Origin of the sequence: Streptomyces sp. APSN-46.1, from assembly GCF_022815725.1 — a bacterium.
In the GTDB taxonomy this organism is placed as follows: domain Bacteria; phylum Actinomycetota; class Actinomycetes; order Streptomycetales; family Streptomycetaceae; genus Streptomyces.
Window position 1 is genome coordinate 1 of record NZ_JALGRF010000016.1, and the last position, 114549, is coordinate 114549.

The window sequence follows — 114549 nt, forward strand, 5'->3', positions numbered from 1 at the left end:
GGGGGGGGGGGGGGGGGGGGCCCGGGGGCGGGGGGTGGGGTGGGGTGTCGTCCGGGACTGCATGATTTTTGGCGCCTGGCCGGGATCCTTCGCCGTGCGGCGGCACTACGCGCCACAAATCACGTTTTACGTCCCGGCCAACACCCCACCCCACCCCCGTCCCCGACCCCCACTTGGAGCTACGGCCGCCCCGACTCGGGCTGTGGCCGCTACCTTTTCGAGCCCCGCTGACACGCTTCAGCCCCGTCGGCCATCCGCATCCCCGCCGGGCAACCTCAGCCCCGGCGGCCACCCCCAGCCTCGCCGGCCAACCTCAGCCGCGCCGGCGATTGAGGCGCGGGGACCTCAGGGGTGGAACTCGCGGGTGACCTCGATGCGGCCCACGATGTGGGCGTTGAACTCGTCCAGTTCCTCCGCCGGGACCCACAGCTCCAGGATCGTCTCCCCGCCCGCCTGTTGGACCGGGTATCGCTCCAGGAACGCCGAATCCACCTCGAACCGCGTCACGAAGCCCGCCCCGTCGTGCTTGACGTTCCAGTCGCGGGCGATGCGGATCGCGTAGTCCTCATTCAGGACCGGGTAGAAGATCGGCTGCTCGGGCAGGCGCGGCGGCCAGGCCCGCCAGTCGAGCGCTCGGACCAGGTCCAGCTCGACGGGGCCGACCGGGCGCCACAGAGTGGTGAGGGACATGGGGCACGACCCTAGGCGGCTCCCGGGCCGGCGGCCAGGGAATTCCCTCAGGCGCCGCGCCGCGAGAACCGCACCAGGGTCACTGTCTGGACCGCCAGCAGCGCCCCCGCCCCGACCCCCGGCAGGGAGGCCGGCGCCTCCCAGGCCGTACCGCCCAGCCACGCGACGCCCACCGCCGCGAACGCGATCAGGAAGCGCGGCACGAACTCGGCCTCGGTGCCGTGCAGTACGCCCGATCCCACGACGAAGACGGCCAGCAGGACCGGAATCCAGGGCGCGGGGTCCGGGCCGCGCAGCAGGAACGCGGCGCCGGATTCCACTGCCAGGAGAAGGAGGTTGCGGAGCAACATCGACATGAGCACATCATGCCGGGACAGGCCTATGATCAGCCCGGCGGGGTCGTAGCACAGAGGTCGTTGCGCCCCTCGACAAGGAGGAACACGCCGGTTCGAATCCGGCCGCCCCGCCTCCTCATCCGGCCGTCATTCCGCCGTCCACCGCGAACTCCGCGTCCGTCACGTACGCGGACGCGTCCGAGCACTGGAACCGCACCAGCTCCCCACCTCCTGCGGCCGGCCCAGCGGCACGTGCGACCAGTCCCGGCCCGCGACCGCCTCGGCGGCCATCGGCGTGCCGATCCCGGTCGCCCCCGCCCGTCAAGCACGGGCCGGTGCTGCGGCTGTGGCTGGGTCACCTGCTGGGGCCTGAGGCGATGCACGAACTCCTCGCCCGGCAGGAGGAGTTCGTGGAGGACATGCGCCGTGGGCCGAGCGGTACTACGCCTCGGAGCGCGACCTCGCGGCGCTGGAGAACCGGTGTGGCGCAAGCGGAGGCTGGCGTACCCTCGGCCCCATGACGGGCAGCGCGATAGACCTCCGCAAGGTGGAAGAGACCGCTCCGGCGCTCGTGAGCCTCTACAAGAGTGCCGGGGTCTCGCTCCGCAAGTACGGCCTGGAGGGCGGGCGCGCCGCGGTGTACCTGGTGCTGGACTACTCCGGGTCGATGCGCCCGTACTACGAGGACGGCAGCGTGCAGGCCCTGGCGGACCAGGTGCTGGGCCTGTCCGCGCACCTGGACGACGACGGCCGGGTGCCGGTGGTGTTCTTCTCCACCGAGGTGGACGCGGTGGCGGAGGTATCCCTCGCCGGCCACGTGGGCCGGGTGACCGAGATCGCCTCCCGGCTGGGCCACATGGGGAAGACGGCCTACCACCTGGCGATGGACGCGGTGATCGACCACTACCTCGATTCGGGGGCCGTGGACCCGGCCCTGGTCGTCTTCCAGACGGACGGCGGCCCCATCAACAAGCTCGCGGCGGAGAAGTACCTCTGCAAGGCGGCCCGGCTGCCGCTGTTCTGGCAGTTCGTCGGCTTCGGCAACACGCGCAGCTCCCAGTTCGACTTCCTGCGCCGCCTGGACGAACTGCCCGTACCGGCCAAGCGGGTGGTCGACAACGCGGGCTACTTCCACGCGGGCCCGGAGCCCCGGACCGTGCCGGACGGGGAGCTGTACGACCGGCTGGTCGCCGAGTTCCCGGCCTGGCTGGCGGCCGCGCGCGCGGCGGGCATCGTGCGCGCCTGACCGGCGGCTGTCAGCGCCAGGCGCTTTGATGGACGTATGACACACATCAGTTGGGCAGCTTTCGAGAAGGCGGAACCGGAGTTCGCGGCGGCGGTCCAGGCCCGCTTCGCTCAGTACCCGCACCATGTCCTCGCCACCCTCCGCAAGGACGGCTCGCCGCGGGTCGCCGGCCTGAACGTCCAGATCCGCGGCGGGGAGCTGTGGCTCGGCATGATGCCGGGGTCGATGAAGGCGAGAGACCTTCAGCGCGACCCGCGCTTCGCGCTGCACACCAACCCGGGCGCGGGAGAGACGATGCCCGACGGGGACGTGCGCGTCTCCGGGCGCGCGGTGGAGGTCGTGGACCCGCCCGAGCTGCACCGGTACGCGGAGGAGACGGATACCCCGCACCCCTTCCACCTCTTCTACGCGGACCTGACCGAGGTCGTCCGCATCGGGATCGACGGCGACGACCTGGTGGTGCGGTCGTGGACCCCGGCGCGCGGCCTGCGCACCATCCGCCGGGGCAATGACGACGAGCCGCCGCGCGAGGACCCGGCTAGCTAGTTGTGACCGCATAGGTTCACCGGGTTGGGGTCCGCGCGTGCTTGGATGTGCCGTGACGTCCGGTCCGCTCCGCAGGACGGTTCGGTGAGGGGGCCCTTGAGGCGGCGGGAGGCGTAGGTGTCCGCGTCGATACGGCGAACACCCTGGCCGCGCTGACCTGGTAGGCCAGGGCCAGTTGGACGGCGGGCGTGAGCCGCCGCGAGGGTCCATGCAGGCGGCGTCACCTCACGGCCCCGGCCCCCCCACTCAGGCGGCGCGGGCGGCGTACACGCGCACGTCCGCATCCGCCGTCGCCCACCGGGCCCCACGAGGTGGAAACCGCCGTGTTGCGCACCAAGCACGATCGAATCACCCGTTAGGGTGATCGGCAACACGCAAGGAAGCATGCGTGTGCAGAGTGCAATGGGGGCACAAATGCCGGACGGCGGACTTGAGGTTTCTCAGGACGGCCTCACCGGTCTCGCGGACGATCTCGACGAGATGCAGAGTCATCTGGACGGGCAGATCCGCCGCATGGACGCGGTGGTTGACAGCATCGCGGCAGGTTGGCAGGGGCCCACGGCCACGGCGTACCGCTCCCTTCACCGGGGAGCCGCCGAGGACGCCGTTCGGATCCGGCAGGTCCTCTCCCTCCTCGAAAAGGCCACCAGGGCCTCCCGTGACGGGTTCACGGCCCAGGAGCTGGAGGTCCTGGCCGCGTTCAAGCGCGTGCAGAGCAGGGAGGACGTGTCCGAGGCCGCCGAGGCGTTGACCGTGCCGGACCAGGCGGCCGCGGCCCCGCACAGCCGACTCCAGGACATCTGAGAGCAGCGAGGATCAGCACCACCATGTCGGACGACGACCGGATAACTGTCGATTTCGCCACCCTGCAGCGCTTGTCGGGAGACCTGGAGGAGATCCTCAAGGCCCTCAACGAGAAGCTGGACCTGCTGTACGGGCGCGCCAAGAAGGCCGTTCTGAGCTGGGACGGCGAGGCCCGGCAGGCCTTCATCGACGAGCTGGACAAGTGGGACCGCTCTGCCCAGGACCTCAAGGCCGCGCAGGCGTGGCTGCACGAGGTCGTGGTCAAGGGACACCTCAACTACGCCGCGGCGAACAAGTCCGTGCTGCAGGGCTGGGGAGGCGGCGCCTGATGGCCGGCCCCACCCCGGGCCCCACCCCGGCGCAGCCGCCCGCCGGAAGCGGCAACATCGACGTCAAGCCGTCGCTCGTCTGGACCGTCTCCGGCCGGGTCGCCGGGCAGCAGGACGGCATGATGCGCGGCGCGAACACGCTCCTGCAGGAGCTGCAGAAGTACCCGGACGCCGGCGGGGCGGGCACTGAGGCCGAGAAGTTCGCGCAGGCCTACAAGAAGATAGGCAATCGCTGGCTGGAGGTGTGGGGCAAGAGCGTGGTCAGCGTCGGCGGCGTCGCCGTCGGCTTCACGGAGACCGCCAACGCCTACACCAAGGCCGATGCGGCGGCCCACCCCAAGCCCGGACAGGCCGCGGAGCAGCGCCCCCTGCCCACGGTCATCGACAAGGAGCCCAAGTTCGGCAGCGTCCCCGACATCAAATGGGGTGACGACGACGGCGGTGACGACCTGATACGCGGCGCGATGGAGGGCATACCGGAGATCGTCCGGGACCTCCTGCAACCCGTCGCGAAGCACGTCTTCCGTGTCGGCAAGGTGGCGGACGTACACCCCTTCCCGGAGCAGCACTACCTCAACTCGCACTGCCACAGCTGGATGAACGCCTCGACCGTCGTGACCACCGCGGCGGACAACCTGACCATGGCCATCGGCCAGATCACCAACCACCAACGGGCGGACTGGGAAGCCGCCATGCGGACGTTCTGCAGCGCCCTGTGGGGCGGGACGGCCTGGGGCCAGTCCCGGCACGGCTACCAGTGGGCCCACACCACCGGCCCGCACGGGTCCCAGGTGGCCACGGGCAGCGAGCCGGTGATGACCGTGCTCAAGGACGTGGCGATCAAGATCAGCGACTGCCTGCGCGAGTACGCGGAGGCCGCCGTCGAGCTGAACCACGATGTCTTCGAAGAGCTCAAGCGGGCCATGAGGCAGGCCGCCACGAGCATTCTCGACGACCTGGAGAAGGCCAAGGACAAGCCCAGCCTCAAGAACATCGTCGGCGCCGTCACCAGCGTGGCCAGCGGGGCCGGCGGGGTCGGCGGGCTCCTGCTGAAGTTCGACGTCAACACGGTCCTGAATCTGGACAAGGCCAAGCTCAACCGGATCGTGGACAAGTACACCGACATTGTCGACGGCCTCACCACGCGCATGGACGCCCTCAAAGCGCCCCTGGACGAAGCACACATGAGCGCCCCGAAGTTCGAGGCCGGCGTCGCCCGCGCCCACGGCTTCGGCGCCCGGTCGCTCAACGACTTCAAGCACGAGCAGCAGTGGACCGTCCAGGGCTCGAACGGCAACATGGCCTTCGACCTCGCGGCCAACGAGTACCTCGGCGGCGGCCACACCCTGGACAAGCACGTGGGCAAGACCGACGAGCAGCTCGCCCAGCGCCTGCGCGACCAGTCCGACCCGTCCAATACGTGGCCCGAGGGCGCCAAGCCCAGCATCGGCGGTTCGTCGAGCTTCAAGACGATCGCGGACGCGCAGCGACTCACCGAGCAAAACCTCCGGCTGAAGCAGGCCGAGATCGACGCCTGGATCGCCTCCAACCCGCCGGAGGGCAAGAACATGGCCTTCGAGAGCCCGACGCCCAACGGCGAGGTCAGCGGCAGCTACGTCTCCAAGCAGCCCACGCCCAACCAGGACGGGTCCCCGGGCACGATCCCCGGGACGGGTTACAAGGACCACGGCCTCGACGCGAAGGCGGTCGACGTCAAATACGTCAAGACCGTCCTCAAGTACGATTCCAGCCTCGATCCGCCCTACATCATCTACACGTCGATGCCCTCGCCCCGACCGAAAGACCTCCAGGGACCGTGATGAACCCCCTCGACAGCAACACCTGGGAAGCCGCGCTGCTACGGCTCCTAGAGGACGTCTACACCCTCGCCAGGAGCGGTCCCCGGCTGCACGAGGACTGGGCCGAGGACGTCCTCGCCGTCATGGAGCGGTCGGTCGCCGACCCACGGGGCTGGTCCGCCCGCGAATCGCAGACGTTCGAGGTGGGTTGGGAGGCCGGCTACCCCTTCTACCCGTTCCGTGCGCTGCGCGCCGAGGACCTCCGCGCCGGGGTCCGCCCGATCACGGCGGGTGCTGCCGTCGAGCTGCTCGCCTCACTCGCGCAGGAGTGGTTCTTCGAGGGCTCCCCGGTCCGGCTGCGGGAGGACCGCGACAGGGTGCTCGCGGACGCCCGGACCGTGCTGGACCGCTTCGGCCCCGATGCGGCGTTCTGGACCTCCTCCGACCTCGCGCGCACCTGCGACGCGCCCGACTTCCTGGCGCGGGACCTCGAAGGCGGCCACCCCTTCACCGACTACATGATGGATCTCGGCCTGATCGCGGTGTCCGCGGACGAGGTCGGCGTCTTCTGGTCGTTCAACGCGCAGTGAGGATGATCCGATGCTGACCCGATCCGCCACCTACCCCGACCGGGAGACCGCCCAGTGGGCCACCCAGCAGGTGGTGACAGCCAACGAGCAGGTCATCCACCGCTGGCTCGCCCAGGGAACGCGGGCCCGCCTGACCATCGAGGCCGCCTGGCCGTCCCGTGAGGAGCCCGTCGGCCGGGTGCAGCTGGAGGCGATGCTGCTCGCCGGGCGGGAACCCGTCGATGTCCGCGCCGCCCGGGTCGTACTGCGCCGTGAGCCCGCCAGCCCGTACGGATTCGTCGTCCAGACCACCGTCCCGTTCTACCTGTAGAGGCAGCCCGACCGTGTCCATGAAGCCCTTCGAGCACGATCGGCGCTACGGCGAGCTCGATCAGGTGCTGCGCGCCTACCTCGGCCAGCCCGCCGATGACACAGCGGACAAGCGCAGCCACGCGCTGAACGCCTACCTGCGCCACACCTGGCACACCCGCCCCTGGGCCATCGCGGAGGCGGAGCGCCAGCTGCGCGAGTACGGCCGCAACCCCCCGGGACGCCTGCGGATCGACCTCGGCGAGTTCTACGCCGTCCCCGACGTCGGGATCCCCCAGTCCGCGATCGGTGACTGGCTCTTCCTGCTCGCAGACCACCTCAAGCGGAGCGTCGAGGACGGCGAGGTGCCGCCGCCGGCGACCCCGCAGACCCACTGGGAGTGGCACGCACGGTTCCCGGAGACCGCGCAGCTGCTGGGCGGCTGGTTCTCGCAGGACATCGTCGACCAGTTCCCCGACCACGAGGCCGCGGTCGCGGACTACGCCGCCACCACCGACCCCCAGCTCGTCGCCCGCCTCGTCGGAGAGCTCCACGAACTGATCGCCCTCCCGATGGACGAAGGCGACTACGCCCTGGCCGCCGCGGAACTCGGCATGGAGGTCAACCCGCCCGAGCCGTTCTCGTACGGAGCGTGGTTCCAGTCGGTGGCGACGGTACTGGCGGGTGCCTGACCCGTCCGGTGCCAGCCGGGTCAGGCACCGCTCGTCGGGCGTCAAGTGCTGTGACCGGGGCGGCCGCGGGTGTCCAGGTCCACCCGGCTGCGGTCGATCTTGATCGTGACATCGCCGTACGTGGCGTCGTGGTCGCCGCGGAACTGGTGCGCCCGGCGCCGGCCGGCCCACTGCTCCGTTCCCTCGGGCAGGCCCATGTCCTCGTCGGCGACCGAGTCCCGGCCGTTCCAGGCGGCCACCCACAGCACGTCCGGCATGGCCTCCGGGGCCCGGTGGTGGTGCGCGCTCAGCGCCTTGGCCCCCGAGCGCGCCGCGACGTAGGCGGCCGAGCGGTAGCCGCGCTCGTGCAGCCGTACGGTCCAGGCGCTCAGGTAGGCGACGACCGGGGCGTCCCAGGTGGCCCGGTCGGTGTAGTGCTCCAGGTCGTTGTAGAGCAGCGTGTCCTCGGGCAGGCCCAGGGAGCGGGCCGCGTCGGCGGCGCCGTCGGCGGCCTCCGAACCCTGTTCACCGGCCCGGGAAGGGTCGGTGGACAGGCCGGTGGTGGAGCTGCGCCACGGCTGCGGGCCCACCCAGATCGGCATCAGGTGCCAGCCCGCCTCGGCCTGGCGCCTGACCCAGCCGGCCGTGAGCCGCGGCTGGGCGCACGCCCGGGCGCGGCCGCCGATGTAGATGCCGACCGCCCCGAAGGGGGACGTCTCCCGCCAGGTGTCCATGGTGCGCTGGGTGGGGGCGGCGCAGGCGTCGAAGCCCTGGCCGGTGTAGGGCTCCTGGACGGTACGGGGGCCGGCGAGGGCCGCGACCACGGCGGTGGCCGGGGGCGGCCCGGGGGCCGGGGCCGCCGCGGTGCGGGCGCGCGCGAGGAGCCCTCGTACGGCCTCGGGCCCGGTCCCGTAGGAGAGCGTGGCCATCACCCCGGAGCGGCGCAGGGCGTACCGCACCTCGTTGCTGTCGCCCCGGGTGGCGGGCGGCGCGCCCCGGTCGTCGTCCACCGCGACGGTCGGGATGTCGGCGCGCGGCGGGGCGCCGTCGAGCGGCTCCAGGTGCAGGGTGTCGGCCCGGGTGCGGACGGCGCGACCGGTGCATGCGGCCTGGGTGCCGGCGTGCCCGAGGTAGAGGGTGGGCAGGTCGAGGCGCAGGCAGGCGTCGGGATTCCGGTCGAGGTCGACGACGCGCCAGCCGTCGGGGACGGTGAGCCGCAGCCCGTGGTACTCGACGGTCCGACCGTCGATGGTCCGGGCATCGTCGGCGTGGGCGCCGGGCAGGACGGGAAGCAGCAGGGCGGCACCGAGGAGACCGCTGAGCAGCGTTCGGGTGGGGGCCATGGTGCAGATGGTTACCAGACGGCGAGGCCCGTCAACTGCACGGAGCCCCCAGATGGTCCGTACAGCGGTATCGCGCAGGCCCTGCCTTGGAGGGTTCCCTCTGGCCCTGGAAGGCGGGCAGGTCGGAGATCCGACCAACGGGAGGCACGCGCCCCACAGTCCGGTCGCCGCGACGGCCCGTACCTCCCCGGCCAGCATCTGTGGCTCACGCAGGGACTCCAGCCGGGCACGGCCGAGCCGGTCCTCCTCGCCGAGAGCCCGGCTTCGTGAGTCACCCGCACGAGTGAGGATCCTGCGGAGCCTGCCGGCCAACGCCGTGAAGTTCACCGACCGCGGCGAGGTACGACTCGACATCCAGCCAGCCGGCCCGGACGTGCCGCCCTCCGTACACGGACGGCTCGCCGACGAGAAGGCGGCGGACCGAAACGCGGTGAACCGGCCCAGGGCGAGTCGGAACGCACCGACGTGAACGGCAACCGTCGCATGCCGTGAGGACGGCAGAGCGGGTCTGTTCCTTCCTTGGCGGATGGTGCGTGAACGTGGGGGCCCTCACATGCGGTGCTCGGGGCACTCGGAAGGCGGCCAAGCGGCAGACGCCGCCGGGGCCGTTGGTGGGCTACTAGTCGCGCTTGGGCCAGATCGGGCCCTGGTCGGTCCAGATGACGCCCTTGTTGCGGCACAGGCAGAAGGGGTGGCCGATCGGGTCGGTGTAGACCTGCCAGCCGTAGCCGTTGGGACCGATGAAGTCCTGCCTTAGCGTCGCGCCGAGGTCGAGGACGCGGCGCTGCTCGGACTCGATCTCGTCCACTTCGAAGTCGAGGTGGAACTGCTTGGGGTGCTCGCTGTCGGGCCACTGCGGAGCGCGGTAGTCGTCCACCCGGATGAATGCCAGCTCGATCTCGCCGAACTGGATGCCAGCCCACTCCTCGGAGCTGCCTTCCTTGATCGGACGGCCCGTCACCTCGGAGTAGAAAGCCGCCAGCTTCATCGTGTCCGGGCAGTCGATAATGAAATCGGTGAGTCGCAGCATCCCGCGATCTTGTCACAAGCTCACACCCGACTTCGAGACAGGCCCTAAGCAGCTCCGCTGAGGTGCGGGAACAAAAAGTTCCTGGGGGGCTTCGCCCCCAGACCCCGTTCACCAGGGGCGGCTAGGTTGGACCGGTCCACCAGCAAGGCGACGTTGGAGCGGTACAGCAGCCCGCCGGAGTGAGACACCGCCCGGCGCCCCAAGGCGGACGTGATGGCAGACCGGGAGGGCGGTAGCAGTTGCGGTACGAGATCAGGCTCGGCTCTTCACAGCCTGGATGAACGGAGCCCACGCGGCGGCCGGGAACACCAGGACCGGGCCGATGCCCGCCAGCTTGGTGTCCCGGACGGGGATGATGCCGGGGAGATCGTCGGACACCTCTACGCAGTTGCCGCCCTCACCGTTGCTGTACGAGGACTTCCGCCAGGACAGGCCGTTCACGTCTGCGCGCATTTCGCGTGCTCCTCCGCCACCGACTCGATCAAGGTCAGGGACACCTCCGGCGACAGTGCGGCAGCCCTTGCAAGATCGTATGACCTCCAGTGGCGTTGAACCAGTGCCGGATCGTCGAGCAACTGCCCTGCGTGAGGCCCCTCGGTGTACGCCACATCGGGTGCGTCGGCGAACTGCATGATCCTCACAGACGCATCCAGGACGCCATGGGCACCGGCGGAGAACGGCACCACCTGAACCGTGATCCGATGGGCCCGGACGCACGACGAGATATGCCGCAGCTGAGCGGACATCACAGCAGGCCCCCCGACCGCCGTCCGCAGCACCGCCTCATGCAGGACAACCCACATCTCGGGGGTCTCCGGATCACCGAGGAGCCGTGCGCGTTCAACGCGTGCCGCGACCAGCGTATCGACATGCTCCGCCAGGGCGGTGGGACTGGTGGCCCGAATTACAGCGCGAGCGTAGTCCGCTGTCTGGAGCAGCCCGGGAACCAACGTGGGGCCGTAGTCGAATATGGCCGTCGCCAGACGTTCCAACTCGGCCGCTTCGGCGAAGTACTCGACGTGCTTGGACTTGAACGCCCTGGCCAGGCGGGTGAAGTAGTCCCCGGTGCCGAGCACCCTGTCGATCGCCTCCGCGATCTCCGGCCGCAGCCGCCGCGTGCCGCACTCCATCTGCCCGACGTACGCCCCGCTCGTGAAGATCAGCTCACCCAGTCCCGACTGGGACAGCCCGGCCGCCTCGCGGTGCCGTCGCAGCTCCTCGCGGGCGAACTCCTCCGGCGTTTGCGCTCCGCTCAGATCCTTCGGCCTGACCATGGGACAACTCCCCGCTGCCGCAGTGCTCTTTGTGACGCGAAAAGCGTAGTCCCCGCGATGCCGATGAAACAGCGGAACGCATTGATACGACTACGGAACGCCACAGCGCCCGCCATCCCTGGTCGGGGACTATGGCGGGCGCTGCGTCAGGTTTCCGTACGCCGTTGTACGGACCGTATGAGGGGTCCCGCCCCGGAGGGCGGGGGTGACGGGCGGCTAGACCGTCAGGGAGCGGTCCGTCGGCTTGACCGGGTACGGGAGGATGCTGGCTCCGGTCAGGAAGCGGTCCACGCCGCGGGCGGCCGAGCGGCCTTCCGCGATGGCCCAGACGATGAGCGACTGGCCGCGGCCCGCGTCGCCGGCGACGAAGACGCCGTCCACGTTGGTCGCGTAGGAGGCGTCGCGCTCGATGTTGCCGCGCGCGTCCAGCGTCAGACCGAACTGCTCCACCAGGCCGTTGGCCTGGTCGGTTCCGGTGAAGCCCATCGCCAGGGTGACCAACTGCGCCGGGAGGACGCGCTCGGTGCCGGGCTTCTGGACGAGCTTGCCGTCGATGAACTCGACCTCGACCAGGTGCAGGGCCTTGACGTTGCCGTCCTCGTCGCCCTCGAAGTGGGTGGTGGAGACGGAGTAGACCCGCTCACCGCCCTCCTCGTGCGCCGAGGTGACCTTGTACAGCATCGGGAAGGTCGGCCAGGGCTGGTTGGCGTTACGGTCCTCGCCGGGCTTCGGCATGATCTCCAGCTGCGTGACCGAGGCCGCGCCCTGGCGGTGGGCGGTGCCCACGCAGTCCGCGCCGGTGTCGCCGCCGCCGATGACGACGACGTGCTTGCCCTCCGCCGTGATGGGCGGGGCCATGAAGTCGCCCTCCTGGACCTTGTTGGACAGGGGGAGGTACTCCATCGCGAAGTGGACGCCGCGCAGGTCACGGCCCGGGACCGGCAGGTCGCGGGAGACCGTCGCGCCGGCCGCGATGACCACCGCGTCGAACCGCTTGCGCAGGTCGGTCGCGCTCAGGTCGCGGCCGATCTCGATGCCGGTGCGGAACTTGGTGCCCTCCGCGCGCATCTGCTCGATGCGGCGGTTGATGTGCACCTTCTCCATCTTGAACTCGGGGATGCCGTAGCGCAGCAGACCGCCGATGCGGTCCGCGCGCTCGTACACCACCACGGTGTGACCCGCCCGGGTCAGCTGCTGGGCTGCTGCCAGACCGGCCGGGCCGGAGCCAATGACGGCGGCGGTCTTGCCCGACAGACGCTCCGGCGGCTGCGGGGTGACGTTCCCGTTGTCCCACGCCTTGTCGATGATCGAGACTTCGACGTTCTTGATCGTGACGGCCGGCTGGTTGATGCCGAGGACGCACGCCGACTCGCACGGGGCGGGGCACAGGCGGCCCGTGAACTCCGGGAAGTTGTTCGTGGCGTGGAGGCGCTCGGACGCGGCGCTCCAGTCCTCGCGGTACGCGAAGTCGTTCCACTCCGGGATCAGGTTCCCGAGCGGGCACCCGTTGTGGCAGAACGGGATGCCGCAGTCCATGCAGCGGCCGGCCTGCTTGCTGATGATCGGGAGCAGGGAGCCGGGGACGTAGACCTCGTTCCAGTCCTTGAGGCGGTCAGCCACAGGACGGGAACAGGCGGTCTCGCGCGGGGTGGTGAGGAAGCCCTTCGGGTCAGCCATGGGTCGCCGCCTCCATCATCTTCTCCGTCGTCTCGGACTCCGAGAGTCCGGCCAGCTCAGCGGCGTCCTTGGCGGCGAGCACTGCCTTGTACGTGGTCGGGATGATCTTGCTGAAGCGGTCCACCGAGACGGACCAGTCAGCCAGGAGCTTCGCGGCCACGGTCGAGCCGGTCTCCTCCTCGTGGCGGCGCACCACATCGTGCAGCCACTGCTTGTCGGCGTCGGAGAGGGCCTCGATCGCCTCCACGTTGCCGACGTTGACGTTCTCCGTCGCGAGGTCGATGACGTACGCGACACCGCCCGACATGCCGGCCGCGAAGTTGCGGCCCGTCTCGCCGAGGACGACGGCCCGGCCGCCGGTCATGTACTCGCAGCCGTGGTCGCCCACGCCCTCCGAGACGACCAGGGCACCCGAGTTGCGGACGCAGAAGCGCTCGCCGGTGCGGCCGCGCAGGAACATCTCGCCGCCGGTGGCGCCGTAGCCGATGGTGTTGCCGGCGATGGTGGAGTACTCGGCGAGGTGGTCGGCGCCCCGGTCGGGACGGACGATCACGCGGCCGCCGGAGAGGCCCTTGCCGACGTAGTCGTTGGCGTCGCCCTCCAGGCGCAGCGTGACGCCGCGCGGCAGGAAGGCGCCGAAGGACTGGCCGGCCGAGCCCGTGAAGGTCAGGTCGATGGTGTTGTCGGGCAGGCCCGCGCCACCGAACTTCTTCGTGACCTGGTGGCCGAGCATGGTACCGACGGTCCGGTTGATGTTCCGGATGGCGAGCTGGGCGCGGACCGGCTGGGCCGCCTCGGCGGAGTCGGCGTTCAGCGCGTCGGCCGCGAGCTCGATCAGCTCGTTGTCGAGGGCCTTCTCCAGACCGTGGTCCTGCTCGATCAGGGCGTGGCGGACCGCGCCCCCGGGCAGCTCCGGCACGTAGAAGAGCGGCTCCAGGTCGAGACCCTGCGCCTTCCAGTGCGTGACGGCCTGCGTCGTGTCGAGCAGCTCGGCGTGGCCGACGGCCTCCTCGATCGAGCGGAAGCCCAGCTCGGCGAGGAGCTCGCGCACCTCCTCCGCGATGAACTCGAAGAAGTTGACGATGAATTCGGGCTTGCCGGAGAAGCGGTCGCGCAGGACCGGGTTCTGGGTGGCGATGCCGACCGGGCAGGTGTCCAGGTGGCAGACGCGCATCATGACGCAGCCGGAGACGACGAGCGGCGCGGTCGCGAAACCGAACTCCTCGGCGCCGAGCAGCGCGGCGATGACGACGTCGCGGCCGGTCTTGAGCTGGCCGTCCGTCTGGACCACGATGCGGTCGCGCAGCCCGTTGAGCAGCAGGGTCTGCTGGGTCTCGGCGAGGCCGAGCTCCCAGGGGCCGCCCGCGTGCTTGAGCGAGGTGAGCGGGGACGCGCCCGTACCGCCGTCGTGGCCGGAGATGAGGACGACGTCCGCGTGGGCCTTGGAGACACCCGCGGCGACGGTGCCGACACCGACCTCCGACACCAGCTTCACGTGGATGCGCGCGGCCGGGTTGGCGTTCTTGAGGTCGTGGATCAGCTGAGCCAGGTCCTCGATGGAGTAGATGTCGTGGTGCGGCGGCGGGGAGATCAGGCCGACGCCCGGGGTGGAGTGCCGGGTCTTGGCGACCCACGGGTAGACCTTGTGGCCGGGCAGCTGGCCGCCCTCGCCGGGCTTGGCGCCCTGCGCCATCTTGATCTGGATGTCGTCCGCGTTGACCAGGTACTCGCTCGTGACACCGAAGCGGCCGGAGGCGACCTGCTTGATCGACGAACGCCGCGCCGGGTCGTACAGGCGGTCCGGGTCCTCGCCGCCCTCACCGGTGTTGGACTTGCCGCCCAGCTGGTTCATGGCGATGGCGAGGGTCTCGTGCGCCTCCTTGGAGATGGAGCCGTACGACATGGCGCCGGTGGAGAAGCGCTTGACGATGTCGGTGACCGACTCGACCTCGTCGATGGAGATCGAGGGACGGCCTCCGTCCTCGGCGGCCTTGAAGCCGAACAGGCCGCGGAGCGTCATCAGGCGCTCGGACTGCTCGTTCACCCGGTCGGTGTACTGCTTGAAGATGTCGTACCGGCGGTTGCGCGTGGCGTGCTGGAGGCGGAAGACCGTCTCCGGGTCGAACAGGTGGGGCTCACCCTCCCGTCGCCACTGGTACTCGCCGCCGATCTCCAGCGCGCGGTGCGTGGCCGCGATGCCGGAGGCCGGGTACGCCTTGGCGTGGCGCGCGGCCACCTCCTTGGCGATGACGTCGAGGCCGGCGCCGCCGATCTTGGTGGCGGTGCCGTTGAAGTAGGTCTCGACGAACTCCTGGTTCAGGCCGACGGCCTCGAAGACCTGGGCGCCGCGGTAGGAGGCGACGGTGGAGATGCCCATCTTGGACATGACCTTCAGGACGCCCTTGCCGAGGGCGTAGATCAGGTTCCGGATGGCCTGCTCGGGCTCGATGCCCTCGATGAACGTACCGGCGCGCAGCAGGTCCTCGACGGACTCCATGGCGAGGTACGGGTTCACGGCCGCGGCGCCGTAGCCGATGAGCAGGGCGACGTGGTGGACCTCGCGGACGTCGCCGGCCTCGACCAGCAGGCCCACCTGGGTGCGCTGCTTGGTGGCGATGAGGTGGTGGTGCACGGCGGCGGTGAGCAGCAGCGAGGGGATCGGGGCGTGCTCGGCGTCGGAGTGACGGTCCGACAGGACGATCAGTCGGGCGCCGGCCTCGATGGCCGCGTCGGCCTCGGCGCGGATCTCCTCGATGCGGGCGGCGAGCGCGTCGCCGCCGCCGGAGACCCGGTAGAGGCCCGAGAGGGTGGCGGCCGTCATGCCCGGCATGTCGCCGTCGGCGTTGACGTGGACGAGCTTGGCCAGCTCGTCGTTGTCGATCACCGGGAAGGGCAGGGTGACGCTGCGGCAGGACGCGGCGGTCGGCTCCAGCAGGTTGCCCTCCGGGCCCAGCGAGGACAGCAGCGAGGTGACGAGCTCCTCGCGGATGGCGTCCAGCGGCGGGTTGGTGACCTGCGCGAAGAGCTGCGTGAAGTAGTCGAAGAGCAGCCGGGGGCGCTCGGACAGGGCCGCGATCGGGGAGTCCGTGCCCATGGAGCCGAGCGGCTCGCCGCCGGTACGGGCCATCGGCGCGAGGATGACGCGCAGCTCTTCCTCGGTGTAGCCGAAGGTCTGCTGGCGTCGGGTGACCGAGGCGTGGGTGTGCACGATGTGCTCACGCTCGGGCAGGTCCGTCAGCTCGATCTCGCCGGTCTCCAGCCATTCGGCGTAGGGGGCGGCGGTGGCCAGCTCGGCCTTGATCTCGTCGTCTTCGATGATCCGCTTCTGGGCGGTGTCGACGAGGAACATCTTGCCGGGCTGCAGGCGGCCCTTGCGGACGACCTTGGCCGGGTCGATGTCGAGCACGCCGACCTCGGAGCCGAGGACGACGAGGCCGTCGTCGGTGACCCAGTAGCGGCCGGGGCGCAGACCGTTGCGGTCGAGGACCGCGCCGACCTGGGTGCCGTCGGTGAAGGTGACGCAGGCCGGGCCGTCCCAGGGCTCCATCAGCGTGGAGTGGTACTGGTAGAACGCGCGGCGGGCCGGGTCCATGGAGGTGTGGTTCTCCCACGCCTCCGGGATCATCATCAGCACGCTGTGCGGGAGCGAGCGGCCACCGAGGTGGAGCAGCTCCAGGACCTCGTCGAAGGAGGCGGAGTCGGAGGCGTCCGGGGTGCAGATCGGGAAGATCCGGTCCAGCGCGCCGTCTCCGAAGACGTCGGACGCCAGCTGGGACTCGCGGGCCTTCATCCAGTTGCGGTTGCCCTTGACCGTGTTGATCTCGCCGTTGTGCGCGACGAAGCGGTACGGGTGGGCGAGCGGCCAGGACGGGAAGGTGTTCGTCGAGAACCGGGAGTGGACCAGGGCGAGCGTCGAGGCGAAGCGGCGGTCGGAGAGGTCCGGGAAGAAGGGCTCCAGCTGGCCGGTGGTCAGCATGCCCTTGTAGACGATGGTGCGGGCGGAGAGCGACGGGAAGTAGACACCGGCCTCGCGCTCGGCGCGCTTGCGCAGGACGAAGGCCTTGCGGTCCAGCTCGATGCCCGTGCTCCCGTTGCTCACGAACAGCTGCGAGAAGGCCGGCATGGTGGCGCGGGCGCCGTTGCCGAGCAGGTCCGGGGTGACGGGGACCTCGCGCCAGCCGAGAACCGTCAGGTTCTCCTCGGCGGCGATGGCCTCGATCTGCTCCACGGCGACGGCCTGTGCGGTGCCGTCGGCGGGGAGGAAGGCGATGCCGACGGCGTACGCGCCGGCCTCGGGGAGCTCGAAACCGGCCACCTCGCGCAGGAAGGCGTCCGGCACCTGGGACAGGATTCCGGCGCCGTCGCCCGAGTCCGGCTCGGATCCGGTGGCGCCGCGGTGCTCAAGGTTCCGCAATACGGTCAGCGCCTGCTCGACCAGCGTGTGGCTGGCCTCGCCGCTGAGGTTGGCCACAAAGCCGACGCCGCAGGCGTCGTGCTCGTTGCGCGGGTCGTACATGCCCTGGTGGGCGGGGCGACCGTCCATGGGCGACCAGGCGGTGGTGCTGAGGCCGGTCGCGGAGTGCGTGGATGCGGAACGCATCGGCTCTCCCGTCGTCGTAGCGGCATATGTGCATAGCCGAGGGACGACGTTGGCCCTCTGCGAAATTTCGTGCAGGTTACATGATGGCGGCAATCCCGAGAAGCGGATACGTCATTCCAGCATGCGGACACTGCGCGAGGCAGAAAATGGGTCCTCCACGGCCGTTTTACGGTCTTCCGCGATCGGAACGATCGGAAACGGGACGAAGGACTCGAAAGGAAGGCTGGACGGGCCTCATTGCCCGCAGGGGATACCTCCCCGGCGAACCGTCGGGGGGCCCTGGTGTGATGCCCGGCGGTCACACGATCGAAACCGCCGAGTAATGGATTACTTATGTTGCCTAGCGCATAGTGTCTCACTCCTGCGCCGGTTAGCCTACGGCGCCACCGATCCAGGTTCCCAGGATGTACGTCACACCAGCGGCCGCGCCACCCAGGACGAGCTGGCGCAGTCCGCTGAACCACCAGGAGCGCGCGGTGACCCGGGCGACGACCGCGCCACAGGCGAAGAGGCCGGCCAGCGCCAGCAGCACCGCGGGCCACAGGGCGGTCGCGCCGAGCAGGTACGGCAGTACGGGCAGCAGCGCGCCCAGCGCGAACGAGCCGAAGGACGAAACGGCGGCGACGAGCGGCGAGGGCAGGTCGTCGGGGTCGATCCCCAGCTCCTCGCGGGCGTGGATCTCCAGCGCCCGCTCGGGGTCGCGCGACAGCTGCATCGCGACCTCACGGGCGAGGGCCGGCTCGACGCCCCGCGATACGTACAGCTCGGCCAGCTCCTCCATCTCGTCGACGGGGTGCTTGCGCAACTGCTGGCGCTCCACGTCGAGTTCGGCGAGCACCAGCTCACGCTGCGACGCGACGGAGGTGTACTCGCCGGCCGCCATCGAGAAGGCACCGGCGGCGAGGCCGGCCAGCCCCGTGAGGACGATGGTCTGCGGGGCCACCGCTCCGCCGGCCACACCGGTCATCAGGGCGAGGTTGGAGACGAGGCCGTCCATGGCACCGAAAACAGCCGGCCGCAGCCATCCGCCGTTGACGTCACGGTGGGTGTGGTTGTCGCGGTGCGCGGTGTGCAGCGGTGCTGCCGTGTCGATGATGGACATGCGAGGTCCCTCCCCCTGTACGCCTTTTGCGCGAACGGGCGGCGTGAGGCGCGCCGCTCCCCCTGAACACCTCGAAACTACGCACGATTTCCGCTGCCCGCCAGCAAGGTAGGCCGTACTTACCTGGGGTTTTGGGGGTCGGCGACCGGGTGACGGCGGCATGGGCGGGGTGTTTCGCGACGGGCGACAAACCTCATGTCATGGCACAAATCCCCCAAGGGCTCAATATGAGTCCCATCAAGTCGAGAGGCGCGCCATGGAGCTGATTGCATGCAATCCGCAGGTCCTCCTCGAACGGGCCAGGGGCGCTCTCATGGGACTGGCGGTGGGTGACGCGCTGGGCGCCCCCGCGGAGAACATGAAGCCGTCGGAGATCCGTTCCCGGTGGGGCCGGATCGAGGGCTTCGTCTCGGACGATCCGGCGGGAACGGACGACACGGAGTACGCGATCTTCTCGGGCCTGCTGCTGGCCCGCCACGGCTCGGCGCTGACCGTCTCGCATGTCGAGCGGGCGTGGCACCACTGGATCGCGGACCTGGACGAGGGGCCGTTCCGCGGCGCGGGCTTCTCGGAACGGGGCACGCTGGAGAACCTCCGGCGGGGGCTCGCGGCGCCGATCTCGGCGCAGCACCGCCACGCGTGGTCGGACGGCCTGGCGATGCGGGCGGCCCCCTTCGGGGTCTTCGCGGCCGGTCGCCCGGCGGAGGCGGCGCGGCTCGTCGCCATCGACGGCTCGGTCAGCCACGACGGGGAGGGCATCTACGGGGGCCAGGCGGTCGCGGCGGGCGTCGCGGCGGCGATGGCCGGGGGTTCCCCGGCGTCGGTGGTCTCGGCCGCGCTGTCCGTCATCCCCTCGGACTCGTGGACGGCCCGCTCCCTGCGCCGCGCGGTCACCGCCGCCCCGCGCGGCGAACGGGCGGTGCGCTCCGCGGTGGTGATCGGCGGCTACCCGTGGACGGACCTGGCTCCGGAGGCGGTGGGACTGGCGTTCGGCGCCTTCGCCGCCTGCCGCGGCGACTTCTCGGGGTCGGTACTGACGGCCGTCAACATGGGCCGGGACGCGGACACCACGGCCGCGGTCGCGGGCGCCCTGGCCGGCGCCCTCTCCGGCGCCACCGCGATCCCCGCGGCCTGGTCCTCGGCCATCGGCCCGGTCCGCGGCAGCTGCCTCCCCTCCATGCGGGGCTACCACGTCCTGGACATCGCGGACCTCCTCACCCCGGAATCCGAGGGCCCCCGATGACCCACCCCGACGACCCGTCCCCCCGGGCGGCCCGTGCCGCCGCCCAGGCGGCGCCCGGGGCGCGGCGGATCGAGGGGGTGCTGCTCGGGCTCGCCGCAGGCGACGCGGCCGGGTGGCCCGCCGCCCGGCACCGGGCCATCCGGATGCCGGAGTGGACCCGCCGCCTCACCCGCGAGCTCGACACCTTCGCCGAGCAGAACGCCACCACCACCCTCCCCGTCCCCATCGCCCTCAACCAGCCCCCGGAGCCGCTGCGCCTCGGCCCCTCCGACGACGCCGAGTGGGCGGCGTTCGCCGCCGAGTCCGTGCTGACCGCCGCCGGGGTCCTGCTCAGCGACCTCGGCCGGTCCCGCCGTATGCGCGCCGCCATCGACCTCGCCTGGAACGCCCTGGCCTCCGAAGTCGCCGCGGCAGCGGAACGCGCGCCCGAGGTGGAGTCGGCCGTCCTCCCCCTCCGCGCCCGGATCTCCGTCCGCGCCGGCCTCGGCAACCTCGCCGCCGGCCTCCGCCCGCCCGCCACCGGCCACGACAACCCCCACTACTTCGACGACGCCGCCTGCGTCCGCGCCTGCGTCCTCGCCGTCGTCCACCCCGGCGATCCGCGAGCGGCCGCGGACCTCGCCGAGTTCGACGCCCGCTACACCCAGGACGGCGACGGAGTCCACGGCGCCCGCGCCATGGCCGCCGCCATCGCCACCGCCCTCGCCGACGCGGACACCGACGCCGCCGTCGACGCCGCCCTCGCGCAGCTCCCCGCCGCCACCGAGATCGGCCGCAACGCCCGCCACGCCGTCAAACTCGCCCGCGCCGAACCCGAATCCGGCGCCTTCGCCATCGTCCCCCTCCTCGAACACCAGATCGTCGACCACGTCTACAGCTACGGAATCGCCGCCGCCGAAACCGTGCCCGTCGCCCTCGCCCTCGCCACCGCCGCCCGCGGCCGGATCGCCGAGGCCGTCCCGGCCGCCGCCTGCCTCTCCCGCGTCGCGGACTCCGCCCCCGCCCTGTGCGGCGCCCTCACCGGCGCCCTCGGCGGCGGCGACTCGATCCCCGCCGCCTGGCGCGAGGCCTGCCGCACCCTCTCCGGCTGCGCGCTCCCCCGCCTCGCCGGCACCGACCTCGTCGAACTCGCCGCGCTGCTCGCCCGTACGGAACTCACCTCAGCCAAGACCCAAGGGATGATTCGGACATGACGCTCACACCCCTCACCCTCGACGACCGGGCGGCCGGCTGCCTGATCGGGGCCGCCGTCGGCGACGCGCTCGGCGGCCCGGTGGAGGGCTGGTCCCCCGACCAGATCGTGGAACGGCACGGCGGCCGCGTGCACGGCATCGTCGGCCCGTGGCACGAGGACTGGCGCACGGCGCGCCCCATCGCCCCGTACCACAAGGGCGACGGGCACGTCACCGACGACACCCTCATGACCCACGCGCTGGTACGGGTCTATGAGGCGGTACGGGACCACCTGGACGCGTACGCGATCGCCGACCACCTGGTCCCTGACCTGATGACGAACCCGCGCTGGATCCCGGAGCTGGAGGCGGAGGCCCTGCCCCTCCAGCGGATCTTCCTGGCCGAGAAGTGGATCGTGACCAGGCTGCACTACGCGCACGCGGACCCGCGCGAGGCCGGCGTCGGCAACATCGTCAACTGCGGTGCGGCGATGTACATGGCGCCGGTCGGCATCGTCAACGCGGGCAACCCGGCGGGGGCGTACGCGGAGGCGCTGGACATCGCGGGTGCGCACCAGTCCTCGTACGGGCGGGAGGCGGCGGGCGTCTTCGCGGCGGCGGTGGCGGCGGCGTGCGCGCCGGGGGCGACGGCGGCGTCGGTCGTCGAGACGGCCCTGTCCCTGGCGAAGGACGGCACCCGCTCGGCCATCGCGGCGGTACGCGACGTCGCGCTCGGCCACCGGGACTTCGAGCCGGCGCTGGCCCCGCTGCGGGCGGCGGTGGCCCCGTACGACTCGGTCGGCCCGGACTACCGCGCGCCCTCCCTCGGCGCCCGGCGCCCCTCGCGCCTGCACTCCATCGAGGAACTCCCGATCGCCCTCGGCATGCTGCTGATCGGGAACGGCTCCTACGAGACCTCGGTGCTCGGCGCGGTCAACTACGGCCGGGACTGCGACTCCATCGCCACCATGGCGGGGGCGATCGCGGGCGCCCTGGGCGGCGAGGCGGTCGTCCCCGCCGCCTGGGCGAAGCGGGTCGCCGAGGCCAGCCGCCTCGACCTGCACGCCCCGGCCGGGGCGCTGGCCGCTGTGTCCCGGGAGGTCTTCGCCCGCGACCGCGACCGCCGCCGCGCCCACGAGGCGGCCTTCACCACCCTCGCAACCCCCCGATGACCCCCGCGCCCGGGGCCGACGCGGCTCCCCCAGCAGACCAGCCCCCCGCATCCCGGCCGGCACCGGGCGACCCGACCGGCCGCCGGCCGCTCCGGCCCCACCACGACGGGCCCTGCCCCACACCCACCGACCGGTGGGGACACCAGGCCGCCCCCGGCCCGGGCCCGCACGCGACCCGCCCCACGCCCGGAGCCGACACGGCCCCCACCGCGGGCCGGCCCCCCGGATCGGCCGCCACCGGAAACCCGACCGCCCCCTGGCCCCTCGGGCCCCACCACGACGGGCCCCGCCCGGCGTCCGCCGTCCCCGGCGGGGAGCTCGTCCGGCTCACCTGGGCGCAGCCCGAGGATCTCGTCGGGCACGAGCTGCGGCAGGCCGCCGAGGACGGGCGCGACGCGGAGCCGCTGCTCCGCGTGTGGCTGGCGGCGGGCGGGCACCCGGCCCCCGAACGGGCCGGGGCCTCCCCCGTCCCGGTCTCCCCTGAGCTGCGCGCCCTGGCCGTCCGCCTACTGGACGAGCTGTCCCGCATGACGGCCCCCGGCCGCGCGGACGAACCGCAGTCCTGGCAGGCCATCCGCGCCACCTGGCCGACCCCCGCCCCCGCGGGCAGCAACGCGAGGAGCGGCCCCTCCGCACCGCCCCGAGGCGGCAACACGAATCACCCGGCAGAACCGCCCGACCGGCCCCCCACCAACCGGGCAACCACCACCAACGACCCGGGACCCACACCACACGGCAGCACCACGCACCCGCCACAGCCGGAACGAACCGACCGGCCCCCCACCAACTGGGCGACCCCCGCCAACGACCGGGGACCGGCACCAGACGGCAGCACCGCGCAGCCGGGGCGAGACGGCCCGCGCGGCGGAGCCCCCGGGCAGGGCGGGCCCACACCTGCGGCCGTCGGAGCCCCGGGACCGCCCGAGCCCCTACCCGCGGGCAGCGGGGACCCCGGGCAGCGGGGGCCCGCAACCGTGGACGACGGAGCCCTCGGGCGGGGCGTGCCCGCATCTGCGGCCGATGGAGCCCCGGGACCGCCCGGGGCCGCACCCGTGGACGGCGGAGCCCCCGGGCAGGGCCGGCCCGCACCTGCGGCCGACGGAGCCCCGGGACCGCCCGAGCCCCTACCCGCGGGCGGCGGAGCCCCCGGGCAGGGCCGGCCCGCACCTGCGGCCGTCGGAGCCCCGGGACCGCCCGAGACCGTACCCGCGGGCGGCGGGGACCCCGGGCAGCGGGGGCCCGCACCCGTGGACGACGGAGCCCCCGGGCGGGGCGGGCCCGCATCTGCGGCCGATGGGGCCTCGGGACCGCCCGGGACCGCATCTGCGGCCGACAGGGCCCCGGGACCGCCCGGGGCCGTACCCGCGGGGGGCGGGGCGTCTGGGCGGGACGGTCCGGGGGGTGGGGGCCCTGGGCGGTGGGGGACCGTGAACGTCGCCGGGCGAAGCGGCGGCGGCGGCGGGGACGCCGGGTTGCGGGGGCGGCTGGAGGCCGCGTGGGTGGGGCGGGCCGTCGGGTGCGTGCTCGGCAAGCCCGTCGAGAAGCTGCCGCTCCACGGGATCCGCGCCCTCGCCCGGGCGGCGGGCAACTGGCCGCTGGACGACTGGTTCACCGCCCGCCGCGTACCGGCGGAGCTCCTGGCCGCGTACCCCTGGAACCGTCGCTCCGCGCCCACCTCCCTCGCCGAGAACATCGACGGCACACCCGAGGACGACGACCTCAACTACCCGCTCCTGAACCTCCTCCTGCTCCAGCGGCACGGCAAGCGGTTCACCACCGCCGACGTCGGACGGCTCTGGCTCGACGAGCTCCCCGCCGGCCGGACCTTCACCGCCGAGCGCGCGGCCTACCGCAACCTCCTCCACGGCCTGGAGCCCCCCGCCACCGCCCGCCACCACAACCCCTTCCGCGAATGGATCGGCGCCCTCATCCGCGCCGACGTCCACGGCTGGACCAACCCCGGCGACCCGGCCGCCGCCGCGGCCCAGGCGTACCGGGACGCCACCCTCACCCACACCGGCAACGGCGTCTACGCCGCCCTCTTCGTCGCCGCCGCCATCGCCGAGGCGGCCACCGGCCGGGCCGACATCCACACCGCCCTCCGGGCCGGACTGGCGGTCGTACCGCCGCGCTCGCGGCTCGCCGAGGCCGTCCGCTTCGGGATCCGGGCGGCGGAGGCAGAGAACGAAGCCCGCTTCGACCGGGTCGTCGACCGGCTCCACGAGCGCTACGGCCACTACCACTGGGTCCACGCCCTCCCCAACACCGCCCTGATCGCGGCCGCCCTCACCCACGCCGACGGAGACTTCACCCACTCCATCTGCCGTGCCGTGTCCGGAGGTTGGGACACCGACTCCAACGGCGCCACCGCCGGCTCCCTCGCCGCACTGGTCGCCGGCTCCCCGCAGGACATCCCGCACCGCTGGACCGCTCCCCTCAAGAACCGCCTCGCCACCACCGTCCCCGGCTTCGACGGCATCGGCTTCGACACCCTCGCCCACCTCACCGCACAGGAGGCAGCCCGCCCATGACGGCCATCGCCGTGCTCGGCAGTACCAACATGGATCTCGTCGCCTACGTCCCCAAGGCCCCCCGCCTCGGGGAGACCGTCACCGGCCGCGCGTTCCGCACCGTCCCCGGCGGCAAGGGGGCCAACCAGGCCGTAGCCGCCGCCCGCCTCGGCGGGGAGGTGGTGATGATCGGCGCGGTCGGGGCCGACGAGTTCGGCGTACGGCTGCGCGCCGCGCTCGCCGCCGCCGGGGTCGAGACCGCGGCCCTGCGCACGGTCGAGGGTGCCAGCGGCACCGCCCACATCACCGTCGACGACGAGGGCGCCAACAGCATCATCGTCATCCCCGGCGCCAACGCCCACGTCACCGGCCTGGAGCCGGGCGACGAGTCCCGGATCGGCGCCTGCGACTCCCTCCTCCTCCAGCTCGAACTCCCCCTCCCCGCCGTCCTGGCCGGCGCCCGCGCCGCCCGCGCCCACGGCGTCCGTACGATCCTCACCCCGGCCCCCGCCCGGCCCCTTCCCGCCGGACTCCTCGCCGCCACCGACCTCCTGGTCCCCAACGAGCACGAGGCGGCCACCCTCACCGGCCTCACCGACCCGCACCGGGCGGCCGCGGCCCTGCTGCACCAGGTCCCGGAGGTCGTCATCACGCTCGGCGCGGCCGGCGCCCTGTACGCCGCCCGCGGGCGGGAGCCGCTGACCGTGCCCGCGCCGCACGTCCGGGCCGTGGACACCACCGCCGCCGGCGACACGTTCGTCGGTGCGCTCGCCGTGGCCCTCGGCGAGGCCCGGCCCATGCCCGAGGCCCTGGCCTGGGCCTCGGCGGCGGCCGCCCTGTCGGTCCAGCACCCCGGCGCGCAGGACTCGATGCCGACCCGCGCGGAGACCGACGCCCTTGCCCTGGCCGGGCGGAAACCGGAGCCCGGGCCGCCGCCCGCACCCGGCGCCCGAACCGGCCCGGGTCGGGCCGATGCCCCGGGCAACGGATCCCGGCTCCCGGCGGGAGGCGCCTCGTGAGCGCCACCGGCGCGGGCCCCGCCCGGGCAGGCGCGGGCACCGGCCCCACCGCCGGCAGGCCCGGTCCCGAGCCCCGGCCCGGTCCCACCCCGGCCGACGCGCGGCCAGGGCAAGGGCCCCTGCGAGGGATGCGCGTGCTCGACCTCGCGACGCTGTTCGCGGGGCCTCTCGCCGCCACCCTCCTGGGAGACTTCGGCGCCGAGGTGGTCAAGGTCGAGCACCCCGGCCGCCCCGACCCCTCGCGCGGGCACGGCCCCGCCAAGGACGGCATCGGCCTGTGGTGGAAACTGCTCGGCCGCAACAAGCGGACGATGACGCTGGACCTGTCCACCCCCGGCGGACGGGACACCCTGCTGCGGCTGGCCGCCACCGCCGACGTGGTCATCGAGAACTTCCGCCCCGGCACCCTGGAGAAGTGGGGACTGGGCTGGCCCGAGCTGTCCGCCGCCAACCCGCGCCTGGTCCTGGCCCGCGTCACGGCGTTCGGCCAGCAGGGCCCGTACTCCCAGCGCCCCGGATTCGGCACCCTGGCCGAGGCGATGAGCGGATTCGCCGCGATCACCGGGGAGCCGGACGGGCCTCCGACCCTGCCGCCCTTCGGGCTCGCGGACTCGATCGCCGCGCTGACCACCGCGTACGCCGTGATGACGGCGCTCGCCGGACGCGATCGCACCGGGCACGGGCAGGTCGTCGACCTGGCCATCATCGAGCCGATCCTGACCGTGCTCGGCCCGCACCCGCTCTGGTACGACCAGCTCGGCTACGTCCAGCCCCGCACCGGCAACCGGTCCACCAACAACGCCCCCCGCAACACCTACCGCAGCGCGGACGGGCGCTGGCTGGCGGTCTCCGCCTCCGCCCAGTCCATCGCGGAGCGCGTGATGCGCCTGGTCGGCCGGCCCGAACTGATCGCCGAGCCGTGGTTCGCGGACGGCTCCGGCCGGGCCGCCCACGCGCGTCTGCTCGACGAGGCGGTCGGCGGCTGGATCGCCCGCCACAAGGCCGAGGAGGTGGTCGCCGCGTTCGAGGACGCCCAGGCGGCGGTCGCCCAGGTCTACGACGTACGGGACGTGATGACCGATCCGCAGTTCGCCGCCCTGGACACGGTCACCGAGGTGGACGACCCGGAACTCGGCCCGATCCGCATGCAGAACGTCCTCTTCCGGCTGTCCGGGACCCCCGGCGCGATCCGCTGGGCCGGCCGCCCGCACGGTGCGGACACCGACGCCGTCCTGACCGAACTCGGCCTGACCCGGTCCGAGATCGCCGCGCTCCGCACCGAGGGAGCCCTGTGATCCTCACCTGGCTGTACGTACCCGGCGACCGCCCCGAGGTGGTGGCCAAGGCCCTGCGCTCGGGGGCCGACGCCGTGATCGTGGACCTGGAGGACGCGGTATCGGCCTCCCGCAAGGAGTACGCCCGCACCGCCACCGCCGAACTGCTCGCCGAGCGCCCGCCGGTCCCCGTCCACGTCCGCGTCAACGCCCTGGGCTCGCCCTGGGCCGGCGCCGACCTCACCGCCCTGGCCACGCTGCACGGCCTCGCGGGGCTGCGGCTGCCCAAGATCAGCGCCCCCGAGCAGATCTCCCACGTCGCCGAACGGACCGGCGGGGTGGCCCTGTACGTCCTGCTGGAGTCCGCGCTGGGCGTGGAGCGCGCCTACGAGATCGCCCGCGCGCACCCGGCCCTGCGCGGGCTGTCCCTCGGCGAGGCGGATCTCCGGGCCGACCTGGGCGTCACGGCCGAGGCGGGGCTGGACTGGCCGCGCTCCCGGATCGTGGTCGCGGCCCGCGCGGCCGGCCTGGCTCCGCCGGCGCAGTCCGTGTTCCCGGACATCCGGGACCTGGAGGGGCTGGCCGTGTCCTGCGCCCGGGGCCGCTCCCTCGGGTTCCTGGGCCGGGCGGCGATCCACCCGCGCCAGCTCCCGGTGATCGAGCGGACCTACCTGCCCGCGCCTGAGGAGGTGACGGCCGCCGAGGAGATCCTCAGTGCCGCCCGGGCCACCCCGGGCGCGCTGGCCCTGCCGGACGGCCGCTTCGTGGACCCCGCCGTGGTGGCCGCCGCCCACCGCACCCTCGCCCTGGCCGCGCGGACGGCCACGCGCTGACCGCCCGACCCCGTCAGCGCTTGCCGCGCGGACAGCCACCCGATGACCGCCCGACCGCGGCAGCGCTTGCCGCGCGGATAGCCACCCGATGACCGCCCGACCGCCGTCAGGTGCGGCGCCGCATCCCGGGGCTCCGCCCCGGACCCCGCGCCTCAAACGCCGGCGGGCTGGAATCACCGCTACGGCGGCCCAGCAGAGAGGCTCAAACGCCGGCGGGGCTGGGGGTGCCGAAGGGGGCGCCGTGCGGTGCGCGGCGCCCCCTTCGGATCGTACGGTCAGCGGTTCCCGGCCTCCGGGGCCTCGCCCTCGGGCTGGGCGGTCGGCGCGTCCTTCGTCAGGACGGTCGCCTTCGCCTCGGCCGCGTCAGCGGGAACGGCATCGGCGGTGTCCGAGGGCTTGCCCTCGGACTTGGCGCCGGTGGCCCCGGCCTCGCCCCCCTCCGGCTTCGCCGCGTCAGCGGGAGAGGCGGTGTCCGAGGACTTGTCCTCGGGCTCGTCGTCGCCGTCGGCTGCGGCAGCGTCCTTCCCGCCCGCACCGCCGGAGGCAACCGGCTCCACGACCGCCTCGCGGCCCGGCCGCAGCTTCGCCGACAGGACCAGGTAGACCACCGCCAGCAGGAAGACCACGATCGAGGTCCACACGTTGAGCCGCAGGCCCAGGATGAGGTGGGCCTCGTCGACCCGCATGTACTCGATCCAGACGCGCCCCAGGCAGTACGCGGCCACGTACAGCGCGAAGGCCCGCCCGTGGCCGAGCTTGAACCGCCGGTCCGCCCAGATCACCAGCGCGGCGACGCCGAGGCACCACAGCGACTCGTACAGGAAGGTCGGGTGGTAGGTCCCGGCGAGCCGGTTCGGGCCCTCGCTGATCTTCACCGCCCACGGCAGGTCGGTGGCGCGTCCGTACAGCTCCTGGTTGAACCAGTTGCCCCAGCGCCCGAAGGCCTGGGCGATGGCGATTCCGGGGGCCAGGGCGTCGGCCCAGGCGGGCAGCGGGATGCCGCGCAGTCGGCAGCCGATCCAGGCGCCCACAGCGCCCAGCGCGATCGCGCCCCAGATGCCGAGGCCGCCCTCCCAGATCTTGAAGGCGTCGACCCAGTTGCGGCCCTCGCCGAAGTAGAGCTGGTAATCGGTGATCACGTGGTAGAGGCGACCGCCGACGAGGCCGAACGGCACCGCCCAGACGGCGATGTCGGCGACCGTGCCCGGCTTTCCGCCGCGCGCGATCCACCGCTTGTTGCCGAGCCAGACGGCGACGAAGACGCCGATGATGATGCAGAACGCGTAGCCGCGCAGCGGGATCGGTCCGAGATGGATCACGCCGGTCGACGGACTGGGAATGTAAGCAAGGTCCATGGCAGACCCGACGCTACCTTGCCGGGCGGTGCGGAAGGCAGCCCGCCCGGCAACCCGCCATCAAATCGACACCTGACGTCAGTGGTCCGCGACCCCCCGGGAACCGGTCGCGGAACCCGCCCGGGAGCCCGTCGTCGAGGAGGATTTCGAGCCGGCCGAGGGCGCGGCGGAAGCAGCGGCGGAGGCGGAGTGGGAGGCGGAGGCGGACGGCGAGGCCTTCCCGGTCCCCTTCGGGGCGGCGCCGCCGTTCCCCTTGGCCGCGGCCTCGACCTGCTCCTTGAGCTTCTGCGGGGTCAGCGGATTGGCCTGGTCGGCGAAGATGTCCTTGCCGTTCAGCTGGATCGTCGGGGTTCCCCGGAAGTTCCCGGCCTGGAAGGCCTCGTGGGACTTGGCCACCCAGCTGTTGTGCGTCCCCTCCTCCACGCAGGCGCGGAACTCGGGGGTGTCCAGCCCCTCCACCTTGCCGGCCAGCTCCAGCAGCTTGGCGTTCTTGCCGTAGGCGTCGTCGACTTCCTGCGGCTGGTTCTGGAAGAGCACGTCGTGGTACGCGGGGAACTTGCCGGCGTCCTGCGCGCAGGCGGCCGCGTTCGCGCTCTTCAGGGAGCCGCTGCCGCCCATGTTCCCGTCGATCAAGGTGACCAGGTGGTAGTCGACCTTGAGCAGGCCCTTGGCCTCCAGCTCGTGGACGGTGGCCCGGTAGTTGTCCTCGAAGGCCTTGCAGGCCGGGCAGCGGAAGTCCTCCCACACGGTCAGGGTGGACTTGGCCCCGTCCTTGCCCGTCCGGATCGCCAGCGCGTCCTTGCCGGTGGCCCCGGAGGGGACGACGACGGGGCCCGCCTTGTCGGTGCCGTCCTTGCCGGTGTTGGCCGCGATCAGGCCGACGACGGCCGCCAGGCCCAGTACGCCGACCACCGCCGCCGACACGATGAGGGTCCGCCGGCGCTTGTCCCGGGCCTTCTGCCGCTCGCGCTCCTCCTGGAGTCGCTCGCGGGCCGATCGTTTCGTCGCATCGCGGTTCGCACCGTCGTTCTTCTCGCTCACGTTCGGCCAAACGAAGCGGGGAGGCACTCGCGTGCCTCCCCGCCCCCACTTCCACCCGATCGGGCTACAGAACCCGTACGGAGGTCCGTATCGGGTCAGTTTCTGCGTACGCCTTCCGCGAGCTCGCCCGCCAGCGCCTCGACGGCGGCCAGGCCGGCCGGCAGGTCCGGGGCGTCCAGCAGCAGCTTCACGAACGCCGAGCCGACGATCACACCGTCGGCGAAGCCCGCGACCTCCTTCGCCTGGACGGCGTTGGAGACGCCGAGGCCCACGCAGACCGGGAGCTCACTGGTGGCGCGGGTGCGGCGCACCAGGTCCTGGGCCTGGTTGCCGACCGATTCGCGGGTTCCGGTGACGCCCATGAGGGAGGCGGCGTAGACGAAGCCGGAGCCGGCCGCCGTGATGGTCGCGAGCCGCGCGTCCTGGCTGCTGGGGGCCACGACGAAGACGGTCGCCAGACCGTGCTTGTCGGCGTGCTCACGCCACAGCGCGGACTCCTGGACCGGCAGGTCGGGCAGGATGCAGCCCGCGCCGCCCGCCTCCGCCAGCTCGGTGGCGAACCGCTCGACGCCGTAGCGGTCGATGGGGTTCCAGTACGTCATCACCAGGATCGGGGCCCCGGTCGCCTCGTGCGCCTCGCGGACCGTGCGCAGCACGTCGGCGATCTTGACGCCGCCGCGCAGCGCGATGTCGTCGGCGGTCTGGATGACCGCGCCGTCGAGGACCGGGTCGCTGTGCGGGAGGCCGACCTCGACCACGTCCGCGCCGCCCGCGAGGACGGCCTTGACCGCCTCGATGGCCCCGTCCACGGTCGGGAAGCCGGCCGGGAGGTAGGCGACGAGGGCCGCGCGGTCCTCGGACTTGGCCTTGGCGAGCGTGTCGCTCAGCAGCTGGATGCGGCCCGTCTTTTCGCTGGCCTTACTCACTTCGACTCCCCCTCGGCAGCGCCGTCGTACAGCCCGAAGTAGCGGGCCGCCGTGTCCATGTCCTTGTCGCCGCGGCCGGACAGGTTGACGACGAGCAGGCCGTCCTTGCCCAGCTCCTTGCCCAGGTCGAGCGCACCCGCGAGGGCGTGCGCCGACTCGATGGCCGGGATGATGCCCTCGGTGCGCGAGAGCAGGCGCAGGGCCTGCATCGCCTGGTCGTCGGTGACCGCGCGGTACTCGCCGCGGCCGGTGTCCTTGAGGTACGAGTGCTCCGGGCCGATGCCCGGGTAGTCCAGGCCGGCCGAGATGGAGTACGGCTCGGTGATCTGGCCCTCCTCGTCCTGGAGGACGTACGAGCGGGAGCCGTGCAGGATGCCCGGCTCGCCGGCGGTCAGCGTGGCCGCGTGCTCGCCGGTCTCGACGCCGTGCCCGGCGGGCTCGAAGCCGACCAGGCGGACCTCGGAGTCCGGGATGAAGGCGTGGAAGAGGCCGATGGCGTTGGAGCCGCCGCCGACGCAGGCCGCGACGGCGTCGGGCAGCCGGCCGGCGCGCTCCAGGATCTGGCGTCGGGCCTCGACGCCGATGACCCGGTGGAAGTCGCGGACCATGGCCGGGAAGGGGTGCGGGCCGGCGACGGTGCCGAAGAGGTAGTGGGTCCGGTCCACGTTGGCGACCCAGTCGCGGAACGCCTCGTTGATGGCGTCCTTGAGGGTGCGGGAGCCGGACTTCACGGCGATGACCTCGGCGCCGAGCATGCGCATGCGGGCCACGTTCAGGGCCTGGCGCTGGGTGTCGATCTCGCCCATGTAGATGGTGCAGTCGAGGCCGAACAGGGCGCAGGCGGTGGCGGTGGCCACGCCGTGCTGGCCGGCGCCGGTCTCGGCGATGACGCGGGTCTTGCCCATGCGCTTGGTGAGCAGCGCCTGGCCCAGCACGTTGTTGATCTTGTGCGAGCCGGTGTGGTTGAGGTCCTCGCGCTTGAGGAAGATCCGCGCGCCGCCCGCGTGCTCGGCGAACCGGGGCACCTCGGTGAGGGCGCTGGGCCGGCCCGTGTAGTTGACCATCAGGTCGTTGAGCTCGGCCGCGAAGGCCGGGTCGACCTTGGCCTTCTCGTACTCGACGGCGACCTCGTCCACGGCGGCGACGAGCGCCTCCGGGATGAACTTGCCGCCGAAGTCGCCGAAGTAACCCTCGGCGTTGGGGGTGTGACCCTCCGGGTCCGGAATGAAGAACGAGCTGCTGGACATGCCCAGTACTCCTACGGGTGCGATGGGATGGATGCACCGTATTGCGCCGCCGGTCCGTCGTACGCGCACCCCGCTGGGAGCGGGCGTGCGTACGCAGGGGCGGCCCGCGCCCGGAGCCGGCGGCTCGGGGCGGCGGACCGTACGGGAGCGCCGCGGGGCGCGGTACGTCAGCCGACGTACCGGGCCCGGGCAGCTCTCGTCACAGCGCGTCTGAGGTACGCCATCGCATGCCGTTGACCTGACCGGGCTCGGAGCCGATCACGTACCGGACCCGCCGCCCGTGGACGCGCCGGGCGGGGGCGCGGCAGCCGCGGGGGCGGCAGCCGCGCGCCAGCGGCGCGTGCGCCGTCGGCACGCCGGCCGGGCCGCGGCCCGGTCGGGTGCGGACGGTGGGAGGGTGCGGGGCCATGGGACGGGTCAGCTCCGTCCGTGGCGCAGGGCGGGGTGGGCGCCGGCGGCGACGAGGTCGGCCACGGCCGCCTTCGGGTCGCGGCCGGTGACCAGGGACTCCCCGACGAGGACGGCGTCGGCGCCCTCGTTGGCGTAGGCGATGAGGTCGTGCGGACCGCGGATGCCGGATTCGGCGATCTTGACGATGTGGTCCGGGATCTCGGGGGCGACGCGCTCGAAGGTGGAGCGGTCGACCTTGAGGTCCTTGAGGTTGCGGGCGTTGACGCCGATGATCTTGGCACCGGCGGCGACCGCGCGCTCGACCTCCTCCTCGTCGTGGACCTCGACGAGCGGGGTGAGCCCGATGGACTCGGCCCGCTCGATGAGGGAGACGAGCGCCTCCTGCTCCAGGGCCGCGACGATCAGCAGCACGAGGTCGGCGCCGTAGGCGCGGGCCTCCCAGAGCTGGTACGCCGTGACGATGAAGTCCTTGCGCAGGATCGGGATGTCCACGCGGGCGCGGACGGCCTCCAGGTCGGCCAGCGAGCCGCCGAATCGGCGCTGCTCGGTCAGGACGGAGATGACCGCCGCCCCACCCGCCTCGTAGTCGGCGGCAAGCCCGGCCGGGTCTGCGATGGCGGCCAGCGCGCCCTTGGAGGGGCTGGAGCGCTTGACCTCGCAGATCACCTTGACGCTGTCACCACGCAGAGCGGCGACACCGTCCTTGGCCTGGGGCGCCTTGGCGGCACGCTCCTTGAGCTCGTCGAGGCTCACGCGCGCCTGCCGTTCGGCAAGGTCTTCGCGGACCCCTTCGATGATCTCGTCGAGCACACTCACGCGAGCGGCCCCCTTCCGGGTCGATGACGGTCGGCCGCCTTGCAGACACGTACCACTGCAAGGTCGACATTCAAATGGTATCCGCAGGTCGCTGCGGCCTCCGCACGGACGTGGGGGTTTCCCAATGGCTGGACATTCGGAATCCGGGCTTCATCCCGGTCCCCGTCCGGGCCTCAGGGCGCCAGGGCGGATCCGAAGGGAAGATTCCGGATGACGACGAAAACCAGGGCCACCGCTCCGATGCCCCACCAGTACTGCGGCTTCGGGGTGAGCCGGGGGACGGGCCGGCCGCGGTAGGCGCGAGCGAGCCACAGGGCCATGAACGCGGCGAAGCCGAAGTAGCCCACGACCGCCATGGCATTTGCCCCGAAAGCGGTGGCGAGATCGCCGTGGGCGAACGCGTGGGCGCTGCGCAGTCCGCCGCACCCGGGGCAGAGGATCCCGGTCAGCCGGAACAGCGGGCAGACCGGGTAGTGGCCGGGTTCATTGGGGTCCACGGTGCCCACGTACGCGAAGGCCGCCGCGACCGAGGCCAGGGTCAGCGCCGGGGCGGCCAGCCGCCGGACGGGGCCGGGGGTCCGATCGGTGCGACCGGGGGTGCGATCCGGGGTGCGAAGGGAGGCGTCCACCAGCTGATTCTCTCCGGTCATGACAAAAGGCGCAGCCCGGCGGGGCCGCGCCTTTCGGATGCGCGCATCGGCACTGCGGTGTCCGGATCGTCCGGGTCAGACCTTCGCGGCGGCCTTGTTCGAGGCGATGACCACGGCCAGGTCGTCGTGAGGGTGCTTCGGCATGCCCATGCCCGCAGCGCTCATGGCCATGCCCACGACACCACCGAGTGCGACGACGACGAGGCCGATCCAGAAGCCGATCGGGTTCGCGAGCACCATGAAGGCGCCGGAGACGCAGAAACCGATGAAGGCGATGATGACACCGGTCCAGGCGGCCGGGGTGTGTCCGTGGCTAGTGCCCGCCATGAGTTGCTCCTCGTTGCTCTGTCGCGATGCTGTGCGGAAAGCGCGCGGTCTGTGCCGAACGCTCGGTGTCATTGTCCCGCACCGGGCGGGATCGTCGACCACGGGGGTCGCGGTCGGCGTCACTCACCCGTCCGGTCAGCCGGTGGGGTCCTCGCCGCGGTCCAGAGCCTTCCACAGGTCCTCCGGCCGGTCCGGGTCCACCACGGCCGGCGTGCGCGGCCGGGGGCTGCCGTCACGCTCGTAGCGGCCGCCCATCGCGGGCCAGCCGCTGCCGAAGCGCAGGGCCAGCAGCCCGGCGGCCAGGATCAGGACGGCGCCGGACGCCGTGATGTACGGCCACGTCGTATGGGTCAGTCCCATCACCCGCGCCGCGGTGTCCGCGGTGGTACGGGCGGCCTCGGCGTCCAGTGCCGCCCGGTCGTCCACGGCGGCCAGCGCGGCCAGGGCGGCGCCCAGGCCGCTCAGCGCGAGCAGCGCGGACACCAGCAGGCGGCCCTTGCCCCGTACGGCGAACACGGCGACCAGGGCGGCGAGGCCCACGATGGCCAGGGCCGCCGGGAGCCCGGTGACGGCCCGCCCGTCCGCCGTCAGCGGGAGCGATCCGTCCGCGACGGCGGCGGTGCCCCGGGCCCAGACCCGGCCGGAGGCGAGCAGGACGACGGTGGCGCCGAGCGCGCCGAGCAGCAGGGCCGCGGCCACGCTGCGGCGGCCGGCGCGGTCGGCGCGCTCGGCCCTGGCGGCCTGGTCGGCCCGGTCGGCCTGGCTTCCGGGGGCCTCGGCCTCGGGCCCGGGCGCGTGGTCCGGGTCGGGCGCGGCATCGTTTCGGGGCGGGGGTACGGCACTCACGTACCCCACTATCCCCTACGCCCTCAGGCGCCGTGGAGGCGGTTCGCCGCTCCCACCGCGCGCAGCACGGCGGCCGCCTTGTTGCGGCACTCCGCGTCCTCCAGCTCGGGCACCGAATCGGCGACGACCCCGGCTCCGGCCTGGACGTACGCCGTCCCGTCGCGCAGCAGCGCGGTGCGGATGGCGATGGCCGTGTCGGAGTCCCCGGCGAAGTCCAGATAGCCGACGCAGCCGCCGTACAGGCCGCGGCGGGAGGGCTCCAGCTCCTCGATGATCTGCATGGCGCGCGGCTTGGGCGCGCCGGAGAGGGTGCCGGCCGGGAAGCAGGCGGTGAGGACGTCGAAGGCGGTCTTGCCCTCGGCGACCCGGCCCGTCACGGTCGAGACGATGTGCATGACGTGCGAGTACCGCTCGACGCTCATGAAGTCGACGACCTCGACGCTGCCCGGCGCGCAGACCCGGCCGAGGTCGTTGCGGCCCAGATCGACGAGCATCAGGTGCTCGGCGCGCTCCTTGGGGTCGGCCAGCAGCTCCTCGGCGAGGTCGTGGTCCTCCTGCGGGGTGGCCCCGCGGTGGCGGGTGCCGGCGATCGGGTGGACCATGGCCCGCCCGTCCTCGACCTTGACCAGGGCCTCCGGGCTGGAGCCGACGACGTCGAAGCCGTTCTCGAAGCGGAAGAGGTACATGTACGGGGACGGGTTCGTGGCCCGCAGCACCCGGTAGACGTCCAGCGCGGAGGCGCGGCAGGGGGTCTCGAACCGCTGCGAGGGCACCACCTGGAAGGCCTCGCCGGCCCGGATCCGCTCCTTCACGTCCTCGACGGCGGCCTGGTACTTCTCGCCGCCCCACAGCGCGGAGAAGGCCGGGAGTTCGGAGGCGGGCAGCGGGGTGGGCGCGTAGGGCGCGGGCCGGGCGAGGTCGGCCTCCATCGCGTCGAGGCGGGCGACCGCGTCGGCGTGGGCCTCGTCCACGCCCGTGTCGAGGTCGTTGTGGTTGATGGCGTTCGCGATGAGCTGGACCGTGCCGTCCCAGTGGTCCACGACCGCCAGGTCGGAGGTGAGCAGCATGGTCAGCTCGGGCAGCCGGAGGTCGTCCTCGGTGTGCTCGCCGATGCGCTCCAGGCGGCGCACGATGTCGTAGCCGAGGTAGCCGACCATGCCGCCGGTGAAGGGCGGGGCGCCGGCCGCGAGGTCGCGGGGCGTGTGGAGGGCCTCGACGGTGGCGCGCAGGGCGTCGAGCGGGTCGCCGTCGGTGGGCACGCCCACGGGCGGGGTGCCGATCCAGTGCGCCTGGCCGTCCCGGACGGTCAGGGTGGAGTCGCTGCGCACGCCGATGAAGGAGTAGCGGGACCAGGAGCGGCCGTTCTCGGCGGACTCCAACAGGAAGGTGCCGGGGCGTTCGCCGGCCAGCTTGCGGTAGAGCCCCACCGGGGTGTCCCCGTCGGCCAGCAGTTTGCGGCTGACGGGGATGACGCGGCGGTCGACCGCGAGCTTGCGGAACGTCTCAAGATCCATGGCGTGGGTCCCTACCTAGTCGGCGTCGCTGAGAAGGACATCGGCGTCGAAGCAGGTGCGGGCGCCGGTGTGGCAGGCGGCTCCGACCTGGTCGACCTTGACGAGCACGGTGTCGGCGTCGCAGTCGAGGGCTACGGACTTCACGTGCTGGAAGTGGCCGGATGTATCCCCCTTGACCCAGTACTCCTGGCGGCTGCGCGACCAGTACGTACAGCGACCGGTGGTCAGCGTGCGGTGCAGGGCCTCGTCGTCCATCCAGCCGAGCATGAGCACCTCACCGGTGTCGTACTGCTGGGCGATGGCCGGTACCAGACCGTCCGGGGAGCGCTTGAGGCGGGCGGCGATGGCGGGGTCGAGGGAGGACGTACTCATGGGGGACATTGTGCCGCGAGATGGGACCGGTTCTGGATCTCTGTCCGCCTGATGGGCAGGCGCGGGGCGGGTTCCGGCCGTAGGCTGGCCCGCATGTCTACCCATGCGAAGCGTGAACGCCTGCTGCTGGCGGACCTGTTGGAAGCGGCGGGCCCGGAGGCGCCGACGTTGTGCGCGGGCTGGAGCGCGCGGGAGCTGGCCGCGCACGTGGTCGTCCGGGAGCGTCGCCCGGACGCGGCGGGCGGGCTGCTGCTGAACGTGCTGAAGGCGCGGCTGGACAAGGCGATGGAGGAGTACACGGCCAAGCCGTACGAGGAGCTGATCCAGCTGATCCGGACCGGCCCGCCGAAGATGTCGGTGTACTCGCTGAAGCAGATCGACGAGATCGCGAACGCGGTGGAGTTCTACGTCCACGCCGAGGACGTCCGGCGGGCGCAGCCGGACTGGTCGCCCCGGCAGCTGGACCCGGTGTTCTCGGACTCGCTGTGGTCCCGCCTGGAGAAGCTGGCCCGCCTGACGGGCCGCCGCTCCCCGGTGGGCCTGGTGCTGCGCCGCCCGGACGGCCAGACGGCGGTGGCGCACAAGGGGACCCCGGTGGTGACGGTCACGGGCGAGCCGGGTGAGCTGACGCTGTTCTGCTTCGGCCGCCAGGACGCCGCCGCGGTGGAACTGGACGGCCCGCCGGAGGCGATCGCGAAGCTGACCGTGGCCCAGCTGGGCATCTGACCCCGCGGAGGCCGGCACCCCCCGACGCCGGGGCCCGGCCACCCGCGCCCCGGGCCGTGGTCAGCTCGTCCGCGGTTGGAGCCGGATCATCGGGATGCCCGGGCGCACCTTGCCGATCGAGGTGAAATCGTCGTCCACGTGCAGGACCGTGAGCCGGTGCCGCTGTGCGGTCAGGGCGATGAGGATGTCGATCGGGGACGGGCCCCGGTGATGCCCGATCGCGGCGAGCTCCCGCTGCACGGCGATGATCTGCGGCCACGGGTCATCCAGGGCGGGAACCCAGCCGAAGGTCTGCCCGAGCATGCCGAAGAACGGCTCGAAGTCCCGGTCGGCCCGCAAGCTCGGCATGAGCTCGGACTCCACCGGGGGGCAGATCGCCACCAGCCCCTGGGCCACGTACCCGGGCCAGGGGTCCCCGATCTGTCCCCGCAGCAGCCGCCAGACGGCGGAGGTGTCGGCGAGGTAGCTCACAGGCCGTCGCGCTCCCGCTGCTCCAACACCTCGAAGTCGAGGAAGTCCTCCGCGTTCTCCTGGAGCCAGCGCAGTGCCCGGGCACGGTCGTCGGCGCTGATTCCGGCCGCTATCGTCAGCGCTCTGTTGATCGTGTCCCGCTTGGTGGTCGTGCCGAGCTGCTGCTGGGCGAAGGCGAGCATCCGGTCATCGACGTCGATCACGGTCCTGGCCATGCGGCGCCTCCGGGCATTGATATACAGGTGGGTATCAGTATATCGCCGGAGGTGCCGCCGCACAGGACGTCAGCGGACCGGGTACCCCGCCTCGCGGAGGGTGTTCTTGACCTGGCCGATGCGGAGGTCGCCGAAGTGGAACACCGACGCCGCGAGGACCGCGTCGGCGCCCGCCGCGATCGCCGGGGGGAAGTGCTCCAGCTTGCCGGCGCCGCCCGAGGCGATCACCGGGACCGTGACGTGCTCGCGTACGGCCGCGATCATCTCGGTGTCGTAGCCGTCCTTGGTGCCGTCGGCGTCCATCGAGTTCAGCAGGATTTCCCCGGCGCCCAGTTCGGCCGCCCGGTGTGCCCACTCGACGGCGTCCATGCCGGTGCCCCGGCGGCCGCCGTGCGTGGTGACCTCGAACGAGCCCGAGGCGGTGCGCCGCGCGTCCACCGACAGGACCAGGACCTGGCGGCCGAAGCGCTCCGCGATCTCCTGGATCAGTTCGGGGCGGGCGATGGCGGCCGTGTTGACGCCGACCTTGTCCGCACCCGCCCGCAGCAGCCGGTCCACGTCGTCCGCGGTGCGGACGCCGCCGCCCACGGTCAACGGGATGAAGACCTGCTCGGCGGTGCGCCGCACCACGTCGTACGTGGTCTCGCGGTTCCCGGAGGACGCGGTGATGTCGAGGAAGGTCAGCTCGTCGGCGCCCTCGGCGTCGTACAGCTTGGCCATCTCCACCGGGTCACCCGCGTCGCGCAGGTTCTGGAAGTTGACGCCCTTGACGACCCGGCCGTTGTCCACGTCCAGGCAGGGGATCACCCGTACGGCGAGGGTCATGCCTCGTCTCCCTTGAACGCCTCGACCTCGACCTCGACGACCATGCTGGGGTCGACGAAGCCGGAGACGATGATCATGGATGCGGCGGGGCGGACCGCGTCGAACAGCTCCTTGTGGGCGCGGCCCACCTCGTCCACGTCCCGGGCGTGGGTGAGGTACATCCGGGTGCGGACCACGTGCTCGGGTCCGAGCCCGGCCTGTGCGAGGGCCTTGAAGGCGACGCCGAAGGCCATGATCGCCTGGTCGTACGGGCCTCCGCCGTCGGCCGCGGTGCAGCCGGAGACGAGCACGAGGCCGTTGGGGAGCTGCACGGCGCGGGAGTAGCCGATCACGTCCTCGTACGGGCCGCCCGAGGAGATGCGGCGTACGTCGGAGGAGCTGCTCATGCGGAGACCGCCTTCAGGGCTTCTTCCAAGGTGAACGCCTTGGCGTACAGGGCCTTGCCCACGATCGCGCCCTCGACGCCCAGCGGCACGAGCGCGGAGAGCGCCCGCAGGTCGTCGAGGGAGGAGATGCCGCCGGAGGCGACGACCGGCCGGTCGGTGGCGGCGCAGACGTTCCGCAGCAGCTCCAGGTTGGGGCCGGTCAGCGTGCCGTCCTTGCCGATGTCGGTGACGACGTACCGGGCGCAGCCCTCGGAGTCCAGGCGCGCCAGGGTCTCGTACAGGTCGCCGCCCTCGCTGGTCCAGCCGCGGCCCTTGAGGGTGGTGCCGCGTACGTCGAGACCGACGGCGATCTTGTCGCCGTGCTCGGCGATGGCCTTGGCGGCCCACTCGGGGGTTTCCAGGGCGGCGGTGCCGAGGTTGACGCGGGTGCAGCCGGCGGCGAGGGCCGCGGCGAGCGAGGCGTCGTCGCGGATGCCGCCGGAGAGCTCGACCTTGATGTCCATGGCGCCGGTGATCTCGGCGACCAGGGCGCGGTTGTCGCCGGTGCCGAAGGCGGCGTCCAGGTCGACCAGGTGCAGCCATTCGGCTCCGGCGGCCTGCCAGGCGAGGGCCGCCTCCAGCGGGGAGCCGTAGGAGGTCTCGCTGCCGGACACCCCGTGCACGAGGCGGACGGCCTGTCCGTCGCGGACGTCGACCGCCGGAAGGAGTTCGAGTGTCTTCGCCATCACAGGGTCTCGATCCAGTTGGTGAGGAGCTGGGCTCCGGCGTCGCCGGACTTCTCGGGGTGGAACTGGGTGGCCCACAGGGGCCCGTTCTCCACCGCCGCGACGAAACGCTCGCCGTGGGTGGCCCAGGTGACCTTGGGGGCGCGGATCAGCGGGTTGGTGACCTCCAGGCTCCAGTCCTTCGCCGCGTACGAGTGCACGAAGTAGAACCGGGCGTCGGCGTCCAGGCCCTTGAAGGCCTGGCTGTCGGCCGGGGCCTCGACGGTGTTCCAGCCCATGTGGGGGACGATCGGAGCCTTGAGCGGGCCGACCGTGCCGGGCCACTCGTCCAGACCCTCGGTCTCGACGCCGTGCTCGATGCCGCGCTCGAAGAGGATCTGCATGCCGACGCAGATGCCCATGACCGGACGGCCGCCGGAGAGCCTGCGGCCGATGATCCAGTCGCCGCGGACGTCCTTGAGGCCCCGCATGCAGGCGGAGAAGGCGCCGACACCGGGGACGAGGAGTCCGTCGGCGTCCATGGCCTTGTCGTAGTCGCGGGTGATCTCCACGTCCGCGCCGACGCGCGCGAGGGCGCGCTCGGCGGAGCGGACGTTGCCGAAGCCGTAGTCGAAGACGACGACCGTCTTGGTGGGGCGGGTTGCGCTCATGCCCAGATCCCTTGGATTCGCAGGACTCCGGCGGCGAGGCACATCGCGGAGCCGATGGCGAGCAGGATGACGACCGACAGGGGCATCTTCTGCTTCTGGAACGAGTAGACGCCGCCGGCCAGGAACAGGCCGAGGACGATCAGGATGGTGTTGAGGCCGTTCACGACTAGAGCGCGCCCTTCGTGGAGGGCAGGATTCCGGCGGCGCGCGGGTCGAACTCGGCGGCGTAGCGCAGGGCCCGGGCGAGGGCCTTGAACTGGCACTCCACGATGTGGTGGGCGTTGCGGCCGTACGGGACGTGGATGTGCAGGGCGATCTGGGCCTGCGCGACGAAGGACTCGAAGATGTGCCGGGTCATCGTCGTGTCGTAGGAGCCGATCATCGGCGCCATGTTCTCGGGCTCGGTGTGCACGAGGTAGGGGCGGCCGGACAGGTCCACGGTCACCTGGGCGAGGGACTCGTCGAGCGGGACGGTGCAGTTGCCGAACCGGTAGATGCCCACCTTGTCGCCGAGGGCCTGCTTGAAGGCGGCGCCGAGCGCGAGGGCGGTGTCCTCGATGGTGTGGTGGGTGTCGATGTGCAGGTCGCCGTCGGTCTTGACCGTGAGGTCGAAGAGGCCGTGGCGACCGAGCTGGTCGAGCATGTGGTCGTAGAAGCCGACGCCGGTGGAGACGTCTACCTTGCCGGTGCCGTCGAGGTTTATCTCGACGACGACCGAGGTCTCCTTCGTGGTGCGCTCGACCCGTCCGATGCGGCTCATGCCTGCTGCTCCTTCTTCAGTGCGCGAACCGCTTCCAGGAACGCGTCGTTCTCGGCGGGGGTGCCGGCGGTGACCCGCAGCCGGCCCGGTACGCCGTTGTCCCTGACCAGGACACCCTGGTCGAGGATCTTCTGCCATGCGGTGTGCGCGTCCTCGAACCTGCCGAACTGGATGAAGTTCGCGTCGGACTCGGTGACCTCGTAGCCGATGGCCCGCAGCTCGACGACGAGGCGGTCCCGCTCGGCCTTGAGCTGCTCGACGTAGCCGAGCAGGGTGTCGGTGTGCTCCAGGGCGGCCAGCGCGGTCGCCTGGGTCACGGCCGACAGGTGGTACGGCAGGCGCACCAGCTGGACGGCGTCGACCACGGCGGGGTGCGCGGCCAGGTAGCCCAGGCGCAGGCCGGCGGCGCCGAAGGCCTTGGACATGGTCCGGGAGACCACCAGGTTCGGCCGGCCCTCGATCAGCGGCAGGAGGGAGTCCCGGTGGCTGAACTCGACGTACGCCTCGTCCACGATCACCAGGGACGGCTTGGCCGCCTGCGCGGCCTCGTAGAGGGCGAGGACCGTCTCCGCCTCGACCGCGGTACCCGTGGGGTTGTTGGGCGAGGTGATGAAGACGACGTCCGGCTTGTGCTCGGCGATCGCCCGCTCCGCCGCCTCCACGTCGATGGTGAAATCCTCGTGGCGCGGGCCGGAGATCCAGCCCGTCCCGGTGCCGCGCGAGATCAGCGCGTGCATCGAGTACGAGGGCTCGAACCCGATCGCGGTGCGGCCGGGCCCGCCGAAGGTCTGCAGCAGCTGCTGGATGACCTCGTTGGAGCCGTTGGCGGCCCAGACGTTCTCGCGCCCGACCGGGTGCTTGGCCGTACGGGTGAGGTAGGCGGCGAGCTCGGTGCGCAGCTCGACCGCGTCCCGGTCGGGGTAGCGGTTGAGGGTGCGGGCCGCTTCGGCGACGCGCTCGGCGATCCGCCGCACGAGCGCGTCGGGCAGCTCGTACGGGTTCTCGTTGGTGTTCAGCTGGACGGGCACGTCGAGCTGCGGGGCGCCGTACGGGGTCTTGCCGCGCAGCTCGTCCCGGATGGGGAGGTCGTCGATGCCGGTCATGCCCGCGGAACCTTCCACCCGCTGTGCTTGTCCGGTTCGGCTCCGCCAAAACGCGCCTTGAGGGCCGCGCCGTGCGCCGGCAGGTCCTCGGCCTCGGCGAGCGTCACCACGTGGTGGGTGACCTCGGCGAGGGCGTCGCGCGTGTAGTCGACGATGTGGATGCCGCGCAGGAAGGACTGCACGGACAGGCCGGAGGAGTGGCAGGCGCAGCCGCCGGTGGGCAGCACGTGGTTCGACCCGGCGCAGTAGTCGCCGAGGGAGACCGGGGCCCACGGGCCGACGAAGATCGCGCCGGCGTTGCGCACCCGGGCGGCCCAGGCGGCGGCGTCGGCGGTCTGGATCTCCAGGTGCTCGGCCCCGTACGCGTCGACGACCTTCAGGCCGTCCTCCAGGCTGTCCACCAGCACGATCGCGGACTGCTTGCCCGCGAGCGCCGGCTTGATCCGGTCCTCGACGTGCTTGGTGGCCGCGACCTGCGGCTCCAGCTCCTTCTCGACGGCGTCCGCGAGCTCCGCGGAGTCCGTGACGAGGACGGCGGCGGCCAGCGGGTCGTGCTCGGCCTGGCTGATCAGGTCGGCGGCGACGTGCACCGGGTCGGCCGTGGAGTCCGCGAGGACGGCGATCTCGGTGGGGCCGGCCTCGGTGTCGATGCCGATGCGGCCCGTGAAGTAGCGCTTGGCCGCGGCGACCCAGATGTTGCCGGGGCCGGTCACCATGTTGGCGGGCGCGCACTCGTCAGTCCCGTACGCGAACATCGCGACAGCCTGGGCGCCACCGGCCGCGTACACCTCGTCCACGTCGAGCAGCGCGCACGCGGCGAGGATCGTCGGGTGCGGCAGGCCGCCGAACTCTTTTTGCGGCGGGGAGGCGAGCGCGATCGACTCGACGCCCGCTTCCTGCGCCGGGACGACGTTCATGACGACGGAGGACGGGTACACGGAACGGCCGCCCGGGGCGTACAGCCCCACGCGCTCGACCGGAACCCACTTCTCGGTCACGGTTCCGCCGGGGACCACCTGGGTGGTGTGCTCCGTGCGGCGCTGGTCGCGGTGCACGATCCGGGCGCGCCGGATCGACTCTTCGAGTGCTGCGCGCACGGCCGGGTCGAGCTCGTCCAGAGCGGTCTTGAGCGCCTCGGCGGGCACCCTGACCTGCTCCAGCTTCACTCCGTCGAACTTCTGCGCGTACTCGATCAGCGCCGCCGTGCCACGATGATGGACGTCCTCGCAAATGGGCCGCACCTTCTCCAGGGCGGCTTCCACGTCGAACTCGGCACGGGGCAGCAGATCGCGCAGGGCTCCACCCTCGGGGAGGGTGTCACCGCGCAGGTCGATACGAGAGATCACCTCCCAATTCTCTCAGACCGCCTCGGGCCACCGTTCGCCCGTATCACTGGCTGATACACGCCCCGGCTGTCACTGCCGCCCGTTAGCGTTCCCTTACACGTATGTGAAGCGGAGGGGGGCCGCCATGACCGAGGCACGGACCGAGGCACGTCCGGGCGAGGAACCGGCGGATCTCACCGACGCGGAGCGCCGGATGTGGGGCGCGTACCGCACCGGCAGCGTCTGCGACCTCAGCGCGCGGGAGCGGGAGCGGAACGGCGACGCGCGTCCCGACTCGAACGCGGACCTGGCGGACCGGAACGCGGCCCGCGACGCGGACCGGAACCCGGGCCGGAGTCCGGACCCGGACGATCCGCACGGGCAGCCCGTCTGGGGCCCCGAGCGCAGCGTCCGGGCCGGGGTGGTGGCGCTGCTGCTGCTCCACGGGCCGCCGCCCGTGCCGGGCCGGGTGGCCTCGCTCAAGCTGCGCGGCGTGCGGATCACCGGGCGGCTCGATCTCTCCGGCGGCACGGTCCAGCCGTACGTGGAGTTCCAGTCCTGCCGCTTCGACCGCGAGATCCAGCTGTCCGAGACCCGCTTCGGCACCCTGCGCATGGTCAACTGCGCGATACCCCGGCTGGAGGCGGCCCGGCTGCACACCGAGGGCGATCTGCACCTGCCGCGCTGCCGGGTGGCGCGCGGGATCCGGCTCACGGACGCCCAGATCGGCACCGACCTGCTGATCAGCCAGGCCTCGGTACAGCGCGACAGCAAGGGGCGGGCGATCGCCGCCGACGGGCTGTCGGTCGCCCAGGACTTCCAGGGCGAGCTGCTGGAGGCGTACGGGGAGGTCAGCCTGCGCGGCGCGCATGTCGGCGTGTCGATGAACCTGCGCGGGGCCCGGCTGCGGAACCCGTACGGGCGGCGCGCGCTGAACGCCCCGCAGCTGACCGTCGGGCGGACCCTGTACCTGACCTCCATCGCCACGGACTACGTACCCGGCGGCTCGGGCTCCTCCACTCCCCCGTACGGGATCCCCCAGACGCCCGCGCCGGGGCAGCGGGCGCAGCGCTTCGAGTGCCGGGGCGGACTGCGCCTGGACGACGGCCGCTTCGGGGACGCGGTCGACTTCTACGGGGCGCGGTTCGCGCTGGCCGACGATCAGGAGGTCTCGCTGCGCCGGATCCAGACGCCGGAGCTCCGGTTCGTGGGTGAGCGCCCCCAGCGGGGGCGGGTGGTGCTGTCCGGCGCGAAGGTGGTCAAGCTGGTGGACACCTCCACGAGCTGGCCGGGCCCGGGCGGGGTGTCCATCGAGGGATTCGTCTACGAGAACCTCGCGCCCCGGGGCCACTTCCCCCTCTCCCGCCGGCTGGAGTGGGTGGAGGCGGCCACGCCCGAGTACTCGCCGGAGCCGTACGAGCGGCTGGCCGCCGTACTGCGGGCCAGCGGAGAGGATGCGGACGCCCGCGAGGTGCTGCTCGCCAAGCAGCGCCGCCGCAGGGCGACGCTGCCGCCCGCCGCGAAGGCGTGGGGCCACGTCCAGGACTGGACGGTGGTCTACGGCTACCGCCCGGGCCGGGCCGCGCTGTGGATGGCGGTGCTGTGGGCGGCGGGGACGCTGCTGTTCTCCCGGCTCGATCCGCCGGCCATCAAGCAGAACGAGCACCCGCAGTGGAGCGCCGCCCTGTACGCGCTGGATCTGCTGCTCCCGGTGATCGACCTCGGCCAGCAGGGGCAGTGGAAGCTGACCGGCGGCTGGCAGTGGGGTGCGGCGGCCCTGGTGATGCTGGGGTGGATCCTGGCCACGACGGTGGCGGCGGGAGCCTCACGGCTGCTGAGGCGGGGGTGACGGGCGCCCGCTCCGGGCCATTACCCTGTGCCTCGTGACCACCGTTCGCCTGCCCCTCTTCCCGCTCAATCAGGTGCTGTTCCCGGGCCTCGTGCTGCCGCTGAACATCTTCGAGGAGCGTTATCGCGCCATGATGCGCGACCTGCTGAAGGCGGGCGAGGACGAGCCGCGGCGGTTCGCGGTCGTCGCCATCCGCGACGGCCGGGAGGTCGCACCGACCGCGCCCGGTCTGCCGGACCAGACGGCGCTGCCCGAGCGGGGCCCGGCGGCGGGCTTCGGCGCGGACCCGATCCAGGCCTTCCACCGGGTGGGCTGCATCGCGGACGCGGCGGCGATCCGGGAGCGGGAGGACGGCAGCTTCGAGGTCATGTCCACGGGTACGACGCGGGTCCGCCTGCTCTCCGTGGACTCCTCGGGCCCGTACCTGGTCGCGGAGCTGGAGGAACTCCCCGAGGACGCGGGCGACGGCGCGGGTGCGCTCGCCGAGGGTGTGCTGCGGGCGTTCCGCAACTACCAGAAGCGGCTGGCGGGAGCCCGCGAACGCTCCCTGGCGCCGGCCAGCGAACTCCCCGACGAGCCGTCGGTGGTGTCCTACCTGGTGGCGGCCGCGGCCGTGCTGGACATTCCGGCCAAGCAGCGCCTCCTTCAGGCCCCGGACACCGCGACCCGGCTCGCGGAGGAGCTGGCGCTGCTGCGTACGGAGACCGCGGTGATCCGCCATCTGCCGTCCCTGCCGGCGGTGGACCTGACCCGCGCGCCGACGAGCCCGAACTAAGACTTGATCCGCAATTCACCAGAGGGTGAGCTGTGGACTGCAGCCGGGGCGGTGACCGGGCTTTCCGGCGTGGTCACGCACGGGGCGTGGCTCATCCGGGGTCGCTCGGTGCCGCTGTCCGGCGGTTCGGGGAGCAGAGGTCCCACGACGTTGCCGTGGGACTGCCACGCATCCCGGCCGCCGGAGCGGTTTCGGGCTCGGTGTGGTTGACTCCCGCAGCGCTTCTTCCAGCGCTTCTGCGTAGGTGATCTGTGCGTGCCTGGATGCGGTGGTGTCCAGATACGCGGTCTTGGGATCGTCCACGTCGGCGAAGCGGACGAACGCGGCCAGCGCGGCGGATACGAGGTCCCGTTTGCCGACGAGGCCGCAGGCGATGCACCTGTGTTCCCGGTCCCGCAGCGACTTGCGCACGCGCTCACCGCACAGGCAGTGCTGCGACAGAGCCGTTGACCAGGTGGAGGCCCGCACGAGCCCGCCGCCTGCGGCTTCGCACTCCACCTTGAGTGCGGAAATGAGCATGCCGGGCGTGGTCTGGGAGAGGCGCTTGCCCCACAGCCGGTACCAGGTGCGGATGTCGCAGTCCTCGACGACGATCACGGGGCCGTGTGCGGCGATGATCTCCCGTGCGACCAGGCGGGCGCGGTGGCGGCGGTGCTCGGCGATCGAGGCGGCGCGTTCGGCCTGGCGGGCCCGCTGCTCGCGGTACCGGTTCGACAGGGTGTCGCGCCGGTACGCCTGCTTCGGCACCCCATCCGACCGGGCGTCGCGGGCACCACCGGGCACCGTCACCGCCTTGGGCTTGAGCCCGTTCTCGGCACGCCTGGAGGCGCGTGCGCTCTGCTTCTTCGACAGCCCGTACTGATGGGCGTTCGTCGCCCGCCGTGAGCGCTCCAGCGCCCGCGCCCGGCCCCGCCGCTTCTTCGCCTGCTTCTCCAACAACCGCTGCTCGGCATCGGTGAGCGTGATCTCGGTGGAGACGGGCTTGCCGCCGTCGAGGCTGGCGGGGAAGGAGACGACGGACAGGTTGGAGACGTTGCCGTCCACCCCGCCGATCCGGTCCAGGGCTGCGGCCGTGTCGCGCATCTCCCGTACGGCGGGGGAGCTGTAGCCGGGGCCGAGGACCATCAGGTGCGCCTCGTACACCCAGCCGCCCGGCGCCGATGCCTTCCGGCGGCGTATGAGATCGACCTTGTGCCAGGTCAGCGGGTTCGACAGGAAGTGCCGCACCCGCGCCCGCTGGCCGGGCTGCTGCGGAATGCGGACGGGGAGCACGAGGTCAGCACGCGTGCCGTCGGGGCCGCCGGCGAACACCACGGCGAGCGGCCCGGTGTGGTCCCACCACGTCGCCTTGCGCATACCAGGCCTGCCCGCAGCGGTCACCTTGCCCGTGGGCACCCTGCCGGCCGGCACGGTCGGCTTCGGCATCCGGAGCGGCTGCATCAACGCCTGCTGACCGCCGTCGGTGTAGGCCATGGCATGGCCGGTCAGGGTGCCGACGAAGCGGAAGGTCTCCCACTTGTTGGCGGACGTGTGGGAGCGGGCGCGGCCCGGAATCCGAGTGAAGTCGTGCCAGGTGCCTACCTTCGGCGGGCCGAACCGGTGTCCTGTGGCATCGGGGAAAAGGTGCCGGGAGACACCGTTCCACACCTCGTCAGCCATGTGCATGGCCAGGGCCTTGGATGCGTGGTGCTTCAAGTGCCCAGCGGCTTCGAGGTGCTTGTACGCGCAGCGTTCCATGCCCTCACGGGACAGGCCGAGGCGGTGCCGTACGGCCTTTCCGCCATCGCGGTCGCGCTCACACTTCGCGGCCCAGTAGGCATCGACCTTGGCGCCGGCATCGCGCTGGACGGCGCGCTTGATCGACCACATCGCCCCGTACAGCTTCTCCAGCCGGGCGAGGTCGGCGGGGTCGGTGACGGCCAGCGGCAGCACGATCACGGAAACCTGCCCGTCATTGGGCTTGGTCCACTTCGGGGCCTTGTTCTTGCCCCGAAACCTCCGCGTCTGGCCAGCCCGCACACTCATCACCCCCCGTTACGACGAACTCACTTACAGTACATCATCATTACGTGAGGTCAGCTTCCGAAAGGTCAATCCTCAGGACCCCGATCTCGTCGGACGCACGGCGCGGGCGGCCGTGGGCGCTTCTGCCGGACAACCGACGTACTCCTCGCCGCCCTCACCCACCGCCAACTCGCCGACCTGTTCGGCGTCAGCGCGGCCACCGTCCACCGCATCCCCGACCGTCTCACACCGCCCGATCGCCGGGCTCCACAACCTCAAGATCGGCACCGTCTAGATTGCGGATCAAGTCTTAGGCGAACCCGAACTGATGGCCAAGAAGAAGCCCGCGGGCACCCCGGCGATCGCCGCGCTCACGGCGTCCGCCGCGCCGTTCACGGTGCACGCGTACGAGCACGACCCGGCGCACCCCTCGTACGGCGAGGAGGCGGCGCAGGCGATGGGCGTCCCGCCGACGCGGGTCTTCAAGACCCTGATCGCGGACGTGGACGGGGTCCTCACGGTGGCGGTGGTCCCGGTGTCGGGCACCCTCGACCTGAAGGCCCTGGCCGCCGCGGTCGGCGGGAAACGGGCGTCGATGGCCGATCCGGCCCTCGCGGAACGTACGACGGGCTACGTCCTCGGGGGCATCTCCCCGCTGGGGCAGCGCAAGCGGCTGCGGACGGTCCTGGACTCTTCCGCCTCGGAGCATCCGACGATCTGCGTCTCGGCCGGCCGCCGGGGCCTGGAGGTCGAACTCGCCCCGGCCACCCTGACCACCCTCACGAGCGCGGCCGTGGCCCCGATCTCCCGCACCTGACCAAGCCCTGAGGTCAGGACTTCGGGGGCTCCACGGGGTGGACGTACGCCGGCGGGTAGGGGCCGTCCCATCCGGAGTCGGCCGCGACCGGATCCCGCGTACCCCAGACGGCCGTCAGGCCCAGGTGGACCAGGAGCGCGATCATCGGCCAGACCAGCAGCACCCCGTACGCCACCAGCTGCAACGGCGCGTCGAACGGCACGCCCTTGCCGGCCTTCGCGGCGGCCGCCGCCAGATCGGAGGACGGCCCGAGCCACAGGCCGAGCCGCCACCCCACCAGCGCGGCGAACACGGATCCCACGCCCAGCCCGACGGCCAGCAGCACACCTCCGCCACGCCGCCACAGGAAGGTGGCCACGGCGCTCAGGGCGCCCAGCCCCGCCGACAGCAGCAGGAACGTCCCGTCCGAGCCGATCCGGCCTTCGCTCTCGGTGTCCCGCAGGAAGACGGCCTCGCCGTTGGAGACGTACTGCACCCGGGGCGCGAGCCATGCCCACAGCACCCCGAGGAGCACCCCGGCCACGCCCACCAGCAGCGCGACGGCGGCCCCGCCACGGATGTCCGCGAGGGTGACGTCCGCGTCGGCGGAGTCGCCCGGCTTCTCGGGCGGGAGCGCCGACCGCGGGTCGGACGGAGAGGGAGACGGCGGGGTCACGGCTTCGGTCACTCCCACATCGTGCCAGGTCTTGGACCATGGTCGCCCGGCGCGGGGGTCAGCGGACCGCCGCCCGCCGGTAGGCCCAGGTGGCGACGGCCAGCGAGAGCACGCCCACCGCCCCGCACACGCCGAGGTCGAGCGCGACCGCCGACCAGTCCGGATGGGGCGCGAACGTCCGCGCGAACGCCTCCACCCCGTACGTCGAGGGCAGCAGGTCCCGCGCCCACACGATCACGTCCGGCATCCGCTCCGGCGGCAGCACCCCCAGCAGCAGCGCCGCCGACATGCCCAGCTGCCCCGCCAGCGTGGCCAGCTCCTGCCGCGGCGCCAGCAGCCCCAGCGCCGCGCCCAGCCCGGCCAGCGCGGCGCCGGCCAGCGGCACCACGGCGGCCAGGATCCACAGCCCGCCCATCGGCAGTCCGAACAGCACGCACCCGAAGACGGCCGTCACCAGCGTCCCCGGCAGCGTGAAGGAGGCGTACGCGGCGGCCGCGCCCAGCACCACCGACGCGGGCGGCACCGGCAGCGTGGCGTAGTGGTCCAGCCCCCCGCTCGCCCGCAGCTGCCCGAAGTACTGCGCGAGCAGGTTCAGCGCGACGAAGGCGACGACCAGGACGGACGAACCCGCGACGACGGCGCGCGCCTCCGAGCCGCCGTCCACCACGCCCCGCATCAGGATCATGATCCCGACGGACTGGAAGGTGGCCACGAACAGCAGCGGGATCCGCGACACCCGCGCCCGCGACAGCTGGGCCCGGTACACGGCGGCCAGCGCCGGGAAGAAGCGCGCCCTGGGAGCGAGCACACCGGCAGCGGCGACGCTCACGCCTTCACCAGCCCCTTCATCCGCCCGCCCAGCGCGAGGTACACGTCCTCCAGGCTGGGCGTGGCCAGCGTGAAATCGTCGAGCGCGGCGAAAGCCGGGCCACCGGTGACCGCGGCCACCGCCGCCCGCGCCTCGTCCGGCGCCAGCCGCAGCACCCACCGGCGGCCCGACTCGACGGCCAGCGGGGCCAGCGCCGCGACCTCCGGCACCTCCCGGGGCGCGCCGGTCCGCCAGACCAGCTCCAGCCTGACCTCGTCGGAGACCTCGGCCTTGAGCCCGGCGGGGGTGTCGCAGGCGATGACCTTGCCCTGGTCGACGACGGCGACCCGGTCGAGGACGGTCTCGGCCTCGATGACGTTGTGGGTGACCAGCAGGACCGTGGCGCCGTGCCGCTCGCGCCGCCGGTCCACCGCCGACCACACGGCGCGCCGGGCCACCGGGTCCATGCCGGTGGTGGGCTCGTCGAGGACCAGTACGGGCCGCTCGCCCACCAGCGCGGAGGCGACGCAGGCCAGGCGCCGCTGCCCGCCGGAGAGTTTCTTCAGGGGCCGCCCCGCGATCTCGGTCAGGCCGAGTTCCTCCAGTACGGCGTCCCGCGCGGCCCGCGCCGCCCGGGCGCCGAGCCCGCGCAGCCGGGCCGTGGTCTCGGCGGCCAGGGCCACGGTGAGTTCGTCCAGGGCGGTGGACTCCTGCCCCAGGTACGCGAGCAGCCGGGCCGCGCGCTCGGGGTGGCGTACGAGGTCGTGGCCGAGCAGGGTCACGGAGCCCGCGTCGGGCCGCAGCAGCCCGGTCAGCTGCCGGACCAGCGTGGACTTGCCGGCGCCGTTGGGGCCGAGGAGGCCGAAGATCTCGCCGCGCCGGACGTCCAGGGAGATCCCGTCGGTGGCCCGGGTCTCGGGCAGGGCGGGAGCGCCCCGCCGGCCCCGTACGGCCGGATACGTCTTGACCAGGTAACGCACCGCGCAGACCACGTCGGAGGCCGCTTCCGCCGCCGCTGCCGCGGCCGGCTTCCCGCGGGGTCCTGCTGGTGCTGTGCCCGTACTCACGAGGGAGCAGCCTACGCGTCCGCCCGCCCCTACTCGGCCGCCGGGGTCACCGGCGGCCCGGGGACGGAGACCGGTGCGCCGCCGGCCACGTGCTCGGCGGCCGCGCGGACGTCGATCTCCCGCCAGAACCCGGCGCGGATGGCGTACCGGTCGTGTTCGTCGATCTGGTCGTCCTTGTGCGCGAGCAGCCCGAACCGGGCGGCGTAGCGCAGCAGCTCCCCGTCGATCCGGTGCGGGATGCGCGGGTACATGGTGGCCAGTTTCTGGAGGTGCACGGTCTCGGGCAGCCGCTCCATCCAGCGGCGCGCGAACACCTGTCCGACCTCGAAGGGGTCGCCGCCGACGGTGGTGATGTCCTCCTCGCGGTCGGCCCAGCGCTGCTCGGCGCTGGTGAGCTGGGCGAGGGTGGGCAGCGAGGCGGTTTCGGCGGGTTCGCCCAGGGGTCCGGCCCGGTCGATCCAGCCCTTGTCGGAGGACCAGCGCAGGGCGCTGTTGCCGGCCGGTGCGTGGCTGCTCTGCGCCGGGGTGAGCGGCTGCCCGGGGGCGCGCAGGGTGGCGAGGTCCTTGGGGGTGGGGACGGACTTGGACCCTTCGCTCGCGGGCGCCGGTACGGGTGCCCCGTGCTCGGCGGTCTCCGTCGCGGCCGGGGCGGACGAGCCGTTGCGGGCGGCTTCGGCCAGCGCGGCCTCGGGCAGCGGGGCGGAGAGGATCGCGGCGATCTCGGGGCGCGGGGCGGGCGGCGGGGGGCAGAGCCCGGAGAGGTCCTTGGCGCGGACGGCCCGGGTGATCCAGGCCCGGTCCAGGACCCGGCGTTCGTCGGCCTCGGCGACGAGGTCCTCGGACTGGTTGTAGTCGCCGTCGGCGGCCTGGACGGCCCAGAGGTGGACGGCGACCCCGTGCTCCTTGGCGGACATCAGCCCGGGCAGCAGGTCCCCGTCGCCCGTGACGAGTACGACGTCGGAGCAGGCACGGTTGCGGGCCAGCTCGGTGAGCTCGGCGTGCATCGCCGCGTCCACGCCCTTCTGCGCCCAGCGGCCGTCGCTGCGGGTCAGGGCGCCGAGCCGGACGGTGACGCGGGGCATGACGCGCAGCCGCCGGTGTTCGGGCTGGGGCACCCGGTCGGGTGCGCCGTCGAACCAGTAGATGCGCAGCAGCGGCTGCTCGGTGTCCGCCTCGGCCCGCTCGCGCAGGCCCTGGATGAGGGCGGCATGGTCGACGGTGATGCGGGAGCGCGAGGGCTCCCCTGCGAGAAGGCTCGCGGCGGCGCCCAGCAGATAGCCGGCGTCCACCAGGACGACGCAGCGGTCCACGCGTTCCACCCTCTTCCCTGGGGGTCCTGTGTTTTCGCGGTGCCCCGAGTCTGCCCGACCGCAAGGGTGTTGACGGCCGGAACTCGATCATCGGCGTGGCGGATCTCACGGCGCACGGGGCGCGGGGCCGCAGCTACGTGGAGTAATGATCCAAAATGCGCGTTTTCTGCTGCTGTGTGAGGGTGAAGGCGTCCTGGCCCCTAGACCCTCACGGAGGCTCCACCATGGCCAAGAACAAGAACAAGCAGCAGCCCGCGAAGCAGCCCCGCTCCTCGCAGGAGCCGGCCAAGGGCTCGTCGGAAACCGAGTCGTCGATGCCCTCTTCGCCGTCGCCGAGTCCGATGGATATGGCCCACAAGCGCAAGGAAAAGAAGTTCGGCCACAACTGACGGGCCTCCGCGACGGGGAAGGGCGCACCCGGCCTCCGGGTGCGCCCTTCCCCATGCGCGTGGGCGGGTGCGCGGCTAGCCGGCCAGGCAGGAGGGGCCGAGCAGCACCTTGAGGTCGCCGAACAGCGCCGGGTCGGGCTGGACGCGGTGCCGGTCGAGCCGCAGCACGGTCGTGGTCCGCGGCCCCTGGAGCTTGATCCGCACCTCGGTGTTGCCCTTGTGGTGGCGCAGGATCTCGCCCAACCGGGTGACCATCGGCGGGGTCACCTTGACGGTCGGGATGGTGAGGACGACGGGGGCGTTCGTGCCGGCCGAGGAGAGGTCGGGGACCATCATCTCCATGGCGACCAGCCGGGGGATGTCCTCGCGCTTGTCGAGGCGGCCCTTGACGAACACGACGGTGTCCTCGACCAGCTGGGTGGAGACGAGCTGGTAGGTCGCCGGGAAGAACATGCACTCGATGGAGCCGGCCAGGTCCTCGACGGTTGCGATGGCCCAGGCGTTGCCCTGCTTGGTCATCTTGCGCTGGAGGCCCGAGATGATGCCGCCGATGGTGACGACCGCGCCGTCGGAGTGCTCGCCTCCCATGAGCTGGGAGATGCCCGCGTCCGTCTTGTCGGACAGCACGTGCTCCAGGCCGAACAGCGGGTGGTCGGAGACGTAGAGGCCGAGCATCTCGCGCTCCTGGGCGAGCAGGTAGGACTTCTCCCACTCCACGTCCGAGAACTCGACGTCGAGCCCGAAGCCCGGCTCGTCGCCGCCGTCCTCGTCTCCCATGCCGCCGAAGAGGTCGAACTGGCCCTCGGCCTCCTTGCGCTTGACGGCGACCACGTTGTCGATCATCGACTCGTGGTGGGCGACCAGGCCCTTGCGGGTGTGGCCCATCTCGTCGAAGGCGCCGGCCTTGATCAGCGACTCGACGGTCCGCTTGTTGCAGACCACGGCCTCGACCTTGTCGAGGAAGTCGGGGAAGGAGGAGTACTTCCCCTTGGCCTTCCTCGTCTTGATGATCGAGTCCACGACGTTGGCGCCGACGTTGCGGACCGCGGTGAGGCCGAAGAGGATCACGTCGTCGCCCTGGGCGGCGAAGTTCGGCTCCGACTCGTTCACGTTCGGCGGGAGCACCTTGATGCCCATGCGCCGGCACTCGTTCAGGTAGATCGCGGACTTGTCCTTGTCGTCCTTGACCGAGGTGAGCAGACCGGCCATGTACTCGGCCGGGAAGTTCGCCTTGAGGTAGGCGGTCCAGTAGGAGACCAGGCCGTACGCGGCCGAGTGGGCCTTGTTGAAGGCGTAGCCGGCGAAGGGGACCAGGACGTCCCAGAGGGCCTGGATGGCCTGGTCGGTGTACCCGTTCTTGCGGGCGCCCTCCTGGAAGATGGTGAAGTTCTTCGCCAGCTCCTCGGGCTTCTTCTTGCCCATCACGCGGCGCAGGATGTCGGCCTCGCCGAGCGAGTACCCGGCGATGATCTGGGCGGCCTTCTGCACCTGCTCCTGGTACACGATCAGGCCGTAGGTGACCGCGAGCACCTCTTCGAGCGGCTTCTCCAGCTCGGGGTGGATCGGGGTGATCTCCTGCTGCTTGTTCTTGCGCAGGGCGTAGTTCGTGTGCGAGTTCATGCCCATCGGGCCCGGCCGGTACAGGGCCGAGACGGCGGAGATGTCCTCGAAGTTGTCGGGCTTCATCAGCCGCAGCAGGGCCCGCATGGGGCCGCCGTCGAACTGGAAGACGCCGAGGGTGTCACCGCGGCCGAGCAGTTCGAAGGTCTTGGGGTCGTCGAGCGGGAGGCCCAGGAGATCGATGTCGATCCCCTTGTTGGCCTTCACCATCTTGACGGCGTCGTCCATGATCGTGAGGTTGCGCAGGCCCAGGAAGTCCATCTTCAGCAGGCCGAGCGACTCGCAGCTCGGGTAGTCCCACTGGGTGATGGTGACCTGGTCCGTGTGCCGGACCCAGACGGGCACGTGGTCGGTGATCGTCTCGCTGGACATGATCACGCCGGCGGCGTGCACGCCCATCTGGCGGACCAGGCCCTCGACGCCCATGGCGGTGTCGATGACCTTCTTCACGTCCGGCTCGTTCTCGTACATCCCGCGGATCTCGCCGGCCTCGCCGTAGCGCGGGTGCTTCGGGTCGAGGATGCCGGAGAGCGGGATTCCCTTGCCGAGCACGTCGGCGGGCATGGCCTTGGTGAGCCGGTCGCCCATGGCGTAGGGGTAGCCCAGGACGCGGGCGGAGTCCTTGATCGCGTTCTTGGCCTTGATCGTGCCGTAGGTGCCGATCATGGCGACCTTGTCCTGGCCGTACTTCTCCGTCACGTACCGGATCACCTCGACGCGCCTGCGCTCGTCGAAGTCGATGTCGACATCGGGCATGGAGACGCGCTCGGGGTTCAGGAAGCGCTCGAAGATCAGACCGTGGGTGAGCGGGTCGAGGTCGGTGATGCCCATGGCGTACGCGACGATCGAGCCGGCCGCGGAGCCTCGGCCGGGGCCGACCGCGATGCCCTGGTTCTTGGCCCACATGATGAAGTCGGCGACCACGAGGAAGTAGCCCGGGAAGCCCATCGAGATGATCGTGTCCATCTCGTACTCGGCCTGCTTCATCCGGTCGTCCGGGATGCCTCCGGGGTAGCGGCGGTGCATGCCGCGCATGGTCTCCTCGCGGAACCAGGTGACCTCGGTGTAGCCGTCCGGGATGTCGAACTTCGGCATCAGGTTCCGGAACCCGAACATGCCCTCGGTGTCGATCTGGTCCGCGACCAGCTTCGTGTTGGCGCAGCCCTCCTGCCATGCGTCCGAGGAGTCGATGGCGTACATCTCCTCCGTGGACTTCAGGTAGTAGCCGGTGCCGTCGAAGCGGAAGCGGTCCGGGTCGGAGAGGTTCTTGCCGGTCTGGATGCAGAGCAGGGCGTCGTGCGCGGTGGCCTCGCTCGCGTACGTGTAGTGCGAGTCGTTGGTCACCAGCGGCGGGATGCCGAGCTTCTTGCCGATCTCCAGCAGTCCGTCGCGGACCCGGCGCTCGATCTCGATGCCGTGGTCCATCAGCTCCAGGAAGTACCGGTCCTTGCCGAAGATGTCCTGGTACTCGGAGGCCGACTTCAGGGCCTCGTCGAACTGGCCGAGGCGCAGCCTGGTCTGCAGCTCGCCCGAGGGGCAGCCGGTGGAGGCGATGAGCCCCTCGGACCACTGGCTGATGGTCTCCTTGTCCATGCGCGGCCACTTCGTGAGCCAGCCCTCGGCGTACGCGTCGGAGGACAGCCGGAAGAGGTTGTGCAGGCCGGTGGCGTTCGCCGCCCAGATCGTCTTGTGGGTGTAACCACCGGAACCGGAAACGTCGTCCCGCTTCTGGTGCGGCTGGCCCCACTGGATGCGGCGCTTGTTGCGGCGGGACTCGGGGGCGACGTACGCCTCGATGCCGATGATCGGCGTGACCCCGGCCTTCTTCGCGGAATGGAAGAAATCGTACGCGCCGTGCAGGTTGCCGTGGTCGGACATGGCGATGTGCGTCATGCCCATCTCGTTGCACGCGTTGAACATGTCCTTCAGCCGCGCGGCACCGTCCAGCAGGGAGTACTGGGTGTGGACGTGCAGGTGCGTGAACGGCGTCTTGGACACGGTGGGGGTCCTCCGGGTGGAGAGAGGGGCGGCAGCTCTGAATCCTACGTCTCCGGACTGACACCCGAGGGTCACTCCACGGCTCCCGTGGCGCGGGCACTCACGGGTACGGTCGGGCGTTGCACCACCAGAGCACCTGACCGAAAGGCATCCCCATGGCCGTTCCCGAAGCGACCGACGAACAGCGCGCCGAGCAGATCCTCGACGTGTTCAACACCGCTTTCGGTGAGCTGTTCGCCGCCGACCCCGCCGCCTTCCAGGTCAAATTCCGGAAGATGGCGGCCTCCGCCTTCGCGTTCTACCGGGGCACGGCCTGCCTCTTCTACGCCGACCTGGAGCACGACCGCCACGGCGGCCCCTACCTGGACGAGCGGACCGGCCGGGTGTGGATCCACGGTGATCTCCACGCGGAGAACTTCGGCACGTACATGGACTCCAACGGCCGGCTGATCTTCAACGTCAACGACTTCGACGAGGCCTACGTCGGCCCCTTCACCTGGGACCTCAAGCGGTTCGCCGCCTCCGTCGCCCTGATCGGCTACACCAAGGCGCTCAGCGACGAGCAGATCAGCGAGCTCGTGCGGGTCTACGCGGGCGCCTACCGGGAGCGGATCCACCACCTGGCCGCCGGCGCCAAGCACGAGGAGGTGCCCTCCTTCACCCTGGACACCGCCGAGGGCCCGCTGCTGGCGGCCCTGCGCGCCGCCCGCTCCCGCACGCGCTTCGCCCTGCTCGACTCGATGACCGAGATACGGGACCACGAGCGCCGCTTCTCGTCCGGCGCGGGCTCGATCGAGCTGGACGCGGCCACCCGTTACAAGGTGCTGGCCGCCTTCGACGGGTACCTGGAGACCCTCCCCGAGGAATCGCTGGTCCGGCCCGACTCGTACCGGGTCAAGGACGTGGTGGGCCGCCGGGGCGTCGGGATCGGCTCGGCCGGCCTGCCCTCGTACAACATCCTGCTGGAGGGGCACAGCGACGCCCTGGAGAACGACGTCGTGATCTACCTCAAGCAGGCGCAGACGCCCGCGGTGTCCCGGCACATCACCGAGCGGGCGGTGCGGGAGTACTTCCGGCACGAGGGGCACCGCACGGTGATCTCCCAGCGGGCGCTCCAGGCGCACGCCGACCCGTGGCTGGGCTGGACGGAGCTGGACGGCTCCGGGCAGCTGGTGGCGGAGGTCTCCCCGTACGCGGTGGACCTGGACTGGTCGGATCTGGACGACCCGGAGGAGATAGCGGCCGTGGTCGCGGACCTGGGGCGGGCCACGGCGACCATGCACGGCGCGGCCGACGCCGCCGAGAGCGGCCAGACGCTGGTCCCCTTCTCCACCGAGCGGGCCATCGACGCGGCGATCGCGGCCGACGAGGAGGGCTTCGCGGAGCTGCTGGTCGATTTCGCCCACGCCTACGGGGCCCGGGCCCGCGCCGACCACCAGATCTTCGTCGATCTCTTCCGCAACGGCCGCATCATGAATTGAGCGGGGCATGATGATGTGAGCGGGCTGGCATGGAACGCCCGGTGGTCCGGGCCCAGGGCTCGGATTCACAGGGAGTCGTGAAACACTCGCGGCGATGGACATATCAGCTGTAGGGCTTCGAGGGCTGCGGGCCGCGCTGTTCAGCGCGCTCGTCGTGCTGCTCTCGGCCGGCTCCCACGTGCTGATGTCGCGGGTCCCGCTGCCGCCGGCGCTGGTCGGCGGGGCCTTCGCCGGGGTGTTCGCGATCGCCTTCGCGCTGGCCGGCCGGGAGCGGGGCTTCGGCCCGATCGCCGGGCTGCTGGTGCCGCTGGAGCTGGCGGCCGACACCGTCTTCACCGCCGGTCAGCACGTCTGTTACGGCCCGGCGGGCGGCCCGGTCTCCGGCCCGCTGCGCGCCCTGGGCCTGGACCAGCTGTGCGGCGGGACTCCGGTCGGCGCGCCGCTGGCCGGCCCGGCGGGCGGCCCGGCGACCGTGCTGTCCCTCTCGCCCGGGCCGTGGACCCCCTGGCTGCTGCTGGGGGCACACGTTTCGGTCGGCCTGCTGGCCGCGGTGTGGCTGCGGCACGGGGAGCGGGCCCTGGGCCGGCTGCTGCGCGCGGTGGCCGCCTTCGCGTTCCGGCCCCTGCTGCTGGTGGCGGCCTCGGTGGCGGTGGCCGCCACCCCGGCGCGGCGCGTGCCGCGGCCGGCGCGATCGGGCGCGGGGGCCCTCACCCGATTCCCCGCACACTCCGTGGGACGGCGGGGACCTCCCGTACGCGGTGCTCTCGCGAGCGCCTGACACGCGTACATCACGCGTACGTACGGCAGTCCCCCTTTCACTTCACGTCACTTCACGGAGATCACGATGAGTTCACGCAACAGCCAGGCGAACAAGGCGGCGGCGCGCGAGAAGCTGCGCGCCGAGCGCGAGCGGCAGGCCAAGAAGGACAAGGCGCGCCGCCAGGTGATCGTGGCCTTTGCGCTCCTCGCCGGCCTGGCCCTGATCGGCACCCTCAGCTACGCGATCATGAAATTCAACGAGCCCGGCCACTGGGACAAGGCCGCCAAGGCCGAACTGGTCAAGCCGCAGAACACCACCGGCGACGACGGCACCACCGTCGTCATAGGCAAGGCCGACGCGAAGAAGACCCTGGAGCTGTACGAGGACTCGCGCTGCCCGGCGTGCGCGGGCTTCGAGCAGGCGGTGGGCGAACAGGTCAAGAAGGACGTCGACGCGGGCAAGTACAAGCTCCAGTACTTCGGCGCGACCTTCATCGACAACGGCGTCAAGGGCGAGGGTTCGAAGAACGCGCTGAGCGCGCTGGGCGCGGCGCTGAACGTCAGCCCGGAGGCCTTCCTCGACTACAAGGCGGCCCTGTACTCCAAGGAGCTGCACCCCGAGGAGACGGTCGACAGCTTCGCCAAGGACGACTACCTCATCAAGGTCGCGGACACGGTCCCGGCGCTCAAGGGGAACGCCGAGTTCAAGAAGGCCGTCGAGGACGGTACGTACGACCGGTGGGCGATCGAGATGTCGAAGGCCTTCGAAAAGTCCGGGGTGACGGGCACTCCGACGCTGAAGATGGACGGCAAGAAGATCGAGACCCCGTCGACGCCGGATGCCTTCACGACGGCGATCGACGAGGCCCTCAAGGGCTGACCGGATCCAAGGGCTGACCGGATCCGGCCACTGACGGCCCCTCAGGGGCGGCTTCCGGACACGCGCGCGCAACGGGCGGGCGAACTCTCAGAGTTCGCCCGCCCGTTGCGTTCCCGGGCATGTACCGACGGTGATACCCGGCAGTAATATGACTGCCCGTGACCAGTCATCTCTCCTCTCTTTCGGCCACCGCGGCAACTCCCCGCCGCCGTACGGTCGTCCTGGCCGCCGCGGCCACGGCCGCCCTGGCCCCGCTCACCACCCTGGGCGCCTCGGCCGCCCACGCGGCGGGCACCACGCCCGCCTTCCTGCACGGCGTCGCCTCCGGTGACCCGCTGCCCGACGGCATCCTGCTCTGGACCCGCGTCACCCCGACGCCCGAGGCCGTGCCCGGCTCGGGGCTCGGCCCGGCCACCGAGGTGGCCTGGGAGATAGCCGAGGACAAGGCCTTCTCCCGGGTCGTCGCGCGCGGCTCGGTGACCGCGACCGCCGCCACCGACCACACCGTCAAGGCGGACGTGCGCGGGCTGCGTCCGCAGACCCCGTACTGGTACCGGTTCACCGCGGGCACCACCGTCTCCCCCGCCGGGCGCACCCTGACCGCCCCGGCCCACGACGTGACCACCGCGGGGATCCGGTTCGGCGTGGTCTCCTGCGCCAACTGGGAGTCCGGCTACTTCTCGGCGTACCGCCACCTGGCCGCGCGCGGCGACCTGCACGCGATCCTGCACCTGGGCGACTACGTCTACGAGTACCCGACCGGGGGCTACCCCGAGGCGAAGTACGTCGTACGCCAGCACGAGCCGAAGCACGAGATCGTCTCGCTGGCCGACTACCGCACCCGGCACGGCACGTACAAGACGGACACCGACCTCCAGGCGCTGCACGCCGCCCACGCGGTCATCGCGATATGGGACGACCACGAGTTCGCCAACGACGCCTGGTCCGGGGGCGCCGAGAACCACACCCCGGGCGCCGAGGGCGACTGGGCGGCCCGCGCGGCCGCCGCCAAGCAGGCCTACTTCGAGTGGATGCCCGTACGCACCTCCATCGCCGGCACCGTCTACCGGCGGCTGCGCTTCGGCACCCTCGCCGACCTGCACCTGCTGGACCTGCGCAGCTTCCGCTCGCAGCAGGTCAAGGTCGGCAGCGGCACCGTGGACGACCCGGAGCGCACCATCACCGGGCGCGCCCAGCTGGACTGGCTCAAGTCGGGCCTCGCGAGCTCCGACGCGGCCTGGAAGCTGGTCGGCACCTCGGTGATGATCTCGCCGGTGGCCTTCGGCTCGCTGCCCGCGTACCTGCTGAAGCCGCTCACCAAGCTGCTCGGGCTGCCGGAGGGCGGCATCGCGATCAGCGCGGACCAGTGGGACGGGTACACGGACGACCGCAAGGAGCTCCTGAGCCACCTGAAGGACCGGAACATCAAGAACACTGTGTTCCTGACCGGTGACATCCACATGGCGTGGGCCAACGAGGTCCCGATGAACATGGCGACGTACCCGGGATCCGGCACGGCGGCGACCGAATTCGTCGTCACCTCGGTGACCTCCGACAACATCGACGACCTGCTGCACGTGCCGGCGGACACCGCCTCGCTGGTCGCGGAATCGGCCATCAAGGCCGCCAACTGGCATGTGAAGTGGCTGGACATGGACGCCCACGGATACGGGGTCCTGGACGTGACGGCCGAGCGCTCGCAGATGGACTACTACGTGGTCTCCGACAAGCGCCGGGCGGACGCGACGGCCGCGTGGGCGCGCTCGTACCGCACGCTCACCGGCACCCAGAAGGTGGAGCGGGTACACCAGCCGGTTCGCTGACATACCGTCAAATCTTCGGTTCGAGGGGGCGCTTGGTTCAGACCAGGCGCCCCTTTGGGCACTTCGGCAACAAATCTTTTACATACGAGATCTTGCCATCTTGCTGACATGCACACGTAAGCTTCGCGCCAGCGTGAGGAAATACCTCACCCCCCACCACGCTTTGCGAGGAGTCAACGTGCGCGCCTCCGCCCGCATATCCCCCCTGCTCCGCCGCCGTCTCATGGGTACGGCCGTTCTGGCCGGAACCCTGGCGCTCGCCCCCGTCACGGCCCCCACGACCGTGGCCGCCGCCAAGACCCCCGCCGAGGTCTGTATCGAACAGGGCGCCGAGACCGCCGCCAACGCGCGCGTCGCCCGCCCCAAGGGCCACGAGGACCACAAGGCGGCCGAGCCCACCGAGCTGACGGACGCCCAGGCCAAGGCCATGGACGCCGACCTGAGCAAGAAGCTCGGCCAGATCGGCCCGCAGCGGCTGATGCGCGCCGGCGAGGCCACCGCCGCCACGAGCATCCCGGTGTACGTCCACGTCATCCACTCCGGCACCACCGGCAAGCTGACGGCGACCGACATCAGCAACCAGATCTCGGTCCTCAACTCCGCCTACGGCGGCCAGGGCACCGGCAACGTCGACTCCGGCTTCCAGTTCACCCTCGCCGGGACCGACTACACGGACAACGCCAGCTGGTACAACGTCTCCAGCGGTTCCCAGGCCGAGAAGGACATGAAGAACGCCCTGCGCACGGGGGGTGCCAACGCCCTGAACGTCTACACGGCCAACCTGGGCGGCGGCCTCCTCGGCTGGGCGACCTTCCCGAGTTCCTACACCTCGCAGCCCAAGATGGACGGCGTCGTCCTCCTGAACACCTCGCTGCCGGGCGGCTCGGCCGCCAACTACAACGAGGGCGACACCGCCACCCACGAGGTCGGCCACTGGCTCGGCCTCTACCACACCTTCCAGGGCGGCTGCAACGGAAGCGGTGACTCCGTCTCCGACACCGCCGCCGAGAAGAGCCCCGCGTACGAGTGCCCGACGGGCCGCGACTCCTGCGCCAGCAAGGCGGGCGTCGACCCGATCCACAACTTCATGGACTACACGTACGACAACTGCATGTACCAGTTCACGGCCGGCCAGGTTTCCCGCATGCAGAGCATGTGGTCCGCCTACCGCGTCTGATCCACGCAGGGCCTGAATTCAGGGCAAGAAGAAGGGGCACGGCCCGGCGAGTTGGTTCGCCGGGCCGTGCCCCTTCCTCGTCTCCTGGCGGCGTCTAGAGACTGTCGAGGAACCCGAGGGCGGCCTTCCAGGTCTGTTCGGCGGCCTCCGCGTCGTAGTCGTCGAGCCCCGGGTCGGTGAACAGGTGCCCGGCGCCCGGGTAGCTGTGGACCTCCACGTCCGCCCCGGCCCGCCGCATCCGCAGGTACCAGGCGGTCAGCCAGTCGTGCGGCTCGAACTGGTCCGGGTCCGCGATGTGCAGCTGCACCGGCAGCCCGTCGGCCGAGGCGTCGTCCTCGATGTCCGACGTACCGTGCAGGAGCAGCAGCCCGCGCGCCTTCTCGTCGTGCAGGGCCAGGTACTGCGCGACCGAGGCGCCGAAGGAGAAACCGGCGTAGACCAGACCCTGGTCGGAGTGGGGGGCCGAGGCCAGCACCGCACGCCTGAGCAGCTCGTCGCGGCCGATCTCGTCCCGGTGGGCCATGCCCTCTTCGACGGTCTCGAAGGTACGTCCCTCGAAGAGGTCCGGGACCTGCACCCGGTGCCCGGCCGCGCGCAGCCGGTCGGCCGCCGCGTGCACCGCGGGACGCAGCCCGTACGTCGAGTGGAAAAGCATGATGTTCATGCGCCCCATCGTGCCAGCTGCCGGTGGGAAGATGTCACAGTGGAACGTGTCACAGCGCGCCTTCCGGCTACGTTCATAGCCATGGATATGGAGACCGTCCTGCGCCCGCTGGCCGTCATCGGCGGCTCGGTCGTGATCACCCTGCTCGCGGGGTGGCTGCTGGACCTGCTGCTGCGCCGCGCCGACGCCCGGCACAGCGAGACCCCCCTGTGGGGGCTGCTGCGCCGCTGCCGCCTGCCGTTCCAGCTCACGCTGTGCACGTCCCTGGTGAGAGGCTCCTACCGCCAGGCGCGCGTCCTCCCGGACCACGCGGTCGGCGTCGGCCGGGCCCTCACCCTCATCCTGATCGCCGGGGCGGCCTGGCTGCTGGTGCGGATCGCGACGGCCGCCGTCGACTCCATGTACGCGCGCTACGCCGCCGGCTCCCCCGACGACGCCCGGGTCCGCCGGGTCCGCACCCAGGTCACGCTGATCCAGCGGGTGGTGACGGCCGCCGTGGTCGTCGTGGCCGGGGCGTCGATGCTGCTCACCTTCCCGCCGATGCGCGCGTTCGGCGCCTCGATGCTCGCCTCCGCCGGTGTCCTCGGCATCGTGGCGGGCATCGCCGCCCAGTCCTCGCTGAGCAACCTGTTCGCCGGCCTGCAGATCGCCTTCGGCGACACCGTGCGCATCGGCGACACGGTGGTCGTGGACGGGGAATGGGGCAAGGTCGAGGAGATCACGCTCACCTTCCTGGTGGTCCGCACCTGGGACGAGCGCCGCATCACGATGCCGGTCTCGTACTTCACGAGCAAGCCCTACGAGAACTGGTCGCGCGGCGGCGCCCAGATGACGGGCACCGTCTTCCTGCACCTGGACCACTCGGCGCCGGTCCCGCTGATGCGGGAGTGGCTGGCGGACATCCTCAAGGAGACCCCGGAGTGGGACGGCCGCGGCAGCGGCCTGGTCGTCACGGACACCACCCCGCACACCATCCAGGTCCGCGCGACGGTCACCGCGAAGGACGCCGACGACCTCTGGACGCTGCGCTGCGCGGTCCGCGAGCGCCTGATCGCCTGGCTGGTGGAACACCACCCGTACGCCCTCCCCCGCGTAACGACGGAGGCCGCACCCGACACCCCCCGCCCACCGGCCCCCTAGCCTGCCCGGAGGCTGACCCCGCCAGGGCAATTTCAGCCTCGCCGGCGTTTGAGGCGCGGGGGTTCGGGGGCGGAGCCCCCGCAGCGGCGCCGCGCACGGGCGGGCTAGGGCAGCGGACGCCGCATCGAGCGGTGCGGGATGCCCGCGTCCTGGAACTCCGGGCCGTAGGCCGCGTACCCGAGCCGCTCGTAGAAGCCGACCGCATGGGTCTGCGCGCCCAGGTCAACGGCCGACAGGCCGAGAGCGCCCGCCTCCGCCTCGATGGCGCGGACCAGGGCCACCCCCACGCCCAGCCCGCGCGCGGACTTCCGTACGGCCAGCCGCCCCAGCGAGCCGACGCCCTCGGACCCGGTCTTGGCGAGTGCGGCGGCGCCGTGCAGCAGCCGCCCCGTACCCAGCGCGACCCCGTCCGGCCCCACGGCCAGCACGTGCACCGCGCCCGCGTCGTAGGCGTCGTACTCGATCGACTCCGGCACGGACTGCTCGCCCACGAACACCTCGGACCGCACGGCGAAGCACGCCGCCAGGTCGGCCTCGCCGACGGCCACCCGGACCTCGTACCCGGCGGACCCGGCGGAGCTCACTCGCTCTCGGCCCGGATCACATCCAGCGCGTGCTGCAGGTCCGCCGGGTACGTGCTCTCGAACTCCACCCACTCGCCGTCCGACGGGTGCTCGAAGCCCAGCCGCACCGCGTGCAGCCACTGCCGGGTCAGCCCCAGCCGCTTCGCCACGGTCGGGTCGGCGCCGTACGTCAGGTCGCCGACGCACGGGTGCCGGTGCGCGGACATGTGCACGCGGATCTGGTGCGTACGCCCGGTCTCCAGCTTGATGTCCAGCAGCGAGGCCGCGCGGAACGCCTCGATCAGGTCGTAGTGGGTGACCGACGCCTTGCCCTCCTGCGTCACGGCCCACTTGTAGTCCGCGCTCGGGTGCCGCCCGATCGGCGCGTCGATCGTGCCGCTCATCGGGTCGGGGTGGCCCTGCACCAGCGCGTGGTAGCGCTTGTCCACGACACGCTCGCGGAACTGGTTCTTCAGCGAGGTGTACGCGCGCTCCGACTTGGCGACCGCCATCAGGCCGGACGTGCCGACGTCGAGGCGGTGTACGACGCCCTGGCGCTCGGCGGCGCCGGAGGTGGAGATCCGGTAGCCGGCGGCGGCGAGGCCGCCGATGACGGTGGTGCCGGTCCAGCCGGGGCTCGGGTGGGCGGCGACGCCCACCGGCTTCATGACGACGACGACGTCGTCGTCATCGTGGATGATCTCCATGCCCGGGACGGGCTCGGCGACGAGCTCGACCGGGCGCGGCGGGGCCGGCATCTCGACTTCGAGCCAGGCGCCGCCGTGCACCCGCTCGGACTTCCCGACGACGCTGCCGTCGACCGCCACCTTCCCCGCGGCCGCGAGTTCGGCCGCCTTCGTCCGGGAAAATCCGAACATACGGGCGATGGCGGCGTCGACGCGCTCGCCCTCAAGGCCATCGGGAACGGGCAGGGTGCGGATCTCGGGAATCGTACTCACCTGTCGAGTATGCAGGACTCAGCCGACACGCCGTCCCGCCCGGACCCCGCGATCAGTCCTTGTGGACGGTGCCGTCCGGGTCCAGACCCCTGAACGACAGCAGGACGATCAGGATCCCGCCGCACACGATCGCCGAGTCCGCGAGGTTGAAGACGGCGAAGTGGGCCGGCGCGATGAAGTCGACGACCGCACCCCGGAAAACGCCCGGCGAACGGAAGATCCGGTCCGTCAGATTGCCCAGCGCGCCGCCCAGCAGCAGGCCCAGCGCGATCGCCCAGGGCAGGCTGTAGAGCTTGCGGGCCAGCCGGACGATCACGACGATCACACTGGCCGCGATGCAGGTGAAGATGATCGTGAACGCCTCGCCGAAGCCGAAGGCGGCGCCGGGGTTGCGGACCGCCTCGAACTTCAGCAGGTCGCCGATGATCTCGATCGGCGCCTGGTGCTCCAGCTTCGCGACGACCAGCATCTTGCTGCCGAGGTCCAGCAGGTACGCGAGTACCGCCACCAGCAGCAGCACCACGATCCGCCGACGCCCCTTGGAAGGCGCGGGGTCCGGCTCCGGCTGGACGGCGTCCCCGGCCTCGGGCGTACCGATGATGCGCTCCGCCTCTGTCACGTGAGTCCCTCGAACTAGCTCGAACCAGGTTGCCGACGACACAGCCCTGCCAGGTTCCTGGGTCCTGACGAGACACGAGAGTACGTCAGGCCGCCCGCGCGCCGCCCGCCCAGTACCGCTTTACCGGCTTCACCGGCTTCACCGGCGGGACACCCTAATGACGCCGCTCCTGCTTCTGCTTGCAGTCCACGCACAGCGTGGCCCGCGGGAAGGCCTGCATCCTCGCCTTGCCGATGGGCAGCCCGCAGTTCTCGCAGAGCCCGTACGTGCCCGCTTCGAGCCGTTCCAGGGCGCGCTCGGTCTGCTCCAGCATGAGCGTGGCGTTCGCGGCGAGGGCGAGCTCGGACTCGCGGGTGATGTTCTTGGTGCCGGTGTCGGCCTGGTCGTCGCCCGCGCCGTCGCCCGAGTCCCGCATCAGACCGGCGATGGCCTGCTCGGAGGCGTCCAGCTCGGCGCGCAGCCGCAGCACCTCACCCGACAGCTCGTTCCGGGCCTCCGCGACCTCCTCAGGGGTCCAGGGGTCCTCCCCGGGCCGTACGGCGAGCTCGCCGGGCGCCAGGCCCGGCGCGGCCGCCGCCTTGCCGCGGGCCTTGGGCAGCCCGCTGGTGGCCGCCGCGGCCGTCTTCCTGCCCGTACCCGTGCTCTTCTTGGCAACCACAGTCCCGGCTCCCGTCTCTCGCGCGGCCTGGGCCGCCCCCTCGGCCGCGGCCGCCTTGGCCGTGACCTTCCTCTTCTCGACGGCGCCCGTCTTCTTGACGGCGGTCGCGTTCTTCACGGCCGCCGCCTTCTGCGCCGGGGCCTTCTTGGCGGTGGTCACCTTCTTGGCGACCACCTTCCTGGCCGGGGCCTTCTTCGCGGTGGCCGCCGCCTTCTCGGCGACCGCCGACGCGTCGGTCGCGTCCTTCGCCGGGGCCTTCCCGGCGGCCGGCGCCTTCTTGGCCGTGGTCGCCTTCTTGGCGACCACCTTCCTGGCCGGGGCCTTCTTCGCGGTGGCCGCCGCCTTCTCGGCAACCGCCGACGCGTCGGTCGCGTTCTTCGCCGGGGCCTTCCCGGTGGCCGGCGCCTTCTTGGCCACCGCCTTCTTGGTCACCGCCTTCTTCGCCGGGGCCTCCTTCACCGCGGTCTTCACCGCGCCCGCGTTCCCGGCGGGCTCCGGGTCGGCCTTCCCGGCGACCTTCCCGGCGGCCTTCTTGGCAGTCCTCCCGGCAGTACTCCCGGCGGTCTTCTTCGCCACCATGGCCGCGGCCCCTTCACATACTGTGATCTTGCACGCGAATCGTGCCGGAACGATAAATCGCCTCCAGCCCTGCGGCAACGGGGCACGCGTCCCTCACCATCAACCTGCATCCGTTGTGCCCAGCGTGAGGCCTGATAACCCGCCCCACCGGCCCCACCCGATCCCGGACCGGCCCGTCGGTCCATTCGGGTCACGGCGCGCCCCTCCCCCGCGCCGCGCCCGCCGCGCCCCGAAACCGGTCTGCCGGGCAGCGCCCCGGCCCGTACACTGGGCCCAGCGAAAGGCATGGATGGGGACGAGTAGCGTCGGACGCAGCCAGGAGCGACCCGGGGACGGTGAGAGCCCGGGGGCGAGCGCGACGTGAAGCATCACCCCGGAGCCGCCGGAAGAAAGCCCGCACGGATTCCCGTAGGGCGAGTAGAACCGGCTTCGCGCCCCAATGAGGGGGCCCCCGGACCCGTCCGGAGGCCAAGGAGGGTGGTACCGCGGGAGCAGCAGTCGGCTCTCGTCCCTCCGGACGGAAGTGACACCCCGCCGGAGGAAGAGTTCAGCCTCATGACCACACCGCCGCAGTACCGCCCGGTACCCGCCCAGGTCGATCTGCCTGCCCTTGAGCACGCCGTCCTCGACTTCTGGCGCGAGAGCAAGACCTTCGCCAAGACCCTGGAGCAGTCCGAGGGCCGCCCCGAGTGGGTCTTCTACGAGGGCCCGCCCACCGCGAACGGCATGCCCGGCGCGCACCACATCGAGGCCCGCGTCTTCAAGGACGTCTTCCCCCGGTTCCGCACCATGCGCGGCTACCACGTGGCCCGCAAGGCCGGCTGGGACTGCCACGGCCTGCCCGTCGAGCTCGCCGTCGAGAAGGAGCTCGGCTTCAACGGCAAGCAGGACATCGAGGCGTACGGCATCGCCGAGTTCAACGCCAAGTGCCGCGAGTCCGTGACCCGCCACACCGACGCCTTCACCGAGCTCACGACCCGCATGGGCTACTGGGTCGATCTGGACGACGCCTACCGGACCATGGACCCCGAGTACGTCGAGTCCGTGTGGTGGTCGCTGAAGGAGATCTTCAACAAGGGCCTGCTCACCCAGGACCACCGCGTCGCCCCCTGGTGCCCCCGCTGCGGCACCGGCCTCTCGGACCACGAGCTGGCGCAGGGCTACGAGACGGTCGTGGACCCCTCGGTCTTCGTCCGGTTCCCGCTGACCTCCGGCCCGCTGGCGGGCGAGGCGGCGCTGCTGGTCTGGACGACGACCCCCTGGACCCTGGTCTCGAACACCGCCGTCGCCGCGCACCCGGACGTCACCTACGTCGTCGCCACCAACGGCGACGAGAAGCTCGTCGTCGCCCAGCCGCTGCTGGAGAAGGCCCTCGGCGAAGGCTGGGAGGCCACCGGCGAGACCTTCACGGGCAAGGAGATGGAGCGCTGGGCGTACGAGCGCCCGTTCTCCCTTGTCGAATTCCCGGCCCCGGCCCACTACGTCGTGAACGCCGAGTACGTCACGACCGAGGACGGCACGGGTCTGGTCCACCAGTCCCCCGCCTTCGGCGCCGACGACCTCGCAGTCTGCCGTGCGTACGGTCTGCCCGTCGTGAACCCGGTCCGCCCCGACGGCACCTTCGAGGAGGACGTCCCGCTGGTCGGCGGCGTCTTCTTCAAGAAGGCCGACGAGAAGCTGACCGCCGACCTCGACGCCCGCGGCCTGCTCTTCAGGCACATCGCCTACGAGCACAGCTACCCGCACTGCTGGCGCTGCCACACGGCGCTGCTCTACTACGCGCAGCCGTCCTGGTACATCCGCACCACCGCCGTCAAGGACGCGATGCTGCGGGAGAACGAGAAGACGAACTGGTTCCCGGACTCGGTCAAGCAGGGCCGCTTCGGCGACTGGCTGAACAACAACATCGACTGGGCGCTGTCCCGCAACCGCTACTGGGGCACCCCGCTGCCGATCTGGCGCTGTGAGGAGAACCACCTCACCTGCGTCGGCTCCCGCGCCGAGCTCTCCGAGCTGTCCGGCCGGGACCACTCGGCCCTGGACCCGCACCGCCCGTACATCGACGACGTCACCTTCACCTGCACCCACGAGGGCTGCTCGCTGGAGGCCGTGCGCGTCCCGGAGGTCATCGACGCCTGGTACGACTCGGGCTCGATGCCGTTCGCGCAGTGGGGCTACCCGTACAAGAACAAGGAGATCTTCGAGAAGCGCTACCCGGCGCAGTTCATCTCGGAGGCGATCGACCAGACGCGCGGGTGGTTCTACACGCTGATGGCGGTCGGCACGCTGGTCTTCGACAAGTCCTCGTACGAGAACGTCGTGTGCCTGGGCCACATCCTGGCCGAGGACGGCCGCAAGATGTCCAAGCACCTGGGCAACATCCTCCAGCCGATCCCGCTCATGGACCAGCACGGCGCGGACGCGGTCCGCTGGTTCATGGCGGCCGGCGGCTCCCCGTGGGCGGCGCGGCGCGTCGGACACGGCACGATCCAGGAGGTCGTCCGCAAGACCCTCCTCACGTACTGGAACACGGTCGCCTTCCAGGCCCTGTACGCCCGTACGTCGAACTGGGCGCCCTCCGCGGCCGACCCGGCCCCGGCGGACCGCACGGTCCTGGACCGCTGGCTGCTCTCCGAGCTGCACACGCTGACCTCCGAGGTCACGGACGCGATGGAGGCGTACGACACCCAGCGCGCCGGCAAGCTACTGTCCGCGTTCGTCGACGACCTGTCCAACTGGTACGTCCGCCGCTCGCGCCGCCGGTTCTGGCAGGGTGACGCCTCGGCCCTGCGCACCCTCCACGACGTCGTGGAGACGGTGACCCGCCTGATGGCCCCGCTGACCCCGTTCATCACGGAGCGGGTCTGGCAGGACATGATCGTCCCGGTCACGCCGGAGGCCCCGGAGTCGGTGCACCTGTCGTCGTGGCCGGTCGCGGACACCTCGGCCGTCGACCCGGTCCTGTCCCAGCAGATGCAGCTGGTACGCCGCCTGGTGGAGCTGGGCCGCGCGACGCGTGCGGAGTCGGGGGTCAAGACCCGCCAGCCGCTGTCTCGGGCGCTGGTCGCGGCGTCGGGCTTCGAGTCCCTCTCTCCCGAGCTCCACTCCCAGATCACGGAGGAGCTGAACGTCTCCTCCCTGGCCTCGCTCTCCGAGGTCGGCGGGTCCCTGGTGGACACGACGGCGAAGGCGAACTTCCGTGCGCTGGGCAAGCGCTTCGGCAAGGGCGTGCAGGACGTGGCGAAGGCGGTGGCCGCGGCCGACGCGGCTGCGCTGTCGCTGGCCCTGCGCGCCGGGACCGCGGCCGTCACGGTGAACGGCGAGACCGTCGCCCTCACCCCGGAGGAGGTCATCATCACGGAGACCCCGCGCGAGGGCTGGTCGGTGGCCTCGGACTCCGGCGCCACGGTCGCCCTGGACCTGGAGATCACCCCGGAGCTGCGGCTCGCGGGCCTGGCGCGTGACGCGATCCGCATGATCCAGGAGGCCCGGAAGAACTCCGGCCTCGACGTGGCCGACCGCATCGCCCTGCGCTGGTCCTCCTCGGACCCGGAGGTCGTGACGGCCCTGACGGACCACGCGGGCCTCATCTCGGACGAGGTCCTGGCGACGGACTTCGCGCAGGGTCCGGCCGACAGCGCGTACGGCGCCGAGTTCACGGACGAGTCCCTGGCCCTGACGTTCCGCCTCCGCAAGGCGTAACCAGGCCCGGCCCAGCGGCCCGTACCCCTCCCTCCCAGGGGGGTACGGGCCGCTTCGCTGTCTCCCCGCCCCGCCCTTCCTCCGTTCACCGGAGCTCCGCCCCGGACCCCGTACGCGCGCTCCGCGCCCGTGCCCTCAATCGCCGGGCGGGCTGAAATTGCGCTCCGCGCAATCCAGCCCCGCCAGGCACAATCCAGCCCCGCCGGCGTTTGAGGCGCGGGGTCCGGGGCGGAGCCCCGATCTTCAGCCTCGCCGGCGTTTGAGGCGCGGGGGCTCGGGGGCAGGGCCCCCGCAGCGGCGCCGCGCACGGCATACGGAAACGGGCCGGGCCCGGTCCCCCCGCAGGGGGACCGGGCCCGGCCCGTAAAAGCGACTGCCGACAGAAGCGGCGGCGGCGCCTAGTTGTCGTCCTCGTCGATCAGAAAGCCCCGCATCGGCGACGGCGCCTGCATCGGCTGCGGCACGGCCGGCCGCACCGGAGCCATCGGCTGGGTCATCGCCGGGGACATCTGCTGCTGCCCACCGTAGGAGGGACCGCCGCCCATCGGCGACGGGCCACCCATCGGGGACGGACCGCCCATGGGAGACGGGCCACCCATGGAGTGCCCCATCGCACCGGCCGGAGCCATCGACGGCGAGGGCGACGGCGGCAGCGCGGGACCGGACGGACCGCGCGGCGGGGCGAGGGAGTCGTCGGCCTGGGTCTCCAGCTGGCGCAGCTGCGACTCCAGGTAGGACTTCAGACGCGTACGGTACTCACGCTCGAAGCCCCGCAGGTCCTCGACCTTGCGCTCCAGCGTGGCGCGGGCGGACTCCAGGGAGCCCATCGCGACGCGGTGCTTCTCCTGCGCGTCCCGCTCCAGCGCGTCGGCCTTGGCACGGGCGTCCCGCTCCAGGCCCTCGGCGCGGCTGCGCGCCTCGCCGACGATCTTGTTGGCCTCGGAACGGGCCTCGGCGATCGCCTGGTCGGCGGTCTGCTGCGCGAGCGACAGGACACGGGCGGCGCTGTCGCCACCGGGGCCCTGCTGCGGGAGCTGCGGCTGCTGCTGGTGCATCGGCTGACCCATGGGCTGCATCTGCTGCCCCATCGGCTGCATCTGCTGGCCCATGGGCTGCATCTGCTGGCCGAGCTGGTTCTGGCCGCCCATGGACTGCTGCGGCATGCCCTGCTGCATTCCCTGCTGCTGCATTCCCTGCTGCTGCATTCCCTGCTGCTGCATACCGGGCTGGCCGCCCATGGTGTGCTGCTGCATGGGGCCGCCCATCGGGCCCGGACCCTGCGGTCCGTGTCCACCGGGGCCGGCCGGAAGCTGCGGCTGGCCGCCCGGCAGCTGGGGCGGGCCCATCTGCGGCTGCTGCTGCGGCGGGCCGGATATGGCGGCGGGCACGGGGGCGCCGGGGCCACGCTGGTCCTGGGGTTCCGGCTTGCGCATGCCCTGCTGCTGCTGGTTCTGCGCGGCGGCTCGCGTGGCGGCAGCGAGCTTGGCGCGCAGGTCCTCGTTCTCGCGCAGCAGGCGCGTCAGTTCGGACTCGACCTCGTCGAGGAAGGCATCGACCTCGTCCTCGTCATAGCCTTCTCGAAGGCGGACGGTCGTGAACTGCTTGTTCCGCACGTCCTCGGGAGTCAGCGGCATGTCTTCTTCACCTCTACGTAGTCGTCGGCAGTCGGCAAGACCGTATCGGGACTGTCCCCGCGTGTGCGGGGGAGCTCATCGTTCACACGCTTCTCGCAGCGGTGCTCACGAAATTGATGAGGATGTAAACGATGATCATCAGAACGAAGAAGGACAGGTCGAGCGCCACGCCCCCGAGACGCAACGGCGGGATGAACCGCCGCAGGAGCTTGAGCGGTGGATCGGTAAGAGTGTAGGTGGCCTCCAGAACGACCACCATCGCCTTGCCGGGTGTCCATGAACGTGCGAACTGGAACACGTAGTCCATGACCAGTCGGAAGATCAGCACGATGAGGAAGCACATCAGCGCGATGTAGACGACCTGCAGTGCGACACCCATCCCGCGCTTCCCTCTCCCCTGCTCTCGCTCTGTTCCCGGTCCCGTATCTGACGGATCGGTCTAGCTTTGGTTGAAGAACCCGCCCTCCGCGATGCGGGCCTTGTCCTCCGCCGTGACATCGACGTTAGCAGGCGACAGCAGGAACACCTTCTGTGTCACGCGTTCAATGCTGCCGTGCAGGCCGAACACGAGGCCGGCGGCAAAGTCGACAAGACGCTTGGCGTCCGTGTCGTCCATCTCCGTGAGGTTCATGATCACCGGAGTGCCCTCACGGAAGTGTTCCCCGATGGTACGGGCCTCGTTGTAGGTCCGCGGGTGCAGCGTCGTGATGCGGTACGGCTCCCGCTCGGAGACGACCTTGGGCATGATCACGGGGGCGTTCTTCTCCAGGTTCGTGCGGTCAGGTGTGATGGATGCCACGGGGGCGATTCGCGCGGGACGTCCGCTTTCCAGCGGCAACGGGATGGGTTCCCGTTGCGCGGGGGGCTGTACGACTCGTACCGGTTCGTCCGATACGGGCGATTGGTGCACGGGCTGCTGTCGCCGGCGATCCCGCTCCGGCTCCGGCTCGGGCTCGAACTCGTCGTCGGGGTCGTACCCCGGATTGTCGTACCGGTCGTCCTCCACGAGGCCGAGGTAGACCGCCATCTTGCGCATCGCGCCGGCCATTCTCCGAGTCCTCCGCTCTGTGGTGGATCGCCCTGTCGCAGGTGTGCCGCTGTGTCACCAAAGTCACCAACTGCCCGCGATCCACGTGGTCTGCCCGCTCATCGGCGGGAATGACCATATTTTCTGCTGTGGTCCGACTTTCTTCGCGACGTTACCCGAGCCGGGGTCTCGCGCCGAGTACCGCAGTGCCGACGCGTACATGTGTCGCACCGGCCGCAACGGCCTGTTCCAGGTCTGCGCTCATCCCGGCCGACACCATCGTGGCAGCAGGATGGTCCGCGCGCAGGCGGGATGACAATTCCATCAGCCGCTCGAAAGCGGCCTGTTCCCGGCCCGCGTACGGACCGGCCAGCGGAGCGACGGTCATCACGCCGTCGATCCGCAGTCCCGGCGCCGCGGCGATGAGGTCCGCCAACTCCGGGAGCAGGTCGGGCGCGGCGCCGCCACGGGTTCCGCGCTCCCCCGACTCGGCGTCGAGGGCGATCTGCACGAGGCAGCCGAGTTCGCGCCCGGCGGCCTCGGCGGCCGCCGAGAGCGCGGTGACCAGCCTGGGCCGGTCGACCGACTGCACCACATGCGCGTATCCCGCCACAGAACGGACTTTGTTCGTCTGCAACTGGCCCACGAAATGCCAGTTGAGCGGCAGGTCCGCGCAGGCGGCGGCCTTGGGGGCGGCGTCCTGGTCGCGATTTTCCGCAACATGACGGACACCCAGCTCCGCCAGCAGTCGTACGTCGCTCGCGGGGTAGGTCTTGGTGACCACGATGAGGGTCACCTCGTCCCGGCCCCGTCCCGCCGCGGCGCAGGCGGACGAGATACGTTCCTCCACCCGCGCCAGGTTCTCGGCGAGCTCCGACTTACGATCCGTCATTCCCTATTCCAACCAGACATATCCGGCAAGCCGCCCGGTCACCCGGTCACGGCGGTACGAGAAGTGGTCCCGCGACTCCAGTGTGCAGACCGGGGAACGGTGCAGGTGCGCCACCCCCGCCTCCGCGAGCTGCGCGTGCACCCCCGCGACCACGTCGACGGCCGGTGTCCCCCAGCTGGTCTCGGCGTACGCGGCCGGCACGACCTCGGCCACCGCGTCCCGCATCTCGGCGGGCACTTCGTAGCAGCGCCCGCAGACGGCCGGTCCGGTACGGGCGGTCATCCGCCCCGGCTCGGCTCCGAGGCCGACCATCGCCTCGACCACGGCGGGCACCACCCCGGCGACCAGACCGGGCCGCCCGGCGTGGGCGGCGCCGACGACCCCGGCGACGGGGTCGGCCAGCAGCACCGGGGTGCAGTCGGCGGTGAGCACCGCGAGGGCGAGCCGCCGACGGGTGGTCACCACCGCGTCCACCGAAGGCGCGTCCGCGGCGGGGCCCCAGGGTCCGGGGACCACCGCCACGTCCCGCCCGTGCACCTGGTTCATCCAGACCACCAGCTCCGGATCGATGCCCAGGGCCCTGGCCGCGATCACCCGGTTCGCGAGAACGGCGGCCGGGTCGTCTCCGACCGCGCCGCCGAGATTGAGCTCCTCGTACGGAACGGCGCTCACCCCGCCCCACCGGTCGGTGAAGGCGAAGTGGGCGCCGTTCTCGATGTGCTGCCCCAGTGTCACTTCAAGAAGTCCGGAACATCCAGCTCTTCGGCCGGGCTGTCCTGGTACGGACGGGCCGTCGGAACCTGCGGCGCGGAGGACTCGGCCTGGACCGGGGCCGGCTCGACCGGCGCCGGGGGGTCCTCGCGCGGGGTGACGGTGCCGAGTCCGCCGAAGGCCGGGCGGACCGGCTCGGGCGCGCGGACCGGCGCCGGGGCCGGCTCCTCGCGCTTGGTGGACGCGGCGCCGATGACGTTGTCCCGGCGGGCCGGGGGCTGTCCGCCGTCGAACCCGGCCGCGATGACGGTGACCCGTACCTCGTCGCCGAGCGCGTCGTCGATGACGGCGCCGAAGATGATGTTCGCCTCGGGGTGCGCGGCCTCGCTCACCAGCTGCGCGGCCTCGTTGATCTCGAAGAGACCGAGGTCCGAGCCACCGGAGATGGAGAGGAGCACGCCCCTCGCCCCGTCGATGGACGCCTCCAGCAGCGGCGAGGAGATCGCCATCTCGGCGGCGGCCACCGCGCGGTCGTCGCCGCGGGCCGAGCCGATGCCCATCAGGGCCGAGCCGGCCTCGGACATCACGGACTTGACGTCGGCGAAGTCGAGGTTGATCAGACCCGGAGTGGTGATGAGGTCGGTGATGCCCTGGACGCCCGAGAGCAGGACCTGGTCGGCCGACTTGAAGGCGTCGAGCACGCTGACCTGGCGGTCCGAGATGGACAGCAGACGGTCGTTGGGGATGACGATGAGGGTGTCGACCTCTTCGCGGAGCTCGGCGATGCCGTCCTCCGCCTGGTTCGCGCGGCGCCGGCCCTCGAAGGTGAACGGCCTGGTGACCACACCGATCGTCAGGGCGCCCAGCGAGCGCGCGATGTTGGCGACGACCGGTGCGCCGCCCGTGCCTGTGCCGCCGCCCTCACCGGCGGTGACGAAGACCATGTCGGCCCCCTTGAGGACCTCCTCGATCTCCTCGCGGTGGTCCTCTGCCGCCTTGCGACCGACGGCCGGGTTGGCTCCGGCGCCGAGGCCCCGGGTGAGTTCGCGGCCGACGTCGAGCTTGACGTCGGCGTCGCTCATCAACAGCGCCTGGGCGTCGGTGTTGATGGCGATGAACTCGACGCCCTTGAGACCGACCTCGATCATTCGGTTGATGGCATTGACACCACCGCCGCCGACACCGATGACCTTGATGACTGCGAGGTAGTTCTGCGGTGCTGCCACGTCGAAGGCCTCTCGCCTCGAGTTACGTGTCGCCGCCTCGCGGGCCTGCGTTGCGACGACTGATGCCGAAATAGGGACGGTCCGAACGCGCCGACCCGAACCCTTACCCTGAAGTTTAGGGTTAGGGGTGTGTCTGTTCCTTGGACTCTTCCGAACAGGACACTAAGTCGACAAGTAGCGCGTGTTCAACGAACACGCCGAACCTCCCGTTTTTCTTTTCACCCTATGTGATCACCCGTATCGCTGGCCAACCAGGGTGCTTCGGTGTTGGATCCGACGTCAACTCCCGGACACCGCAGGGGCGGTGGGGACGCTCACGTCGAAGTGGCCAGCCTTGGGCGCGGCTTTCAGCAGTGCGGTCAGCGCTCGACCTTTGGCCTCGCCCAGTTCGCCACTGCCCCACACCACGGTCCGGCCCTTGGTGAGCTCCAGTACGACCGAGTCGTACGACCCCACCTTGACCTGCACGGTTTCCTTCGCGATCGCGTCCGGGAGGCCGCCGGCGATGCCCACCGCCTCGTGCAGGAGCCGCTCCTCGTCGAAGCGGCGGCCGCTGGGTGACCGCTCGGCTGACAGGTCGAGGACCGGAACACCCCCGGGTGCTTTCGGAACCGTGTCGAATCGCACACCCCCGGCGTCCACTTCGATGAACTCGGTGCCCTTCTTGATGAGAAGGACGGGTTTGCGCTCCGTCACCTTCAGCCCGATTCCGTGCGGCCAGGCCCGCACCACATCGACCGAATCGATGCGGGGCAGTTTGCCGCGCAGCCGGCTCGCGATCTCGTCGGTGTCCACGCCCACCAGCGGGGCGCCGAGCGGCACGGCCGCCGCGGTCAGCACCTGCTCCGAGGTGAGTACCTCGGTTCCGCTCGCGCTGACCTTCTCGACGCGGAGCCAGGAGGAGCCGTAGAGCACCCAGGTGCCGCCCGCGCCGAGGAGCAGTGTCCCGGCGAGGGCGAGCAGGGCCAGCGCGGGGCCCCGGCGCAGACGCGCGCCGGGGCCCCGCGGGCCGGATCCCTTCGACGACTTGGGGGGCTTGGCAGAGCCGGAGCCCTTCCGGTCGGACCGGTCGGACCGGTCAGGGCCTCGGTCGCCGCGCTGTGCGGTCGTCGCTCCGGCCACTGCTGTGCCTCCTGGGTCAGTTCTTTCCGCCTCAGCGAGCTCTGTGCGCCGCGATCGCCTCGTACACCAGGCCGACGAGCAGGTCGTCGGCGTCCCGGCGGCCGAACTCGGCGGCGGCGCGGGACATCTCGTACAGGCGGTGCGGGTCGGCGAGCACCGGGAGGACCTGGCTGAGCACCCAGTCGGGCGTCAGCTCCGCGTCGTCCACCAGCAGGCCGCCGCCGGCCTTGACCACCGGCTGGGCGTTGAGCCGCTGTTCGCCGTTGCCGATCGGCAGCGGTACGTAGGCGGCGGGCAGCCCGACGGCGGAGAGTTCGGCGACGGTCATCGCGCCCGCGCGGCACAGCATCATGTCGGCGGCGGCGTACGCGAGGTCCATCCGGTCCACGTACGGTACCGGCACATACGGGGGCATCCCGGGCATGTTGTCGACACGCGGCAGTTCGTTCTTCGGCCCGACCGCGTGCAGGATCTGGATCCCGGAGCGCTGGAGCGTCGGAGCGACCTGCTGGATGACCTCGTTGAGCCGGCGGGCGCCCTGCGAGCCGCCGGAGACCAGCAGCGTCGGCAGGTTGGGGTCCAGGCCGAAGGCGGCGCGCGCCTCCGGGCGGACCGCGGCCCGGTCGAGGGTGGAGATCGAGCGCCGCAGCGGGATGCCCACGTAGCGGGCACCGCGCAGCTTGCTGTCGGGGGTGGAGACCGCGACGGCGTGCGCGTAGCGGGAGCCGATCTTGTTGGCCAGTCCGGGCCGGGCGTTGGCCTCGTGGACGATGATCGGCACCCCGAGCCGCTTGGCGGCGAGGTAGCCGGGCAGGGCCACGTAGCCGCCGAAGCCCACGACGCAGTCGGCCTTGGTGCGCAGGAGGATCTCCTCCGCGGCCTTGATCGTGCCGCGCAGCCGTCCGGGGACGGTGATCAGCTCGGGGGTTGGCTTGCGGGGCAGCGGTACGGCGGGGATCAGTCCCAGCTCGTAGCCGCGCTCCGGTACCAGACGGGTTTCGAGCCCGCGTTCCGTGCCGAGGGCGGTGATGCCCACGGAAGGGTCCTGCCTACGCAGGGCGTCCGCGAGGGCGAGCGCCGGCTCGATGTGGCCGGCGGTCCCCCCACCGGCGAGTACGACATGCACCGAAATTCACCGCTCTCCGGACGGACGCTTCTTGACGCGCCGTCTCATCGACTTCCATATCGGCCCGGTCCGCTTCCAGCCGGATTTCGGCTGTCGCATCGCGAGCGCCGCTCGCGCCGCCGGCTCCTCCCGCGCGAAGGCGATGAGCAGTCCGACCGCGAACATGGTCGGCAGCAGGGCCGACCCTCCGTAGGAGAACAGCGGGAGCGGGACCCCGGCGATCGGCAGCAGACCGAGCACCGCACCGATGTTGATCACGGCCTGCGCCGTGATCCAGGTGGTCACGCCTCCCGCGGCATACCGTACGAAGGAGTCCTCCGTGCGTCCGGCCACGCGGATACCCGCATAGCCTAGAGCCGCGAACAGGGCGAGCACCGACAGCGTCCCCGCCAGGCCCAGTTCCTCCCCGGTGATGGCGAAGATGAAGTCGGTGTGGGCTTCTGGCAGTTGGCCCCATTTTTCCACACTGGCACCCAAACCGGAACCAAACCATCCGCCGGATGCGAGGGCGTAGATTCCGTGGACGGCCTGCCAGCACAGATCGTTCTTGCCCGGCTCGGTCGCACCGAGACAGGCCAGCCGGTCCATGCGGTGCGGGCTCGTCTTGATCAGCAGTGCGACGATCACACCCGCGAACGCCAACACTGCCACGAACAGCCGTGTCGGCGCACCCGCCAGCCACAACAGGCCGAACAGAATGGCACCGAGGATCATGGCGGTGCCCATGTCGCCGCCGAGCATGATGAGCCCGAGCAGCAGGAACGCCACCGGGACCAGCGGCACCAGCAGGTGCTTCCACTGGCTCAGCAGGCCCTTGTCGCCCTTGCGGGCCAGCAGGTCGGCGCCCCACAGGATCAGGGCCAGTTTGCCGAACTCGCTGGGCTGCAACATGAACGGACCGCCGAGGGAGATCCAGTTCTGGTTGCCGTTGATCGCGACCCCTATCCCGGGGACCTGGACCAGCACCATCAGGAACAGCGTGCCGGCGAGCACCGGATAGGACAGCGCCCGGTGCAGTTTGACCGGCATCCGGGAGGCCACCAGGAGCAGTCCGGTGCCGATCAGCGCGGCCAGGAACTGCTTCTTGAAGAAGTACGCGTCACCCAGGCCGAGCTGGAGCGCCTTGATCATCGAGGCCGAGTAGACCATCACCAGACCGAGCACGGTGATGAGCAACGAGCTGCCGAAAATCAGGTAGTACGCGGTCAGCGGCCGGTCCCAGGCCCTGCGCAACCGCCGCTGCGTCCGCCGGAGCCGGGTCAGCGGCGCGCGCCGGACAGGCCGCTTCGCGCCGGCCGCGGTGCGTTTGCGGCCTTGTGCCTTCACGGCAGGCGGCCGCCGCCCCGGCAGCACTTGTCTGGCCGGCATCTGTGATCTTCCCCTCCACTCGTACGAGGCGAGCAGCCGGTCGGCCGGCCGGAGGGAGCCCAGCCCTGGACCTAGGCGCTCTCGGCGGCCAGTTCGCGCACCGCGTCGGCGAATGCGTCCCCACGCTTGTTGTAGTTCGCGAACATGTCCATGGAGGCGCAGGCAGGTGCCAGCAGGACCGTGTCGCCGGGCTCGGCGAGCCGGGCCGCTTCCCGGACCGCCGCGAGCATCGCCCCAGTGTCGGTCCGTTCGAGGTCGACCACAGGGACCTCGGGCGCGTGTCGCGCCAGCGCGTCGGCGATCAGCGCCCGGTCGGCGCCGATCAGCACGACACCGCGCAGCCGCTTCGCGGACCTCTGTACGAGCTCGTCGAAGGCCGCGCCCTTGGCGAGGCCTCCGGCGATCCAGACGACCGGCTCGAAGGCCGCCAGGGAGGCCTCGGCGGCGTGCGTGTTGGTGGCCTTGGAGTCGTCTACGTAGGTGACCCCGGCGACCTCGTCCACGTGCGCGACGCGGTGCGCGTCCGGGCGGAAGTCGCGCAGCCCGTCGCGGACCGCGCGTGCCTCCACGCCGAAGGCGCGGGCCAGGGCCGCCGCCGCGAGGGCGTTGGCGATGTTGTGCGGGGCCGGCGGGTTGACGTCCTCGACGTGCGCGAGCTCCTGGGCGTTCTTCTGCCGGTCCTCCACGAAGGCGCGGTCGACGAGGATGCCGTCCACGACGCCGAGCATGGAGGGGCCGGGGGCGCCGAGGGTGAAGCCGATCGCCCGGCAGCCCTCCTCGACATCGGCCTCCACGACCAGGTCCTCGGTGGCCTTGTCGGCGACGTTGTAGACGCAGGCCACCGTGTTGCCCTCGTAGATCCGGCCCTTGTCGGCGGCGTAGGCCTCCATCGAGCCGTGCCAGTCGAGGTGGTCCGGGGCCAGGTTGAGGACGGCCGCCGAGTGGGCGCGCGGCGAGGGCGCCCAGTGCAGCTGGTAGCTGGAGAGTTCGACGGCGAGTACGTCGTACTCCTCGTCGCCCATCACCACGTCGATGATCGGGGTGCCGATGTTCCCGACGGCCGCGGTCTTCAGGCCCGCGGCCTTGAGGATCGAGGCGAGCATCTGGGTGGTGGTGGTCTTGCCGTTCGTCCCGGTGATGGCGAGCCACGGCGCCGGTTCCCCGCGAGACGCGCCGGCGGCCCGGCCGGACCGCGCCGCGCGCAGCTCCTGGCCGGTCTCGCGCAGCTGCCAGGCGATCTCGACATCGCCCACGACGTCCACACCCGCCGCGGCGGCGACCTCGAACAGCGGGCTGTCCGGCTTCCAGCCCGGCGAGGTGACCACGAGGTCGGTGCCCTCGGGCAGCACGTCTCCGGCGCGGGCGCCGCCGTCCAGGTGGCCGAGGCGGACCTCGATGCCGAGCTCCGCGAGTTCGGCGGCCCGCGCGCGGTGCGCGTCGCCGTCTCCGTTGTCGACGACGGTCACCCGCGCGCCGAGGCCGGCCAGGGCGCGGGCGGCGCTGATGCCGCTCACGCCGAGGCCGGCGACGGTGATGTTCTTGTCGTGCCAGGAGGTCACTTGTCGGCTGCCCATCCCGCGTAGAAGAGACCGAGACCCACGATCACGCACATGCCCTGGATGATCCAGAACCGGACCACCACAAGGACTTCGGACCACCCCTTCAGTTCGAAGTGGTGCTGGAGCGGAGCCATCCGGAAGACGCGCTTCCCGGTCATCTTGAACGAGCCTACCTGGATGACCACCGACATGGTGATGAGGACGAAGAGGCCGCCGAGCAGGGCGATCAGGAACTCCGTGCGGGAGCAGATCGCGAGGCCGGCGAGCGCGCCGCCGAGCGCGAGCGAACCGGTGTCACCCATGAAGATCTTGGCGGGCGAGGTGTTCCACCACAGGAAGCCGAAGCAGGCGCCCATCAGCGCGGAGGCGACGACCGCGAGGTCCAGCGGGTCGCGCACCTCGAAGCAGGCGTTGGGGTTGGTCAGCGTGACCGCGTTGGCGCAGGACTCCTGGTGCTGCCAGACGCCGATGAAGGTGTAGGCGCCGAACACCATGACGGCGGCGCCGGTGGCGAGGCCGTCCAGACCGTCGGTCAGGTTCACGCCGTTGGACATCGCCAGGATCATGAACAGCGCCCAGACGACGAACAGCACCGGGCCGATCGACCAGCCGAAGTCCGTGACGAAGGACAGCTTGGTGGAGGCCGGGGTGAGCCCGCGCGAGTCCTTGAACTGGAGCGCGAGCACCGCGAAGGCGATACCGACGATCAGCTGGCCGGACATCTTCGCCTTGGCCCGCAGGCCGAGCGAGCGGCGCTTGACGATCTTGATGTAGTCGTCCAGGTAGCCGACCAGGCCCATGCCCGCCATCAGGAACAGGACCAGCAGACCCGAGAGGCTCGGCTCCTCACCGGTGATGACCTTCGTCGCGGCGTACGCGATGAGCGTCGCCAGGATGAAGGAGATGCCGCCCATGGTGGGCGTGCCCTTCTTCCCGGCGTGGCCGCGCGGGCCGTCGTCGCGGATGAACTGGCCGTAGCCCTTGCGGGCCAGCAGCTTGATCAGCAGCGGCGTTCCGGTGACGGTCAAGAACATGCCGATGACACCGGCGAACAGGATCTGCCTCATCGGTCGGCGACCTCGCCCTCACGCTCAAGGAGCGCCAGCGCGACCCGCTCCAGGCCGATCGACCTGGAAGCCTTCACCAGCACGACGTCCCCCGGGCGCAGTTCATTGCGCAGCAGGTCGACCGCCGCCTGTGCGTCGGACACGAGCACCGACTCCTCACCCCACGAACCCTCGTTGTAGGCGCCCAGTTGCAGCCAGGACGCTTCCCTGCCCCCGACTGCGACGAGCTTGCTCACGTTGAGCCGGACGGCAAGCCGTCCCACCGCGTCATGCTCCGCGAGTGACGCGTCACCGAGCTCGGCCATGGGGCCCAGCACCGCCCACGTACGTCCCCCGTTCGCCCTGGCGGCGCCGCCCATCGCGGCAAGCGCGCGCAGAGCGGCCCGCATGGACTCGGGATTCGCGTTGTAGGCGTCGTTGACGATCGTCACCCCGTCCGCGCGCTCGGTGACCTCCATGCGCCACCGGGAGAGCGTGCCCGCCCCGGAGAGCGCGGTGGCGATCTCCTCGACGGACATGCCCAGGACATGGGCGACGGCGGCCGCGGCGAGCGCGTTCGACACGTGGTGCTCACCGTACAGCCGCAAGGTCACATCGCTGCACCCGGTCGGTGTGTGGAGTGTGAAGGCGGGCTGTCCCCCCGGGGTCATCCGCACTTCGGTGGCGCGTACGTCGGCGTCCCCGGCCTCGCCGAAGAGGACCGTACGGGCCTTCGTGCGGGCGGACATGGCGCGTACCAGCGGGTCGTCGGCGTTGAGTACGGCGACTCCGCCGTCGGCCTCGGCGGGGAGGGCCTCGACCAGCTCGCCCTTGGCCCGGGCGATCTGCTCGCGGCCGCCGAACTCGCCGATGTGGGCGGTGCCGACGTTGAGTACGAGTCCGATGCGCGGCGGGGTCAGGCCGGTGAGGTACTCGATGTGGCCGATCCCGCGGGCGCCCATCTCCAGGACCAGGTGCCGGGTTTCCCCGGTGGCCTGGAGGGCGGTGAGCGGCAGGCCGATCTCGTTGTTGAGGGAGCCGGGGGTCCACACGGTGGGTGCGTGGCTCTGGAGCACCTGCGCGATGAGGTCCTTGGTGGAGGTCTTCCCGGCGGAGCCGGTCAGGGCCACCACGTCGGTGCCGAGGCGTTCGACGACGTCCCGGGCGAGGGCGCCGAGCGCCTTCTCCACGTCCGGGACGACGATCGCGGGGACGCCGACGGGCCGGGCCGCGAGGACGGCCGCGGCTCCGGCGGCCATCGCGCGCTCCGCGTAGTCGTGGCCGTCGACGTGCTCGCCGGCGAAGGCGGCGAACAGGCTGCCGGCCTCCACCTTGCGGGAGTCGATGACCACGGGCCCGCTGATCCGCACCGACGGATCCGGTATGTCGTGGGGCCGCCCGCCGGTGATGTCGGCGATCTCGGCGAGGGAAAGGGCGATCACTGGTTCACCTCGGCCTGTCGGACGTGCGTGTCGTGGTCGTGCCGGGGCCGGGCCTCGATGGCGGCGCGGAGCACCGCGCGGTCGTCGAAGGGCCGTACGACACCGGCGGTGTCCTGGCCCTGCTCGTGGCCCTTGCCCGCCACCAGGACGGTGTCACCGGGCTCGGCGCGCGCGACGGCGGCGGCGATGGCCGCGGCCCGGTCGGCGTCGACGAGGACGGTGCCCCGCTCGGAGGGCGGTACGGACACGGCGCCTTCGAACATCGCGGCGAGGATCGCGAGGGGGTCCTCGGAGCGCGGGTTGTCGGAGGTCAGGATGGCGGTGTCGGCGAACCGGGCGGCCGCCGCGCCCATCGGGCCGCGCTTGGTGGTGTCGCGGTCGCCGCCGCAGCCGAGGACGATGTGCAGCTTGCCGGTGGTGACCTCGCGCAGCGCCCGCAGGACCGACTCGACGGCGTCCGTCTTGTGCGCGTAGTCCACGACGGCGAGGTACGGCTGCCCCGCGTCCACCCGCTCCAGCCGGCCGGGGACCCCGGGGACCGCCGCGACGCCGTCGGCGACGGTCTGCGGGTCGAGGCCGGCGGCGGCGAGCGTGACGATCGCGGCGACGGTGTTGGCGACGTTGAACGGCCCGGGCAGCGGGGCGGTGGCCCGTACGCGCTGTCCGTCCGGGCCCACCAGGGTCAGGGTGGAGTCCATGTGGCCCGTGACCACGTCCTCGGCGCGCCAGTCGGCGCCCGGGTCGCCCGCCGCGGAGAACGTGACGACCGGGATCGCCGACTCCTTGGCCAGGCGGCGGCCGTACTCGTCGTCGATGTTGACCACGCCGAGGCGGGCGCGGCGCTCGGTGAAGAGCTGCGCCTTGGCCTGGAAGTAGTCCTCCATGTCGGAGTGGAACTCCATGTGCTCCGGGCTCAGGTTGTTGAAGACGGCGACGTCGAAGACGCAGCCGTCGACCCGGCCGAGCACGAGGGCGTGGCTGGAGACCTCCATGGCCACGGCCTCGACCCCGCGTTCGCGCATGACGGCGAAGAGGGCCTGGAGGTCGGTGGCCTCGGGGGTGGTGCGCTCGGACTTGATGCGCTCGTCGCCGATGCGCATCTCGACGGTGCCGACCAGTCCGGTGCGGCGTCCGGCCCCGCGCAGGCCGCCCTCGACGAGGTACGCCGTGGTGGTCTTGCCGGAGGTGCCCGTGATGCCGAGCTGGAGCAGGCCTTCGCCGGGGTGGCCGTAGATCGTGGCGGCCAGCTCGCCCATCCGGCCGCGCGGGTCGGCGACGGCCAGGACCGGGAGTCCGGTCGCGGCGGCGCGTTCGGCTCCCGCGGGGTCGGTCAGTACGGCGGCCGCGCCGAGGCCGGCGGCCTGGGCGGCGAAGTCCGCGCCGTGCAGCTTGGCGCCGGGCAGGGCCGCGTACAGATCGCCGGGGCGCACCGCACGGGAGTCGTGCGTGATGCCGGTGATCTGCGGGGACTCCGCCGCGGTCGCCGCGCCTGGGGCTTCGAGGCCCAGCAGGGTGGCCAGCTCGCCGAGGGGGGTCGGACGCGCGGACACGGGCCTGGGCGCTCCCGGCGGCGCTGCCGGGGCGTCTTTCTGGGTGGTTCTGGGCTGATCAGCGTGAGGCACGGCGGTGAGCGTACCGGGCGCGGCGGGCGCGTTGCGAAGTGAGGGCCCGGCCGCGGCGCCCGCGGCCGTCCGGTTCCCGGGTTTCGGGGTGATCGATGTCACTGATGGTGCCTCGCGGTTCGTTGGCGGGCCGGCCGGGGGGCCGGGTCACCGGCCGGGCTACGGGCCCGGTTCGAAGGTGACCGGCAGGCCGGCGGGGGCGGTTCCGGTGGGGGCGACCTGGAGGGTCTTGAGGGCGAACTCCATGACCTTCTTGTAGATGGGGCCGCAGATCTGGCCGCCGAAGTAGCTGCCCTTCGTGGGGTTCTGGATGGCGCAGTAGACGGTGACGCGGGGGTTGTCGGCGGGTGCGAAGCCGGCGAAGGAGGCGGTGTAGCCCTTGTAGCGGCCGGTGGCCGGATCCACCCGGTTGGAGGTGCCGGTCTTGCCGCCGACCCGGTAGCCGGGGATGCGGGCCTTGGTGCCGGTGCCCTCCTGGTCGTCGACGACGGATTCGAGCATTCCGGCGAGGGTCCTGGCGGTTTCCTCGCTGACCACGCGGGTCTTGTCGGGCGCGGGGGCCGGGGTGAAGCGGCCGTCGGGGCCCTTGCTGCCCCGGACGAGGGTCGGCGTGATCCGGACCCCGCCGTTGGCGATGGTCGAGTACACGGAGGCTGCCTGCATGGCGTTGAGGGACAGGCCCTGGCCGAAGGGGATCGTGTACTGCTGGGAGGTGGACCAGGCCTCGGGCTTGGCCAGGATGCCGCGGGACTCGCCGGGGTAGCCGAGGCCGCTGGGCTGCCCGATGCCGAACTTGGTCAGGTACGAGTACAGGACCTTGTTGGCCTCGGGCTGGGTGGCGCCGAGCTGGCCGGTGGCCAGGATGGTGCCGATGTTGGAGGACTTGGCGAGGACCCCGTTGAGGGTCAGGTACCAGGTCGGGTGATCGACGTCGTCCTTGAACAGCCGGTCGCCGCGGTGCAGCCGGTTGGGGACCTCGACGTGGGTCTCGGGGGTGGCCTTCTTCTCCTCCAGCACGGCGGCCATCGACATCACCTTGGCGGTGGAGCCGGGCTCGTACACGTCCTGGAGGGCGGCGTTGCCCATGGCGGCGGAGCTGGCCTTGGTCAGGTCGTTGGGGTCGAAGCCGGGGGCGTTGGCCATGGCGAGGATCTCGCCGGTGCGGGTGTCCTGGACGATGACGTAGCCGCGGTCGGCCCCGGACTTCTCGACCTGCTCGGTGATGGCGCTCTGCGCCGCCCACTGGATGTCGCGGTCGATGGTCAGCTCGATGTCGTCGCCGGGTACGGCGGGCTTCTCGCTGGAGCCGGCGGTGGGGACGCGGCGGCCGCCGGACTGGGCGTAGCTGAGCTCGCCGTCCTTGCCGGACAGCTTCTTGTCGAGGGCGGACTCCAGGCCGCCGCCGCCCTTGCCGTCGGCGTTGACGTAGCCCAGTATCCCGGCGGCCAGATCGCCGCCCGGGTACACGCGCTTGCTGCTGTCCTCCTTGAAGACGCCCGCGAGGACGTTGGCGCCGGGGCCGTTGTTCTTCCGGTCGGCGGCGGCCTTCTCGGCGAAGACGCGCTGGAGGTCCTTGATCTGGTTCCAGACCTGGGGGGTCTGGCGGCGGGCGAGGATGACGTAGCGGGTGTTCTTGGTCTTGAGGCGGGCCGTGAGCTCCTTGGCGTCCTTGCCGAGGATCGGCGCGAGGAGGGCGGCGGCCTGCTCGGGGGCGTCCGGGGCCTTGCTGTCCTGCGGGGTGAACATCTTGGGGTCGGCGGTGATGTCGTACGCGTCGACGCTGGTGGCGAGGGCCACGCCCTTGCGGTCGGTGATCTCCCCGCGTTCGGCGGCCAGGGTGTGGCTGGCGAACCGGTTCTCGGAGGCCTTGGCGGAGTACGCGGACGCGTCGACGGCCTGGACCTGGAGGAGGCGGACGACGAAGGCGAGCATGACGAGCGTGAGGCCGACGCTGACCAGGCGCAGGCGGGGCCTGGGGCTGCCGAGCCGGATGGTGTGGGGCGCCCTCGCGGCGGCGGGCCTGCGGGTGGCGGGCCGCGCGGTCGTCGCGGCCCGGGCGCGGTCCGCCGGCCGGGGCCTCGGGGGCCCCGGCACCCGGCGCCGCGGCCCGTCGGGCCTCACGCCGCCACCGCCGCGACCGCCGCGACCGCGGGAGCCGTGGGCGCGGGTGCCCGGTGTTCGCCGGTGCGGCCGCGCGGCGAGAGCGGACCCGGGCTGCGCCCGGGCCTTCTGGGGCTCCGCCCCAGACCCCGCGCCTCAAACTCCCCCAGACTCCGTCCGGGGGTGCCCCCACGCGAGGCTGGATGGGCAGGCGCCGGCCAGGCGGAATTGGCAGGGGTCCGCGTCACGACGTCACCTTCCAGGGGTCTGCGGGGTGGAGCTCGGGGTGGGCGCGGGGGAGGTGGCCGGGGCCGGGGGGCCCGCCGGGGAGGGGGTCTGGGCGGCCGGCGGAGCGGACGGCGGCGGGGGTTCCGACGCGACGGCCGGGGTCCCCTGGACCTTTCCGTCCGGGCCGATGAAGACCGGGCTGCCGCCCGGGACCAGGCCCAGCTCGTGCGCCCGGCGCTGCAACGCGTCGGGGGCCGAGTAGGCGTCCACGTCCCGCTGCAGCGCCTGCTCCTCGTCCGTCAGCGCGGTGGTCTCCTTCTTCAGCCTCGACAGCTGGAAGGAGCCCTCGTTCAGCGCGGAGTTCAGCAGCAGCAGGCTGATCAGCCCGCCGCCGAGCAGCGCCACCACCAGCAGGACGAACGGCATCCGGGCCGCCTGCCCGGTGTTCGCCGCCTTCCCGGGCCGGCCCCCGCGTTTGCTCACAGCCGCGCCTCCCGGATGCGTTCGACGCCGCGGAACCGGGCGGGGGCGGCCCGCCGGTTCTCGGCGATCTCCTCCTCGGTCGGCAGTTCCGCGCCCCGCGTGAGCAGCTTCAGCTTCGGCTGGTACTTCTCCGGGACCACCGGCAGCCCCGGCGGCGCCGTCGAGGTCGCGCCCGCCGCGAAGACCTGCTTCACGAGCCGGTCCTCCAGCGAGTGGTACGACAGCACCGCGATCCGCCCGCCCACCGCGATCCGTTCCACGGCCGCCGGAATCGCCTTCTCCAGGCCCGACAGCTCGCCGTTGACCTCGATCCGCAGCGCCTGGAAGGTCCGCTTGGCCGGGTTGCCGCCCGTCCGCTTCGCCGCCTGGGGCAGCGCGTCCCGGATCAGCTCGACCAGCCGGGCGCTGTTGGTGAAGGGCTCCTTCGCCCGCTCCCGCACGATCGCCGACACGATCCGCTTGGCCTGCTTCTCCTCGCCGTACTGGCGCAGGATCCGGACCAGCTCCCCGGGCGGGTAGGTGTTGAGGACCTCCGCCGCGCTGATGCCGGTCGTCTGGTCCATCCGCATGTCCAGCGGCGCGTCCTGCGCGTACGCGAACCCTCGGTCGGCCTCGTCCAGCTGCATGGAGGAGACGCCCAGGTCGAAGAGGATGCCCTGGACGGTCGGGATGCCGAGGTTGTCGAGCACCTCGGCGAGGTCGGCGTAGATCGCGTGGACGAGGGTGACCCGGTCGCCGAAGCGCGCGAGCCGCTCGCCGGAGAGCCGCAGGGCCTCCTTGTCGCGGTCGAGGCCGATCAGGCGGACCTCGGGGAACCGGGTGAGCAGGGCCTCGCTGTGGCCGCCGAGGCCGAGGGTGCAGTCGACGACGACGGCCCCCGGCCTCTCCAGCGCCGGGGCCAACAGGTCCAGGCACCGCTGGAGCATCACCGGGACATGTCGGGACTCGCTAGTCAAAGCGCCCTCTCAGATAACGGCGCGGCAGGCGTACGCCGCGCCGCGCACGCGGAGTTTTACCAGGATTACCAAGGGCCGGAGGGCCGGTAGGGCCGGGCTCCGGCCGGTTCGCGCCACTTTAGTGCAACGGTCGCCGCGGTCAACGAACCGCCCCGCGCGCCGTGCGGCGGTCTCCCACCGAACCCGCGAAAGCCGCGAATCACCCGATCAGGCGCCCCCGTCTCACTCCTGTGGGTTAGCTCACAAGAGGTCTGGTTGACCTTCTTTGTCCGCCCTCACTCCGTGCCGGATCGAGCTGTGACCACTACCGTCGTACCCATGACCACTTCCGCATCCCTGCCCGCCGACTCCGCGCCCCAGGCGTCGGACGGCCGTTCCGTCACGGACCGGCTGGTCGAGGCGAACCGGCAGTACGCCGCGGAATTCGTCGACCCGGGCATGGACGCCCGCCCGGTCCTCCAGGTGGCCGTCGTGGCCTGCATGGACGCCCGGCTCGACCTGCACGCCGCCCTCGGCCTGGAGCTCGGCGACTGTCACACCATCCGCAACGCCGGCGGGGTCGTCACCGACGACACCATCCGCTCGCTCACCATCAGCCAGCGCGCCCTCGGCACCCGCGCGGTGATCCTCATCCACCACACCGGCTGTGGTCTCGAAAGCCTGACCGAGGACTTCCGGCACGAGCTGGAGGACGAGGTCGGCCAGCGCCCCGCCTGGGCCGTGGAGGCCTTCCGCGACGTGGAGCAGGACGTACGCCAGTCCATGCAGCGGGTGCGCACGAACCCCTTCCTCCCCCACACGGACGATGTGCGAGGCTTCGTCTTCGACGTGCACACCGGGCTCCTGCGGGAGATCGATCCGGCCTCTTGAGTGACACGGGCCCGTGACGCCGTCAAGAATGTGTTTGGGGTGGGCCGTGCATGCGCCGAGGGCGTCGGCCCTGAGAAAGGGCCGAGGAGAACCAGGTGACGACGTATGACGACCGAGCGAGCCTCGCGGATCTGACCAGCACGGCGGAGCGGGTCCGCCGCTCGGTCGAGAGCGTGATCGAGGGCAAGCCCGAGGTCGTCCGGCTGGCGATGACCGTGCTGCTCGCCGAGGGCCACCTGCTGATCGAGGACGTGCCCGGCGTCGGCAAGACCATGCTGGCCAAGACGCTCGCCAAGTCCATCGACTGCTCGGTGCAGCGCATCCAGTTCACCCCGGACCTGCTGCCCTCCGACATCACCGGCGTCAGCATCTACGACCAGCAGCGCCGCGAGTTCGAGTTCAAGCCGGGCGCGATCTTCGCGCAGATCGTCATCGGCGACGAGATCAACCGCGCTTCTCCCAAGACGCAGTCCGCGCTGCTGGAGTCGATGGAGGAGCGCCAGGTCACCATCGACGGCACGACGTACACGCTGCCGAGCCCGTTCATGGTGGTCGCCACCCAGAACCCGGTGGAGATGGAGGGCACCTACCCCCTCCCCGAGGCCCAGCGCGACCGCTTCATGGCCCGCGTCTCCGTCGGCTACCCGAGCCCCGAGGCCGAGCTCCAGATGCTCGACGTGCACGGCGGGCTCTCCCCGCTCGACGACCTCACCGCCGTCGCGCACGCGCACGACATCGTCAAGCTGATCGACGCCGTCCGCGAGGTGTACGTCGCCGAGCCCGTCCGCCGCTACGTCGTCGACCTGGTCTCCGCCACCCGCAGCCACCCGGACCTGCGCCTGGGCGCCTCGCCCCGCGCCACCCTGCACCTGCTGCGCGCCGTGAAGGCCTCCGCCGCCCTCGCCGGCCGGGAGTACGTCCTGCCCGACGACGTCCAGGCGCTGGCCGCCCCGGTCCTCGCACACCGGCTGCTGCCCACCGCTCAGGCCCAGTTGAACCGGCGCACCGCCGAGCAGGTCGTCCACGACATCCTGCAGCGCACCCCCGTCCCCGCCGCGCACGCCCGCGGCGAGATGCCGCCCGGCGCGGGCATCCGGGGCTTCTGATGGGCGCCGGTGCCCCGCGCGGCGCCGGCGGCGGGCTGCGTACGTCGCTCTCCGGACTGACCACGCGCGGCCGTTCGTTCGTCGCCGCCGGGGTCGCCGCCGCCGTGTGCGCCTACGTCCTCGGCCAGGGGGAACTGCTCCGGGTCGGGCTGCTGCTCGCCGCACTGCCGCTGATCTGCGTCCTCGCCCTGCACCGCACCCGCCACCGGGTCACCGGCAGCCGCCGGCTGACCCCGACGCGGGTGGCCGCGGGCGGCGAGGCCCGGGTGCGGCTGCGGATGGACAACACCTCGCGGGTACCGACCGGGCTGCTGATGCTCCAGGACCGGGTGCCCTACGTCCTCGGTCCCCGGCCCCGCTTCGTCCTGGACCGGGTCGAGCCCGGCGGGCGCCGCGAGGTGTCCTACCGGGTCCGCTCCGACCTGCGCGGCCGCTACCCCCTGGGCCCGCTCCAGCTGCGGTTGAGCGACCCCTTCGGGCTGGTCGAGCTGACCCGCTCGTTCAGCGCGTTCGACACCCTCACCGTCATCCCGCGCACCGAGCCCCTGGCCGCGGTCCGGCTGACCGGCGAGTCCTCCGGTTACGGGGACGGCAGCCGCCGCTCGCTGGCCCTGGCCGGCGACGACGACGTGATCCCGCGCGGCTACCGGCGCGGCGACGACCTGCGCCGGGTGCACTGGCGCTCCACCGCCCGCTACGGCGAGCTGATGGTGCGCCGCGAGGAGCAGCCGCAGCGCAGCAAGGCCACCGTCCTGCTGGACACCCGGCAGCTCGCGTTCGAGGGCGCCGGACCGGACTCCGCCTTCGAATGGGCCGTGTCGGCGGCCGCCTCGACGCTGCTGCACCTCCTGGAGCAGGGCTTCTCGGTGCGGCTGCTGACCGACACCGGCGATTCGGTGCCCGGCGAAGGCGGCGGCAACATTTTCAGCGGGTCCTCGGCGGGCGGGCAGGAGTCCGCCGTGGCCGCCGGGCTGATGATGGACACGCTCGCGGTGGTCGGCCACTCCGACGGGGCCGGGCTGTCCCGGGCCTACGACGCGATCCGCAGCGGTGGCGGCGCCCTCGGGGGAGCCGGCTCCGACGGGCTCCTCATCGGCTTCTTCGGCGACCTGGACGACGTACAGACAGAACTCGCGGCGAAGATGCGCCAGCGGGCCGGCGGTGCGGTGGCCTTCGTACTGGACTCCGCGACCTGGTCCGGGTGGCCCGCGCGGGACAGCGTGCCGCTCCCGCTGGAGGAGCGGTTGCGCAGGTTGCGCGACGCGGGCTGGACGGCGCTGGCCGCCCCGCCCGGGGTGGCGTTCGGCGAGCTGTGGCGGCAGGCCGGCAATGCTCCGCTCGGCATGGGTGCTTCCGGAGGCTGGGGATGAGCGGGCGGGCGAGACTGACACTTTTCGCGGCGTTGGCGACGCTGCTCACCTCGTGGTCGCTGGCCGGGCTGGTCGAGTCGAACAGCTGGATCGCGCAGGCCGCGCTGCTGCTTGCCGTGCAGAGCGCGGTGGGGGCCGGGGCCCGGAGGCTGCCGCTGGCGCGGTCGCTGACGGTGGCCTCGCAGCTGCTGGTGTCGCTGCTGATCCTCGCGTTCATGTTCGCGGGGAAGGGCGAGTCCACCGGGAACGGGCCGCTGGCCTACCTGGTGACGGACTTCGGCGCGCTGTTCGGGCGGGGCGTCCAGGACGTGGGCGAGTACGCGATACCGGCGCCGGTCACGGACGGCATCCGCCTGCTGCTGCTGGCCGGGGTGCTGCTGATCGGGCTGCTCGTGGACATGCTGGCGGTGACGCTGCGCACGGCCGCCGCGGCGGGGCTGCCGCTGCTCGCGCTGTACTCGGTGGCCGCCGGGCTGTCCGCGGACCACGGGAACTCCTGGTTCTCGTTCCTGCTGGCCGGGTGCGGCTATCTGATGATGCTGCTCGCCGAGGGCCGCGACCGCCTCGCCCAGTGGGGCCGGGTCTTCGGCGCGGCCCCGCGCGGCCGGGTGTCGGCCGCCTCGGGTTACGGGAGCGGTGCCGATTCGGGCAGTGGGCAGGCGCTGGCTCCCGTACGCACCGGGCGGCGGATCGGCGCGGTCGCGCTCGGCCTGGCGCTGGCCGTGCCGCTGGCGCTGCCGGCGCTGGGGGACGGCCTGCTGGGCGGCCGGGGCGCGGATGAGTCCGGCGGCAGCGGCACGGGCGGGACGATCTCGGCGGTCAACCCGCTGGTCTCGCTGCAGAGCAGCCTGAACGCGCAGGACAACCGGGTGGTGCTGAAGTACCGCACGGACAGCCCGCAGGTCGGCGACCAGTACGTGCGGATCCTGGCGCTGGACGAGTTCAACGGGGTCAAGTGGGAGGCCTCCGGGCGGCCGCTGACCGACGTCCCGGAGCGGATGCCGACCCCGCCGGGGCTGGGCGAGCAGGTACGGACGGGCGCGACCGAGGTGCGCACCACGTTCTCGGCGGCGGACACCTACGTGCAGCGCTACCTGCCGATGCCGTACCCGGCGACCGGGGTGGACATCGGCGGGAAGTGGCGGTTCGAGCAGGCCGGCCGGACCCTGGTCGGGGACCAGCTGGGCAAGGACAAGTACCAGAACGTGCAGGGCGCCCAGTACACGGTGCGGAGCATGCTGCTGCGGCCGACGGTGCGCCAGCTCCAGACCGCGCCGGCGCCGAACGCGGCGGTCAAGGCCGAGTACACGAAGCTGCCGGACAATCTGCCGCCGGTCGTCGCGGAGCGGGCCCGCGAGGTCGTGCGGGGCTCGAAGGACGACTACACGCGGGCGGTGAAACTCCAGGACTACTTCGCCGTGAGCGGCGGATTCCGCTACGACACGCGGACCGCCTCCGGTACGGGTCCGCAGGCCGTCGCCCGCTTCCTGGAGGACAAGGAGGGCTTCTGCGTCCACTTCGCGTTCTCGATGGCCGCGATGTCCCGCTCGCTGGGGATCCCGGCGCGGGTGGCGGTCGGGTTCACCCCGGGCGAGAAGCAGTCGGACGGCACGTGGAACGTGTCGATGCGGGACGCGCACGCGTGGCCGGAGCTGTACTTCGAGGGCGTGGGCTGGACCCGTTTCGAGCCGACGCCCCGCTCGGGGATCTCGATCCCCGACTACAGCCGGGCGGAGACCCCGGCGGCCACGCCGTCCGCGCCGACGGCGCTGCCGTCGTCGAACGCGTCCGAGCCGGCGGCTGATCCGTCGAAGGCGGACGACTGCCCGCCGGAGCTGAAGAAGCTGGGCGAGTGCGGCGGGCCGGCGGCGACACAGGGGGCCGCTCCGGGCGCGGGCGGGCCGTCGGTGCTCGCGGTGGCGGGCTGGGCGGCGGCCGTCGTGGCGCTGCTGGGCCTCCCGCTGCTGCCGTTGCTGTGGCGGACGCGGGTGCGGGCGCGGCGGCTGTCGGCGGGTGGTGTCCTCGTGGCCTGGCGGGAGCTGGGCGACGGGGCCTGGGACGTGGGCATCGCCCCGGACGAGGCGTTGTCGCCGCGGTCCGCCGCCGCGCGGGTGGTGGAGCTGGGCCGGCTGGAGCCGGACGCGGCGGAGGCGGTGCACCGGGTCGCGGGCGCGGTGGAGCGGGCGCTGTACGCGCCGCCGGGCGCGGACGTCTCGTACCCGGGCCTGGCGCGGGACGTGCTGCTGGCCCGCGCCGGTCTGCTGGCCGGCGTGTCCCGCGCGGCCCGGCTGCGGGCGCTGCTCCTGCCGCGCTCCGCGGCCCGCGTCTCCTGGGCGGCCTCCGCCCGCTGGTCCGCCCTGACGGCGGCGGCCTCGGCCCGCGCGGCGTCCGTCCGGCTGCCGCTGCGCGGCCGCGGCTGACGGTGCTGTCCTGCGGGCGGCCTGCGGGCGGCCTGCGGGCGGCGCCGCCCCCGGGCCGAGGGCCCGCGGCGGCGGCGCGGGCGCATACGAAAAATGCCGGGCGGCGAGGCTCGTTCCCCCTGAGCCCCGCCGCCCGGCCATTTCGCGTAACCGGGCCCCCGTAACCCTCCCGGCGAGGGACGAGGCCCCGGCCCGCTCCGCGGCCCCGTGTCCGCGGTGCGGGCCGAGGCCCCTGTCCGTCGTCCCCCAGTCTGCTGTTCCCGCAGGTGGGAGCCCATCCGTACGCGTACTCATTTCCGCGCCTAGGTACGCCTAGGTACGTACGGGTACTCAGTTCTACGCGCCCCCGCCGTCCCCGCGGCACCGCCGACCGGGGTACCCCTCAGCGGCTTCCGCTGACCCGCCCCCGCAACAGCAGCGACAGCGCCGAGTGCACGTCGTCCAGCGACCGCTCGCTCTGGAACGCCTGCCAGTCCAGCGCGGCGACGAGCACCATCCCCACCAACGCGGCCGCGGTCAGCGGTACATCGATCTCGGCGCTGAGTTCGCCCCGCTCGACGCCCTCCCGCAGCACCGTCTCCACGACCGCCACCGCCTCCTGCCGGACCACCATCAGCGTGGACTGCCATGCCCGGTTGGTGCGCCACAGCTCGGCGACGTACAGCTGCGTGAACGCCGGGTACCGGTCGATGAAGACCAGGCCCGCCCTGATCATCTCGTCGAGCGCCTCGATCCGGGTCCCGCCGCGCGCCTCGGTCTCCTCCGCCGCCCTCCGCAGGGACGCGGTCAGCAGGCCGACCCCGTGCCGGAGCAGCTCCTCGAAGAGGTCGGTCTTGCTGGCGAAGTTGTAGTAGACGGTTCCCTTCGCGACGCCCGCCCGCTCGGCGATCTCATCGACCGTGGTGGCCGAGAAGCCCTGCTCGGCGATGAGTGTGACGGCCGCTTCGTAGAGCTTCTGCCGGGTGGCCTGCCGTCGGCCGCTGCCGGTACCCGTACCGGTACTGCTGCTTTCCATGGCGCTGATTCTCACAGGTCAACGCTTCCTTACAGGCTCAGTTCGGGGTGCAGCCGGTCCATCGTCCACACCTGCTTGCCGCGGGCGGCGAGTGCGGTGAGGGCGAGCGCGCCGGCCGTGAACGCCACCAGGACGGCGCAGCCCTGCCACACGGGGGCGAGATCGCCGCCGGTGATGAGTTTGCGCAGGCCCTCGACGATGTACGACATCGGCAGGTACGGGTGGATCGCGTTGAAGAAGTCAGGACTGGTCTGAACGGGGTACGTACCGCCCGCCGAGGTCAGCTGGAGCATCAGGACGGCCAGCACCAGGATGCGGCCGGCCGCGCCGAACTTGGCGTTGAGCCACTGCACGATCGCCGCGAAGCAGCCGGTGACCAGCATCAGGAACGCGATGGTCAGGGCCGGTCGCGCCATCTCCAGGCCGAGGCCCCAGTGGAGTACGGACATCAGCGCGGCCACCTGCGCGGCGCCGAGGCCGGCCACGGGCAGCCAGCCCGCGAAGGCGACCCGCCAGGGCGAGGCACCCGCGGCGAGGGCCCGCCGGTTCAGCGGCGCGATCAGCATGTAGGCGACCATCGCGCCGACCCAGAGGGAGAGCGGGATGAAGTACGGGGCGAAACCCGTACCGTAGTTCGGCGCCTTGTGCAGGGACTGGTTGGCGAGCTTGACCGGATCGGCCATGACCTCGGTGCGGGCGTCGCGCTGCTTCTCGTCGTAGTCCGGGATCTTGCCGACGCCGTCGTGCAGGCCGTCGGCGAGGTCGCGGTTGCCGTCGACGAGCTTGAACATGCCGCCGTTGAGGCTGTGTGCTCCGTCGCCGAGCTTGCCGACACCCTCGCCGAGGGCGCCGGAGCCCTTGGTGGCGCTGCCCAGGCCGGTGTGGAGCTGGGCCATGCCGGTGGCGACCTTGTGGGCGCCGGTGTTGAGGGCGTTGATCTTCGCGACGCGGTCTTCGAGGTCGGCGGAGAGACCGGGGGCCTTCGCGGCCAGCTCGCGGGCCTTCTTCTCCAGGTCGGTCAGCTGCTTGCGGAGCGCTTCGAGGTCGCCGCCCGAGTTCTTGACCAGGGTGTTGACGTCGCCGGAGAGCTCGGCGGCCTCGGCCGCTCCGTCCTTGATCTTCTTCATCTCGGCGCAGGCGGCGGGCGACGCGTGCGGGACGCCGGGGCTGACGCACTGGTTGGTGTAGAGGGCCGCCGACTGGGTGGCGAGCAGTCGCGAGTGGCGGGCCGCGTCCGGGGCCTTCTTGGCGAAGGTGTCCAGGTGGTTCTTGGTCACCTTGGCCGTGTCGGCGACCAGCTCGGCGCTGTCCGCGAGCTGCTTGGAGTCCTTGAGGAAGGGGCGGACCTTGTCGGCACCGCCGTTGACCTTGTCGGCGAGGGTCTGGGTGGCGGTGGCGATGTCCCGCGTACCGGTCTTCAGCTGCCCGGAGGCCGTGTTGAGCTGCTTCAGCCCGCTCGTGAGCTCGCCGGACTTCGCCTTGGCCGTGTCGAGGCCGTCGGCGAGGTCCTTGGCTCCCTTCTGGGCCTTGTCGGCGCCGTCCTTCAGCTTGTCGGCGCCGTCGGCGGCCTCGGCCGTCTTGTCGTGCAGATCGGAGAAGGACACGAAGATCTTGTCGAGGAAGCCGCGGGAGGCGTTGGTGGACGCCGCCGAGCGGACCTCGGAGAAGACGGTGCGGGAGATCGAGCCGACGACGTAGTTGTTCGAGTCGTTGGTGCGGACCTGGAGCGCGCCGGTGGTGGGGTCCTCGCCGGAGCTGGAGGCGATCTTCTCGCTGAAGTCGGCGGGCATGGTCAGGGACAGGTAGTACGTCCCGTTCTCCAGCCCCTTCGCCGCCTCGTCGGCGCTGACCTCGCGCCAGTCGAAGGTCCGGCTGTCGCGGAGCTTCTTGGTGATCTCGCCGCCGGCGTCGATGCGCGCGCCGTCGACGGTGGCGCCCTTGTCGGCGTTGACGAGGGCGACGGGCACCTTGTCGAGGCGGCTGTACGGGTCCCAGAAGGACCAGAGGTACAGCGCGCCGTAGAGCAGTGGCAGCAGGAGCAGCGCGACGAGGGCGGCGCGGGGGAGCTTTCCCCGCCCGAACCGCTTCAGCTCAAGCGCGGCGAGCTTCGGAGAGCGCATCGTCCGCCCCCTTCGTGTTCGTGTCGTCTTCGTCGGTGTCGTCGGTGTCGGTGCTGGTGCCGTCGGCATCGTCGGCCTCGGGCTCGGCCTCGGGCTCGGCCTCGGGCTCGGGCTCGGCCTCGGCCTCGGGCTCGGGTTCCGGCGCGGCCTCCGGCTCCGGCTCCGCGGCGGGCGCGGCGGTTTCGGCGGGGGTTCCGGTGCGCAGCACCGTCGCGTCCTCGGGGGCCTCGCTGCACGTGGCGAGGACGGTGGTCCCGCGGGCCGCGATCGAGCGGAGCAGGGCCCAGGCCTCGGCGCGTTCGGCGTCCGAGAGCTTGAGGTCGAGGTCGTCGAGGGCCAGCAGCCGCGGGTCGCCCAGCAGGGCGATGGCCACGGACAGGCGTACGGATTCCAGCCGTTCCAGGTCGCGTACGGAGGTACGGGGCCCCTTGGGCAGGGTCGCGAGGTCCAGACCGACGGCGGCCAGGGCCTCCTCGATCCGGGTGGCGGTGGAGGCCCGGCGCTCGGCGCGGGGCCGGAGCAGGGCGCGGACCGGGCCCTCGTAGCGGCGCTGAAGCAGGGCGCCTTCGCGCAGCTGCTCGGCGACGGTGAGGGACTGGTCGAGCTCGTTGACGCCGGGGACCGGGCCGAGGGCGGCGACCCGGCGGACCGCCCCCATGTGCTTCGGCAGCCGGTGGCCGGCGACCTCGGCATGGCCCTCGGTGGGCTTCATGCGGCCGGTGAGGGCGAGGAGCAGACAGGTGCGGCCGCTGCCCGAGGGCCCCTCGACCGCGATGAGCGAGCCGGGCGCCGCGTCGATCCCGACGCCCCGGAACACCCAGCCGCGTGGGCCCTTGAGTCCGAAGTCCTCGGCTTTGACGGCCGCGCCGCGCGGGCTGTCCACGCCGTCCCCTCCCTTTTGAACTGACTGGTCAGTTCAAAAACTAGCACCCTTGGGACGCACGCGCCGTGCACAGGGAGGCAGTTGTCCGGACAAGCGGGGCAAAACCGCAGGTCAACGCGATTGTCAGTGGGGCACGTCACGATGGATCCACGCATAGCGACAGCACCACGCATCGACAGGAGGTTCGTCATGGCCACACCGTCCCCGTCCCCTGTCCACCCCGTCCCGCGCAAGTCGTCGGCCCCGCCGGCTGCCCTCGATCTGCTCGCCAAGGCCCGCAGCGGCCTGACCGAGGCCGCGGGGCTGCCCGGGCCCAACGAGCGGTATGCCACCGCCCACCTCGCGGCGCTGCGCGTCGCCGCGGCCGTGCTCGCCGCGCGCGGGCGGCCCGAACCGGTGAACCCGCGGCGGCGGCCGCGGATCCGGCCCGCCTGGGAGGTACTGCCGGAGATAGCGCCGGAGCTGACGGAGTGGAGCGCGCTGTTCGCCTCCGGCGCCACCCGGCGGGCCCGGGCCGAGGCCGGGATACCGGGCGCGGCGACGACGAGGGAGGCGGACGATCTCGTACGCGAAGTCGCGATGTTCCTGCGCCTGGTGGAGCGGATGCTCGCCCTCCGTCCGATCACCGCGCAGACCTTGCCACAGCCGAGGCCGGAGCGTCCGAACGCGGGATGAGATCACCGGCTGCCCGAGGCAATGGGGCCGAGGCAATAGGGTGGGCCCGGACCGCTCACCCTTTCTTATCGCGCCGAGGAGCCATCAGCCGTGTCGGACACTTCCCGCCCCCGCGCCTCCCTTCGCACCGCCGTGGTGTGGGAGGTACTCAAGGAGGCCCTCGACCGCCGGGTGAAGGCGACCGGGCGGGACGTGCTCGACGTACTGGACACCGGCGGCGGCACCGGCAAGTTCGCCGTCCCGGTGGCCCGGCTGGGGCACCGCGTCACCGTGGTCGACCCCAGCCCGAACGCGCTGTTCGGGCTGGAGCGCCGGGTCGCCGAGGCCGGCGTCTCCGACCGGGTCCGCGGCGTGCAGGGTGACGCCCAGGGCCTGCTGGAGGTCGTCGAGCGGGACGCGTACGACGTGGTGCTCTGCCACGGCGTGCTGGAGTACGTGGACGACCCGGCCGAGGGCGTCGCCAACGCGTACGCGGCGCTGCGCCCCGGCGGCATCCTCAGCCTGCTCGGTGCCGGCCTCGGCGGGGCGGTGCTGGCCCGCGCGCTGGCCGGCCACTTCACCGAGGCCCGTACGGCGCTGACCGACCCGGCGGGCCGCTGGGGCTCCGGCGACCCGGTGCCCCGCCGCTTCACCGCCGAGCAGCTCACCGAGCTGGTCGGCGGAGCCGGCCTGGAGGTCGGCGCGGTGCACGGCGTCCGCATCTTCGCCGACCTGGTCCCCGGGGTCCTGGTCGACACCGAGCCGGGCGCGGTCGAGGCACTGCTGCGCCTGGAAGAAGCCGCCGCCGAGCTGCCCGCCTTCCACGCGGTCGCCACGCAACTGCACGTCCTTGGCGAGAAGCCCGCCTGATCTGCGACGCTGTGCCGCATCGAGTCGGCCGTACACCCTCCGCTCCGCCGGTCGGACCCGTATGATCGGGGACACCGACCCGGCATGGCGGCCAGGGCATTGGGGAATAAGCGCCTCAGTGACCGAGCCCCAAGGCGGTACGGATAAGCCGCGCTGTCGTCAGGCGCGGTGCATTTGAGAACGTGGCGTAGAGGGCGGGTATCACGGGGGCGATTCCCCGCCTATCCTGAAGGGGACCCCTGGTCGCTACCCCCCGCGACCGACGGATGAGGAGGACTCCCGTGCCGCTCTCGGAGCACGAGCAGCGAATGCTCGAGCAGATGGAGCGAGCGCTGTACGCCGAAGATCCCAAGTTCGCGACAGCGCTTGAGGGAAGCGGACTGCGCACGTACACCCGGCGACGGGTCTACCTCGCAGTCGCAGGCATTGTGGTGGGTATCGCGCTCCTCATGACCGGCGTGATCTGGCAGAGCGTGCTCTGGGTCAGCGTGGTGGGATTCCTCGTCATGCTGGGCTGCACGGTTCTCGTGGTCACCGGTTGGCGCAAGGCACCCAAGCCTGGCGAGCAGCCCGTCTCCGGCAGTACACGCGGTTCGGGCCACGGCCGGAACCGGCAGCGTCGGTCGATGATGACCCGTATCGAGGAGCGGTGGCAGCGCCGCCGCGATGAACAGGGGCACTGAGCCCTGAGGATTTTTCGTGAGGGGACGGCCGACGGCCGTCCCCTCACGCGTATCTTGATCGGGTGAGTGTGCTCCCCCTGGTCTTCACCAGCGGCTGGGCCAGTGGGATCAACGCCTACGCCGTGGTCCTCCTGCTCGGCATCTTCGGCGCGACCGGACTGACCGACGAGGTCCCGGCGTCGCTGCAGCGTACCGACGTGCTGATCGTCGCCGCCGTCCTGTTCGTCTGCGAGGCGGTGGCCGACAAGGTCCCGTACGTGGACTCCATATGGGACACGGTCCACACCGTGATCCGCCCGCTGTCGGGTGCCGTGATCGGCGCGCTGCTCGCCGGCCAGAGCGGCTCGCTCTCCGACATCGCCGCCGGGGCCATCGGCGGTTCCACCGCGCTGGCCAGCCATTTCGTCAAAGCCGGCACCCGGATGGCGATCAACACCTCCCCGGAGCCGTTCACCAACGTGGGGATGAGCCTCGCCGAGGACCTCGGCGTGGCCGGCATCATCACCTTCGCGATGTTCAACCCGGAGGCCGCCGCGATCATCGCGGCCGTCCTGCTGGCCGTCGGCCTGACCGTGCTGGTCTTCCTGTGGTCCCGGATCCGCCGCTTCCTGCGCCGCCGTGCCCAGCGCCGCGAGGAGAAACGGCTGGCGGCCGAGGCCCTCGACACCAGCCCGGCGCCACCCCGCTGACCTGGGTCGTTCCGGGCCCGTCCCGGTCGATAGGCTCAGCCGCATGGCACGAATTGCGGTGATCGGCGCCGGCATGGGCGCGATGGCGACGGCGGCCCGGCTGGCCGTGGCGGGCCACCAGGTGACGGTGTACGAGCGCGGGACCACCTACGGCGGGGCGGTCGGCCGCCTCGAACGCGAGGGTTTCGCCTTCGACACCGGCCCCGGGCTGCTGCACCTGCCCGCCGTCTACCGCGACCTGTTCGTCAAGACCGGCAAGCGGCCGCTGGAGGACTACGTCGATCTGGTCAAGGTGGACCCGGCCGTCCGGCACCTCCTGGCCGACGGCTCCGCGGTCACCCTCCCCAACGTCTCGCGCGGCGGCGCCGCCGCCGTCCTCGACCAGGCCTTCGGCGCGGGCGCCGGGGACCGCTGGAGCGCGCTCCTCGGCCGTGCCCGGGACGCCTGGGACGCCACCCGCCGCCCGCTGCTGGAGGAGCCGCTGCGCCCCGACTGGCAGGTGCTGGGCAGTGATCCTTACCCCGCGCTGCGCAAGAGCGGCCTGCTGCGCCGCCGGCCGCCGACCCTCGCCGAGGTGGCCGAGCGGGAACTGGGCGGGGAGCTCGCCGCCCTGCTGGAGGGCCCGGTGCTCGCCCACGGCCTGGCCCCCGACACCACGCCGGCCGCGGCGACCGTCCTCCCGTACATGGAGCAGACCTTCGGCAGCTGGTACGTACGCGGCGGCATCCGCGCGCTGGCAAGCGCCGTGTACGAGCGCTGCCTGGAGCGGAAGGTCACCTTCGAGTTCGATACGGCGGTCCGGGACGTGCTCGTCCGGGACGGCCGGGCGGCCGGGCTGCTGCTGGCCGACGGCGCCGAGGTGTCCGCCGACTCCGTGGTCTGCGGGATCGACCCGCGGCAGCTGCCGCCCGGCACGGTGCCCTGGCCGGCCGACTCGGTTCCCGCCCGGGGGCCGGGCGTGCCCAGCCGGATCACCCTCTTCCTCGCCCTGCGCGGCGCCCGCCCCGAGGACGCCGTGCACCGCACCGTGGTCCACTCCCCCGGCGCGGCCGCCGCGGCCCGGGCGGCCTTCTCCGGGGAGCACGCGGAACGCCCGACGGTGACCGTGCTGCGGCCCGACGACCCGGCCACCCGGCCCGACGCGGACCACGAGGCCGTCACGGTGAGCGCCGTGTGCGCCCCGCAGGGGGTGCTGGACTGGTCGGACGCCGCGCTGGCCACCCGCTGCGCCGGGGAGCTCCTCACCGCCGCCGAGTGCGCCGTGCCCGGGCTGCGCGGGCGGCTGCTGTGGCACGAGCTGCGCACCCCGGCCGACATCGCGCGGGCCACGGGCGCGGTGCACGGCTCGGTGCCGCCGCCCGCCCTCGCCGGGGCCGGCGGCCGGCTGCTCTACCCGGCGAACGCCACCGCCCTGCCCGGGCTGTACCTGGCGGGCGGCTGGGCCCACCCCGGCGGCGGGCTCGCGCACGCCGGGATGACCGGGGCCCTGGTGGCCGGGCTGATCGTGGAAGGCGCCGGGTTCCGCGGCTCCCGGTGAGGACCGCCGCTCAGTAGCGGTACTGCTCGTACTCCCCGGTGCCGCCCTGGTACGGGTAGCCCTGCGGCTCCTGGGGCGGGTAGGGGGCCTGCTCCTCGCCGGGGTAGGGCTGCGCGTACTCGTCGGTGGACCGCTGCTGCGGGACCCAGACCCCGCCGGGCGGTGTGTCCATGGAGTACTGCTGCTGCGCGCCCGCGTACGGGTCCGGGGCCTGGCCGGCGTACGGGGTGTAGCCGGCGTCGTAGAACGGCTGCTGCGGGGAGACACCGCCGGTGCCGATGTACGGGTCCGAGTAGGCGGCGTAGACCTGCTGTTCGCCGGCCGGGTAGCCGTTGCCGTAGTCGTAGCCGCCCTGGGTCTGCGGGTCGTAGTACGCGGCGTACTGGTGGGCGTCCTGCTCGGCGGTGGTGAACGGCGAGGCGAAGGACGCGCTGTCCCCGGCGCCGGCGTTCGGGGCGAAGCTCTGGATCCCGTACGAGCCGGTGTCGTCGGGCAGCGGCTGCGGGCTGTAGATCTCCGCGGCGTCCGGCCCGTCCGAGGTGCCGGAGGTGTCGGAGATGTCGGAGGTGTCCGTGGTGTCGGAGGAGTCGCCGTCGGACCCGTACTCCAGCGCGGTCACCTCCAGCGCGGGCTCCTTGCGCGGTCCGCCCCCGGCGCGGCGCCGCCGGGTCTTCCGTACGGGCTCACCGCCCCGGCGCAGCGCCCAGCCGGCCACGAAACCCTTGCGGAAGGAGAGCGTCACCAGGGTCTGGCCCAACGCGAACGCGGTCGCGCCGGCCGCGATGACGAGGACGGACGGCAGCACCACGCCGGCGACCACGCCGAGGAAGCCGGCGAAGGCGAGCAGGCGCCAGCGCAGCCGGGCCTTGTACTGCATCAGGACCTCGGCAAGCAGCCACAACGCGACGATCCCGAACGCGATGTAGAGGACCGTCATTCCCATGCGTGGCCCCTCTCGGTACGGCCGCCCACGGGCACGTACGGCCGGTCAGACCCGCTGGTGCAGGCCCAGGTTCTCGTAGATCTCGAGAGTCGCCGTGGAATTGTTCAGCGTGATGAAGTGCAGCCCCGGGACACCCTCGGACAGCAGCCGCGCGCAGAACTCCGTGGCGAACTCGATGCCAATGGAGCGTACAGCGGCCGGGTCGTCCTTGACGGCGAGCATGCGCTCTTTCACGGCGTCCGGGAAGACTGCGGTGCTGAGTTGGGGCAATCGGTCGAGCTGCTTGATTCCCACAACAGGCATGACCTCGGGGATGATCGGGGTCTCGCAGCCCGCCTTTACGACGCTGTCGCGGAGCCGCAGATAATTCTCCGGACCGAAGAACATCTGGGTGATCGCATAGTCGGCGCCCGCGCGGCACTTGTCCACGAAGTGACGGATGTCCGAATCCCAGTCCTCCGAACGGGGGTGCATCTCGGGGAAGGCCGCGACGCCGACGCAGAAGTCGCCGGACTCCTTGAGGAGGCGGACCAGGTCGGCCGCGTAGTCCACGCCCTCGGGGTGCTTCACCCAGGGGCCCATGGGGTCGCCCGGCGGGTCCCCGCGCAGCGCGAGCATGTTGCGGATGCCCGCGTCGGCGAACTGCCCGATGACGTGGCGCAGCTCCGCGACGGAGTGGTCCACGGCGGTGAGGTGCGCGACCGGGGTCAGCGTGGTGTTCGCGGCGATCTGTTCGGTGGCGCGGACGGTGCCGCCGCGAGTGGAGCCGCCGGCTCCGTACGTGACGGAGACGAAGCTGGGGGCCACCGCCTCGATCCGGCGGAGCGCCTCCCAGAGGTTGCGCTCGCCCTTCTCGGTCTTGGGGGCCCAGAACTCGAATGAGTACGAGCTCCCGGACGCGAGGAGATCGCGGACCGTGTGCGCACGATCCGACCAGGTGGAAGCGGTACCAAGGGCCATACGGGCAGGTTAGACGTGGCCCGGCGTCCGCCGAAGCGGCGTCCGCCCATTGGACACGTTTTTGGACACCTAGGGGGAGGGCGGCCGGGCCGTGCTCCCGATGCCTAGGCCAGGCGGGCCTGTACGCGCTTGGCCAGGTCGGCGGCCGCGGCACCGGGGTCGGAGGCCTCGGTGAGGGCGCGTACGACGACGATTCGGGTGGCTCCGGCGTCGAGGACCATGTCCAGATTCGTTTGGTCGATGCCGCCGATCGCGAACCACGGACGGGCCTGGGCGAGGGAGGCCGCGTAGCGGACGAGGCCGAGGCCGGGGGCGTGGCGGCCGGGCTTGGTGGGGGTGGGCCAGCAGGGGCCGGTGCAGAAGTAGTCCACGCCGGGCTCGGCGACGGCGGCGTCCACCTCGGACTCGGCGTGGCAGGACCGCCCGATGAGCACTCCCTCGCGGAGGATCGCCCGGGCGGCGGGTACGGGGATGTCGCCCTGGCCGAGGTGCAGGACGTCGGCGCCGATGGCGTGCGCGACGTCGGCGCGGTCGTTGACGGCGAGCAGCTTGCCGTGCCGGCGGGCCGCCTCGGCGAAGACCTGGAGGTGTTCGAGCTCCTCGCCCGCCTCCATGCCCTTGTCGCGGAGCTGGACGATGTCCACTCCGCCCGCGAGGACGGCGTCGAGGAACTCGGGGAGGTCACCCTGCCGCTTGCGGGCGTCCGTGCACAGGTAGAGCCGGGCGTCGGACAGCTGCTGCATGGATTACCCCCGGGTGGTGGCGGTGTACGGGCCCGAGCGCTCGGGCCCGTACACCGGTGGAGCGGATGCGGATCAGGTCAGAGGGCAAGCGCCTGAGCGCGGCGCTTCACCTCCGTGCCGCGATTCTCGCTCAGCGCCTGCGCGGGGGTGCCGGGCAGGGTCGGGTCGGGAGTGAACATCCACTCCAGGATCTCCTCGTCGGAGAAGCCGTCGTCGCGGAGCACGGTCAGCAGGCCGACGAGGCCCTTGACGACCTTGTCGCCGTCGATGAAGGGGGCGGGCACCTGAAGGGAGCGGTTCTCGCCGCGGCGCACGGCGAGAAGCTGACCTTCCTTGACCATCTGGCGGACCCGTGTCACCTCGATGTCGAGCATCTCCGCGATGTCGGGGAGGTACAGCCAGTTGGGGACAAGGGCATCGATCTTTGCGTCAATCTCGGTCACGGGCACAAGCCTGCCACCTCGGACTCGCCGCCGGTACCTGACCCCGTCCGTCCGTGGCGCCGGGGCCCCGCCCCGGGCCCCCGGCGCCTCAATCGCCCAAGACCAGCCTCGCCGGCGTTTGAGGCGCGGGTCCGGGCGGAGCCCGGGCGGCCGTCAGGCCGAGGCCGACTTCAGCGGGATCCCGGGGTCCGCGACCTTGGCCGGGTCCACCGGGGTGGCGGCCTCGATCAGCTTGCGCCCCTGGGCCAGGTCGCGGGGGCGGCCCACCGCGAGGACCGCGACCAGGACCCCGGCGCGGAGCCAGCACACCGACCAGGTGTCCTCGGCCGGGTCGCCCCGCCACAGCAGGGTGTCCGCCCCGCCGTGGTGGCCCGCGTACTGGACGAAGCGGCCGAACTGCTCCGACCAGAAGTACGGCACCGGGTCGTAGACCCGCTCCCCGTCCCCGAGGATGTTCGCCGCGACCACCCTCGGGCCCTGCAGCGCGTTGTCCCAGTGGTGCACGAGCAGCCGCGTCCCGTACCGCTCCGAGGGGAACGACGCGCAGTCGCCCACCGCGTACACGCCGGGCACGGAGGTCCGCAGGTGGGCGTCGGCCGTGACCGAGCCGTCCGGCCCCAGCTCGACGCCCGTACCGGCCAGCCAGCGCGTGGCCGGGCGGGCTCCGACGCCCACGACCACCGCGCCCGCCGGCAGCTCGCGGCCGTCTTCCAGCCGGACCCGGCCCGGCGTCACGGAGGCCACCTTCACGCCGGTCAGCAGGGTCGCGCCGGCCTCCTCGTACCACCGCGCCATCGGAGCCGCGACCTCCGCGGGCAGCGAGCCCGCGAGCACCCGGTCCGCCGCCTCGACGACCGTCACCTCGCAGCCCGCCTGCCGCGCCGCCGTGGCGAACTCCGCGCCGATCCAGCCCGCCCCGACGACCACCATGGCCGGCGCCGCCGCCAGCACCGGGCGCAGCCGCGCCGCGTCGTCCAGGGTCCGCAGCAGGTGCACGCCCGGGACGCCCTCCGCCCCGGGCAGGTTCAGCGGTTCTGCGCCGGTCGCCAGCACGAGGACCCCGTACGGGACCGGGCCCGCCTCCGTGTCCAGCTCGCGTTCGGCTGCCCGCAGGCCGGTGACCTCCACGCCGAGGCGAAGCTCGATGCCGAGGCCCTCGAAGTCCACGTCGAACGCGGAGTCCTCGGCCTTGCCGAGCAGCACCGCCTTCGACAGCGGGGGCCGATCGTAGGGCTGGTGGGGTTCGGCGCCCAGCAGGGTGACGGGGCCGGCGTAGCCCTGTTCCCGCAGGGCCACCGCGGTCTGCACCCCGGCCATTCCGGCGCCGGCGATGACGACACCGCTCTGAGTCTGTTCCGTCTGCTCGCTCACCCGGCCCACCCTAATCTCCTGACGACCCGTCAGGAATAGCGGGCGGGAACAGCGCCGGGCACCGGCCCGGGGAGGCAGCCTTACCCGGGGTCGGCGCCGGGGTTAGTCTGGCCACCGTACCTATCGCGGGAGTCCGGACGTACCGGGCTGAGAGGGAGGCTGGCCGGCCTCCGACCGTACGAACCTGATCCGGGTCATGCCGGCGAAGGGAGGGGCTGGACGCCCATGCACTCATCTCGGAAGGGATCCGACGTCCTCGTCATCGGGGGCGGGATCATCGGCCTGGTCACCGCCTGGCGGGCGGCACGGCGCGGGCTGCGCACCGTACTGGCCGACCCGGCGCCCGGCGGCGGCGCCGCCCAGGTCGCGGCCGGCATGCTCGCCGCCGTCACCGAGCTGCACTACGGCGAGGAGACCCTGCTGGGCCTCAATCTCGCCTCCGCCGCCCGCTACCCCGCGTTCGCCGCCGAGCTCGCCGACGCCAGCGGCGGTCTGGACATCGGCTACCGCGCCTGCGGCACCCTCGCCGTGGCCCTCGACGCCGACGACCGCCTCCACCTGCGCGAGCTGCACGCCCTCCAGCGCCGCTGCGGCCTGGACTCCGAGTGGCTCACCGGCCGCGAGTGCCGCCGCCTGGAGCCGATGCTGGCCCCGGGCGTCCGGGGCGGCCTGCGCGTGGACGGCGACCACCAGGTGGATCCGCGCCGGCTGGCGGCCGCGCTGCTGGCCGCCTGCGAGCGCGCCGGCGTGGAGATCCGCCGGGCGAGCGCCGAGCGGCTGCTCGTCAGCGCCGACCGGGCCGTCGGCGTACTGCTCGACGACGGTACGGAGCCGCGCGCCGACCAGGTGGTGCTGGCCGCGGGCTCGCTCAGCGGCCGGCTGGCCGGCGTACCGCCGGAGGTGGTGCCCCCCGTCCGGCCGGTGAAGGGGCAGGTGCTGCGGCTGACCGTGCCGCCCGCGTACGCGCCGTTCCTGTCCCGGACCGTACGGGCCGTCGTGCGCGGCAGCCACGTCTACCTGGTCCCGCGCGAGAACGGCGAACTGGTCGTCGGCGCCACGAGCGAGGAACTCGGCTGGGACACCACGGTCACCGCGGGCGGGGTGTACGAGCTCCTGCGCGACGCCCACGAGTTGGTGCCCGGCATCACCGAACTCCCGCTGACCGAGACCCGGGCGGGGCTGCGGCCCGGCTCACCGGACAACGCGCCGCTGCTCGGCCCGACCGACCTGCCGGGCCTGCACCTGGCCACCGGGCACTACCGCAACGGGGTGCTGCTCACCCCGCTCACCGGCGATGTGATGGCGGAGCTGCTGGCCACCGGCGAACTGCCGGAGGTCGCACGCCCCTTCACCCCACGTCGTTTCACCCCGGCACTTCAGGAGTCGTACCGATGACCCTCTCCTCCGTCTCCGTCTCCGTCAACGGCGAGCCGCGCGAGGTCGCGGCCGGCACCACCCTGGACGCGGTGGTCGCCACGCTGACAGCGGCCCCCTCCGGGGTGGCCGCCGCGCTCAACGAGACCGTGGTCCCGCGCGGGCAGTGGCCGCTCACGCCGGTGGGCCAGGGCGACCGGGTCGAGATCCTCACCGCGGTCCAGGGGGGCTGAACTATGGCTGACGACGTCTTCACGCTGGGCGGCCGGACCTTCTCCTCCCGTCTGATCATGGGTACCGGCGGGGCCCCGAGCCTCGACGTCCTGGAGCGCGCGCTGGTCGCGTCCGGCACCGAGCTCACGACGGTGGCGATGCGCCGGCTGGACCCGACCGTGCAGGGCTCGGTCCTGTCGGTCCTGAACCGGCTGGGCATCTCCGTACTCCCCAACACGGCGGGCTGCTTCACGGCGGGCGAGGCCGTCCTGACCGCCCGGCTGGCCCGCGAGGCCCTGGGCACCGACTGGATCAAGCTGGAGGTCGTCGCGGACGAGCGGACCCTGCTGCCGGACGGGGTGGAGCTGCTGGACGCCGCCGAGACCCTGGTGGACGAGGGGTTCACGGTGCTGCCCTACACGAACGACGACCCGGTGCTCGCGCGGAAGCTGGAGGACGTGGGCTGCGCGGCGATCATGCCGCTGGGGTCGCCGATCGGGTCCGGGATGGGGATCCGCAACCCGCACAACTTCGAGCTGATCGCGGAGCGGGCGGAGGTTCCGGTGATCCTGGACGCGGGGGCGGGCACGGCGTCCGACGTCGCCCTGGCCATGGAACTCGGCTGCGCCGCGGTGATGCTGGCCTCTGCGGTGACGCGGGCGCGGGAGCCGGTGCTGATGGCTGCCGCGATGCGGGACGCCGTCTCGGCGGGGCGGCTGGCCCACCGCGCGGGCCGCATCCCCCAGCGCCGCTTCGCGGAGCCCTCCTCCCCCACCACTGGCCGCGCCACCCTCGACCCGGAACACCCGGCGTTCTGGCCTTCCTGACGCGCCGCTCGCGCGGCTCGGCGCTGGACCCGGGCCGGGGCCGGGGCCAGCCACGTGCCCGGGCCGTCCTGTTTGCCGGGGTCGGGGGGTGGCGGGGTCCCGGCTGGGCGGAATCAGAGAAGTCTTGGGGGTTTCCCGGCAGACCCATAGTCCGTCCCGGAGGCCGCGACTGCGGGTTGTTCGGACGTCAGTCGACGGGCCGGCGGACGGAAGTCGTCGTGGCTCGAAGGGCCTCCGCCAGTTGCTCCACTACGTCAGCCCGGACCGTTCCGAGATCGACGTAGGGTCTGCCGGTCTGCGTGACCAATGGCCGGACGCTGCTCCACGCGGCTTCGGTGACATCGAGGGACGCCAGGGCAGCTCGTATCGCTTCGGCGGCGTCAACGGCACGGCTTCGGCCGTCCCTCCAGGTCTGCATATCCATCAGGCGACCGCGCTCTCGCCGGGGCAATGGCCCTCGTGCCTGTAGATCACGCCACGAGGGCCTGAGGTCTGGTCGATGGCCCCTCGACGGACGACGTCAAACGGCTTGATGCCGCGGCGGCACTCCGAGCACCGATGTCCGGGAGGAGCGTAGGTCACGTATTCCCATGGGCCTTGGCCCGTCACCGTCTCCTTGGTGGTCGCCATCGCGCCCTCCCGATTGCTTACGAGGTCGATGAGACGACCTTCACGGTTGTGCTGGTCAACTCCCGGTCCTGAGAGACCGTTTGGTCTCGTGGGCCAGGCATGCACCGATGTTCTGTCCCTCGTCAGAGCGTTGGTACCGCGTTCCCAGGACGTTTGGGACGTTCCACCGTTACGGTTCGTTCCGTCCACCCACCGGGCCGGACAGAGAGATAGTCCAGGTCTTTCCCTATCGCTCGGCCGCGCCGGCAAGCCTCTGGAAGTCTCTGGTGACGAAGGCGCAGCGCGAGCTGGTATTCGCCGGGTACACCAACTACTTCCTGTGGCTGGAGCAGGCGAACCTGGCATCCGCCCTGCGGCGCAAGGCCCAGAGCGGATGCCGCGTGCGGTTCCTGATCGGCGACCCGAGCAGCCCGGTCACCACGGCAAGGGAAGCCGAGGAGGGCGTCCCGCTGACTCTGTCTACCCGCATCGCCGTGACACTGAGCGAGCTGGAGAAACTGCGCGACGTCAGCGGTATCGAAGGCCGGTTCGAGACCGGTCACGTCAACCTTTCCGCCTTCCGCTTCGACGACGAGATGATCGTTACCCCGATCCTGGCCCGCAGGGTTGGCCACGATTCGCCGATGATGCATCTACGACGCAGGCAGACGGACGGGATGTTCGACCGGTTCGCCGCCCATGTCGAAGAGCTGTGGAGCCGAGGACGCGACATTCGGGAGACGAGACAACATGGCCAGGCGTGACTACGAGGACGATCCCAACGCGCCCACGGCAAACAGTCTGGTGCCTGCGGCATCAGCGGTCGTCGTCGATGAGGACGGCCGGGTGTTGTTGCAGCGGCGCACGGACAACGGGATGTGGGCACTCCCCGGCGGGAAGATGGAGCTCGGGGAGTCCATCGGTGACTGCGCGGTCCGGGAGACCTTCGAGGAGACCGGCATCACGGTCGAGATCACCGGAATCGTCGGGACGTACACCAACCCCGGACACGTCTTCGCCTACGACGACGGCGAGGTCCGGCAGGAATTCTCGATCTGTCTTCTCGCCCGCCCTACCGGAGGCAAGCTCCGAACATCTGACGAGTCGTTCGAGGTGGCGTGGTTCACCCCCGAGGCCATCGACGATCTGCCGATGGTGCCCAGCATCCGTAAGCGCATCAATGATTGGCGAGCCGGACTGGGTCCGGTCATTCGCTGACGCAGCCGAGGCGGAGGCAGTGTCCTCTGTCGCGGGCGGCTTTAGCCACCGACGGCCGCCGGACGCCGTCGGCGAGGAGCGCGTAGCGATCTGAGCGCCCACTCTCCCCCGAGGGGCTTGTGGTCGAGTTTTGGTGGGGGCTGGCCGCCTGCCAGGGCCCCAGCTCGGACCCGCCACCCGAAGGTTCCGCCGAGCAGGACGGCCCGGACCCGCCCCGTCGCCGAGGGGGCGGGTGGGCAAACACCGGCCGCGAGCGGGGGGCCGATGGGGTGAAGGCCCCGCACGCGTGTAGGACCGTACGCCCCCGCCCACGTCACAGGTGAGCTGCAAGGGACGGGACCCTGGCCGGGACGCCACCGTACGATCGTAGAATCGCCGGGTGGATACGACCCTGGATGACCCCCTCGTCGGGCGCGTGCTCGACGGCCGCTACCGCGTCGACGCCCGCATCGCGGCCGGCGGCATGGCCACGGTCTACCGCGCCCTCGACACCCGCCTCGACCGCGTCCTGGCACTGAAGGTGATGCACCCGGCCCTCGCCGCCGACGCCGCCTT

105 protein-coding genes, 1 tRNA gene, 2 pseudogenes and 1 riboswitch (1 of these 109 only partly in view) are annotated in these 114549 nt (G+C 72.0%); of the genes and pseudogenes, 43 read left to right on the forward strand and 65 right to left on the reverse strand.

Annotation, left to right across the window (positions count from 1 at the left end; genetic code table 11):
* Positions 1-345: 345 nt before the first annotated feature.
* Together MTF65_RS28195 and MTF65_RS28200 are read right to left on the reverse strand one after the other, a co-directional pair.
* A complete protein-coding gene (locus tag MTF65_RS28195) occupies positions 346-690 on the reverse strand; it encodes a hypothetical protein (protein ID WP_243631806.1) in 345 nt (114 codons plus the stop codon).
* A 47-nt stretch (positions 691-737) separates the two neighbouring features.
* On the reverse strand, positions 738-1046 hold the full coding sequence (locus MTF65_RS28200) for a hypothetical protein (RefSeq protein WP_243631807.1): 309 nt from the start codon (positions 1044-1046) through the stop codon (positions 738-740).
* Positions 1047-1083: 37 nt separating this feature from the next.
* On the opposite strand from MTF65_RS28200, the gene MTF65_RS28205 reads away from it, so the two are divergent.
* The 9 genes from MTF65_RS28205 to MTF65_RS28245 all read left to right on the forward strand — a co-directional run bounded on the left by MTF65_RS28205 (position 1084) and on the right by MTF65_RS28245 (position 7319).
* A tRNA-Val gene (locus MTF65_RS28205) sits at positions 1084-1158 on the forward strand.
* A gap of 384 nt (positions 1159-1542) precedes the next feature.
* Complete coding sequence (locus MTF65_RS28210; RefSeq protein WP_243631808.1) at positions 1543-2271, forward strand: VWA domain-containing protein; 729 nt, start codon at positions 1543-1545, stop codon at positions 2269-2271.
* A gap of 36 nt (positions 2272-2307) precedes the next feature.
* The gene (locus MTF65_RS28215; protein ID WP_243631809.1) at positions 2308-2817 is read left to right on the forward strand and encodes a pyridoxamine 5'-phosphate oxidase family protein; all 510 of its coding nucleotides are present in this window, start codon (positions 2308-2310) and stop codon (positions 2815-2817) included.
* Between the two features lie 384 nt (positions 2818-3201).
* On the forward strand, positions 3202-3621 hold the full coding sequence (locus MTF65_RS28220) for a WXG100 family type VII secretion target (protein WP_243631810.1): 420 nt from the start codon (positions 3202-3204) through the stop codon (positions 3619-3621).
* Positions 3622-3644: 23 nt separating this feature from the next.
* Positions 3645-3950: a WXG100 family type VII secretion target gene (locus MTF65_RS28225; RefSeq protein WP_243631811.1), complete on the forward strand. Its 306-nt coding sequence runs from the start codon at positions 3645-3647 to the stop codon at positions 3948-3950.
* Positions 3950-5770, forward strand: coding sequence for an RNase A-like domain-containing protein (locus tag MTF65_RS28230; protein ID WP_243631812.1), 1821 nt, complete (start codon positions 3950-3952; stop codon positions 5768-5770). Before MTF65_RS28225 ends, MTF65_RS28230 begins: the two co-directional genes overlap by 1 nt.
* On the forward strand, positions 5770-6339 hold the full coding sequence (locus MTF65_RS28235; RefSeq protein ID WP_243631813.1) for a hypothetical protein: 570 nt from the start codon (positions 5770-5772) through the stop codon (positions 6337-6339). Before MTF65_RS28230 ends, MTF65_RS28235 begins: the two co-directional genes overlap by 1 nt.
* A gap of 10 nt (positions 6340-6349) precedes the next feature.
* Positions 6350-6649 (forward strand): RNase A-like domain-containing protein, encoded by a 300-nt coding sequence (locus tag MTF65_RS28240; protein ID WP_243631814.1) that lies wholly within the window; start codon positions 6350-6352, stop codon positions 6647-6649.
* A gap of 13 nt (positions 6650-6662) precedes the next feature.
* A complete protein-coding gene (locus MTF65_RS28245; protein WP_243631815.1) occupies positions 6663-7319 on the forward strand; it encodes a contact-dependent growth inhibition system immunity protein in 657 nt (218 codons plus the stop codon).
* Positions 7320-7360: 41 nt separating this feature from the next.
* Here MTF65_RS28245 and MTF65_RS28250 read toward each other — a convergent pair whose 3' ends face one another.
* The 7 genes from MTF65_RS28250 to MTF65_RS28280 all read right to left on the reverse strand — a co-directional run bounded on the left by MTF65_RS28250 (position 7361) and on the right by MTF65_RS28280 (position 18324).
* The gene (locus MTF65_RS28250) at positions 7361-8641 is read right to left on the reverse strand and encodes a DUF1906 domain-containing protein (protein ID WP_243631816.1); all 1281 of its coding nucleotides are present in this window, start codon (positions 8639-8641) and stop codon (positions 7361-7363) included.
* 619 nt (positions 8642-9260) lie between these two features.
* Entirely contained in the window at positions 9261-9671 is a 411-nt protein-coding gene (locus MTF65_RS28255) for a VOC family protein (protein ID WP_243631817.1), read from the reverse strand.
* Between the two features lie 252 nt (positions 9672-9923).
* Positions 9924-10124 carry a DUF397 domain-containing protein gene (locus tag MTF65_RS28260; RefSeq protein ID WP_243631818.1) on the reverse strand — a complete coding sequence of 67 codons (201 nt, stop codon included), beginning with the start codon at positions 10122-10124 and terminating at the stop codon, positions 9924-9926.
* Positions 10109-10945 carry a helix-turn-helix transcriptional regulator gene (locus tag MTF65_RS28265; RefSeq protein ID WP_243631819.1) on the reverse strand — a complete coding sequence of 279 codons (837 nt, stop codon included), beginning with the start codon at positions 10943-10945 and terminating at the stop codon, positions 10109-10111. Before MTF65_RS28265 ends, MTF65_RS28260 begins: the two co-directional genes overlap by 16 nt.
* Before the next feature lie 216 nt (positions 10946-11161).
* Positions 11162-12622, reverse strand: coding sequence for a glutamate synthase subunit beta (locus MTF65_RS28270; RefSeq protein ID WP_243631820.1), 1461 nt, complete (start codon positions 12620-12622; stop codon positions 11162-11164).
* Positions 12615-17165 (reverse strand): glutamate synthase large subunit, encoded by a 4551-nt coding sequence (gltB, locus tag MTF65_RS28275; RefSeq protein WP_243631927.1) that lies wholly within the window; start codon positions 17163-17165, stop codon positions 12615-12617. The genes MTF65_RS28270 and gltB overlap by 8 nt, the downstream gene beginning before the upstream one ends.
* A gap of 427 nt (positions 17166-17592) precedes the next feature.
* Positions 17593-18324 carry a VIT1/CCC1 transporter family protein gene (locus MTF65_RS28280; protein WP_243631821.1) on the reverse strand — a complete coding sequence of 244 codons (732 nt, stop codon included), beginning with the start codon at positions 18322-18324 and terminating at the stop codon, positions 17593-17595.
* Between the two features lie 256 nt (positions 18325-18580).
* Here MTF65_RS28280 and MTF65_RS28285 point away from each other — a divergent pair, with 256 nt between their 5' ends.
* From MTF65_RS28285 to MTF65_RS28320, 7 genes and pseudogenes are all read left to right on the forward strand, one after another.
* Positions 18581-19567, forward strand: coding sequence for an ADP-ribosylglycohydrolase family protein (locus MTF65_RS28285; RefSeq protein WP_243631822.1), 987 nt, complete (start codon positions 18581-18583; stop codon positions 19565-19567).
* A pseudogene (locus MTF65_RS28290) lies at positions 19564-20718 on the forward strand (ADP-ribosylglycohydrolase family protein); the annotation flags it as partial. The gene MTF65_RS28285 and the pseudogene MTF65_RS28290, both read left to right, overlap by 4 nt.
* 38 nt (positions 20719-20756) lie before the next feature.
* The gene (locus MTF65_RS28295; RefSeq protein WP_243631824.1) at positions 20757-21911 is read left to right on the forward strand and encodes an ADP-ribosylglycohydrolase family protein; all 1155 of its coding nucleotides are present in this window, start codon (positions 20757-20759) and stop codon (positions 21909-21911) included.
* Positions 21912-22963: 1052 nt separating this feature from the next.
* The gene (locus tag MTF65_RS28305; protein ID WP_243631928.1) at positions 22964-24442 is read left to right on the forward strand and encodes an ADP-ribosylglycohydrolase family protein; all 1479 of its coding nucleotides are present in this window, start codon (positions 22964-22966) and stop codon (positions 24440-24442) included.
* On the forward strand, positions 24439-25440 hold the full coding sequence (rbsK, locus tag MTF65_RS28310) for a ribokinase (RefSeq protein ID WP_243631825.1): 1002 nt from the start codon (positions 24439-24441) through the stop codon (positions 25438-25440). Before MTF65_RS28305 ends, rbsK begins: the two co-directional genes overlap by 4 nt.
* A gap of 128 nt (positions 25441-25568) precedes the next feature.
* Complete coding sequence (locus MTF65_RS28315) at positions 25569-26735, forward strand: CaiB/BaiF CoA-transferase family protein (protein ID WP_243631826.1); 1167 nt, start codon at positions 25569-25571, stop codon at positions 26733-26735.
* Entirely contained in the window at positions 26732-27547 is an 816-nt protein-coding gene (locus MTF65_RS28320) for a CoA ester lyase (RefSeq protein ID WP_243631827.1), read from the forward strand. Before MTF65_RS28315 ends, MTF65_RS28320 begins: the two co-directional genes overlap by 4 nt.
* A 275-nt stretch (positions 27548-27822) precedes the next feature.
* Here MTF65_RS28320 and lgt read toward each other — a convergent pair whose 3' ends face one another.
* The 11 genes and pseudogenes from lgt to hisI form a co-directional block, all read right to left on the reverse strand.
* Positions 27823-28902 carry a prolipoprotein diacylglyceryl transferase gene (gene lgt / locus MTF65_RS28325; protein WP_243631828.1) on the reverse strand — a complete coding sequence of 360 codons (1080 nt, stop codon included), beginning with the start codon at positions 28900-28902 and terminating at the stop codon, positions 27823-27825.
* A 249-nt stretch (positions 28903-29151) separates the two neighbouring features.
* Positions 29152-29943, reverse strand: a pseudogene (locus tag MTF65_RS28330) (DsbA family protein); the annotation flags it as partial.
* Positions 29944-30038: 95 nt separating this feature from the next.
* Complete coding sequence (gene trpA / locus MTF65_RS28335) at positions 30039-30869, reverse strand: tryptophan synthase subunit alpha (RefSeq protein WP_243631830.1); 831 nt, start codon at positions 30867-30869, stop codon at positions 30039-30041.
* The gene (trpB, locus tag MTF65_RS28340; RefSeq protein WP_243631831.1) at positions 30866-32116 is read right to left on the reverse strand and encodes a tryptophan synthase subunit beta; all 1251 of its coding nucleotides are present in this window, start codon (positions 32114-32116) and stop codon (positions 30866-30868) included. Before trpB ends, trpA begins: the two co-directional genes overlap by 4 nt.
* A gap of 199 nt (positions 32117-32315) precedes the next feature.
* The gene (gene trpM, locus MTF65_RS28345; RefSeq protein ID WP_243631832.1) at positions 32316-32525 is read right to left on the reverse strand and encodes a tryptophan biosynthesis modulator TrpM; all 210 of its coding nucleotides are present in this window, start codon (positions 32523-32525) and stop codon (positions 32316-32318) included.
* Positions 32526-32533: 8 nt separating this feature from the next.
* A complete protein-coding gene (gene trpC / locus MTF65_RS28350) occupies positions 32534-33343 on the reverse strand; it encodes an indole-3-glycerol phosphate synthase TrpC (RefSeq protein ID WP_243631833.1) in 810 nt (269 codons plus the stop codon).
* Positions 33344-33516: 173 nt separating this feature from the next.
* Entirely contained in the window at positions 33517-33993 is a 477-nt protein-coding gene (locus MTF65_RS28355; RefSeq protein WP_243631834.1) for a DUF2752 domain-containing protein, read from the reverse strand.
* 75 nt (positions 33994-34068) lie between these two features.
* Positions 34069-34320, reverse strand: coding sequence for an HGxxPAAW family protein (locus MTF65_RS28360; RefSeq protein WP_243631835.1), 252 nt, complete (start codon positions 34318-34320; stop codon positions 34069-34071).
* Between the two features lie 135 nt (positions 34321-34455).
* A complete protein-coding gene (locus MTF65_RS28365) occupies positions 34456-35175 on the reverse strand; it encodes a TIGR02234 family membrane protein (protein WP_374207314.1) in 720 nt (239 codons plus the stop codon).
* Between the two features lie 14 nt (positions 35176-35189).
* On the reverse strand, positions 35190-36680 hold the full coding sequence (locus MTF65_RS28370; RefSeq protein ID WP_243631837.1) for an anthranilate synthase component I: 1491 nt from the start codon (positions 36678-36680) through the stop codon (positions 35190-35192).
* 15 nt (positions 36681-36695) lie between these two features.
* Positions 36696-37061 carry a phosphoribosyl-AMP cyclohydrolase gene (gene hisI, locus MTF65_RS28375; RefSeq protein ID WP_243631838.1) on the reverse strand — a complete coding sequence of 122 codons (366 nt, stop codon included), beginning with the start codon at positions 37059-37061 and terminating at the stop codon, positions 36696-36698.
* An 84-nt stretch (positions 37062-37145) separates the two neighbouring features.
* Here hisI and MTF65_RS28380 point away from each other — a divergent pair, with 84 nt between their 5' ends.
* On the forward strand, positions 37146-37778 hold the full coding sequence (locus tag MTF65_RS28380) for a TIGR03085 family metal-binding protein (protein WP_243631839.1): 633 nt from the start codon (positions 37146-37148) through the stop codon (positions 37776-37778).
* Between the two features lie 60 nt (positions 37779-37838).
* Here MTF65_RS28380 and MTF65_RS28385 read toward each other — a convergent pair whose 3' ends face one another.
* From MTF65_RS28385 to hisD, 10 genes are all read right to left on the reverse strand, one after another.
* Positions 37839-38249 (reverse strand): PIN domain-containing protein, encoded by a 411-nt coding sequence (locus MTF65_RS28385; RefSeq protein ID WP_243631840.1) that lies wholly within the window; start codon positions 38247-38249, stop codon positions 37839-37841.
* Positions 38246-38464 carry a type II toxin-antitoxin system VapB family antitoxin gene (locus MTF65_RS28390; protein ID WP_243631841.1) on the reverse strand — a complete coding sequence of 73 codons (219 nt, stop codon included), beginning with the start codon at positions 38462-38464 and terminating at the stop codon, positions 38246-38248. Before MTF65_RS28390 ends, MTF65_RS28385 begins: the two co-directional genes overlap by 4 nt.
* Before the next feature lie 69 nt (positions 38465-38533).
* On the reverse strand, positions 38534-39289 hold the full coding sequence (gene hisF / locus MTF65_RS28395; protein ID WP_243631842.1) for an imidazole glycerol phosphate synthase subunit HisF: 756 nt from the start codon (positions 39287-39289) through the stop codon (positions 38534-38536).
* Entirely contained in the window at positions 39286-39675 is a 390-nt protein-coding gene (locus MTF65_RS28400) for a RidA family protein (RefSeq protein ID WP_243631843.1), read from the reverse strand. Before MTF65_RS28400 ends, hisF begins: the two co-directional genes overlap by 4 nt.
* Positions 39672-40400, reverse strand: a complete 729-nt coding sequence (gene priA, locus MTF65_RS28405; RefSeq protein WP_243631844.1) for a bifunctional 1-(5-phosphoribosyl)-5-((5-phosphoribosylamino)methylideneamino)imidazole-4-carboxamide isomerase/phosphoribosylanthranilate isomerase PriA — start codon at positions 40398-40400, stop codon at positions 39672-39674. Before priA ends, MTF65_RS28400 begins: the two co-directional genes overlap by 4 nt.
* Entirely contained in the window at positions 40400-41050 is a 651-nt protein-coding gene (hisH, locus tag MTF65_RS28410) for an imidazole glycerol phosphate synthase subunit HisH (RefSeq protein ID WP_243631845.1), read from the reverse strand. Before hisH ends, priA begins: the two co-directional genes overlap by 1 nt.
* Positions 41047-41214, reverse strand: a complete 168-nt coding sequence (locus tag MTF65_RS28415) for a hypothetical protein (RefSeq protein WP_243631846.1) — start codon at positions 41212-41214, stop codon at positions 41047-41049. The genes hisH and MTF65_RS28415 overlap by 4 nt, the downstream gene beginning before the upstream one ends.
* Positions 41215-41216: 2 nt before the next feature.
* Positions 41217-41810 carry an imidazoleglycerol-phosphate dehydratase HisB gene (hisB, locus tag MTF65_RS28420; RefSeq protein ID WP_243631847.1) on the reverse strand — a complete coding sequence of 198 codons (594 nt, stop codon included), beginning with the start codon at positions 41808-41810 and terminating at the stop codon, positions 41217-41219.
* Positions 41807-42913: a histidinol-phosphate transaminase gene (locus tag MTF65_RS28425; protein ID WP_243631848.1), complete on the reverse strand. Its 1107-nt coding sequence runs from the start codon at positions 42911-42913 to the stop codon at positions 41807-41809. Before MTF65_RS28425 ends, hisB begins: the two co-directional genes overlap by 4 nt.
* Positions 42910-44259: a histidinol dehydrogenase gene (gene hisD, locus MTF65_RS28430; RefSeq protein WP_243631849.1), complete on the reverse strand. Its 1350-nt coding sequence runs from the start codon at positions 44257-44259 to the stop codon at positions 42910-42912. The genes MTF65_RS28425 and hisD overlap by 4 nt, the downstream gene beginning before the upstream one ends.
* A gap of 124 nt (positions 44260-44383) precedes the next feature.
* On the opposite strand from hisD, the gene MTF65_RS28435 reads away from it, so the two are divergent.
* Both MTF65_RS28435 and MTF65_RS28440 read left to right on the forward strand, forming a co-directional pair.
* Positions 44384-46087, forward strand: a complete 1704-nt coding sequence (locus MTF65_RS28435; RefSeq protein ID WP_243631850.1) for an oxidoreductase — start codon at positions 44384-44386, stop codon at positions 46085-46087.
* 34 nt (positions 46088-46121) lie between these two features.
* Complete coding sequence (locus MTF65_RS28440) at positions 46122-46862, forward strand: LON peptidase substrate-binding domain-containing protein (protein ID WP_243631851.1); 741 nt, start codon at positions 46122-46124, stop codon at positions 46860-46862.
* Between the two features lie 15 nt (positions 46863-46877).
* Here the strand turns inward: MTF65_RS28440 and MTF65_RS28445 are convergent, their stop codons facing one another.
* Entirely contained in the window at positions 46878-48887 is a 2010-nt protein-coding gene (locus MTF65_RS28445; RefSeq protein ID WP_243631852.1) for a transposase, read from the reverse strand.
* 307 nt (positions 48888-49194) lie between these two features.
* Between MTF65_RS28445 and ybaK the strand changes: the two genes are divergently transcribed.
* The gene (gene ybaK, locus MTF65_RS28450) at positions 49195-49683 is read left to right on the forward strand and encodes a Cys-tRNA(Pro) deacylase (protein ID WP_243631853.1); all 489 of its coding nucleotides are present in this window, start codon (positions 49195-49197) and stop codon (positions 49681-49683) included.
* Positions 49684-49696: 13 nt separating this feature from the next.
* Here ybaK and MTF65_RS28455 read toward each other — a convergent pair whose 3' ends face one another.
* The 4 genes from MTF65_RS28455 to MTF65_RS28470 form a co-directional block, all read right to left on the reverse strand.
* The gene (locus MTF65_RS28455) at positions 49697-50350 is read right to left on the reverse strand and encodes a DUF2567 domain-containing protein (protein ID WP_243631854.1); all 654 of its coding nucleotides are present in this window, start codon (positions 50348-50350) and stop codon (positions 49697-49699) included.
* Between the two features lie 46 nt (positions 50351-50396).
* The gene (locus MTF65_RS28460; RefSeq protein ID WP_243631855.1) at positions 50397-51167 is read right to left on the reverse strand and encodes an ABC transporter permease; all 771 of its coding nucleotides are present in this window, start codon (positions 51165-51167) and stop codon (positions 50397-50399) included.
* Positions 51164-52138 carry an ABC transporter ATP-binding protein gene (locus tag MTF65_RS28465; RefSeq protein WP_243631929.1) on the reverse strand — a complete coding sequence of 325 codons (975 nt, stop codon included), beginning with the start codon at positions 52136-52138 and terminating at the stop codon, positions 51164-51166. Before MTF65_RS28465 ends, MTF65_RS28460 begins: the two co-directional genes overlap by 4 nt.
* 104 nt (positions 52139-52242) lie before the next feature.
* Positions 52243-53532, reverse strand: coding sequence for an NYN domain-containing protein (locus MTF65_RS28470; RefSeq protein WP_243631856.1), 1290 nt, complete (start codon positions 53530-53532; stop codon positions 52243-52245).
* A gap of 215 nt (positions 53533-53747) precedes the next feature.
* Here MTF65_RS28470 and MTF65_RS28475 point away from each other — a divergent pair, with 215 nt between their 5' ends.
* Positions 53748-53912, forward strand: a complete 165-nt coding sequence (locus tag MTF65_RS28475; RefSeq protein WP_243631857.1) for a hypothetical protein — start codon at positions 53748-53750, stop codon at positions 53910-53912.
* A gap of 75 nt (positions 53913-53987) precedes the next feature.
* Here MTF65_RS28475 and dnaE read toward each other — a convergent pair whose 3' ends face one another.
* On the reverse strand, positions 53988-57530 hold the full coding sequence (dnaE, locus tag MTF65_RS28480) for a DNA polymerase III subunit alpha (protein WP_243631858.1): 3543 nt from the start codon (positions 57528-57530) through the stop codon (positions 53988-53990).
* A 155-nt stretch (positions 57531-57685) separates the two neighbouring features.
* Here dnaE and MTF65_RS28485 point away from each other — a divergent pair, with 155 nt between their 5' ends.
* From MTF65_RS28485 to MTF65_RS28505, 5 genes are all read left to right on the forward strand, one after another.
* Positions 57686-59011 carry a DUF2252 domain-containing protein gene (locus MTF65_RS28485; RefSeq protein ID WP_243631859.1) on the forward strand — a complete coding sequence of 442 codons (1326 nt, stop codon included), beginning with the start codon at positions 57686-57688 and terminating at the stop codon, positions 59009-59011.
* Between the two features lie 94 nt (positions 59012-59105).
* Positions 59106-59789 (forward strand): hypothetical protein, encoded by a 684-nt coding sequence (locus tag MTF65_RS28490; RefSeq protein WP_243631860.1) that lies wholly within the window; start codon positions 59106-59108, stop codon positions 59787-59789.
* Positions 59790-59855: 66 nt separating this feature from the next.
* On the forward strand, positions 59856-60650 hold the full coding sequence (locus MTF65_RS28495; protein ID WP_243631861.1) for a DsbA family protein: 795 nt from the start codon (positions 59856-59858) through the stop codon (positions 60648-60650).
* 158 nt (positions 60651-60808) lie between these two features.
* Positions 60809-62473: an alkaline phosphatase gene (locus MTF65_RS28500; protein WP_243631862.1), complete on the forward strand. Its 1665-nt coding sequence runs from the start codon at positions 60809-60811 to the stop codon at positions 62471-62473.
* 223 nt (positions 62474-62696) lie between these two features.
* The gene (locus MTF65_RS28505) at positions 62697-63650 is read left to right on the forward strand and encodes a zinc metalloprotease (protein ID WP_243631930.1); all 954 of its coding nucleotides are present in this window, start codon (positions 62697-62699) and stop codon (positions 63648-63650) included.
* Between the two features lie 94 nt (positions 63651-63744).
* Here MTF65_RS28505 and MTF65_RS28510 read toward each other — a convergent pair whose 3' ends face one another.
* Positions 63745-64323 (reverse strand): dienelactone hydrolase family protein, encoded by a 579-nt coding sequence (locus tag MTF65_RS28510; protein ID WP_243631863.1) that lies wholly within the window; start codon positions 64321-64323, stop codon positions 63745-63747.
* Positions 64324-64401: 78 nt separating this feature from the next.
* On the opposite strand from MTF65_RS28510, the gene MTF65_RS28515 reads away from it, so the two are divergent.
* Complete coding sequence (locus tag MTF65_RS28515) at positions 64402-65454, forward strand: mechanosensitive ion channel family protein (RefSeq protein WP_243631931.1); 1053 nt, start codon at positions 64402-64404, stop codon at positions 65452-65454.
* 104 nt (positions 65455-65558) lie between these two features.
* Here the strand turns inward: MTF65_RS28515 and MTF65_RS28520 are convergent, their stop codons facing one another.
* The 4 genes from MTF65_RS28520 to MTF65_RS28535 all read right to left on the reverse strand — a co-directional run bounded on the left by MTF65_RS28520 (position 65559) and on the right by MTF65_RS28535 (position 68832).
* Positions 65559-66038 carry a GNAT family N-acetyltransferase gene (locus MTF65_RS28520; RefSeq protein ID WP_243631864.1) on the reverse strand — a complete coding sequence of 160 codons (480 nt, stop codon included), beginning with the start codon at positions 66036-66038 and terminating at the stop codon, positions 65559-65561.
* Positions 66035-66976 (reverse strand): RluA family pseudouridine synthase, encoded by a 942-nt coding sequence (locus MTF65_RS28525; protein ID WP_243631865.1) that lies wholly within the window; start codon positions 66974-66976, stop codon positions 66035-66037. The genes MTF65_RS28520 and MTF65_RS28525 overlap by 4 nt, the downstream gene beginning before the upstream one ends.
* A gap of 52 nt (positions 66977-67028) precedes the next feature.
* Positions 67029-67595 (reverse strand): signal peptidase II, encoded by a 567-nt coding sequence (gene lspA / locus MTF65_RS28530; protein ID WP_243631866.1) that lies wholly within the window; start codon positions 67593-67595, stop codon positions 67029-67031.
* A 154-nt stretch (positions 67596-67749) separates the two neighbouring features.
* Complete coding sequence (locus MTF65_RS28535) at positions 67750-68832, reverse strand: TraR/DksA family transcriptional regulator (protein WP_243631867.1); 1083 nt, start codon at positions 68830-68832, stop codon at positions 67750-67752.
* A gap of 555 nt (positions 68833-69387) precedes the next feature.
* Between MTF65_RS28535 and ileS the strand changes: the two genes are divergently transcribed.
* Positions 69388-72534 carry an isoleucine--tRNA ligase gene (gene ileS / locus MTF65_RS28540; RefSeq protein ID WP_243631868.1) on the forward strand — a complete coding sequence of 1049 codons (3147 nt, stop codon included), beginning with the start codon at positions 69388-69390 and terminating at the stop codon, positions 72532-72534.
* A 398-nt stretch (positions 72535-72932) separates the two neighbouring features.
* Here the strand turns inward: ileS and MTF65_RS28545 are convergent, their stop codons facing one another.
* The 16 genes from MTF65_RS28545 to rsmH form a co-directional block, all read right to left on the reverse strand.
* Positions 72933-74168 (reverse strand): DivIVA domain-containing protein, encoded by a 1236-nt coding sequence (locus MTF65_RS28545; RefSeq protein ID WP_243631869.1) that lies wholly within the window; start codon positions 74166-74168, stop codon positions 72933-72935.
* 82 nt (positions 74169-74250) lie between these two features.
* A complete protein-coding gene (locus MTF65_RS28550) occupies positions 74251-74547 on the reverse strand; it encodes a YggT family protein (protein WP_243631870.1) in 297 nt (98 codons plus the stop codon).
* Between the two features lie 60 nt (positions 74548-74607).
* The gene (locus MTF65_RS28555) at positions 74608-75216 is read right to left on the reverse strand and encodes a cell division protein SepF (protein ID WP_243631871.1); all 609 of its coding nucleotides are present in this window, start codon (positions 75214-75216) and stop codon (positions 74608-74610) included.
* Between the two features lie 151 nt (positions 75217-75367).
* The gene (locus MTF65_RS28560; RefSeq protein ID WP_243631872.1) at positions 75368-76087 is read right to left on the reverse strand and encodes a YggS family pyridoxal phosphate-dependent enzyme; all 720 of its coding nucleotides are present in this window, start codon (positions 76085-76087) and stop codon (positions 75368-75370) included.
* 3 nt (positions 76088-76090) lie between these two features.
* Positions 76091-76822, reverse strand: a complete 732-nt coding sequence (pgeF, locus tag MTF65_RS28565; RefSeq protein ID WP_243631873.1) for a peptidoglycan editing factor PgeF — start codon at positions 76820-76822, stop codon at positions 76091-76093.
* Entirely contained in the window at positions 76819-78024 is a 1206-nt protein-coding gene (gene ftsZ / locus MTF65_RS28570) for a cell division protein FtsZ (protein ID WP_243631874.1), read from the reverse strand. The genes pgeF and ftsZ overlap by 4 nt, the downstream gene beginning before the upstream one ends.
* Positions 78025-78303: 279 nt before the next feature.
* A complete protein-coding gene (locus MTF65_RS28575; protein WP_308407235.1) occupies positions 78304-79146 on the reverse strand; it encodes an FtsQ-type POTRA domain-containing protein in 843 nt (280 codons plus the stop codon).
* 31 nt (positions 79147-79177) lie between these two features.
* Positions 79178-80272, reverse strand: a complete 1095-nt coding sequence (gene murG / locus MTF65_RS28580; protein ID WP_243631875.1) for an undecaprenyldiphospho-muramoylpentapeptide beta-N-acetylglucosaminyltransferase — start codon at positions 80270-80272, stop codon at positions 79178-79180.
* Between the two features lie 6 nt (positions 80273-80278).
* Positions 80279-81640 (reverse strand): putative lipid II flippase FtsW, encoded by a 1362-nt coding sequence (ftsW, locus tag MTF65_RS28585; RefSeq protein WP_243631876.1) that lies wholly within the window; start codon positions 81638-81640, stop codon positions 80279-80281.
* Between the two features lie 71 nt (positions 81641-81711).
* Positions 81712-83214, reverse strand: coding sequence for a UDP-N-acetylmuramoyl-L-alanine--D-glutamate ligase (gene murD, locus MTF65_RS28590; protein ID WP_243631877.1), 1503 nt, complete (start codon positions 83212-83214; stop codon positions 81712-81714).
* On the reverse strand, positions 83196-84266 hold the full coding sequence (mraY, locus tag MTF65_RS28595) for a phospho-N-acetylmuramoyl-pentapeptide-transferase (RefSeq protein WP_243631878.1): 1071 nt from the start codon (positions 84264-84266) through the stop codon (positions 83196-83198). The genes murD and mraY overlap by 19 nt, the downstream gene beginning before the upstream one ends.
* Complete coding sequence (gene murF / locus MTF65_RS28600) at positions 84263-85687, reverse strand: UDP-N-acetylmuramoyl-tripeptide--D-alanyl-D-alanine ligase (RefSeq protein ID WP_243631879.1); 1425 nt, start codon at positions 85685-85687, stop codon at positions 84263-84265. Before murF ends, mraY begins: the two co-directional genes overlap by 4 nt.
* Positions 85684-87411, reverse strand: a complete 1728-nt coding sequence (locus MTF65_RS28605; protein WP_243631880.1) for a UDP-N-acetylmuramoyl-L-alanyl-D-glutamate--2,6-diaminopimelate ligase — start codon at positions 87409-87411, stop codon at positions 85684-85686. The genes murF and MTF65_RS28605 overlap by 4 nt, the downstream gene beginning before the upstream one ends.
* 57 nt (positions 87412-87468) lie before the next feature.
* Positions 87469-89430: a penicillin-binding protein 2 gene (locus MTF65_RS28610; RefSeq protein WP_243631881.1), complete on the reverse strand. Its 1962-nt coding sequence runs from the start codon at positions 89428-89430 to the stop codon at positions 87469-87471.
* Between the two features lie 231 nt (positions 89431-89661).
* Positions 89662-90120 (reverse strand): hypothetical protein, encoded by a 459-nt coding sequence (locus tag MTF65_RS28615; RefSeq protein WP_374207315.1) that lies wholly within the window; start codon positions 90118-90120, stop codon positions 89662-89664.
* Positions 90117-91046, reverse strand: a complete 930-nt coding sequence (gene rsmH, locus MTF65_RS28620; protein ID WP_243631882.1) for a 16S rRNA (cytosine(1402)-N(4))-methyltransferase RsmH — start codon at positions 91044-91046, stop codon at positions 90117-90119. The genes MTF65_RS28615 and rsmH overlap by 4 nt, the downstream gene beginning before the upstream one ends.
* Positions 91047-91331: 285 nt before the next feature.
* Here rsmH and MTF65_RS28625 point away from each other — a divergent pair, with 285 nt between their 5' ends.
* The 4 genes from MTF65_RS28625 to MTF65_RS28640 all read left to right on the forward strand — a co-directional run bounded on the left by MTF65_RS28625 (position 91332) and on the right by MTF65_RS28640 (position 96842).
* Positions 91332-91946, forward strand: coding sequence for a beta-class carbonic anhydrase (locus MTF65_RS28625; protein ID WP_374207316.1), 615 nt, complete (start codon positions 91332-91334; stop codon positions 91944-91946).
* A gap of 95 nt (positions 91947-92041) precedes the next feature.
* The gene (locus MTF65_RS28630) at positions 92042-93052 is read left to right on the forward strand and encodes a MoxR family ATPase (protein ID WP_243631884.1); all 1011 of its coding nucleotides are present in this window, start codon (positions 92042-92044) and stop codon (positions 93050-93052) included.
* A complete protein-coding gene (locus MTF65_RS28635; RefSeq protein WP_243631885.1) occupies positions 93052-94422 on the forward strand; it encodes a DUF58 domain-containing protein in 1371 nt (456 codons plus the stop codon). The genes MTF65_RS28630 and MTF65_RS28635 overlap by 1 nt, the downstream gene beginning before the upstream one ends.
* Positions 94419-96842, forward strand: coding sequence for a transglutaminaseTgpA domain-containing protein (locus MTF65_RS28640; RefSeq protein ID WP_374207317.1), 2424 nt, complete (start codon positions 94419-94421; stop codon positions 96840-96842). The genes MTF65_RS28635 and MTF65_RS28640 overlap by 4 nt, the downstream gene beginning before the upstream one ends.
* A gap of 382 nt (positions 96843-97224) precedes the next feature.
* On the opposite strand, the gene MTF65_RS28645 is transcribed toward MTF65_RS28640, so the two are convergent.
* The 3 genes from MTF65_RS28645 to MTF65_RS28655 are packed head-to-tail and all read right to left on the reverse strand — an operon-like array spanning position 97225 to position 100860.
* Positions 97225-97857: a TetR/AcrR family transcriptional regulator gene (locus tag MTF65_RS28645; protein ID WP_243631887.1), complete on the reverse strand. Its 633-nt coding sequence runs from the start codon at positions 97855-97857 to the stop codon at positions 97225-97227.
* A 29-nt stretch (positions 97858-97886) separates the two neighbouring features.
* Positions 97887-99977, reverse strand: a complete 2091-nt coding sequence (locus MTF65_RS28650; RefSeq protein ID WP_243631888.1) for a YhgE/Pip family protein — start codon at positions 99975-99977, stop codon at positions 97887-97889.
* A complete protein-coding gene (locus MTF65_RS28655) occupies positions 99949-100860 on the reverse strand; it encodes an ATP-binding cassette domain-containing protein (RefSeq protein WP_243631889.1) in 912 nt (303 codons plus the stop codon). The genes MTF65_RS28650 and MTF65_RS28655 overlap by 29 nt, the downstream gene beginning before the upstream one ends.
* A 189-nt stretch (positions 100861-101049) precedes the next feature.
* Here MTF65_RS28655 and MTF65_RS28660 point away from each other — a divergent pair, with 189 nt between their 5' ends.
* From MTF65_RS28660 to MTF65_RS28680, 5 genes are all read left to right on the forward strand, one after another.
* Positions 101050-101535 (forward strand): SAV_6107 family HEPN domain-containing protein, encoded by a 486-nt coding sequence (locus tag MTF65_RS28660; RefSeq protein WP_243631890.1) that lies wholly within the window; start codon positions 101050-101052, stop codon positions 101533-101535.
* A 90-nt stretch (positions 101536-101625) separates the two neighbouring features.
* Positions 101626-102384 carry a methyltransferase gene (locus tag MTF65_RS28665; protein ID WP_243631891.1) on the forward strand — a complete coding sequence of 253 codons (759 nt, stop codon included), beginning with the start codon at positions 101626-101628 and terminating at the stop codon, positions 102382-102384.
* A 281-nt stretch (positions 102385-102665) separates the two neighbouring features.
* Complete coding sequence (locus tag MTF65_RS28670) at positions 102666-103067, forward strand: DUF3040 domain-containing protein (RefSeq protein WP_243631892.1); 402 nt, start codon at positions 102666-102668, stop codon at positions 103065-103067.
* 62 nt (positions 103068-103129) lie between these two features.
* Positions 103130-103756, forward strand: coding sequence for a DUF4126 domain-containing protein (locus MTF65_RS28675; RefSeq protein WP_243631893.1), 627 nt, complete (start codon positions 103130-103132; stop codon positions 103754-103756).
* A gap of 43 nt (positions 103757-103799) precedes the next feature.
* Positions 103800-105293, forward strand: a complete 1494-nt coding sequence (locus MTF65_RS28680) for an NAD(P)/FAD-dependent oxidoreductase (RefSeq protein WP_243631894.1) — start codon at positions 103800-103802, stop codon at positions 105291-105293.
* 10 nt (positions 105294-105303) lie between these two features.
* On the opposite strand, the gene MTF65_RS28685 is transcribed toward MTF65_RS28680, so the two are convergent.
* The 5 genes from MTF65_RS28685 to MTF65_RS28705 all read right to left on the reverse strand — a co-directional run bounded on the left by MTF65_RS28685 (position 105304) and on the right by MTF65_RS28705 (position 109753).
* Entirely contained in the window at positions 105304-106236 is a 933-nt protein-coding gene (locus MTF65_RS28685; RefSeq protein WP_243631895.1) for a hypothetical protein, read from the reverse strand.
* Between the two features lie 45 nt (positions 106237-106281).
* Positions 106282-107196 (reverse strand): methylenetetrahydrofolate reductase [NAD(P)H], encoded by a 915-nt coding sequence (gene metF, locus MTF65_RS28690; protein ID WP_243631896.1) that lies wholly within the window; start codon positions 107194-107196, stop codon positions 106282-106284.
* Positions 107197-107300: 104 nt separating this feature from the next.
* Positions 107301-107939, reverse strand: a complete 639-nt coding sequence (thiE, locus tag MTF65_RS28695) for a thiamine phosphate synthase (protein WP_243631897.1) — start codon at positions 107937-107939, stop codon at positions 107301-107303.
* Between the two features lie 77 nt (positions 107940-108016).
* Positions 108017-108382 (reverse strand): Rv2175c family DNA-binding protein, encoded by a 366-nt coding sequence (locus MTF65_RS28700; protein ID WP_243631898.1) that lies wholly within the window; start codon positions 108380-108382, stop codon positions 108017-108019.
* Between the two features lie 153 nt (positions 108383-108535).
* On the reverse strand, positions 108536-109753 hold the full coding sequence (locus MTF65_RS28705; protein ID WP_243631899.1) for an NAD(P)/FAD-dependent oxidoreductase: 1218 nt from the start codon (positions 109751-109753) through the stop codon (positions 108536-108538).
* 115 nt (positions 109754-109868) lie between these two features.
* Positions 109869-109981, forward strand: a riboswitch (TPP riboswitch).
* On the opposite strand from MTF65_RS28705, the gene thiO reads away from it, so the two are divergent.
* The 6 genes from thiO to pknB all read left to right on the forward strand — a co-directional run.
* Positions 109979-111148, forward strand: coding sequence for a glycine oxidase ThiO (gene thiO, locus MTF65_RS28710; RefSeq protein WP_243631900.1), 1170 nt, complete (start codon positions 109979-109981; stop codon positions 111146-111148). (Overlaps the previous riboswitch by 3 nt.)
* Positions 111145-111360 (forward strand): sulfur carrier protein ThiS, encoded by a 216-nt coding sequence (gene thiS / locus MTF65_RS28715; RefSeq protein ID WP_243631901.1) that lies wholly within the window; start codon positions 111145-111147, stop codon positions 111358-111360. The genes thiO and thiS overlap by 4 nt, the downstream gene beginning before the upstream one ends.
* 3 nt (positions 111361-111363) lie before the next feature.
* Entirely contained in the window at positions 111364-112167 is an 804-nt protein-coding gene (locus MTF65_RS28720; RefSeq protein ID WP_243631902.1) for a thiazole synthase, read from the forward strand.
* Positions 112168-113063: 896 nt separating this feature from the next.
* Complete coding sequence (locus tag MTF65_RS28725; RefSeq protein ID WP_243631903.1) at positions 113064-113540, forward strand: DUF5919 domain-containing protein; 477 nt, start codon at positions 113064-113066, stop codon at positions 113538-113540.
* Entirely contained in the window at positions 113527-113994 is a 468-nt protein-coding gene (locus MTF65_RS28730; protein ID WP_243631904.1) for an NUDIX hydrolase, read from the forward strand. Before MTF65_RS28725 ends, MTF65_RS28730 begins: the two co-directional genes overlap by 14 nt.
* A 379-nt stretch (positions 113995-114373) precedes the next feature.
* A protein-coding gene (gene pknB, locus MTF65_RS28735) for a Stk1 family PASTA domain-containing Ser/Thr kinase (protein ID WP_243631905.1) crosses the window boundary here: on the forward strand, positions 114374-114549 show its start. It continues 1777 nt past the right edge of the window; 176 of the gene's 1953 nt are visible here — the first part of the coding sequence; its start codon is at positions 114374-114376; its stop codon lies beyond the right edge, outside the window.

Coding starts and splice junctions, on each gene's coding strand:
- lgt (WP_243631828.1), bottom strand. CDS start 28,902: ATGGACCTTGCTTACATTCCCAGTCCGTCGACCGGCGTGATCCATCTC.
- MTF65_RS28510 (WP_243631863.1), bottom strand. CDS start 64,323: ATGGGGCGCATGAACATCATGCTTTTCCACTCGACGTACGGGCTGCGT.
- MTF65_RS28250 (WP_243631816.1), bottom strand. CDS start 8,641: ATGGCCCCCACCCGAACGCTGCTCAGCGGTCTCCTCGGTGCCGCCCTG.
- MTF65_RS28285 (WP_243631822.1), top strand. CDS start 18,581: ATGGAGCTGATTGCATGCAATCCGCAGGTCCTCCTCGAACGGGCCAGG.
- MTF65_RS28555 (WP_243631871.1), bottom strand. CDS start 75,216: ATGGCCGGCGCGATGCGCAAGATGGCGGTCTACCTCGGCCTCGTGGAG.
- MTF65_RS28650 (WP_243631888.1), bottom strand. CDS start 99,977: ATGCGCTCTCCGAAGCTCGCCGCGCTTGAGCTGAAGCGGTTCGGGCGG.
- MTF65_RS28210 (WP_243631808.1), top strand. CDS start 1,543: ATGACGGGCAGCGCGATAGACCTCCGCAAGGTGGAAGAGACCGCTCCG.
- thiO (WP_243631900.1), top strand. CDS start 109,979: ATGCACTCATCTCGGAAGGGATCCGACGTCCTCGTCATCGGGGGCGGG.
- priA (WP_243631844.1), bottom strand. CDS start 40,400: ATGGCGAAGACACTCGAACTCCTTCCGGCGGTCGACGTCCGCGACGGA.
- MTF65_RS28550 (WP_243631870.1), bottom strand. CDS start 74,547: ATGGGTGTCGCACTGCAGGTCGTCTACATCGCGCTGATGTGCTTCCTC.
- hisB (WP_243631847.1), bottom strand. CDS start 41,810: ATGAGCCGCATCGGACGGGTCGAGCGCACCACGAAGGAGACCTCGGTC.
- MTF65_RS28425 (WP_243631848.1), bottom strand. CDS start 42,913: ATGACCGGCATCGACGACCTCCCCATCCGGGACGAGCTGCGCGGCAAG.
- trpB (WP_243631831.1), bottom strand. CDS start 32,116: ATGTCCAGCAGCTCGTTCTTCATTCCGGACCCGGAGGGTCACACCCCC.
- metF (WP_243631896.1), bottom strand. CDS start 107,196: ATGGCCCTTGGTACCGCTTCCACCTGGTCGGATCGTGCGCACACGGTC.
- MTF65_RS28370 (WP_243631837.1), bottom strand. CDS start 36,680: ATGGATCTTGAGACGTTCCGCAAGCTCGCGGTCGACCGCCGCGTCATC.
- MTF65_RS28475 (WP_243631857.1), top strand. CDS start 53,748: ATGGCCAAGAACAAGAACAAGCAGCAGCCCGCGAAGCAGCCCCGCTCC.
- MTF65_RS28720 (WP_243631902.1), top strand. CDS start 111,364: ATGGCTGACGACGTCTTCACGCTGGGCGGCCGGACCTTCTCCTCCCGT.
- MTF65_RS28730 (WP_243631904.1), top strand. CDS start 113,527: ATGGCCAGGCGTGACTACGAGGACGATCCCAACGCGCCCACGGCAAAC.
- MTF65_RS28255 (WP_243631817.1), bottom strand. CDS start 9,671: ATGCTGCGACTCACCGATTTCATTATCGACTGCCCGGACACGATGAAG.
- MTF65_RS28685 (WP_243631895.1), bottom strand. CDS start 106,236: ATGGGAATGACGGTCCTCTACATCGCGTTCGGGATCGTCGCGTTGTGG.
- MTF65_RS28645 (WP_243631887.1), bottom strand. CDS start 97,857: ATGGAAAGCAGCAGTACCGGTACGGGTACCGGCAGCGGCCGACGGCAG.
- hisI (WP_243631838.1), bottom strand. CDS start 37,061: ATGTCCCCCATGAGTACGTCCTCCCTCGACCCCGCCATCGCCGCCCGC.
- MTF65_RS28200 (WP_243631807.1), bottom strand. CDS start 1,046: ATGTCGATGTTGCTCCGCAACCTCCTTCTCCTGGCAGTGGAATCCGGC.
- MTF65_RS28495 (WP_243631861.1), top strand. CDS start 59,856: ATGAGTTCACGCAACAGCCAGGCGAACAAGGCGGCGGCGCGCGAGAAG.
- MTF65_RS28545 (WP_243631869.1), bottom strand. CDS start 74,168: ATGCCGCTGACTCCCGAGGACGTGCGGAACAAGCAGTTCACGACCGTC.
- MTF65_RS28195 (WP_243631806.1), bottom strand. CDS start 690: ATGTCCCTCACCACTCTGTGGCGCCCGGTCGGCCCCGTCGAGCTGGAC.
- MTF65_RS28660 (WP_243631890.1), top strand. CDS start 101,050: ATGGCCACACCGTCCCCGTCCCCTGTCCACCCCGTCCCGCGCAAGTCG.
- hisF (WP_243631842.1), bottom strand. CDS start 39,289: ATGACCCTCGCCGTACGGGTGATCCCCTGCCTGGACGTGGACAACGGC.
- MTF65_RS28505 (WP_243631930.1), top strand. CDS start 62,697: ATGGGTACGGCCGTTCTGGCCGGAACCCTGGCGCTCGCCCCCGTCACG.
- rbsK (WP_243631825.1), top strand. CDS start 24,439: ATGACGGCCATCGCCGTGCTCGGCAGTACCAACATGGATCTCGTCGCC.
- MTF65_RS28355 (WP_243631834.1), bottom strand. CDS start 33,993: ATGACCGGAGAGAATCAGCTGGTGGACGCCTCCCTTCGCACCCCGGAT.
- MTF65_RS28485 (WP_243631859.1), top strand. CDS start 57,686: ATGGCCGTTCCCGAAGCGACCGACGAACAGCGCGCCGAGCAGATCCTC.
- MTF65_RS28490 (WP_243631860.1), top strand. CDS start 59,106: ATGGACATATCAGCTGTAGGGCTTCGAGGGCTGCGGGCCGCGCTGTTC.
- MTF65_RS28225 (WP_243631811.1), top strand. CDS start 3,645: ATGTCGGACGACGACCGGATAACTGTCGATTTCGCCACCCTGCAGCGC.
- ileS (WP_243631868.1), top strand. CDS start 69,388: ATGACCACACCGCCGCAGTACCGCCCGGTACCCGCCCAGGTCGATCTG.
- MTF65_RS28315 (WP_243631826.1), top strand. CDS start 25,569: ATGCGCGTGCTCGACCTCGCGACGCTGTTCGCGGGGCCTCTCGCCGCC.
- MTF65_RS28635 (WP_243631885.1), top strand. CDS start 93,052: ATGGGCGCCGGTGCCCCGCGCGGCGCCGGCGGCGGGCTGCGTACGTCG.
- MTF65_RS28220 (WP_243631810.1), top strand. CDS start 3,202: ATGCGTGTGCAGAGTGCAATGGGGGCACAAATGCCGGACGGCGGACTT.
- trpM (WP_243631832.1), bottom strand. CDS start 32,525: ATGGCCCCGCACCCTCCCACCGTCCGCACCCGACCGGGCCGCGGCCCG.
- MTF65_RS28270 (WP_243631820.1), bottom strand. CDS start 12,622: ATGGCTGACCCGAAGGGCTTCCTCACCACCCCGCGCGAGACCGCCTGT.
- MTF65_RS28435 (WP_243631850.1), top strand. CDS start 44,384: ATGACCGAGGCACGGACCGAGGCACGTCCGGGCGAGGAACCGGCGGAT.
- rsmH (WP_243631882.1), bottom strand. CDS start 91,046: ATGCTCCAGCGGTGCCTGGACCTGTTGGCCCCGGCGCTGGAGAGGCCG.
- MTF65_RS28680 (WP_243631894.1), top strand. CDS start 103,800: ATGGCACGAATTGCGGTGATCGGCGCCGGCATGGGCGCGATGGCGACG.
- gltB (WP_243631927.1), bottom strand. CDS start 17,165: ATGGACGGTCGCCCCGCCCACCAGGGCATGTACGACCCGCGCAACGAG.
- MTF65_RS28390 (WP_243631841.1), bottom strand. CDS start 38,464: ATGGCCAGGACCGTGATCGACGTCGATGACCGGATGCTCGCCTTCGCC.
- MTF65_RS28265 (WP_243631819.1), bottom strand. CDS start 10,945: ATGGTCAGGCCGAAGGATCTGAGCGGAGCGCAAACGCCGGAGGAGTTC.
- MTF65_RS28230 (WP_243631812.1), top strand. CDS start 3,950: ATGGCCGGCCCCACCCCGGGCCCCACCCCGGCGCAGCCGCCCGCCGGA.
- MTF65_RS28535 (WP_243631867.1), bottom strand. CDS start 68,832: ATGGTGGCGAAGAAGACCGCCGGGAGTACTGCCGGGAGGACTGCCAAG.
- mraY (WP_243631878.1), bottom strand. CDS start 84,266: ATGAGGCAGATCCTGTTCGCCGGTGTCATCGGCATGTTCTTGACCGTC.
- MTF65_RS28280 (WP_243631821.1), bottom strand. CDS start 18,324: ATGTCCATCATCGACACGGCAGCACCGCTGCACACCGCGCACCGCGAC.
- MTF65_RS28380 (WP_243631839.1), top strand. CDS start 37,146: ATGTCTACCCATGCGAAGCGTGAACGCCTGCTGCTGGCGGACCTGTTG.
- ybaK (WP_243631853.1), top strand. CDS start 49,195: ATGGCCAAGAAGAAGCCCGCGGGCACCCCGGCGATCGCCGCGCTCACG.
- hisH (WP_243631845.1), bottom strand. CDS start 41,050: ATGAGCGCAACCCGCCCCACCAAGACGGTCGTCGTCTTCGACTACGGC.
- MTF65_RS28240 (WP_243631814.1), top strand. CDS start 6,350: ATGCTGACCCGATCCGCCACCTACCCCGACCGGGAGACCGCCCAGTGG.
- MTF65_RS28295 (WP_243631824.1), top strand. CDS start 20,757: ATGACGCTCACACCCCTCACCCTCGACGACCGGGCGGCCGGCTGCCTG.
- MTF65_RS28640 (WP_374207317.1), top strand. CDS start 94,419: ATGAGCGGGCGGGCGAGACTGACACTTTTCGCGGCGTTGGCGACGCTG.
- ftsW (WP_243631876.1), bottom strand. CDS start 81,640: ATGCCGGCCAGACAAGTGCTGCCGGGGCGGCGGCCGCCTGCCGTGAAG.
- murD (WP_243631877.1), bottom strand. CDS start 83,214: ATGGGCAGCCGACAAGTGACCTCCTGGCACGACAAGAACATCACCGTC.
- MTF65_RS28360 (WP_243631835.1), bottom strand. CDS start 34,320: ATGGCGGGCACTAGCCACGGACACACCCCGGCCGCCTGGACCGGTGTC.
- MTF65_RS28515 (WP_243631931.1), top strand. CDS start 64,402: ATGGAGACCGTCCTGCGCCCGCTGGCCGTCATCGGCGGCTCGGTCGTG.
- thiE (WP_243631897.1), bottom strand. CDS start 107,939: ATGCAGCAGCTGTCCGACGCCCGGCTCTACCTGTGCACGGACGCCCGC.
- MTF65_RS28215 (WP_243631809.1), top strand. CDS start 2,308: ATGACACACATCAGTTGGGCAGCTTTCGAGAAGGCGGAACCGGAGTTC.
- MTF65_RS28560 (WP_243631872.1), bottom strand. CDS start 76,087: ATGACGGATCGTAAGTCGGAGCTCGCCGAGAACCTGGCGCGGGTGGAG.
- MTF65_RS28445 (WP_243631852.1), bottom strand. CDS start 48,887: ATGAGTGTGCGGGCTGGCCAGACGCGGAGGTTTCGGGGCAAGAACAAG.
- MTF65_RS28235 (WP_243631813.1), top strand. CDS start 5,770: ATGAACCCCCTCGACAGCAACACCTGGGAAGCCGCGCTGCTACGGCTC.
- MTF65_RS28400 (WP_243631843.1), bottom strand. CDS start 39,675: ATGAGCAGCTCCTCCGACGTACGCCGCATCTCCTCGGGCGGCCCGTAC.
- MTF65_RS28260 (WP_243631818.1), bottom strand. CDS start 10,124: ATGCGCGCAGACGTGAACGGCCTGTCCTGGCGGAAGTCCTCGTACAGC.
- thiS (WP_243631901.1), top strand. CDS start 111,145: ATGACCCTCTCCTCCGTCTCCGTCTCCGTCAACGGCGAGCCGCGCGAG.